This window comes from Terriglobia bacterium (genome assembly GCA_035712365.1).
Classification (GTDB): Bacteria; Acidobacteriota; Terriglobia; order UBA7540; family UBA7540; genus SCRD01.
Map to the genome: position 1 here is coordinate 173,015 of DASTAW010000048.1, position 115,343 is coordinate 288,357.

A 115,343-nucleotide genomic window follows, 5' to 3' on the forward strand; every position below is an offset into this window, starting at 1 on the left:
CCAGATGCTTGAAGTGGCTCTGTTCGAGCATCGGAGCTTCGTTCAGGTGGTAGTCGGTGGCGATGCCGTTCGAGCGCGCGATCTCCGTCAACTCCTTCACGTCGTCCTGGTTGATGTGGGTGATGTTGATGTTCATCATCACCGTGTATCCATAATGCCGCTGCCTCTTGATCAGGTAATCGAAGTAAGGCCGGATGCGGTTCAACGCCTTGGGCAGCCCCGGCTTTTCCTCCACGCAATCGATGGCCAGGTTGACGATTCCGATACCCGCATCGCCAATGCGATCAATCACCTCAGGACGCATCAGCCGGCCGTTGGTGGGCAAATACACGTAGAAATTCTTCTTGGCGGCGTAATAGACCACCTTGTGCACAAATCCCGGCCGCAGCAGCGGCTCGCCACCCATCAGTGCCAGAACACGGCAGCCGGTGTCGTGCAGCCAGTCAATCGACCGCCGGCCAACGTCTTCGGTCATGCCCTTCACATCGTTGTTGTACGACCAGCAATAGTGGCAATCCACGTTGCACTTGAACTCAGTGAAAAGGTAGGCGATGATCGGCCGCAACTCCGAGGGACGAAAACGCGACTTTACAAACGGCAGAGCCCAGCACTTGAACGCCCGCATGGTGTTGATCTTGTGATACTGCTTCTCGCTGTAGTCCACGCCTTCAGGAAGCGGGTTCTGCGGGTAAACGGGTTCCGGCAACGTCAGCGCCGGTGAGTCCGATGAAATTTTCGGCTGCAGAGGCGGGGGTGCTGCGCCGGTCCCCGGCTTCATCAGCAGGTCGTGCAACTGAACGTCCACCCGGACCGGCGACGAAGCTCCTGCGGTGCGCTCCAAATTCTGAACTTCTGCCATCGAATCTCCTTTCGTCACTCTCAGCTAGAACTCTTTACGGAAGGCGCGCTTTGGACCCGCACCTGCAACTAAAACGCCAAGGTGCTATTGTAAGCGAATTAATCAGGCTTGCAAACCGGGTATATAACAATTTCGCATGATTTCCCAATATACAACTAAAACGGGCCGCGTCGGCACCTTTTTTCGAAACTCGCTTTTCCGGCGAGGGGCGAGGGCGCGAGGTAGTCTACACTGTAGCCCCGGACGGCCAGCTCCGAGAGGATTTGCCGGCCGCGCTACTTGGACTGCGCTCTCAACCCATTGATTTTATGTGATTTCTCGGCGCGGTGGGAGCTGCGCTGTCGTGCGGCAGCGGCGCTTAGCCCTTCATCAGCGCCCTGGCGTTCGTAAACAACTTCACCGTTCAGGACGGTGGTTTCAATCTCGAGCTGGTCGCTGCCAACGCGGAAAAGCACCAGGTTGGCAGGACGTCCAGCCACGATTTCGCCGCATGTTCCATAGCGGCCAAGCAGCCGTGAAGGATTGAAGGTTGCAGCGCGGATGGCGTCCGCCAGCGGCACGCCGGCGTAGTCCATGAAAACTTTGACGGCACAGTTCATGCTCACCGCTGAACCCGCCATGCTATGCCGGTCTGCCGCAACCACCTGGCCCGTCGGGAGAAGCTCGATCTCCAGGTCCACTAGCCGGTAGCGTCCCGGAGCAAGCCCGGCCACGTGGACCGCGTCCGTGATCAGGATGCAGCGTTCAATCCCTTTCACTCGGTGGATGACCTGCACCAGCTCCGGCGGCAGATGGAAGCCGTCGCAGATCATGCTGGCCGCGAGACTGTCAATGGCAAGCTGGGCCCACAGCGGAGTCCGGTGGCGGTCAATCATCTGCGGGCAACCGTTCCCCAGGTGCGTGTTCAACTGCGCGCCCGCCTCCGCGCCCTGGTGGATTTGCTCCGGCGTCGCGTCCGTGTGTCCCATCGCAACCACCACTCCTGCTGCGCGCGCGTGCCGGATGAAATCAAGCGCGCCCGGCAGCTCTGGGGCCAGCGTGACGATTCCAATCCCCCCGCCCGCCGCCTCCTGCAGTTCCAGGAATTCTTCCCAGTCAGGCGGCCGCATCAATTTCGGATTGTGCGCACCGCGCGATCCGCCCGGAGAGATGTACGGCCCCTCGAGGTGATAGCAGGGAGCGCATTGGGCAAAGCGCGGATCGATGCGCCGGGCCTTCTCGAGCGCCCGGAAACATTGAAGCAATCCTCTCTGGCTGTTGGTAATGACGGTGGGACAAAATGTGGTGACACCCGACTTCCAAAGAGCGGGCAGAATGTTCGGAGCTTTCACCGGGTCGAGGTCAGCGTCGCAGAAGTCGATTCCGGCAAACCCGTTCAACTGAATGTCGATCAGACCTGGGCTTACGTAAGGCTTTTCGCCGTCCGGCGGACCCACGCTGTCGACTGATGCAATTCGCCCGTGCTCAATCTCGATCCGGCTCAGACCTTTTTCTGGAACATTGGCGATGAATTCCATTTTGCTGGGCGCCGTACTTCTTCTGATGTGGCGGGCTGTCGTCGCTATTCCGCCAGCGCCCGCCCCTGACTGCGCATGCCACTCTGTTTGATAGTCGGGGAACACCTTTCAGCGTTCAGCCATCCTGGTGGATGGCGCTGCAGGCTTTGCTTCGTCTCACCGGCCCCCAGGACGTCCACGCCCCAAATCATCACCCAATTGACGCACGGCACTCTGGGGGCAACTATGTGGACTTGTTGACCGTGTTGGCCGTCTTCTCGGCCTCATCGTTCACGCCGTTGATGGCCCCCTTGAACTCGCGGATGCCCTTCCCCAGCGACCGGCCGAGGTCGGGTAACTTTCCGGGGCCAAAAATGATCAGCACAATGAGCAGAATGAAGAAGAGATGAGTAGGTTGAAGCAATCCATCCATGGTGGTCCTCCCTGGCGCGTTTTCTCAAACGCTGCCACTTTCATTATATCGCGGCGCAGGGCATAACCGTATCAGATTCCATCGCTATTAAAAAGGGGCTTATCTGTGCATCCTCAGGAAGCCTTGTCCGGTCAGCAGCTTTGCTAATCGTCGGCCACCGGGTAGCCGGCCTCCATCCATCCGCGCCAGCCGCCCGCCATGGATGCCACGCCCGTATATCCCATTTTCTGCAGGCTGTCGGCTGCCAGGGCCGAGCGGTAGCCGCCTCCACAATAGAGCACCAGCGTGGTGTTGCGGTCGGGGATGGCCTGCTCGATGTCGCGCTCAATGACTCCCTTCCCGATGTGGATCGAGCGGGGCAGGTGGCCGGCGGCCCATTCGCGGTCTTCGCGAACATCAATCAGGCCGAACTTGTTGCCAGAATCGAGCCATTGCTTAACCTGATGGATATCCACTTCCTTGATTCGGCTCTTTGCGTCGTCCACTACTTTCAGGAATCCGGGTGTGTGTTTCACAATCCCTCCAATGCTTCATCATACAAAACTGCATTGTGGCACGGCTACTCCTGGCCGTGTTAGGACACGGGCCAGACGCATGTTGTAGCGCCGAGCTTGAACTCAGCGCCTGCCCACCTAAAGGCAGGCGCTACATCGCCTCAAATCCGCCCGAACTTCTTGATGGCTTCCTCAACGGACTTGTACTTGAAGATGAATGGGTACATCGAGTGCTCGGTGAAGTCGAGCCCTTGCGCCTTCCGCAGCACCTCTTCCGCCCTGGCGCGCGGCACCACCACAACACCGTCGCTATCCGCGGCGATGATGTCTCCGGCCGAAACCGGCACACCATCGCAGTCAATCTGAATGTTCGATCCGCCGAAAACGTAATGATTAACCGAAGTGGAAGGAACAATCCCCTTGGCATAAACCGGAAACTGGATCTTCTGCAGGTAGGCGGTGTCGCGCGTTCCGCCGTCGATGACCGCGCCCACAAAGCCGCGTGCCGCCATGGCCGTGCCCATGATGCCTCCCATTCCGGCAATGTCGAGCCCATCTTCCAACTTCATCACGTAAACATCATTTGGGCCGCCGTGATCAATGGCCGCCAGCATGCCGCCCAGCGCCGCTCCGCCCTGATGATTTTCCTGTTTTTTCAGCAGGACCGTCACAGCATAGCCCACAAATTTCGTCCGAAAGATCGGCCGCATCTGGTGGCTCATATACATCCTGCGGCCATAGATCTGTTCCTCGGCGTCGGAAATCGAGGCGACCTCCACCTGGCGGTATTCTTGCAGCATCTGCTGCTCCGCGCTCGTGCTTGCCGAAGTTGATTCAGCGCTCGACTGGGCCTGTTTTCCACTGCTCCGCGCGACCATCCAGAGGAGCGCCCCACCAATTAGCGCGAACATGGCTAATTTCTTCCCAAGCTGACCTTGATTTTCCATTTTCTTCTCCTGTTCAGTTGTCAGATTCATGAGCTCCTATCCGAATTCCGGGCCCAGGATGGCGCAGAGCAACTCCGGCCGGCCCGGATAGTCGTTAGGCCCGCGCACCATGCGCGTCAAGGGACGCGATACCTGGAATCCGCGGGCCAGCAGCATTTCAGCTACAAAGCGACGGTCTTTGAGGGCATCCACAAAGATCATTTCGCGGCGGGAGCGCGCGAGGAATTCATCCAGCAATTGCGTCGCTGTCTGTTCATCGCGCGCCATCCACGGCCCCAGGTGGTCTGCCAGCGTTCCCCGGCGCCCGAACGTATAACCGGCAGTCTCTCCCTCCCGCTCCGCTGCCAGGGCAACGTCCGGATTCTCAGCCGCAAGCGAGCGCAACAGGCTGCCGCGATCGGCGCCGAAAATCTCCCGGTCGAGCTGCAGCACGCAGTCCGAAACGGAATGCAGTCGAGAGGCTGGTGGAGCTTTGGGGACGGGCCGCTTCAGCAGCCAGCGATCAATCTCGTATTCGTCGTGGAATCCGAGCTTCTGATAAATCGGCCGGCCCGCTGGCGTGGCATCGAGCTTCATGGTGCAGATGCCGATCTCATCAAGATGTTCAATGGTCTTCCGCAGCAGGCGCGTTCCGATGCCCCGCCCGCGGAATTCCGGATCCACAAGCACCATCCCTATCCATGCAAACCGCTGCTCATAGACCATCGTGGCCGCGGTACCAACCGCTTTGCCATCGACTTCCGCTGCAAAGCAGCCCTCCGGACTCGATTCCAGAAAACTCCGCCAGTCGGCCGGCGTCTGGTTCCATCCCGCCAGGTTTTTCAGCCTCATCCCGGCAGAAATGTCGGCGGTCGTCATGGTGCGAAGGTTCATGGCCTGCCCCGCGGGTGCCTCCCTCCCGTCGTCATCATGAGGAGCCCCGTCGGAAGGGGACGGCAAAGGATTTGCTGCGTTTGTTTTTCTAAGGATACAGCAGATTCTTCGCTGCTGCTCAGAATGAAAATATGAAAACGCGACTCCTGCCGTCGGCGTAAGCTGACGGTGGAAGAAAAGATTCCTCGAAGAGGAAAGGAGCCGCGCCATGGAAGAATATATCGCATTTGACAGTCACAAGCACTACACCTGGGTGGAGCGGGAAGAGGCGAGCAGTGGCAGAGTGCGGCAGTATCGGGTGGAGCACGCGCCGGGGGCGATTCGTGGAGCGCTGGCCGGGTGTGCGCCGGGGACGGCGGTGGCGGTGGAAGCGACGGCGAACTGGTACTGGATTGTGGATGAGATTGAGCAGGCGGGTCTGGCGCCGAAGCTGGTGCACCCGCGCAAGGCGAAGCTGATGATGGGGATGATCAACAAAACCGACCAGATGGACACCCACGGGCTGAACCGGCTGCAGCGCAACGGCACGCTGCCGACGGTGTGGATACCGCCCGGGCCCTTGCGGGAGTTGCGCGAACTGACGCGCACGCGAGTGGCGCTGGTGGCGCAACGGACGCGCTGGAAGAACCGGGTGACCGCGACACTGGCCAAGTACGGCGCGGCGGCGAGCGAATACAGCGACCCGTTCGGGCCGAGGGCGCGAGAGGAGATGGCCGCCCGCAGTGAGCGCCTGCCGGGCGTGGGAGTGATCCTGTCGGCTACCCTGCAACTCGAGATCGGCGAGATCGCACGCTTCCCCAGCGCCGAACATCTGGCGGCCTATGCCGGCACCACCCCGCGCGTGCACTCCAGCGGCGATCGCACCCGCTACGGACGCACCCGGCCCGATGTCAACCGCCACCTGAAGTGGGCCTTGGCCGAAGCCGCCAATTCCGTGGCCGTCAATCATGCCCGATGTCCGGACCGGCATGTCAGCCGCCTCTACCGCCACCTGCGCGAACGTAAGGGCCACAGTAAGGCCATCGGAGCCGTGGCGCGCCATCTGGGCGAGGCCGCCTTTCACCTGCTCGACCCCGTTTGAACTACCGGAGTTCCTACTTGACACCTCGCGCTTTCAGAGATGACGGGCACCTACCTCCACGACCTGATCAGCCACCCGATTACGCCGTTTTTCTGCTCAGGTAATAGTACAAAACCGGCGTCACCATCAGCGACAAAACAATGGCGATCAGGATGCCGCCGATCACGGCGATGGCGAGCGGCTGGAGCATTTGCGAACCCGCGCCGATCGCCAGCGCCAGCGGAAGGAACCCCAGCGCAGCCGCCAGCGCCGTCATCACAATGGGCCGCAGCCGCCTCCGGCCAGCCTGCACAATCGCTTCCCGCCGGCTGTAGCCCGCCGCGCGGAATTTCCCGTCCGCGTCCAGAATCAGGATGCCGTTCTTGGCCACAATGCCGATCACCATAATCAGTCCCATAAAGGATGACAGATTGAAAGTTGTGCCGGTGAGGAGCAAGGCGAATAGCACTCCCGAAGTTGAAAGCGCGGCGGAGGCCAGAATGGCAACCGGCGCCGAAAAGCTCTTGAACTCAAACAGCAGCACGAGGAAAACCAGAATGACCGCCAGGAATAGCACCATCACCAGATCGCGGAATGATTGCTGCTGCGTCTGATAAAGTCCGCCATATTCGACCCGGATGTACGATGGCATGTGCAGGCCCGCCAGCGTCTGCCTGACAGCGGCGATTCCGTGACCCAGGTCGAGGCCCTCCAGTCGCGCCGTCACAGCCACGTACCGCTGCTGGTGGTCCTGCAGGATTTCCGTCTGGCCGGGCAGCTGCGTCATTTGCGCCAGACTGCCCAGGCTTGCAAGTTGTCCTGTTGGGCTAATCAGCAGGGCATTGTTCATGGCGCTCAGCGATGCGCGGGCCGCTTCCGGGAATCGAATCCTCACTGTGTAAGGCCGGTCATTCACCACGGCGGGCTGCGCCGCCGGCACGCCATCGAGCATGGCCTGGGCTTCGGTTGAAACATCCTGGGGCGTGAAGCCCGCGTGGGCCGCCTTCGCCACATCGACCTGATACACAATGGCCGGGCCGCTTGTAGTGGAATCGATCCCGTTGTCGATATCCACTACGGGATGCCCGCCTCCCGCCTGGATTTTGCCGATGGCGTCGGCAACCTTTGGGGCCCAGTTGTCCAGAAGCTCAGGATCCTGAGAGAAAAGCTCGATGAAGATCGGCTGCGGAGCATTGCTGAGGTCGCCGATCATGTCCTGGAGTTCCTGGACGAAATCAATCGTCACGGCGGGCACTTCGCGGGCGGCCTTGTCGCGGATTTCGTTCATGATCTGATAAACGTCACGCTTCCGGTCCGCCTTGAGCTTGACGGAGATGTCGCCCGTATTCGCTTCCGTCACGGTTGCCAGTCCAAGCTGGAGGCCGGTGCGCCGGGAGGTGCTGGCAACTTCAGGAAGCGACCTGACGATCTTCAGGATATCGCCCAGCAGGCGGTTGGTTTCCTCGAGTGAGCTGCCGGGAGGCGCCACGTAATCGATGATAAAACCGCCTTCATCCATCCTGGGCAGCAGGTCAGTGCCGATATGCCGGTAGCAAACAAACGACGCCACGATCAGGACCGCGGCCAGCACCGCCAGCCACCACGGGCGATCGAGCGCCCTGCGGAACCAGTGGTCGTAAAAATCAATCACCCGGCTGATGGTCTTTCCCATTGAGCGCTCTTCCAGCTCGGCCATCCGGCGCATTTCGATCTGTTCGGGCGCCAGGTCCTTCAGCTCGTCCGGAGTTGCAGGTTCCGCGTCCCCCGTCGAAGGTCCAGGCGAAGTTCCGCTGGCCGTGCCCGCCCCGGGCGGTTCCGCCTCAGGTCTCGGCTTGTTGCGCAACAGGTAAAGGCAAAGGTTGGGAGTCCAGGTCAGCGCCAGTGTCAGCGAAGCCAGCAGCGCCACGCCCACGGTGACGGCCAGGGCGCGGAAGAAAACCCCGGTGACGCCGGTGATGGCGATCAGCGGGATGAAGACCACGATGGGCGTCAGGGTCGAGCCGATCAGCGGCACGGTCAGCTCTTCCAGCGAGCGCGCCACGGCTTCAAACCGCCCCTGTCCCGCCTCGCGGCGCAGCACGGTGTTTTCCACCACCACGATGGCGTCGTCGATAATCAATCCTACGGCAGCCGCCAGCCCGCCAAGCGACATCAGGTTGAAGCTCTCACCCAGAAATTTCAGGGCCACAAACGTCATCAGGATGCTGATGGGAATCACCATGCCGGCGATGAAGCTCGAACCCCAGTCGCGCAGGAAGAGCACTAACACGGCGGAAGCCAGAATAATGCCGATCAGGATGGCGTCGCGCACGCTTTTGATGGATTCCCCCACGATCCACGACTGGTCATAAAAATTGCTGACCACCACTCCGGGCGGCAGCGTCTTCTCGATTTGCTGCATCTCCGCTTGCACTTCCGTGGCCACCCGCATGGTGTTACTCTGCATCTGCCGGTTGATATTCACCAGCACGGCAGGCTGGCCGTTGGCGGTCAGGATGGTGTAATTCGGCGCAACCCCTGAGGAGACGGTCGCAACGTCGCGAACGTAAAGAGGAAATCCGCCCGGATCGTTCTTAACATAAATGCCGGAGATTTCGGCCGGGTCATGGACCTGGCCGGTGATCAGGTCCAGGTAGAGCTGGTGATCGTGGGTCAGCAGCCCCGGCGACTGGACCAGGTTCGAGCGGTCAACCGCGCTCAGCAGATCGGAAACCGTCACGCGGGTTGCCAGCAGCTTGGCCGGGTCGGGCGTGATGTGGAATTCCGGCACCTCGGTCCCCTGGACCAGAATGCTGCCCACCCCCGCCAGGCTGTTCAGCCGCGGCTTGATGTTATAGGTCGCCAGTTCCCAGAGCTGGGTTTGCGGCACCGTCTTCGAGGTCAGGCTGTACCCCAGAATTGGAAAGCTCGAAAACTCCAGCCGGTTGGTATCAATCCGCGCCGTGGCCGGAAGGTCGGGCCGCACCTTGGCAATCGCCGCATTCACCCGCGCGAGCGTCTCAAACATGTCCACGTTCCAGTTGAAAAACAGGTCGATTTCCGCCGAGCCGCGGCTGGTGATTGACCTCACGTCCTGGATGCCTAGCACACCGCTCACTGCTTCCTCAATCGGCCGCGTGATGGTCACCATCATCTGGTCAATGGGCATCACGCCGTTGTCCACGCCAATGATGACGCGCGGGAAATTAGTAGTGGGGAAAACCGCAATGGGAATGGTGAACGCCAGGTAGGCGCCCACCAGCGCCAGGGCGATGATCAGGAAGATGATCGGTTTGGTTTCCCGCGCAAACCAGTAGGACGACGCATCCTTATCGCGCGCGCCGGAAAGGGGCTTCATGCCGGGATTCGGTTGGGTGCGGTTATCCATCCGTCACCTTGGTATCTTTGCGCCTTGGCGGCTTTGCGTGAGCTGCTTCTGCAGCTCTGGGTTGAGCTTTGGAGCTCCCATGATCATCAGAGCATGACAAATTGCTGAAAAAAGTTACTTGTTCGTGTCATCCTGAGCGTAGCGAAGCATCTGCTGTATCTTCCTGAAAGGCAATGAAGCAGTTCCTTCGCTCCGTCCCGTCCCAAAAGGGGCAGGCCTCCGCTCAGGATGACGCCCCGCGGGTGCTTGTTCGGCATGCAGCTTAATACTTCACCTTGGTGCCGTCCGGCAACGCATAGGCGCCCTGGCCCACAATCAGGTCCCCTGCTTTGAGCCCTTTGGTGATCTGCACCCGGTCGCCCTGCTCGATCCCGGTCTCGACTTTCGCCCGGCGCGCGACGCTCGCGGAATCAATCAACATCACGTAGGGGCCGGCATCAGGATCGTTCAGCAACGCCGCCCGCGGAACCACCAGCGCGTCCGGAACCCTCCTGGAGGTCATGGTCACTGTCACTGTTCCGCCAGGTGTCAATTTGTCGCCCGGGTTCCGTGCCTGCACCCATACCTGGACGGTTGTGCTGTTCGGATCAACCGCCGGGCTCACCACCGTCACTTTTCCCATCACTTGCTTCGATCCATCCGGCAGAGAAATCTCAGCCTTGTCCCCCACCCTCAGCGTTGCAGCCTCGGCTGCCGGAACCCGCGCCCGCGCCACTACCTCGGACAAATTCATCACCGTCACCAGCGGCGTCCCTGCTGAGGCCATGTCGCCCGGAAAGAGCGGACGGTCGGTGACAACGCCGTCAATCGGGCTGCGGATTTCCGAGTACGAAAGCTGTGCCGCCGCATTGTCATAAGCGCCCTTGGCGGCATCCAGTTGTCCCTGGGCCGCTTTCACTTGGGCCTGCATCCCCACGGATTGCAGCTTTTGCAACTGCTGCTCGGCGCTCTGCAATTGCGCCTGCGCCTGCACCAGCCCCGCGCGCGCCTGGTCCAACTGCTTCCCGGCCAGGGCGCCCTGCTTATAAAGGTTTTGACTGTTCTCGTAGAGCTTCTGAGCGGCTGCAAACGCCGCCTGGGCGGTCTTCAGGTTGCCTTTGGCCTGCGTAATCTGTTCGGGAAGGTTGGAGGCAGTGGCGGTTTCGTAATTCGCCTGGGCCTGCTCATAAGCGCCCCTGGCGCTAGCGGCGGCCCCGGCCAGGTCTCTGTTTTCGAGCTCCGCCAGCAGCTCGCCGGCATGCACGCGGTCACCGCGCTGCACATAAAACTTCCGGACGGGCGCGCTGATTTTGGGCACGATGGTGGCCTGGTTGAGGGGAAAGAGCACGGCAGCCGAAGTGATCTGATGCGCGATCTCCGCCCGCCGGATGCGCACCGCCTGCACCGCAACCAGCGGTTCAGGCTCCGGAGCTTCCTTTCCGCCGCAGCCGGCCGCCACAATCGAAACTCCCACCGCCAGCAGGGCGGGCGCCCAGCGCTGCGAGCGGCGCCATGACTTGTCGGGCATCAGTTAAAAGCTCCCCGTAAGCGTCTGCAAGTTGGCCAGCGCCACGCGATACCGGGCCAGGCCGGCCGCATAACCGTCGCGCGTCTGCGTCAGCGAATTCTGGGCGTTCAGCACATCCAGCACCGTTGCCTCTCCCCCCTTGTAGCGCAGCGTGTTCAGCCGCAGGCTTTCTGCCGCAAGGCTCGCCGAACTCCCGAGCGAAGCCAGCTCCGACTGCGCCGTGCGCGCCTCATTATAGTCGGAATAAAGGTTCTTCAACATTTGCCGCTGCGCCGCGCTCAATTCCACCTGCGCCAGCTGCTTCTGATATTCAGCCTGGCGCAGCCTGCTGATGTTTGCGCCCCAATGCCACACCGGAATGTTCACGCTGGCCGTCACAAAAAATCCCAGGTTGGGCAGCGAGCCGGCTTCCGGAAATCCGCTGGCTACACTGCGCAGCGCAAAGGCGTTGGCCTGGATTCCGTAATCGACGTCAAAGGATAGCGTCGGCAGAAATGCCGCTTTCGCCTGCGACACTCCGTAGCGCGACTGGCGCAGGGCGGCCATTGCGGTGCGAATGTCGGGATTACCGGCTTCTGCCATTTTAACCGCGTCTTCGAGGGTTGGCAGCGGCGGTGAGTTGTCAAGATCGTCCACCACGTTGAAGTTCTGATTGAAGTCCGGGAACAGCATCACTGCCAGCGCGAGGCGCGCATTTGCCATGGCGAGGGCAGCCTCCTGGAACGCCTGCTGTTGCTGATTGTCCTGGATCTGGAAAGTGATCACATCGCTGTGTGCCACTTCGCCGCCCTTCTCAAGGTCCTGGCTGGCTTTGAGCGACTGCCCTGCTTGCTGCATGCTCTGCTGCGCCGTGGCATAGCCGCGCTCGGCCACCACCAGCGCATAATACGCTTGCGTCACCGCCACCTTCAGCCCGCGCCGGGCAATCTCCTGCTGGGCTCGAGCTATCTCTTCCCCTGCCGTCGCAGTGCGGTAGCTGGCCAGCGTAAACGTGTCTGCGGAAAAGGTCTGCCGGAAGACTCCAAAGGCGTTGTAAACGTGAATGCCATCGTTGGTAACATAACGCCCGGTGGGCACCACGCCGTTCCCTTGCGTCAGGAGCTCCTGCACGGTAGCGTCCGCAGACGGCAGCAGCGCCGACCGTGCCTGCGTCACGCTGGCCCGCGCCACCTTCGTGGCCGTCACCGCCGCCTGAAACTGCGGGCTGTATTTCTCCGCGCGCTCCAGCGCATCCTGAAGCGTAAGCGTCAGCGGCGCGGCGGTATCGCTCGCGGCACCGGCCGAGGGTTGCTGCTGCGAATTCACTGTGGCGGTCGGCCCGGAGGCCAGCGTTGAGAGCAGCTGCGCCGCCGAAACACGCGAAATCCCGGCCGCGCTGTTGTTCTCCGCCGCCAAGGCCCGCGCACAGGCCAATCCCTGCACCAGAACCAGCGCACAGGCTGCCAGGACCGTTCCCGCCCCTCGCGCGCGCGGCCATTGCGCTCGCGTAACACCGCTCCTCGAGAGATTGGAAATGATGGCCGTTCGTTTCCGGCGTTCCTGCACACTCCGGCTGCTCTGCATGTTCACCTCCTGATCACTGGATCTACGCCGATTCTCCTCTTATTCCATCCAGTCGGATCGCCGCTCCCGAAGAAAAATACGCAAAACGTGATCCTGCATACCATACACGGCGGAGCAAAGAATTTCCTCAGCCGCATCTGGACAAACACCTGGAGAGCTTAGACGCCACTGCCTGTGATTCTCGGCGTTGCGAAACGCCCCCCGGAAATAATACATCAACGAAATATCCGGACGATTCGCCGCCTACGGCTCGTGAGGGTATTACCCCTCAACCTGCAACACGCTTTTCGACCATATCCGAGTCGGCCAGGCCAAGTCCTGAAGTCTGAATTAATTTCCGTTTATGCAGGATACCCATAGCGGCTTCGCAGGCCAACAGGTGATGCCTCCGTGCAGACCGTCAAGCAATGAAGTGGACTTGAAGTTCCCCCGGCCTAAGCCGCTGTCGCACTGCAGCGCGTAGACCCAGCGAAGGGCGACCGGGTTCCCGACTTCCTGAAATTGGCCGGTTTGCGGCCGCTGCCACTGAGCGTGGATGTAGAGTTGCAGGTCGCGCGGAGCTTTGCTGTCCGCCACTCCTGAGGCTCTCATGTCCGCCTCCACTCTTGTTCCACGCGGTCGTAATGATAGCGTACCAACGGTAGGCGTGGGTCTATGTTCGTCCACGTCGAACAAACCCAGGCATGATCGGGATCCGCGACGTTGGCAAGCGAACGGGCACTCCCCGCTAGACAATTCAGGTAGTAGACGTTATACCCGTGGCCGGCAACAACAGGATGGAAGCCGTCACGGACTAGCACGACATCGCCGTCAGTCACAGTTAGAGTTACGTCGTTCCGGCCTTCTCCGCGGTAAAGACGCTGATACGCATATCCCGCTTGGCGATCCATGCGGTAGTAATAGATCTCTTCCAAGTCGACTTCAAGGGGAGGATTGTGCACATCGTGCTTGTGCGGTGGGTAGCTCGACCAGTTTCCGCCCGGTGTATAGACTTCCACCAGCATCAATTTATCTGCGGGAAATTCTGGCGGCATCACATCTACAATTTGACGTGAAGCGTTGCCGCCACCTCGCAAACTCACTCTGACATCTTTCGGCGAAATCAGCCTTGGTTCAAGCCGGGCATTCGACGGCACGGAACACAAGGCGAACTCACAATCGGTCTCCGCCTCGACCCGCAAGCAGTTGCCGGGAGGCAGGTACAGCGCATAAGGAAGGCCGTCGAAGACATGGGTTCTTTCTCCAATGCACCGCCGTCCCTCACCCCAATCCGTCCAGCATTTTCCCCCCAGGAGGACAAGTGCCGTTTCCTGATCGTCGCTCAGGACCTTCCAACTTGTGTTCGCTGCAAGGCGGTGGACAAAGAAGCTCATATACTCCCATCCTGCTTCCCCCCGCGTAAGATGTATCAGTTCGCCTGATTGTCCAACCGTGATCTTCTTCGAATGAACGCAATGAGTGCCCAAGCTCATTTCTGTTTTCTCCTCCAAATCCTACTTAGACCTGCCTTCTTCTTTCGCTTGCAGCCTGCAAATCGAAAATGGCGATTGCTTATCCACGTCACGCTTTGGAGACTGGGACTCATGTTCTGCATGACAACGTAACTCCCGATTCGCTTTTATGGCGTCCCCTCCCTGGTTAACTGGACTTCGGAGGTATGTTCGGATATCTGCAATGGCTCACCCGATGCACTTTCCACCGGCCTTCTCATACGAAGCGTAAAGCCACATGATTCACGCACTATCATTCGAGGAATCAGCTTCCTGATGATCGGTGGACCGGACTTATGCTCTATCCGCTTCAACAAAACTTCCGCAGCCTCAGCTCCGACCTCGTATTTCGGCAAGTCTATGGTTGTCAAACGCGGATGGAAGCCATCCATTAAGGGATAATCATCGAAACTCACCAAAGCGAAGTGCTCAGGGCAGCGCATTCCCATTTCGTTCGCCGCTTTCAAAAAGCCAGCGGTCATAGGGTAATTCGCCACATATACGGCATCCGGCCGGCGGGGGAGCAAGGTGAGGCCAGCCCGATAGCCAGAATCGAAATGGTAGTCTCCTTCGACTACCAGATCTGGGAGCATGGGTAATCCGCTAGACTTTAATGCCTTCCTAAAGCCCTGCAAGCGTGCCCGGCCGTTACTTACATTGAGAGGACCACCCACAAGAGCGATTTTATGGTTTCCCATTCGTGCCAAATGACATACGGCCTCAAATGCCCCTTGAACGTCATCAGTAAGGACTACATCTGTTTTCAAACCGGGACATGTTCTCATCATCAGGACGAATGGAACTTCTGTATCTGACAGCATCTGGAGTTGCCGCGTAGTGAAGGGTCCTGGCGCCTTAGTAATCAAGATTCCGTCCACGCGTTTCGAGAGCAGCAACTCAAGGTACTGTTCTTCTTTGTCCTGGCGGTTATCGCTGTTACATAGAAGGGTACTGTAACCGCTTTTCTGAGCCGTATCCTCAGCGCCGCGAACGACAAGCGGGAAGAAAGGATTGGCGATGTCGGGTACGATGATCCCAATCGTATGGCTTTGCCGCTTTGCCAAGCTCCGTGCAACCAAATTAGGACGGTAGTTCAGTTCGCGGACCGCCGACTCTACACGCCGTCGCAAAGTCGAGCTCACTTGATCACTATTATTGATGACCGCTGAAACTGTGAAAACTGAAACGCGCGCTTTTCGAGCGACGTCGTAAATGTTCGCCGTCTTCTTGAAACTCCGTCTTCTTCTTTTCTTTGGATGCATATTCCTTCAAATCCTTCCGCTTATGTGAGCGTGCCCGAATTCGTCGCCTTGCCCGCGGCAAGGAGACTTGTAACCTCGTCTAGGCGCGGCATGGCATCTGAGCAACTCACTCGACTGACAACAACTGCGGCGGCGGCATTTCCGTATTGCAGGCACTCTTCCAGTGGGAAACCTCGGTCGAGAGCGTAAAGGAAACCCGCTGCAAACCCATCGCCGGCTCCGATCGTACTGACTACATTGACTGGAATAGGATGAGCCGACCACGATCCTTCCTGCGTGAGGGCTGTTACTCCATTCGCTCCGAGTTTGCAGACAACAATCCTCACACCCCTTGACATAGCAGCTTTGGCTTGTTGGGGCACTTCAGACTCGCCAGTGAGCAAAAGCAATTCATCCTCATTGCCAAGGACGACATCTATCCATGGAAGAGCTCTACGCGCCACCTCACCAGCGCTAGCCGACGAAGGCCACGAACTTGCGCGATAATCAACGTCAAAAACCGTACACAAACCCGCTTCCCGAGCGGCTGATAAGGCCCTGAAGGTTGATTCGCGGGAAGGGGAAGCGCACAAGCTTGTGCCATTAGTCACAAACATCCTCGCGTGCTGGACGTAAGCCAGTTCAGCTTCATCCAGAACGACCTGCGAATCGGCAGGTTCGCTCCGGTAGAAAACCTGAGGGAAATGACGGGGCGGTGATACCTCCGTAAGACAGAGAGATGTGTTGTAGTCTTCAACAAGTCGGACGTATTGTCTGTCAACCCCTTCCCGCGAAAGGACCTCCAGTAAATAGTCCGCCAAGAGATCTTTGCCGAGGCATCCAATGATTCCCACTCGTAAGCCGAGACGAGCAAGGCCAATTGCAATGTTGGCGCTGGATCCCCCCAGATGCCTCGAAAAATGTTCCACTTGAGCGAGAGGACGATTGTGCTCTACTGCGTACAAATCATAGCCAATCCTTCCCAAAACACACACATCCATCATGTTCCCTCAACAAACTTATTGGCGCACTCCGCGAACGTGCTTTCTCTGAAGGACGGGGGAATTTGAACCGGACTTCCTAAGATTCAAAATCGCTTCTTCTAACTTGACACCGCGGTGGACCATCGAGGTCAAGGCGCGACACATTGGCAATGGGTCCTCATGTTTTCCAGGAAAAAGCAAGTTGCGACCGATGATCGCGCCGCGGACGCGAGTACTCGAAGCAAAGCCGTCCGAAAAATCCCCAAGCGTGTCAGATGGCCTCTCGCGTGGAGGTCCGCCAAGTAACAGAATAGGCACCGTCGTCGCCCGACCCACCGAACCAAAGTTCTCACAATATGGGAGCTTCAGCCACAGATTGGACGAGGAATCACCAAGCGCCGTGGCAATGCCACACTGTCGAACGAGAGTCGCCGAATCCGTTTTCACGCAATAACCATTCCCGTCCCGAACAACTTCGAGTGGCTCCAGGAATGCGGTCAACTGACACCGTCGCAATTCATTCAATTCCCGTGAACAGGCCAGAATGGTCCGGGCCGATGCGGGGTCCAATGGATCCAAACGGTAAAGCATTTTGCCGCCGTCACAGCCCAATTCGGCAAGACGCTGTGCCGTAATGGATGTGAAGCTGTCTTCCATTTCAAAGGCGCATCCTGCCAGGCCGCCTCGATTCATGCTCCCAACGATGACTTTCGAATCGAGGAACGTCTGCCTCCTTCGCTGACGTTCGAGAGAACTTAGGAGCAGGAGCTCGTCTAGCACGTCACTCGCGGCCACTATTCCGTCGAGGTCTGGATCTGACAAAAGGCGACGTGCCCGCGCCAACAGTTGGTAACGGTCGCCCATTGCTAGATCATCATCACGTATCCGTGTAATGCCCCGTGCGGGATGGTCCAGTGCCACCAAAACCAGCTTTCCATCCCTACACAGTTGTGGGCGTTTCTTTCTTCTTCGAGCCTCCTGTTCGATCAACTCCGGATGATCGATCCTGAGGTCTGTAATCCTTTCGAATAAGTTCGCTGGCAAATATGCCTCTGCATTGAAACCACCAGCCTTGAAATCAGACCGTTCAGCCTCACTTAAGCCTTTTTTCATCCTTCAATACCCCAGTTGCGATAGAAAACGCCTTGCGGCACTGGCGTTCGCCGACGGCGTGTCGGCACCTCGTCCCCCAGCCAGCACATCCTGCTCAACGACAACCCAGCCTTGGAATTGCAGGTCCCGCAAGGCCTCAAGAACTCTTGTAACATCTATATTCCCTTCGCCGAGCCGCGCAAACACCCCGTGGCGCACCCCTGCATGGAAATCCAGTTCCTTCGAGCGGGCGGAATTCAGCAGGCTCGTAGAAATATCCTTGAGGTGTACACAGAGGACCCGTCTCCCGTACCGTTCTAACAAATCAATGGGATTACCTCCTCCATATACACAATGGCCAGTGTCCAAGCATAATCCTAATTCGTCGCCAGAAAACATGGTTAGAAGTCGATCAATCTCGTTGGGAGTTTCGACGTGTGTTCCCACATGGTGATGAAAGGCAACTCTCATTCCATGGCTCATGCATAGCTGAGTAACTCTCCGGATCGCCTGCGTAGCGATTTGCCATTCCGAATCACTCCAGGAATGACGGGTGGCCTCGGCGGTGCGTCCGGCGGTTGCGGACCGTTCAGCGCAGACTTCGTCAGAAAGAATCAGCAAGCGACAACTAGCTTGGCGGGTTAGGACGGCTGTTCGCTCGATGTGAGTCAATCCGTCGCGATGCGCTTCGATCTTCCCCAGAGGAAAGGCAACAAAGGCGGAACAAAGCTCCAGATTGCGCTGCTGCAGTTCCTGTCGCAGGGCTGACGGGTCCGTAGGTAAAAAGCCATACGGGCCCAGCTCGGTTGCGGCGTACCCTGCCTCAGCAATTTCGTCAAGCACGCGTGAATACGGATACTCGGGCGGAAAAGCAATCGACTCAGTAATTCCCCAGCTCACAGGAGCACTCGCGATTCGCAGGGTCATTCTACAATCTCCTGGCCCGAGACCTTAAGGGGAGTCACATACCAGCCACGCTTGCTGGCCCCGCCTCTGTAGAAACCTCCACCGGGCGCGATTCTCGAAACGATTGTTCCGCCGCCAGAGCGGCGATCAGAGCCTGCCGTCCGTCTTGGCCCGTGACGCGCACCGGCTTGCCGGCGATAACGTTCCGAACAAAGTCACGCATCTCTTCCAGATAAGCGTCGGCAAAGCGAACCAGCCAATGGTTTACGATGTCCTGCCTGATGCCATCCCTGGTCAAAACATGAAAGGCGGTCTGGCGCAGGTAGCCCACATGCACAGCGCCCTTTGTCCCCAAAACCTCGGTACGAATGTCATAGCCATAAGTCGCCTTGCGAAAAGCCTCTATGTTTCCGATCCCTCCGCGGGAAAAACGCAGATTAACCAATGTCGCATCAACATCGCCGAAGCGTGCGAGCTCAGGACAAGCCAGCAATCCAGCGTATGAGTGGATTCCAGCCACTTCGTCTTTCATCATCCATCGGGCCAAATCAAAGTCATGGATGGCCACATCGCTGAAGATGGTCCCGTTTACGCCTCCTTGAAAAAAAGCTGGGGGAGGAGGCTGCTGATCGCGCGCAACTGACTTGAAGATCACGGGATCCCCGATTTCCCCGGCCTCGATTTGCTGCTGGGCCGCGGCATAGGCCGGATCATACCGGCGCATGAAACCGATTTGGAGCTGGACTCCTGCTTTGGTTACAACAGCCAGAGTTTTGTCTGCGTCCTCCTTCGAGAGGGCCAGCGGCTTCTCGCAGAAGATATGCTTTCCATGGACTGCCGCCTCCTCAATAGCTTTTCCATGGAATTTCGAAGGCGCGGCGATGACAACGGCGCGAATTTCTTTGTGTTCGAGAATGCCTTCCAGCTTGTCGTAATATTGTGGGATCTCCAATTCCGCCGCCACCTGCGCGGCACGCCTGCCGTCCGCATCGGCCACCGCGATGAGCCTTGCCTCTGGGATCTTTCGCCGGAGGTTTTCCGCATGCCGTTTGCCCAGCGTCCCCACTCCGACAACGGCTGTACCTAGTTGCTCCACGACGCATCACCTCTTCAGCCTGAATCGCTTCGTTGCTAACCGCTTAGGACTTGGGAGCCTTACTAAAGATCGGCGGTCCCATCTGACAGTTATCCCTGTTGGGATAATCCTTTATGAAAACCCGGTACGTTTCCACAGGACCCACCCGCAAATCACCAGGAACAACAGCATGGCCAGGACTAGTCCGACCATCCAACCCATTTTCATCCCGATCGGTGGAATTGTGGCAAGAGATCCCAGCCAGACAAAGACCGCCACAGCGGCAACTACAATTAGTCCGTCCCACCATCGGCGAGCGGGAACCTCACGGGCAACAATGTCTTCCCCTCGCTGGGAAGCCTGCGCGTCTTCAAGACTCAAGCCGTAGCGGAGACACTCACGCGCGATGGCTTCTTGGGTGGAAGCCTGTTCAGCCGCAGGGGCCGCGGCCATGCTGATGGCTACCGCCCCAACGATCATGGTCATGGAGCCGGCAAGAACCAGCCAGCGTGTCGCGCTACCGCTGCCGCCAAATTCACCGAATACAAGAGCTCCCCAGGCAAGTCCCCAGAGTTGGTTCGTATTCGAAAGGGGAACACCCCGGCCTATGCCAATATATTTGGCGGCATAATTCTGGAAAAGGTCTCCCACTACCCAACAGAACCCTCCGAGAAATAGCCAGAAAAGCGCTGTCTTCGCCTCCCTGAGGTCACTCAGTACTCTACTTGCGCCGCCGAGAAACGTCAACGCAAGCGCCGACATCGTAATGAGCTCGCCGACCGTGAAAATGGTTACGAACGAAATCGGGTTTGTGCCGCTCAAGTAAGCTTTACGATACGGAATGTACATGGTTCCGAACATCAAACCCGCGGCGACCGCGAATGCGATTCCAAGCAGAGCCCTGTGCGGGGAGGACGAGTTTTCCTGGGAGGAGGCGTAACCAAGAAGGACAGCACCACCCAGAATCGCAATGGCCCCTCCCACGACTTTGACCCAATTCCCGATCCCCGCACCTCGAAGTTCTCTGAAGAAAAACCAGCCCCAGAATACCCCCACCAGACTGTTAATATTCCACAGAGGAAATGCAATGGAGAGCCCCACATCGCGGACCGCAAAAACGGTTAAAGTGTTTCCTACAGCCCAGAGCGATCCAGCCAAGACCGCCCAGATCATCAGATGCGCCCTTTGGCGCAGATCGACGAAGACATAAACTGTGCCTTTGAGAATCGTCGGTAGTGTCCATCGAGCGACGAACACGCCGGACACCATCGCCAGCGAAATCAGGAATGGAGAAAACCCAACCGCCACCAGCTTAGTAGGCGCCTCCGCGCCGGCTAGCCACGTGGCGGCGGCCAAGCCGCACAGGACGCCTAGCCCATGAAGCGTACCAGTTTTCGCTCCTAATGATCTACTGGTCTGCACCGGCATCAAGATTAACCTCCGGTTGACACCATTACCACAAAGCGGAGACAGGTGGGCAACTTCTGTCCAACATCACGCAGCTACGCCGACGACCTTGAGTTAATGAAGGAGGACTAGTAAGCTGACCCCGATCATCAAGACAGCCACCGCCCAAAACTGGCTGTCTGTGAAGACCGCTATTGCCAGCGACACTTCGAAGCGCATTTTTCCGCCTGGATTCCACAACCGAACTTGACTAACCCAAACTCTGCCCATTGGCACCACCACGCACTCCCGGGCGTGGTGCAACTCTATCATGGCCGACCTTGCTCTTCCCGGCCAGGGCGGCAGATCGCGTCGGCGACAATATATTCCATTGAAGCCGAAAACTGGCTTCGACAACTGAAATTACATAAACGGTTAGCCGGAATCTTTACGAAAACACGAGTATGATCATCCGGCACCGATGTAGATGTCAAGCCTTTTTTCATGACAACGTCTGGCGTTAATTAGCTAAGCGCATCGACAACCGCAGAAACTAATATCGGGCAACGCGGGCTTATGATATAACAAGCCCATCTCCGAAACCAAAGGAGGGGGTCGCCATGACCTATCGGTTGACAACCGCGCAGGCGCTGATTGCTTTTCTAAAACAACAAAACGTCGAGAGAGACGGAAAACCTCACCCGTTTTTCTCAGGCTGCTTTGGAATTTTCGGGCATGGCAATGTGACTGGCATTGGCCAAGCTCTTCAGCAGAACCCCGACTTCCCCTATTATCTGGGCCGAAACGAACAAGCCATGGTCCACACGGCTGCGGCCTTTGCCAAAATGAGCAACCGTTTGCGAACACTGGTCTGTACGACGTCGATAGGCCCCGGCGCCACAAACATGATGACGGGCGCTGCGGCGGCCACAATCAACCGCCTGCCGGTCCTTTTGCTGCCTGGAGACATTTTCGCGCGGCGCAATGTTGCTCCTGTACTCCAGCAACTGGAGTCACCGGGCTCGCAGGATTTTTCTGTCAACGACTGCTTTAAGCCTGTTTCACGGTACTGGGATCGCATTCAGCGCCCGGAGCAGATTGTGACCGCATTGCCCGAAGCGATGCGCGTCCTGACTTCGCCTGCCGAAACGGGCGCCGTCACATTGGCGATGCCTCAGGATGTGCAGCCACAGGCATTCGATTTCCCATCGGATCTTTTTGAGAAGCGCATATGGAGAGTGCCTCGTCCGCGAGGCGATCGTGAGGTCATCCGGATGGCCGTAGAACGAATCCGGTCCTCCCGCAGTCCACTGATCATTGCAGGGGGTGGTGTCATTTATTCTGACGCGACTGACGTCCTGTCACGGTTTGCCTCTCAGACGGGCATCGCAGTCGTGGAAACCCAGGCCGGAAAGGGATCTCTCTGTTTCGACCATGATCAGTCATTGGGAGCGGTGGGCGTCACGGGTACTCCCGGCGCCAATATTTTTGCCCGGGAGTCAGACCTGGTGATCGGCCTTGGTACCCGCTTTAGCGATTTTACCACCGCGTCGAAGACTGCCTTTCAGAATCCTGATGTGAATTTCATTAACATTAATGTCGCAGAGTTTGACGCGTACAAACATGCGGCGCTTCCGATTGTTGCCGACATTAAAGTGGTGTTGGAAGAGATGTGCCAACCCCTTGGCGATTTCCACGTCAGCACTGATTACTGCGCCCGCCTCGAACGCCTGAAAGCCGAATGGGACCAGGAGGTCGATCGAATTTACGGTCTGCACGATGGCCCGCCTATTAGCCAGGGAGAGGTCATCGGTATCATCAATAATTTCATCCGACCGCGGGACGTTATTGTCAATGCCGCCGGAAGCGCCCCCGGGGACCTCCACAAGCTTTGGCGTTCTCGCAATCCAAAGGGTTATCACATGGAGTACGGTTACTCGACCATGGGATACGAAATCGCCGGAGGTCTCGGCGTCAAGATGGCCGCTCCGGATCGTGAAGTCTACGTGCTGGTGGGAGACGGCTCTTATCTCATGATGGCTCAGGAAATCGTCACATCGCTTCAGGAAGGTTACAAACTGAATATCGTAGTGGTTGACAACCACGGCTTCTCAAGCATCGGCGGACTCAGCCGCGCCTGCGGCAGTGGCGGTTTTGGAACCGAGTACCGCTATCGGCGAAACGGCTGCCTGGACGGTGAGGTGATGTCACTCGATTTCGTTGGCAATGCCGCCAGTCTGGGAGCGGTTGCAGTGCGCGCCAGGACACGGGAAGATCTCGCGGCAGCTCTTGCGCAAGCGCGCACCGAATCCCGCACAACCGTCATTGTGGTGGAAGTTGACCTCAATCAGCGTGTCCCGGGCTATGAGTCCTGGTGGGACGTACCTATTGCGGAAGTATCCGAAATGGAATCCGTCCGCACAGCCCACAATGCATACACCGCCGCGAAAGGGAAAGAGCGGTACTTCCTTTAAGAATCGCAGAAGGTGGAGTGCGGAGTGGCATGGAGCAGAATGTCTCGAAAAACTAAGCGCGCGCGCATTTTTGAAGAACTCTGTCATCGGTAAGAGTCCGGCGAAGGTCAAAATAAACCGGCATCAAAATCGAAATTGTGTGGTAACCAGGGCTGAGAGTAGTGCTCCCGACGGTCGAGGCACCGGTATAACTACGGGCTTGGCAAGCACTTCTACGTTAAGGTCGAGCATGATCCTAACGAAGCGGGTTAAATACCAGTTGAGACCCGGGGTGAACGTATTCACCTGGTTCCTCTCAGATCCATCCGACATGTGCAGTGTCGAGTAGCGGAATTTCAATTCCCATGCCCCCAAGCCCTTCCGGGGGCTGCCGAAGACGGGGGAGTGCGGGACCGGCTGGGCGTCCTCCACCCTATTTTCTCCTGTTATCAGATACGTGGTGCTGAAGTAGTATCCCTTCGCAGTAATGCCAGGCAGGTTGTCTCCCCTGGAACCCAGTCCGTGCCGGTCTTGCTGGCTTTGAATATATTCGGCGTGAAAACCAGCCGGTCCAATCAGCCACGCCCATTCTCCATTCTCGCGGGTAACGGCCCCGTTCACGGCCTGCTGCGTGAAGAACACAAAGCTGCCGCTCGCCGTCGATCCCAAAAAGCTTTTGCCGTATGTCGTGCGGCCGTCCGCAAATGCAGAGCCGAAGGTCATTCCCCTTAAGTAACGGCTGGAGCTGCTTAGCCACGGAGTAATGCGAAGCCGGAACACACCATCCGGAGTGACTGAGTCTTTTTCAGCCAGGGGACCTTTGCCACCAAAGATTCCTAGTTGATATTGCACGTCGCGTCCAAAGAGGAAACCCTGCGCCATGATGCCCGCACCCTGTCCCGGCACCAAATTGTTGACCATTTCTCGTTCGGCAAACTCGAGATATCTGGAGCTTGTCAACTCTTCACGAGAAAAGGGTTCCTTGAAACGCCCGATCTTGAACTGAAGAGCCGGCTTGTAATTAATCTGCAGATCCGCATTGTAAAGCGAGATTTTGAGATTGCTAGCCTCCACCGAAAAGTCAAAATCGTAATGCTGTCCGAGCGTTCCCTGAATGCCCAGTTCGACACGGCGCATGATAAAGTCATTGCTTGGCGCAGCCGGTCCCGCGTGTCCGCGATAGGTAAATTGGAAATAGCCATTCGGGTCAACCTCGAACCGCCCTTCTCTGCGAATATAGAGATGGCTCCCATCCCATCCCGCTTCGAGGCCACGGCCCGATGGCGATTGGACACGGACACTACCCTTGTCGCCGGAAGCAGTCGATTTATGCTTGCCACTCCGGGCGATATCCGGCACGCACGGGTGAGGAGCAGCAGCCTGGACGGTCGCATTCTCTTGGGACTTTGATCTTTCTGCTAAAGAGAACGCCGCCTCTTTCCGCGGAATAGCAGGCGACGGCGCGAGGGCCTCACAGCGGTTGATTTCTCTCCGGAGACGCCAGGGACTCACCGCGAGCGAAGGACGACATAGCAGAAGAAGCGCCATGGCTCCGAAAACCGCATTTGTTCTCTTACGCTTCTTCAACTGTACCCAACAGTTACTCGGCAATGCCGACCAACGTCACTTTTCTGTTGGCGCGGGGCTGCCGCCGCTGCGGTTCTCTTCAAAGCACCAATGGGTGAGTTCAGGAGTAAATTTGTCCACCACGGCGCGCGGCACGTCCGATTCCTTCAACTGGTAAAACTTGAAGCTGACGGAGCCAGGGTCGCTGCCGGGCGGATTCACCGTCCCCACAATATACCCATACACGTTGGTCATCGCTTCGCCCGCCCCCGGCAGGATCCTTGACAGGCTGACGCGCGAGGCGCCTGCCGTACCAATAATCCATCCCGGCAGCACGCCGCCGTGGGTCTTCCAGTATTCGGTGTTGTAAGCGTCCGCAATGTAAGCGTGCAGATGTGCAGCGATCACGTATACGTGCTTGTGCGACTGCTGCTCGGCTTGCAGCAGGTCCTTGTACACCTGCGAGCCACTCTCGATTCCCTGGGCAGACTCGTCCATGCTGTGGGGAGAGACGCCATGCGGCAGAGGCTCGTGCATTCCCAGCACAATCGTATGCACGTTCGGGTCAGTCTCATCGCGCTTCAGCGCGGATTCAAACCATCGCACCTGTCCTGTGTCGAACTGCTCGTCTCCGGCGTTGTCCATAGTGAAGAAGTCCACGCCTCCGATTTTCCAGTGATAATACGTCCGAAGCCCGTAGTCAAACGAGTTGTCCTCCAGCCGTTGCTTCTGAATGATGGGCGTATTCAGCCAGTTGGCAAATTCCACCATATAATCCTGCCGGGTTTTGAAATGCGACTCATGATTGCCGATGGCCAGAAACACCGGCATCTGGCCAAACGGCAGGAGCTGATTCTGAATGAAGTCATTCCAGTGGCTGCTCAGGTACCGGCTCACACTGATGCGATGCCCCCGGTAGCCTTCCTCGTTGGTCATGTCCTGATCAACGTCGCTGCCCAGCCGAAAATCTCCCAGATGCCAGTAGAATGCCGCATCGTGAGCCTGCGCGCCTGCGGCAATCTCCGGCATCACCACATCCCCGCAATTCCGCGAGTCGCCCGACACCACAAAAGTCCAGGTCTCATCAGGAGCTTTAACAAGTGTTTGGCTTGCAGTCGATGTTTCACTGGACTTTCCTCCAACGCTTTTCGACCAGCCCGGCGATAGCGGCCACAAGAGGATTAAGCCTAACCCGAGCATTCCAAGGCTGATTAAAACCTTTTGGTTCTGCCCATGAGACATTGACACACTCCCTCCTATGATTGTTCAACTCATCGTTCGCTTAGCATTAATGAATCAGGGCAGCCCTGGGGTGGGACGGGGGAACGATAGTTTTGCTTCCGACTGGTCTGTGCCCATTCCGGCGGAGTCGCCTCTGAGCCTTTGCCCCTGAGGGACGTAGCAAAGGAAAATTTTCCTCCTCTAACCCCCGGATAATCTCGCCCTTGCGGCCATCGGCGATTATGAGCCGATGGCCGCGAGAGGTCCCTTCGTGCCCAAGCGGCTCAGAACTCCAGCCGTAGCATAAACTGAAGCCGCCGCGACGAGCCGATCCCGGTGGCGCCGTCATTCAACTGGCCGGTAATGGTCCCGAAGGCGCCGTCCGAGATATTGGCATCCGGATCCCCGTAGATCGGGTGATTGAACAGGTTAAAAGCTTCGGCCCGGAAGTCCAGGGCCAGCCGTTCAGTAATGGCCGTTTTCTTCTCGAGCGCCGTGTCGATTTCGTAGTACCCCGGGCCGCGTCCAGCGTTATACCCCAAGTTTCCCCGCGTGCCCGGTGCGGGTACCGCAAAGGCCGCTGGATTGAACCAGTTGTTGATTGTTCGGTTGGCCGGATAAATGGGTACGCCGGGGACCAGTTCCGGCCGCTGATTCCTTGTCACGCCGTCGGGCACATCTGTCGAACTCCGGTCTACCAGGATATCAATCGGGCGGCCGCTCGTTGCCGACGCAATTCCGCTCAGTTGCCAGCCCCCGAGCAACCTTCCGGCCATGCCGCCGGCGTTTAAGAAATGCTTGCCCGGGCCAACCGGAAGCTCGTAAACCGAATTGACGGAAAGGGAATGGCGCACGTCAATCTCCGAGCTGCCATAGGAACATCTGATGCAATCATAGTCTTCAACGTGCGGATACTCGCCCGCTCCAAACCCGCCCCAGGCCAAGCCGTGCGACCACATGTACTCCGTCCCCCACGTCAATCCACTGGTGATATGACGCTGCACGGATACCTGAAGAGAGTGGAAGTTGCTGTTGCCCTGGTTTCTTTTCTGATTGAACTCGCCAAAGCCGGGGATGGGACGAACGCAATTGCCAGTGAGCGCGGAACCATTTTCGCAGCGGTTGAACCGAACGGCGGAGAACAGCCTGTGCCCCTCGCTCCCTTGGTAGGCAACCTGGCCGATAAACCCATGCGGCAACATGCGCTGGACAGTGAGGTCCCAGTCTTCGAAGTATCCGTCCCTCCGGTTCGGGTCCCATGCCTTAGGCGAGAATAGAGGATTGGTGAGCAGGGCCGGAGAGACTGGGTACGAAAGGCTCGGCACGTCCGCAGCCTTAATAAGAAATCGCTGGGCCGTACTCTCGTGCCCGTCGCTGAAGTCGTCCATCTGGTTCGGCTCGAAGTACATCCCGAACCCGGCGCGGATGACGGTTTTTCCCGAGACTCCTCCGGGCTGCCACGCCAGGCCCAGCCGCGGGGCGAAGTCCTTATAGTACGGCGAGTACAGTGGCGTACCCTTCGGGCAGAACCCTCCACATGCAATTGTCACGACGGCCTGGCGGTCATGCACCTCTTTCAGGACCGTGTAATGCTCCCATCGTAATCCGTAGGTGAGCGTAAGGTTGGGGCGCACTTTGAAGGTATCCTGCGCGTAGGGCATGATGTAGGTGCGCCGGTGGCCACCGAGGGTCAACTCCCCAAGGAATTCGAAATTATCCACGGCGTTGTTGATAAAGTCCTGCGGGCTGTTGTATGTATATATCCCGTTAGCGAATTGAGCCTCGCTCGAATTGTTAAGCCGATGGCGCTCAATGCCGATCCCCATTTTGATGGTGTGCCGGCCCTTGACCATAGTCAAATCGTCGTAGGCGTCAATCGTGGTGCCAATCTCTTCGTCGAGTGTGGTTTCACTAGGATCATCGAAGCCCCCCACGCTTACTCCGGTGGAGGTCACTACTCCGTTGAAGAGCGCGGTCGGAGACGTTCCAAAGGTGAAGTGATTCAAGGCAGAGCGGTTGACTCCACCCCGGAGTTCGTTAACGATCGTCGGCGAAAAGACGTGCGTTAACTGCACAACATAATTGGAGATGCGTAACAGTGGATTATCTCGGCCGCCCACCGTATCCGCCGGTGAGTTGATGACGGCGTCGTCAATGTTGACGCGGCCGAAAATGGAGGTCCTACTGTTGAACGTATGATCCAGACGGCCCATCCCGCTATTCTCTTGCTGGGAGTTCAGGCCGACGAATTTCGCTTGGTCGGTGAAGGCGTCGACGGGTGTCTGCCCAACCGGCCAGGAATTGACAAACTGTGTCAGCGCCGGCGAGGTGGCCGCCACCTGGTTTCGAACTGCCGCATTCGGCACAAACCCGATAATAGTGGAGTTCAGGATCTGCCGGAGCCCTTCATAATCGGCATAGAAGAAAGTGCGGTCCTTCTGGATAGGCCCGCCCATTTCGCCGCCGAACTGGTTCAGGTGGAACGGAGGGACGTCCGTATCGAAGGGCGAGCGGGCGTCGAAGACGTTGTTGCGCAGGAAATCGAAGGCTGCGCCGTGATACTGGTTCGTCCCCGTCTTTGATACGATGCTGACCTGGGCCCCAGCCGAGCCGCCCTGGTCGGCGGTATAGACGGACGAGCTCACGCGGAACTCCGCGATCGATTCCAGCGAAATGGACAGGCGCGCGCCAGCCTTCTGGTTCTGCTCCTGGACTCCGGTAGCGTCGATTCCGTCGTAGGTGTAGTTATTGTCGTCTGTTCCTCGCCCGACGAACCGCAGGTCCCTCTGGCCTCCGCCGCCGAGGTTCACCGCTCCCTGGGTGAGCGTCATCAGTCCGGCCCAGTCGCGCCCGTTGAGCGGAATCTCTTGGACTTGCTGTGAGCGGACGACGGTCGAGAGCTGGGCATTGTTTGTTTCGAGCGACACGGCCGTTGCACTTACCTGGACCCTGGTTGTGGCGGCGCCCACCGCCAGTTGCGCGTTTAACGTTCGGTTCTCGCCGACGGTTAGCTGGATCGACGTTGACCGAAAGGTGTTAAATCCTTTGGCAGAAACCGTGAGATCGTAAGTCCCTATAGGCAGACTGTTGATGCTGTAAACCCCGGAGCTCCCAGTTGTTACCTGCCTGGTGAAACCGGTGTCGGGGGCGACGACCTCCACGGTTGCACCCGGAACGCTCGCCCCACTCGGGTCCGTCACGGTCCCATTAAGGTTGGCCCGGTTGATTTGCGCCTTGCCGCTGGCAGTCCATAGAAAAAACACACACGAACCCAAGAGAAAATAGTAGAGAAAATACAATCCTCGCCCTTTCATTACTCCCTCCTTAAAAACTTTGACCTTAAACCCGACGAGGCTAAAGCGGCTCAGAAATCCAGGCGCAGCATAAACTGAAGCCGCCGCGACGTGCCGGTGCCAGTAGCGCCGGAATTCAACTGGCTGGTAATGACCCCGAAACTCCCCTTCGAGATATTGGATCCTGGAGTGCCGTACTGCGGATGGTTGAACATGTTGAAGGCTTCGAACCGGAAATCCAGGGCCAGCCGCTCCGTAATGGTTGTTTTCTTCTCGAGACCCGTGTCGATTTCCAAATGCGAAGGCCCACGTCCAACGTAGCGTCCCAGGGTACCCCACGTTCCAACGGCCGGTACCGCAAAGGCGGCGGGGTTGAACCAGTCGTTGATCGTTTGGTCAGCCGGGTAGAGGGACATTCCGGAAACAAAGTCGGGCCGCTGGTTACTTGAGTTACCGTCAGGCATTACACTCGCCTTCCGGCTTACTGTGATGTCTATTGGCAGGCCGCTCGTGGCCCCCGCAATTCCACTCAGTTGCCATCCGCCCAGTAGCGTTCCAGCGACGCCGCCGGCATTTATGAAAGGCTTGCCCGGGCCAACCGGAAGCTCATAAACCGAATTGACCGAAAGGGACTGGCGAACGTCATGGCTCGAATTGCTGTAGTCACATTTGATGCATGCCATGTTCTGAATGTGGGGATACTCGCCCGCTCCGAACCCGTTGTCAGACAAGGCGTGCGACCACATATACTCAGTCCCCCACAGCCACCCGCTGGTGAGACGGCGCTGCAAGGATGCCTGGAGGGAATGGAAGTTGCTGTTGCCCTGATTAGCTTTCAGGTTGTACTGCCCAAACTGAGGCAATGCACGTTCGCCCGTTAATGGATTTATGAGATTGGTCTTGGTAGCGGAAAACAGCCTGTGGCCTTCGTTGCCGACGTAAGCAACTTCGCCCAGGAAGTGAAACGGAAGTGCGCGCTGGACAGTGAAATTCCACTGCTCCACATATCCGTCCTTGCGGTTCTGGTCCCATGCCTTCGGGGAGAATGATGGAGAGGGCAGCAGGGATAGGGAAACCGGCCACGACAAGCCTGGCACACTCGACGCCGAAACGCTAAATCTTTCGGCCGTACTCTCGTGTCCGTCGCTGAAGTCGTCCATCTGGTTTGGCGAAAAGAAGATCCCGTACCCGGCGCGAATCACCGTTTTTCCACTGGCTCCCCCGGGAAGCCACGCCACGCCCAGCCGCGGCATGAAGTTCTTGTAGCTCGGGAAATAGAGCGGTGTTCCCTTCGGACAGAAGCCTCCGCACGAAGGCTTTACCACGGCAATGCGGTCGAACACCTCATGCAAAACGGTGTAATGCTCCCATCGCAATCCGTAATAGAGAGTGAGGTTGGAGCGGACCTTAAATGTATCCTGCACGTAGGGCATGATATAGGTGCGCCGGTTGCCGCCGAGAGTCAACTGCCCGAAAAAGGCATAGTTGTCAAGAACGTTGTTAATGAAATCCTGGTCGGCCGCGTATGAGAGCGCTCCGTTAGCAATTCCCTCGCTTGAATTGTTGAGCCGATGGCGTTCCACGCCTATCCCCGTCTTGATGGTGTGCCGACCCCTGACTAGGGTGAAGTCATCATAGCCGTCAATCGTGGTTCCGACCTCCGTGTCAAGCGTGCTGTTACTAGGGCCATCGAAAGAAGGTGAACTCGCGCAGACGTCGCCGGGCTGGCCGTTGGCTGTCGACAGGGGACACGTTCCAAACTGGTAGTGATGCAGAGCGGAACGATTGATTCCCCCCCTGAGCTCGTTAATGGCCGTCGGCGAGAAAACGTGTGTTAATTGGACGACATAATTGGAAGGCCGAATTTGCGGATTGTCACGGCCGCCCAGATTGTCCAGCGGTGAGTTGAGGGTGGCGTCGTCGATGTTGACGCGGCCAAATATGGAAGTTTTATCGTTGAAAGTGTGGTCCAGGCGGAGCATCACGCTATCCTCGCGCTGGGTGTTCTTTCCTATCGACGTATATTGGTCGGTCACGGAATCGACAGGCGTCTGGCCGACGGGCCAGGAATTAAGGAATGGTTTGAGAGCGGGCGAGGTCGCCGCCACCTGGTTTCGAAACGCGGCGTTCGGCACGAATCCAATCAAGGTTGTGCTCAGGTCCTGCCGGAGCCCTTCGTAATCCGCGAAGAAGAAGGTGCGGTTATGCCTGATGGGACCGCCCACGCTCCCGCCGAACTGGTTCAAGCGGAACGGCGGGACGTCCACATCGAACGGGGAGCGCGCGTCAAATACGTTATTGCGCAGGAAGTCGAAAGCCGTGCCGTGATACTGGTTTGTCCCCGTCTTTGACACGACGCTTACCTGGGCGCCGGACGACCCTCCCTGGTCCGCGGTATAGACCGAGGAGCTCACGCGAAACTCCGCGATCGATTCCAGCGAGATGGCCAGACGCGCGCCCGCCTTCTGGCTCTGCTCCTGGACGCCGGTGGCATCGAGTCCATCAAAAGTGTAGTTGTTGTCGTCAATGCCCTGCCCGCCGAACCGCAGGTCCCTCTGGCCGCCGCCGCCGAGGTTGATGGCTCCTTGGGCGAGCGTCATCAGTCTGGCCCAGTCGCGCCCGTTAATGGGGATCTGCCCCACTTGACTCGGGTGGATGACGGTCGCGATCTCGGCGTTGCTGGTTGCGAGCGCCTGACTTGAGCTCTTCACTTCGACTGTCGTTGTGGTCGCGCCCACCACAAGCTGCGCGTTGACCGTGCGAGTCTGGCCAACGGAGAGATCGATCCCCTTCGTCTGGTATGTCTTGAATCCTGATGCAGAGATCGTGAGATCATACGTTCCTACAGGCAGACTGCTGATGCTGTAGACCCCGCTACTCGTGCTGGTGGCTTGCCTTGTGAAACCAGTGTCGGGCGCGACGACCACAACCTTCGCGTTGGGAACACTCGCCCCACTAGGGTCCGTAACGGTTCCATTAAGGTTTGCCCGGTTGATTTGCGCCATGGCGCTTATAGTTGATAGAGAACACAAGAGAGAAACCAAGAGAACATAGTTGAGAAAATGCAATCCTCGTCGTTCCATCGCTCCCTCCTCAAAAATTGTGAGCTTAAACCTGACGCGGTTCCGAAAAGTCTTTGAGGCAGAATCTGACACTATGGTGTTGGTGCGTGTCAACATGCTGTTTCTCCTTCACGAAAACCGATTGGACCCAAGCCCGGCGAAGGGCGCTATGTCCAATCTCCCGACGCGATCTCAGTCTTTTTCAAGTACCACTCAATGAGCAGCAGGTTTTATCCCGCTTCACTTCCCCACGACCAAAAGCGTAAATTTCCCTCCCACCTCCGTCGACAAGAACAGCCGATTAGTTTTCAAATCAAGCGCGCTGGTCTTGGCAAACGGGAGCGTCTTGATGGTCTCCACATGACTATAGTGGTCAGGATCATCCTGATGAAACACTGTCAGGGTCCCATCGCCGTTGGAGTTGAAGATCAAGCGTGTCGTAGGATCGAATGAAGTCGCATCAACGTGGTCGCCGATGGGCAACGTTGTGACCACATGGCCGTTATCAGCATTCACGACCGCCATAACATGGCTGCGGCAGCCGATGAAGATCCGCCGGTTTGGCCGGTCCATGGCCATACTCGAGGGCCGTTGGCACGGTGCGAGTGGCCAGTGCGCATCCGCCTTTAGCTTTCGGGCGTCGATTTTTACCAGCTCGCTCTTGTCTTCCAGATTGTTGAACACGTAGCCGCGCCCGTCTGCGGCGGCAAACTCCGGCCCTCCGCCCAAGTCAACTGTTCCCGCCACATTCCCGGTCGCGGCGTCGATGGCCGTGGCGCTGTCGCCATCGCCATTGAAAGCAAAAATGCGGCGCGTCGCAGGGTCATAGATAATCCCGTCAGGACCCTTGCCAGCCGGAATGTGGCGCAGCACCTTCAGAGTTTTCAGGTCGAACATCGTCACCGTGTTCGCCTCGCCGTTGGTGCTGAACCCGTGATTCCACTTATCCGCCACGGCAATGCCGTGCGCTCCCTGCGCTGGGATTCTTCCAATCTTGGCGTAGGAATCGGCATTGACCACGTCCACCTCGGTCTCGTGCGAAACGTAGAGGTGCCGCGCGCTCTCGTCCAGCGTGAGGTAGTCCCCGCGTCCGTGGCCTCCGAGCGGAATTTCCTTCAGGATGCGGTAGCCGCCGACCGGTAAGGGCGCCGCAGCCAATGATGCCAGGGCAAGGCTGAAAAGCATCGTCAAGAGTTTCATTGAATCCCCTTATCAGGTCCTTGTGACCGTCTGTGACTGATCAACGAAATTCTATGGGTGAAGCATTACGTCCGCGTAACGGTCCCATGAACCTTGCGTTAAAATTAAACTTCCTCGTTTTCTTCCCGCATCAAAATCTGAGTTCGGTGATGCTCCTTTTCAGCAGGCAATTCATGACCACTCCCTGCGGCGGTCCCAAATGCCCTCTGCGCAGCGGAGCGCGAGCGCACCGATTGTGGAAGTGGGATTGACAGCAGCGCCGGTGGTGAAGGAGCTGCCGTCAACAACGAAAAGGTTAGGGACGTCATGCGCCTGGTGCCATTGATTGACAACGGAACTCTTGGGATCGCTGCCCATGCGCGCAGTACCCATCAGATGGAAAGCCGGAGCGATGACGCCGCTGTCAAGCACTTCAACAACTCCAGCCGCTTCAAGCGCCCGCCGCGCCATCGCCCCCCCATGGTGCAGTATCTTGAGGCTATTGGCGCTGTAACTGTAGACGACCCGTGGGGCCGGAATGCCGCTTGAGTCCTTGATATTAGGATCGAGTTCAACACGGTTCATTTCCTGTGGCAAATCCTCTCCCATCACAGTGATTCGAATGATGTGAGGGAATCGACGGCGCATCACACGGTGATGTTCGGCTCCCCATGGAACAGGACGGCTCGTGAATCCGCCCCAGGCCTGGTGCAAAGGACCGAAGCTCCTCTCCAGGAAGAATGTATACCCGCGCAGGAAGCCCCGGCTTGTATCAGTCTCATAGAACTGCTGGCTGAAGGCGGGGATTCCGAAAGGGCCGTCGTAACTGTCGATGCGCTCTTCAAAGACCCCTTCCAGAAAGCGGAAGGGATGGAGCATGAAGTTCTTCCCCACCAATCCTGAGGAATTGGCGATACCCTGCGGGAAAAGGTTCGATTTTGAATTCAGCAGCAGCCGCGGCGTGCCAACTCCGTTGCAGGCGACCACCACCACCCGGGCCCGCTGTTCATGGAGCTTTCCAAGGCGATCATAATACAGCGCTGCCTGCACACGGCCGCGGGTGTCCACCGTAATCTCTCGCACTCTCGCTCGCGTCTTCAGCACGGCGCCTTTGCGAAGCGCTTTGGGCCAGTAGGTGACGTCGGTCGAGGCCTTTGAGCCAATCGAGCACCCGAACATACACTTGCCGTGCAGATCGCAGCCTGGGCGGCCGTCGTAGGCGCGGGAGATGATGGCGTTATCAGAAACCCACCAGTGCCACCCCAGCTTGTCGAACCCTTTGGTGATGACGTCCCCCAGAATTCCGATAGGCAGGGGCGGCGTCGGCCGGGGTGCGCGCGGAGGGTTCGCAGGGTCTCCCGCCAAACCTGCCACCCCCATCTCCCGGTCATTCATGTCGTAATAACGTTCGAGGTCCTGGTAGGTGATGGGCCAATCCTCTGCCACACCGTCAAGGGTCTTAACGCGGAAGTCGGAAGGATGAAAGCGCGGGAAGTGACCGGTATAATGGATGGTGCTACCCCCCACCGCATTAAACATCAGAATATCGGGAGGATTTCCGCCCGTCGCCACAATAGGGTAGTCCTCCGGCCGGCGGCGAACATTGGGGCTGAAATTGAACGCGCCGCGATGCAGTTGGATTTCGTAATCGGGACGTGTGGAGGGGTACTGATCGGGTTTCGTCCAGTCGCCCTGTTCGAGACAAACGACCTTTGCGCCCAAGTCCGCAAGGTGCTTGGTTACAGCCCCGCCCGCCGCACCCGAGCCGATCACCAGCACATCCGCGAGCTCATCCGCCATATCCGTCTCCTGACCCAGCCCGTCTTACCTTGATCAAGAAACCTCCCGATAAAGTTTGCCCATCTTGCGCACGCGGTCGAGCGAAGATGGGTCAAACGGCTTCATCCTGGGCCCGGCCGAGTTGGTTGGATGGAACGAGTAGCCGAGCTGCGTCCAGACTTTCGGCTGGGTATAGTAGGCTTCGTATATGTAGTCGCGCAGCTTCGCGAAATTCTGTCTCGGCCGCAGTGCTTCGAATTTCTTCAGCGCCTCGACGCGCTCCGGATGAATCAGCGAAGTAAATTCCTTGCCCAGGCCTTTGCGGCTTAGCTCCGAAAGCATGCCGAGGCTATGCAGCAGGTCTTTCTTGATCTTCGGGTTTTCGTGCGCGATGCGGGTGAGATACTCCACGCCTCCCACCTCGCTTGCCGCTGGCATGCCGTCGCCGGCGGGAATGATCTCGTCCATCGCGGCGCGCAGCAAGTTGCGCTGTTGCACATCAAAAGTGTCGGAGCTTTGTTGCCCCGCATAGCCAGCGCGACCCTCTGCCGGAATGATAATGCCTGCCGTTACGGCTCCGCTCGCCGCGATCGAGCCTTTAAGCGTGCTTTCAAGAAACTTACGGCGCGTCCAATTGCGTTTCATGATCTACTAATAACTGACTTTGGTTCGGGGGACGATTCTCGGAGTCGATCTAATCGCTTAGGATAACGCATCAATTACACTCCTCGGCCCGTTCACCGATTATCAGAATGGAAAGCTATTATGGGTTACGCTCTGTGTCGTGCCGCCCCGATCCGATTTAGCTTGTATCATTCTTCATCGTGAGTGTCAAGTACTTCTTGCATGAATCTGATAGGCAACTCTTGCTTTATTTTTGATCGACATCGACGCTATGACCTTTTTGCATACGATCTCGCGTTGGCCCTTGCCCAAACGTCATGTTTTATTTGGACGCAGGAAAATCAAACCGGTTATATGCCTCGTTATGATAACGACTACTGGGTGAAATTCACATTTGCGGCTCAAACGCAGTCGGAAAGTTTTGGCCGAACTCGGCCGCGCCCGCATCCGATGGGTTCGCGGCAGGGATTTTTATCCGTCTGATATGGATCTGACACAATATACCGAGCGCCAGCCGTCATTCTGAACGAAATCACCTCAGCAGCAGGGGCAGCTTAGGGGCGGTTCGCGGGACCGAAGGTCCCGACGGATGCGGGTGAGTTGCTGCCGCGAGGTGGAAACGGGCCTTACCTTTGAAGAGGGAGGTTTACGGTGAAGATTGAACCGCTGCAGGGCATGCTGTGGCAGTCTATCCAGCCTCCCATAGCGCTCGTAATTGCGAGTGCAATAGCCAGACCAAGCCCACCGCTCGGCGCCGCCTCAACCTTAAAGTCAGGCGAGCTGGAGGACGCAGCTCTATAGAAACGCTTGAAGATATGGGCTAGGTGTTCCGAAGCAATTCCAACGCCGTGGTCCCGGAATCGTGCCTGCAGTGTTCCGTTGCTCTGTTCCAACTCGACCTGTATGGTCGCTGACGGTGGCGAAAACTTGATGGCATTCTCGAGAAAAACCACAAAAAGTTGCCTTAAGAAGGTTTCATCGCCCGCGTAAGGGAAATCCTGACTCAAGTTGCGGTTGATGGTGATGTGTTTCAGCCCTGCCATTGGGCTTAGCAGCGCACATGCCCCTTCCAGTATCTCGTTGAGATAAACCGGTTCGTTCGCAAGCCGGAGTTGTCCGGCATCAGCCATAGCGAGCGTGAAGAGGCCTTCCACGATTTTGCTCAGGTGTTTCAGTTCGGCATCGATCGCGCGTAACGATTCCTGGTACTGCCGTTGTGTCCTCGGTTCAAAAAGCAAAAGCTCCGATTCACCTCGCAACACTGAGAGAGGTGTCCGGAGCTCATGCGCGGCATCAGAAACAAACTGCCTCGACTGCCCAACGGCGGACGCAACGCGTTCGAAGAGTTGATTAAACGTTTCCGCCAACCGGCTTAATTCGTCGCGAGGGGCCTTGACAGGTAATGGCTGCCACAGGTTTGGCTGATAAAGCCCAGACGCGCGCTCGGCCATAAGTTCGGCGTGCCGAGTAAATGTGGCGATCGGCGCCAGGCTCTTCCCAACATACCACGCCGAAACACTGGCAGTCAGCACCAGGCTCAAAGGCAAAATCAGGAAGATTATGCCGCGAAAACTCGCAAGGATATGATCGGCCTCGCGGGTTGAAACCGCAACCGTCAGCACAAAGTAGTTCTTGTTAAATTGAAAGGGAATTGCAGCAACACGTAGACTGCCGTCAGGGGTGTTGTCGATTCTCAGGAAACTCGGCTGATTGCCCCTGAATACCGTCGGGGTCAGAGGTATCGTTCCCATCTGAAGGTTGTGGGAGCGCTGCAAGACATGACCTGAAGAGTCTGAGAGCTCGAAATATTCGCCGGAAATATCTAATTGGTCTACATCCCTTTCGGTAAGAGAGTCCGTCAGGAGATCAGCGATAACGGGGCGGGCTGCTTCCTGCAGTTGCTGGTCTAACTGGCTATACACTTCACGTGACAAAAGCACATAGAGTCCCGAAGAGCACGCTACCAGCAGAATGCCGACAACCGCGCAAAACATTAGCATCATGCGGCCACGTAAAGACGAGGCGAACATCATTCCTCAACTCGCATGCAGTATCCAAGTCCATGAATGGTATGGATTAGCCTATTAGCGTGGCCTTGGTCGATTTTCTGCCGAAGCCGGTTAATATAGACCTCCACAAGATTTGTTTCGCTGTCAAAGTGACAATCCCACACGTGCTCAATAATTTCGCTACGAGTTACGGCATCTGGCGCGCGGAGCATCAAGAATTCCAGCAAGGCAAACTCCCGAGAAGTCAAAGGAATTGCCAGTTCGCCCCGTTTTGCCCGACGGCGATGCCGGTCCAGCTCAAGGCCAGCATACTGCAGCGTTGCCGCAGACTTACCGAATCCCCGCCGGATGAGCGCCTGGACCCGGGCTTCCAGTTCGGCCAGCGCAAAAGGTTTGGTCAGATAGTCGTCAGCGCCAGCGTTCAGGCCCTGAACTCGCTCTTCTACAAGAACTCGTGCTGTTAGCATAAGGATTGGAGTTTCAATGCCTTCCTCTCGCATTTTGCGGCATACCGAAATCCCATTCATCCCCGGCAATCTGACGTCCAGAAGAATGGCGTCATAAGGCGCCCCCGTAGCCATTTCCAAACCCTTCTCGCCCGATTCAGCAATATCCACCGCATAAGACTTTTCACGCAGCGCGCGGGCAACAAAACTTGCCACCTTCCGTTCGTCTTCAATCAGCAAAATGCGCATAGGGGGAACGGCGCCTATTATACGCCGAGGCCGCCTACGGTGAGAAGACAACGTATCGCCACGTGTTAAACGTAACCGATGAGAGGCCGTCGAGACATTTAAGAGAGTAACCAGCCGTGCCGTTTAAGGTATAACCCCATTCCCGCGAATCAGGAGGGAGTCGAGAACGCATTGGTGAACTATTCCCAGGAACAGGAGCGCCGGGACTACTTGAATCAGGCCGTGAAGCAAAGTCAATTGTCAGAGCATCTTGCTGACGAGTAGTCCCGCGCCGGGCCCATCGATTTCTGGTCGGTTTTGGAAGTGCAACGCGACTTCTGCACCAATGAAGATCAGATGGTGTAAAGCTAAACTGGCGTCACCACGTACCTCGTCGCGCTCTATCGAGCGTGAGGCGGAGGCTGGAGAGCAGGCAGACTTATCTCCAGCACCCAGACAGGGCAGGGCCCTGAAGCGAAAGACAAGATAACTTATTGATCATAAACCGTTATGGTGGAGGCGGGGGGAGTCGAGATTCTGAGCCCACTGATTAGGCGTAACTTATTGATTCCACGTAACGCACGGAGCGGTGAAAACAGCGAATTCGCCGAAGTGAGGTCCACCGCAGGTACACGGAGGGATCCGATTATGGAACCGTAACCCCACGACTTTATCCTCGGACTAACGCGACCGTCTCGTCGCAAGATTTCTCGGAATCCATAACGTTTGTGAATTTAATTCGGAAGCGACACGCGATCTTCCAAGAGAACAAGTTCGCGCGAATTCAGTAGTTCCTTGAGTGTATTTACGAGCAACCTCTGAATATGATTCCCAGTTCGCTCGAAACCGAAAATCCGTGCCACATACAAAAGCAACTTGTCACGTTCGATACTCAAGCTATCGCTTGTGAGTTTTTTTAACGCCACAGTGATTTCTTCGGTTGGAATTTTCTCGATTGAGCGTCGTGACCGGCCATCCTCTGGGTTTGGGTGTCTGACTGCTACCTGAAAGGTTTCCGCTGCGGGCCAGAGGAACTCGCCTTGAATTCGTAGTAGTTTCTCTCGGCTAAGAGATCTCCATGCGGATTTGACCGCATTCATCATTCGCTCGCCGACACGTTCTAATTCCCACGCTTGCGCCAAGCGTGTGGCTGCCAAGTCTTTGTGGATCGGGCCTTCTATGTCAACGATTTGAGACATCATACGCTTCAAGAGTGGCTGAGCATCAGGATCATGGAATTGCAAGCGCGTCTGTGGTGCCCGGACCATGCACACTCTGTACGTTTGTACCCAGGTTGGAAGCACGAACTTCTCTTCAGCTTCAGAGATCTCTCTTTCAATGACAATCGGCTCGTTACCCAGATTCGGCCCGTTCGAAACATGCATCAGCGAAAATCGTCGCGTTCCCTTTAGCTCTTCAAGGGCAGTTTCGATTGCTTGTCTGAGCCGGCCAACTTCGAGGTCATTGCGGGTTACCCAATCTGGAGACCAAATTCGATGGATTCTCCAGCCAAGTCTCTCAAGAATCTGCTGACGAATGCGGTCCCGATCTCTTGCGGTTGCGGATGAATGGTATGAAGCGCCATCGCATTCAACACCCAGTATGAATCTGCCTGGATTTGACGGGTCAACTACCCCAAGGTCAACTCGAAATGAACTACATCCCACCTGGGGAACAACGGTAAAGCCAAAGCTGCGAATCTTTGTTGCCACTGATTGTTCGAATGGGGACTCGAACTCGCCTTCCTCGATTCGCATGGCAAGGGCATCTGGACCTCGCTCTGCGAAATCCAAATAGCGGTGGAGTACTCGGACGCCTTCCCTGTTAACTTCACTAAGGTCAAAATCAGAGGCGCGAATCGAGCTAACAACAATCACCTTCTTTCGAGCGCGAGTAACTGCGACGTTCAATCGCCGCTCACCTCCATTGCCGTTCAAGGGGCCGAAGTTCATCGTGATGCGACCAAACCTGTCTTTACCATATCCGACGCTAAAGATGAGAACATCCCGCTCATCCCCCTGCACGCTCTCCAGGTTTTTCACAAAAAACTTCTCGAACCTGTCGGCGGCGAAGTATCGCTCAAGCTCCGGCTTTTGTCGTCGGAACTGCTCAAGGTGATTCTCGATTGTATCGGCCTGGGAAACGTTGAACGTCACTACACCGAGCGATTGGTCTGGATATCGCAAGAGATGCTCTTCCACCAAGCCGACAACTTTCTCTGCCTCCCGTACGTTATCTCTTTTCCCACCACGGTCATACACACCGTCAGGAACAAAAACGAATTTAACGCCGAAAGCCTCATCCTCTTGCAACCACGACGGGAAGGTTATCAGGCTAAAGTCATAAAAAATGGAGTTCGAAAACGCAATCAAAGATTCATGCTCGCTTCGGTAGTGCCATTTTAATTGGCGCTGTGGCATTACCGCCGCGCAAGCGTCGAGGACGCTGTCGAATACATCAAAAGCCTCCATTGCATTAGGATCGTCCGATTCGTCGGACAGATCATCCGACATCCCTTGTTCAAAGAATGTTGTTGGCGGCAGTTGCCTGTTGTCCCCGCACACCACCAACTGCTTCCCCCGATAAACGGAACAAATCGCATCCTCTGATCTCAGTTGGGAAGCTTCATCAAAAATCACGAGATCGAATTTCATTTTTTCGGGGTCAAGAAACTGGCTGACCGAAATTGGGCTCATCAGCAAGCAAGGCTTCAATTGCGTCAATAAATTCGGGATAAGGACGAACAGTTTTCGGAGCGGAAGGTGGCGTCTCTGTTTGTTTGCCTCCTTCAACAGTACACCAAGTTCTCCTCCTGGGATTACCACACTCGATGCTGGTCGCAGGCGATTGATTTCCCTTATGACGCTATGGACGCCTTGCTCCCAATGCTTTCTGTCTAGCTCGCGAAATTCCGCAATGAGTCTTTCGTGGTTCTCACCACGGAATGCCCCGAGGCAGGGATCATCGGCGAATTGGAAATTCAACCACGCCTGAAGCAATGACCTTCTCAGGACACTCGGAAGATCACTTGCGCGAAGAGACAGGTGTTTTGTCGTCAGGTTCTCAAAGAATTCTTCGAGCCCGAAAGCCTGGAAGCCATGCTCTAGTTCACAAAAGTCAACCCAATCCCTGAGTGTTTCAATCTGCTGAGACATCTCGCGCAGACGTGACAGCATGGCAACAAAGTCAGCCTCTAAAAGCGGAGTTCCCTCCGCCGCAGGATAGCCGCTTACAAAGCTTCGTCCCAATGTTTGGAGACCGATTCGAACTCGGTTTAGGTCACCATCCAATGCCTCATGCGTGGGAGCGTTTTCTTTTCCCGCGATCAATATGCCCAGAAGACTCTGGGGGATTTCTCTGTTCCCCATGTGAGCCCGGAATTCCGTAGCCCATTGAACTGCCGTGAGAACCTCGTCCCATGCCGTCTCTATTCCTACGAACCGATGGCCAAAATGCTCCTTCAGGCGTTGAGACTCCGCAGCGGTCTCTACTTCGATCGTTCGCAACTCACTCAGGTGCTCAAGGTCACTCATAATTCGTTGACACGTGATGCCGTCGGAAGACCGTGCACAAGGTAAGATTGTGTCCATCAGGTCGCAGAATTGTCTCAATGCGTCTCCAACTTCTTCGGACCACATTTTCAATTCCTCTAGTGGTCTTTCCGCTATCGGCATTTCGGGACCATCCGAGAAATTCGGGGAGAGATATGGTTTGGCTTGGGGGAGTTTCTTTTCCCAGTCAGCTATGCTTTCCTTCAGACGCGGCCCTGTAGTGCGCAATTCAATCGTAGCGAGGCCTCGGGCGGACGCTTGATGGATAAATTGACTGGGAAGTGGCTGCAAAGCTGCCAACCTGACCAATTCCTGTGAATTACCCAAGGCTCGCGACACACGATCAAAGTCCGTTTCGAAACCCCTGAAGTAACCGCCAAGCAACTCCTTGTACTGGGAGAATTCTTTAATGAGTCGCTCCTCTCGGTCCTTTAGGGCCTGTACCCTGCGGAGGTCGGTAAGGATTGACGATGGAAGCTTTCCGTCTTTATGGAGGCGTCTGATTTGTCGTTTGGACCTGAAGTAGGAGGGACGGAAAATTCGGAGAATGGAGGAATAAGGCCCTGAAAACTTTTCGATTAAACTCTTGACCGGCAGTTCGAGAATCTCCGGCTCATATTCGGCAAGCAGGGCTTTTCTCTCATTGTTCCTGCTGTCGAAGCCCTCTCGAATGGAGGGCAACGATTGTGCCACATCTCTCTGCCTAGTCAATTCCAGCCATTTGTCATCGGGCCTATCCTCGGACTCACATAACTCCGCGATGCTCACGAGTTGGCGAAGACGTGGGAGATTCAGGTCGCTGTTCAGCCCCAAGGACTGCTGAAGGATATTGCCGTCCCTGATCCAGCTCAATGCACGTATTGAAAGCTGCTGTGCCCATTCAAGCAGCAACCCTCGATTCATGACAAAGCTTGTATCGTCCAACAGAGACCGGCCCACAATCGTGGTCAATTTCTGCAGCGCGCGATTGAGGCGATCACAGAGATTAGCAGGGAGCGACATCAAGGCCGCAGTGTACATAGAATCCAGAGCATCTCGATGCTCATTGTGGATTTTCTTGAGCCCCAGATATCGCTCCGTTTCTTTCGTGATTTCAGGTAGGCTCGAACTGAGGACCCACTGCTGTTCGATACCTGGGCAATTGGAGAGCATCCGGGAAGTCTTCAACAGCCACTCGACGGCGGGGAGTGTTAGCGGTTCTTCTAAACCGAGCAAATTCGCGAGACGGGCTGAACTTTGCCGTAGCGCGGAGACAGACGCCATGCATCCGGCGATTTCCCCTTGTAGCTCAGTTTTGATTGCCAGGGAGAAGGCCATAACCGTACAGCCAAACCACAGGAAATTCCGACCGGCCACTGCTACTTGCCAAAGAGGCTCCAACCGCTTGGCCAGCTGTTCCGCACCATCGAAGCTCTCTGGGGTAAGGAGGGATGCGTCGAATACGCCAGTCGGAACATAGGCAACGTCGTTTAGTTGAGCGACCGATCCCAGGACATCGAAGGCACTACATCCGAACGGCCGGCGAACCAAGTGAAGCGAATGAACGTAGTCATTCAGTTTCTTGCGTCTCTCAACGAGCTGCTTTGCCTCAAAATCCGTTAGGCCTTTCTTCGGCTGAAGCTGCTCTGAGTGCGTCTTATAGAGCTCCTGAATTACTTCGCGCTTGTTGGCCTTGTGACTGTGGAGTTGGAGGCAATAATGGTCAAGTCCGGCCTTTTGAAGTCGGTCGGAGACAACTTCAAGCGCCGCCATCTTTTCACTTACAAACAGAACGCTTTTCCCTCTGGCAATGAATTCTGAAACCAAATTCGTAATCGTCTGACTTTTCCCGGTTCCCGGCGGGCCCTGGATGACCAGGTTGTTCCCTGCTTTGACTGCCTCGATGCAAACCAATTGACTACTATCTGCGTCCGCGACAAGAAAGCTCGTGTCCGGTGAAATCTTCTTATCTAGTTCGCGTGGGTCTGGCGGCTCACTCGCGGGAGACTCCTTTCCTTCTTCGCATAAGCATCGGACAATCGAATGCGCTTCGAGCGCACTACCGTGACTTTTCAGATCGTGATAAATGACCAGCTTGTGGAAGGAAAACAGTCCCAACCAACAATCGTCGCTGACTGTCCACTCGTATTTCGCTATTTGACTTCGGAAGACATTAAGGAATTTTTCAAGTGGAGCTACCTCCCAATCATCAGGAACGGGCGGCAGTTCGATCTTGAAATCATCACTGAGCTTTACAGCGAGTGCAGGATTGACAACGATTTCCTCATCAGCTGGCCACAGTTCGAAGGGGTCATTCACCGAGTCTCGCCTGAGCTCCACCGGTACCAAGAGTATCGGTGACTTTATAATTTCGCTTTGCTCGATTTCCTTCCACTCCAGCGTGCCGAATGTGATGAACAGAATTCGAACTCCGCGCTCCTCAAAATCCGTTCGAGACCGGCGATAAAGGTTCCGCAAGATGGCGCGGAGCCTTGCGCCATCCTTAACATCTGTCACAAGCTCATCGTTTCGGCGATCCAGAGAGGCCCCACCCCCCGGTGATCCAGGCTGGTCGCCGCCTGCCGGTTTGAGCAACAGAGGTTGTAAATCGTGTGAATTGGCAGCTACGGTAAGCGTCTCATTCTCGTCTGGCGGCATAAAGAATTGCCAGTGCTTCTCTTCATTCGCAAGGCGGTTAAAAATGTCAGCGATCGTGGGGTCGATGATCTTCAGGGTTGATGCACGCGTCCGCGCGAAATACAGGGATCGGTTCCGGCGAGAAAGATCAACTATCTTTCGCTTCCACTCCTCAACGCGCTGGGCAACCCGACTCATCTGAATTGAACCTGTGGCGCTAAAACCGAAATGTGCAATCCTTCCGCTGCTATCGCCAGCGACGGGGAAGCGCCAGATTTCCAAGAGAAAAGTCTCGGCAGCACTGTGCTGACCGTCGGGGGTAAAAGATATCGCTTTCTCCGGTGCATGTCTAGACGATGTAAACAACAAACAAGTAAGCGTTCAGAGTTCGGTCACTGAAAGGCCAGAAATTTTGCGGAAGTCGCGGAGGTTCAATGTGGCAACTGAATAGCCGATGTGCGGCGCATTTGGGGCGTGACTTTGGCGGGAGGGTATGACACGTATATGGCACGCGGAGCAAGCATCCATGTACAATAGCTTTGGAATCACCAAGTTACATAGATGGAGGCGGGGGGAGTCGAACCCCCGTCCGAAAAGCCTTGCGGTCGAAAGCCTACACGCTTATCGCGTTCGCTTGATGCATTCGCCAGCGGCCCTCAGGAACGGGCAAGAACGAACCGCCGGCTAGCCTGATCCGGTCACCCGGATCTTACCCGGAACCCTCAGGCGGCAAGTTCCAGGCCAGCCCGCTGGATGACGCCTCATTCCGCCCCGCGGGCACTGGCGGAGGAGACGCGCTAGCCTTGATTAGGCAGCGTAAGCAAACTGCGTGTTGGCAGTTATGTTGTTCCACGCCGATTACGGGTGGTGTGGACCCCCGGCGTGCCTTTCGAGCGCGAGAGCTTCCGTCGAATCCGGAACGCCCCCTCAATCTAAGTATGCCGTTGGCGGAGCGGCGCGTCAACACGCCGTACATCTGCAGGTGGGCCGAAAAAACTGTTGGAAGCAAAACTTTCGCTATTTTGCCGCCTCATCGGGAGATGGTTGTTGACACGCCCTGTTTTGGCGGTAGGATAAGAGAGACCGTGGCGTGAGGGAGGTCAAAGGTTTTTGCAGTTGGAGTTCACAAAGTCAAACCGCACACATGGTGCAATCCAGCAGGTCCACAGGCAGCTTAGCAACCTCCTAAGACGGCAGGCTGAAGAGATTCAGCGGCTCGTCCAAAGCCTAAGACCCCTCCAGAATGAACAGTGCCAACTGGAAGCTCCAGCTTCCCGGGTGCTCGAGCCTTTGGTGCGGCTATCGAAACCGCCCTGGGAAGCCGGTACCCTGAAAACCCCACTGAACAACCAGCGGGAGACGACACACAGGTGGCGTCTCGGCAAGCCATTCTGAGCCGCGAAGTGCCTATGCTGGGTATGTGTGAGTTGGTTTATGGAATCGAACTGCACAATAGGAACATGGTTATAGAGGAGCGCAGGATTGAGAATCTGTATCAGCGGCTCGAAACAGCGATTGATCGCAGCCGGAAAACCTACGAGAAGCGCCTTGCTCATGCGGCGGCACAGCTTCGACTTCCTTCGTGAAGAGCTGGTAATGACGCTGGCTGAAGATGATCCAGCGCTTCTTGGTACCGGCTGTCCGAGACCTTCAGCGTGAAAATTCTCCTGGTTTTGCTCGCAAGCGTTTTCTACTTGCCGTTGGCTTCTGCGGCGCGAACGCCGGCCGCAACCTGGGGGAAGCCTCCGTCCGCATTAGTCCGCCTGGCGTCAAGAGCTGATTCTTCGAGCACCTGGCCTGAACTGAGACGGCTTGCGGAGTCTCTCAAGGCGACGAAAGATCGCGCTTTGACTTATTTTGTGCTTGGATACCACGAGTATAAATCCAGTAAATTCGACGTTGCCGCGGCGGACCTGGCAAAGGCATCTTCAACGCCTTCCCCGCTGGCCGACCTTGCGGATTACTATTGCGCATCAGCCGCTTACAACGGCGGCCATCCTGAAGCCGTTCCCGGCATCCTGGACGATTTCAACAAACGCCATCCGTTTAGCATAGAACATTACGACGCCATCGAGTTGCTGGCCTGGGCGTATCTCCAGACCGGCAACCCTCAGAGGGCATTGCAGTTGTTGCAAGCGGAGCCTCAGGTCCGCCAGCGGCCTGCGTTGGCGCTGGTCCTGGGCCGGGCATACACCGATAGCGGGCAGGTTCGCCAGGCGGCGCAAACCTTCCAGGACATCTTTTACGCTTTTCCCACCACGCCGCAAGCCAGCGCGGCTGGCGATGCTCTTAACAAGCTGAAAAACCAGCTCGGCGTCAACTATCCGCAGGTTTCGGATGAGATCGCCACAGCGCGAGTGGAGAAACTGTTCTCAGCCTCACAATATTCCGAAGCTCTCCGGGAATACGAGCAGTTGCTGAAGGACCGGCGGAACAGCACCTGGGCCTGGGGATGGAACCTGGGCCGAGCCAAGTGCCTGATCCGCCTTGGGCGTGGCGCCGACGCCGCCGAAACGCTGGTGAACAGCGTTGCGCCGACGCCCGAGCTGGATGCTGAGCGGCTGGCAACCCTCGTTGATGCTTATGCCCGGGTTGAGGATGACACCGCGGTTGCCAACACCCTCAACAAGCTTCGAGCTGATCACTTCAGCTCGCGGTGGCACGCGGTGGCCCTTTTGAGGGCGGCCAATTATTTTATGTACAAAGGCGTGTTGGACATCGCTCCACTGTACTACCGCACACTTCTGGACGCGTTTCCTCATACTCCGCAGGCCTCCGAGGCAAGCTGGCGCTTCGCATGGATCACCTATCTTACCGGCCAACCGGACGAGGCCAGCAAAGCCCTGTTGCAGCACATTCGAAATTATCCTGACTCTTCTCACGTCGCTGCGGCGCTCTACTTTCTGGGGCGGCTGCAAGAAGACGGGCAGCCAGCGGAAGCCCGCGCCGTTTACGAATTCCTAATCAAGCGTTATCGGCACAATTACTACTCCCTGGAAGCATCGAATCGGCTTTCCTTGCTGAAGAAGAGCGCCGTTCACCAAACGACGTTTGGAAACAATCCGCTGTTTTCTCTTCCAGAGCTTGCCCGCAACATTCCGGCTGCTGACCCGCCCCGCTTTGGAGCTTGCCCGCCATCCACTGACGGCGCAAACCTGCTTCCCTTCAACATGCTCAGCGCGCTGCATCTTGATGATCTCGCCAGGCAGGACATCCAGGCACGGCTTAGTCTTCATCCCGATTCTCCTGCTCTGGTCATCGCGCTTAGCAGGTTTGAAGCAGAGCAGGGGCAGACCGACCGCGCTTTACACACAACGAAAAGGATCACCCCGGATTACTATTCACAGCAATTTTCAGGCTTGCCGCGCGAGGTCTGGCGCCTGCTGTTCCCAACGGCCCACATCGGTGTCATCAGGCGGTACGCCGCAATCAATCACCTGGACCCCTACCTGGTGATGGGGCTTATCAGGCAGGAGTCAGGATTCAACGTCCGCGCCACTTCCATTGCGGATGCCCGCGGATTGATGCAGATTGAAGCGTCCACGGTCACGAATTCAAGGCGGTATCTGAAGTCTGTGGGCCGAAGGCTTTACGAGCCAACCTATAACGTGCGCTTTGGGTGTGCATTTTTAAGGCGGCTCCTCCAGCGCTATGACGGCAACGAGGCAGCGGCCCTTGCGGCCTACAACGCCGGACCAACCGTTGTGGACCAATGGCTAAGCCAGCGCAAGTATCGCGATCAGCAGGAATTCGTGGAATCTATTCCTTATCCGGAAACGCGGATCTATCTTAAAGCTGTCTTTGCCGACAGCGGCGTCTATCGGCAACTGCTTAAACCCGCTACTGAGTTTGCCGAGTGCTCCAGCCATTCCAGGTTAGCGCAAAAGTGATTGACGGCCGCTTTGGCTGGAATATCCAATCAAAATACGCGCCGTTGCTGTCCGATGCCGGGCGTATCCGGATTGCCTTAAGGCAGGGACAGGTCAATGGGATAATCACAGACCGCGCCCAGTTGACGAAGTCGGGCGCCAGTCATCATTCATCTATATTTGGCTTTCCGCCCGCTCTTCGCACTACACAGACCCTTCAGTAAGTACGAGAAGTCCAGGGAAGCCAACGTTGGACCTCTGAGCTGATGCTTGGCGTGGAGAGATCTGGGGAAAAACCGATAAGATTGGGATTAAAGGTGGGGAATTTGTGTGGGCAGAGGTCGTGCGGCCTCTGCCCATTCTTGCCTGTGAAAGAATCCCGGCCGTAGCACGTCGCTGGAGACGTGCGCATCTTATCCCCAGCGGCATGTTTACGGCAGGCAATTGTTAGAAGTCCACTTCAGCCCCTATCTGGAAGATCCGTTCCCCAAAGGCTGATGTGATCTGTCCAAGACTACCGCCGCAGACGCCGGCGGTTGTGATGTCACAGCTCGTGCCTGGATTGCTCCAATGAGGCGTGTTCGTGAAGTTGAGCATCTCTCCCCGAACCTTCAACTTGAACCGCTCTGTAACCTTAAAGGTCCGGAACAGACTGGCATCCAATTGCATCAGTCCAGGTCCACGCAGCCAAGAAAGCCCACGACTGGCGGAACTTCCTATTCGGACTTGCTGGCCCGTCGCGAATTCCACCGGCGTGAAGGCTGACGTGTTGAACCACTGCTCGCCAGGCCCGGTTCCCTTGACCATGTTGAGCCCGCCAGCAAAGTCAGGAGCCTGGTCTGTGGCAGGAGTGTTCAGGTTGTTCGTGCCCTGGCTCACATAAAGGGGTGAGCCGGAGATACCGGTCACGATGCCATTCACCTGCCAACCGCCGAGGATTGCACTGGCAGCCCCGGTGCTGGCGAACTTCTGGCCGGCGCCAAAGGGCAGAGTGTAAATGAACGCCATCTTCAGCACATGCGTGTGGTCAAAGCTGAGCGTGTGCTGGTTGAGGGACTGGCATCCATTGGGCATCAGGGAGTTCGCCGTGCAGTTAAAAGCCAGGCCGTTCTCCCAACCTTCGTCATCGATAAACCCGATCACTTTCGAGTAGGTATAAGACCCCTGAAGGAACAGGCCATTGGTGACGTGGCGGTTTAACGAAACCTGCAATGAATTGTAGTGAGAATCGAGATAGCCGTCAAACAGGTAAGTCCCGCTCGATTGGGGACGCCCGAAGGCGGCAAATAGCGGGGAACCACCGTTTCCGGCGCCCAGCGGAGCAGCATCGGCATCGCGCCCATTGAATTCGTGGGCAAGATGGTTGCCAACATAGCCAACGTTCAAGAGGATGTCGCCCGGCAGCTTCCGTTCCACCGTGAAGTTCCAGAACTGCACGTATCCACGATTGAACTCGCCCGGCGCAAGCGTGCCGATGGTGACGTTTGTTGGAGGTGTCAGAATACCGGACTCGAATCCTGTCGGTGATTCAATGAGCGGAACACCGTTGAACAATCCGCCGGCCGTAGCTGGTGAACCAGCGATGTTGTTAGGCGTGTTGGTCGAAGCATTGAACGTCGCATACGGGAGGTACTGAGTAACAGTGCTGCTGACGTTGGGCAGGACGACCTGGTTATCCGCGCCAATGGTATAGGGCCAGAAGCCACGCAACGGTCGTTCAAGAGGCAGAGTGTCATACGTTATTCCGTAGGCAGCCCGAAATACCGTCTTGTCGTTGAACTGATAGGCAAGGCCCAGGCGTGGCGCAAACAGCTTCTTGCTGCTGGTCACCCCAACCGGCGTATTGCCCAGGTGCGTGTCGTTTTTGCCCAGCCCACCGAGGTAAAGCTGGTTGGTGGCGGTGTCATAGACTTCGAACTTGCTGACACCGTCGCGAGTAATCAGCGGGAAATATTCCCAGCGAACGCCGGCATCCACCGTAAGTTTGGGTGTTAAGCGGAAGGTATCTCCGATGTAGAGAGCTTCCTGCCAATCCTTGTTGGTGGCCTTAATGAATTGCTGGCCGTTCTGAACTTCACTCGAAAGGCCAAGGTTGAAGGCGGCAATGCTGTTCCACGGACCAGGGTTAAAATTGATCTGGTTTAACCCGGCGCCGTAGAGTGTCGCCGTGCTGCCATCGCCATTCAGGTCTAGAAAGGTATTGAAATCGGAGGTGATGACGTTGCCACGCGGGCAGCAGACGATTTCCGGCTGCCAGTGGTTCATGTGGTTATGGGCAGCGTCAAATCCAAAAACGATCGTGTGCTTGCCCTTGATCCACGTGGCGTTTTCGTCGAGCGTCAACTGCCAGTCGTTCCGCTGCACGGGTTCCCACGATTGGTTGGTGCCCAGGGTGGTCCAGTTGTCGTTAAATTGGACTCCCGGCATTCCGGTGTATCTCACGTCGTTCGAGGGCGTGTTGCTGTTGACCAGACCAAGAACAGATTGGCCCAACGGCTTGCCGAAGTCCTCTGTCTGGTTTTTCTCGCCCATGCGGGTAAATCCGAGATGGCCAGTTAACACCAGATTAGATTTAGCCGTCCAGTTGTGGCCAATCGTAACAGTCTGAGCGGTGTCGTCGGTAATACCCGTGCCGCCGCCCTGTCCGGCGACGCCGTAGTCGCTGCCGTCATTGAGAAGCGCCTTCTGGAGGGTGTACTTGCCCCAGAGGGTCTGACGGTCACTGATGTTATAGTCCACCTTGCCTGTATAGATGTTGCGGTTCCAATCCGAATTCCGCAGACGCGTGTCGTTGACCGACGTGGTCTCTGTAAAGGGCCCACCTATCGCTGTGTTGGGAGTAAAGGGCGCCATCAGTTGCCAGAAATTGGTGGCTCCCGCATACATGCGGCTGGCAGGAATAACGTTCAAGGCGCCGCCAGACGAAAATACCTGACGGCCCTGGCCAGTCGCCGGGTTTCCGGTTGTCGGGTCAAAAACCATTCCTTGCTGCAACTGAACTGTTGCGCCTTCTGTGGTCTGCACCATCACCGGGGCAGTTGAGGTACAGTTGCCGCTGGCATCCTTGGCTGTGCATGAAAAGAGGTCGCCGCCGAGGTACTTGGAGAAGTCTCCGTTCCTCATATCCACAGGAGGAATCAGGTTCTGGTCAGCCGGGTTCTGGCGCTGGAAAAAGCCGTCCCAGTTGCCGAAGAAGAACACTTTGTTCTTCACAATCGGCCCGCCAACAGCAACGCCGTCGTTGTTCTGGATGTTTTTCGGTTTTTTCCCGTTGTCAGTGTGGACGAGAGCGTTCTGCGCGTCCAGCGCCTGGTCTGTGTGATAGCCATAAAGCTGGCCATGAAACGCGTTGGTCCCGGATTTAGTGATCACGTCGGTGGCAGCGCCGGCAGTGAGACCTTTCTGAACGTTAAAGTTCGAGGTCTGCACGTTCACTTCCTCGACCGTAGATGCAGGAGGTATGATCACCATGTGGTCAGGGAGCCAGAGGAACACGTCTGTCGCTCCATCTACACGCGAGGTGTTGATGTGCTGCGGCAAACCATTCGTATTAATGGCAAGCGAACGGTCCGGCGTGTCAGCCAGCGAATTGGGATAGTTACCGCTGATGGCCGACAAAGAAACCACGCCCGGCGCCAGCAACTCAACACTCTGAAAGTTGTGATAGATGTTCAACGGCAGGTTCTGCACCGCGTAATTACTGATCGTTGTGTGAACGTTGGCCTGCTGGGTTTGTAGGGTTGCGGCAGCGCCGGAAACCGTCACCGTCTGGGTAACAGCTCCGACTGTAAGCTGCACATTTTGCTGGTTAACCGAACCCACCGTGATGTTGATCCCGGTCTGCTTAACAGGCTGAAAACCGCTACCGGTGATGGTAAGGGTGTAGGTCCCTGCGGGAAGGTCAGTAACGCGGTAATCGCCATTCGAGCCTGAAGTGGCATTACGGGACAGACCTGTGTTGTCATTGACGATCGTGACTGCCGCTCCTGGAACGACTGCTCCAGTCTGGTCGGTTACGGTTCCGGCGACGGAACCATATAGAACCTGTGCATTCAGTCGCTGAACAGAGACAAGCCCGAGGGCGACAATTGCGACAAGACACGCAACAGATGAACGGACACAGCGAGATAGCATACTCTGAAGAAACCTCCATCCAAATCTGGAAATTGGAACTTAGAACTCAAAACTAGACGCAACGGAGGGCCACGGGAGGAGTCGAGATGGGCTAACCGCAGATATAAGGATCGAACAGTAGCTTCAAGGGTAGATCAATTACCACTATTCGCCGAAACTGAAATATACCACTTCTTACGAGTCGCTGTCAACGCTTTGTTTGCACTCCTATAATGGATTACGTTTACTTGTATGTTTAGCAATCCAGCCTGAAAATCGCGGGGATGAATGCCCGCTTATTTGAAAAGGATGCCCTGTGGTAGAACACCCATTAGTTTCACGCAAGGCGCAACAGTTCACCGAGTCCGTCATTCGGGAAATGACTCGGCTCGCCCAGCGCCACGGCGCGGTGAATCTTGCGCAGGGTTTCCCCGATTTTCCGGCCCCGGCCGAAGTCAAAGAAGCCGCAGTTCGGGCCGTCCAAGGCGATATCAACCAATACGCCATTACCTGGGGAGCGCGCGAGTTTCGCCGGGCCATTGCCGAGCGCTTTGAGAAGGATTCCGGGCTTGCCGTGGACCCCGAGCAGGAAATCACGGTCTGTTGTGGTTCCACGGAAGCGATGATGGCTTCGCTGCTGGCGGTGGTGAACCCGGGTGAGGAGGTCGTTGTCTTCGAGCCTTTCTATGAAAACTACGGCCCGGACGCTATCATTAGCGGCGCGGTGCCCCGCTTTGTGCCGCTGCACCCTCCGGACTGGACGTTTGACCCGAAGACGCTCGCGTCAGCGTTTAATGAGCGCACACGCGCGCTTATCCTTAACACACCTAACAACCCCACCGGCAAGGTCTTTTCCCGAAATGAGCTTGAAAACATCGCAGAAATCGTAAGGGCCTCAAACGCCTGTGTCATGACCGACGAAATCTATCAGCATCTTGTCTATGATGGCTATCAACACATTTCGTTGGCAACACTTCCGGGTATGCGCGAGAGGACCATCACCATCAACTCCCTGTCAAAAACCTACAGTGTCACAGGGTGGCGCGTGGGCTATGCCATCGCACCACCTCACCTTACCCAGGCCATTCGCAAGATGCACGATTTTCTCACGGTTGGGGCCGCCGCGCCCTTGCAGCAGGCCGGAATCACGGCACTGCGCCTCGGCGATGACTACTACTGCAGACTGCGAGATGATTATCTCGGGCGTCGTGACCGTCTGCTCGAGGCTCTGGCGGATGCCGGATTTAAATGCTTCAAGCCATTCGGCGCATACTACATCATGACCGACATCAGCGGGTTCGGGTTCTCCAATGACCTCGAGTTCACACGATATTTGATTGAGAAGGTCGGCGTCGCCGCCGTTCCGGGCAGCAGCTTTTACAATGATCGCGTGATCGGCAGCCAGCAGCTACGTTTCACCTTCTGCAAAAAGGAAGCCACACTCGACGAAGCCGCGCGCCGGCTGAAGAAATTGAACAGCCGATAGTGGCAAGCGGCTGAGGGGCGCGGCTCTAAAGCAGGAACAGCGACCGCCATCAGTGGTCGCAGATCACTTGGCCGCAGCACCGGCCTTCAGGCTTGTCTTCGCGTCTTCCTGCCGAGTGATCTCAAATTTCGGGGAAAAGCCAGACGCGGCGTAACTCACAAGTTCGTCCATCAGAAACGTAGCGTAGGGGTCGGTACTGTAAGGCGTATTAAGGGAGAAAGTGCAGATCAGGAGCTTGCCTTTGTCGTAGCGCGCCTGAACCAAGGTTCCCACGTTCGAATGGATCCATCCATAGAATTCCCCCGCCAGCACGTCCTGGAATTCTCCGGGCGGAATTCCCGTGACAACAGCTTCCGGAGTGGCTGCTCCTGTCTCAAAACCGCTCAGGGTATCAAAATAGATCTTGCGGAACGGGGGCGCAGACTTGCGTACCCAGGCAAAATTGGAGATCCAGTTCCCGTCGAACGAGTCTTCCGAGCGCGGCACGACCTTCACTTTTGGCGTGATGGTTTCCGGAGCACTGGCAAGGAGAATGACTGTGCTGCCGGATTCAAGCGCCTTTTTCACATAATCGTCGAATACTGGCGTAATGATCACAGGGTGGGCTTGCAGGCTGTCCGTCTCAAAGTAGTCGCGCCGCTGCATTTCGCCAGCAAGGCGGCGCAGCTTGCCCTCGGGGTCGTGAAAATTTACCGGGGGCGGTAGCGTAGGCGTCGCAGGCGGATAGAAGTATAGGTCAACTGATTCTCTCGCAATTACTTCATCTCCTGCAGCAATCTGGACGTCCAGGACATTCTGAGAGGGTACAGGGGATGCTGGGACAGTAAAGGCGATGGTCCCCACTTTTCCCGATGAGCCAATCGCGACCGCCGGAGCCGGGAAGCTGCCGTGTAGCGCCGTTCCTTCCACGTTCCAGGCGACCTTCGCCGCCTCGAGATCGCTACTGCCGTAATGGGACAAGTGGACCTCGACTTCAGCTTTGTCCCCTGCAAAATAATTGTGCTTCATAGGGCGGACCAGCAGTGCATCATCCTGCTGAATGGCCCCGAGATCGGCTGCAAAGCTCTTGGGATTTCGCCAAATGTCCATCAGGCCGTTCGATTCCCACATCACATCGGTCAGTTCTGTTATCACATAACCCTGGATGGAGGGCTGGCTCCGAAGACTCGCGATCTCGTATTTCAGCGACTTGAACTCATGCTCTTGCGTTGCCGCCAGCAGGGCGTGAAGATCGGGGAATATCGTGTTGTACTGGTAATCCTCAAACCGCTTCTCCAGTCCTTCTGGAAGGGTTATCCTCCGTCCGTGATAATCCCGGGAAAACCACCAGGGCTTTTCCTGCGGAACAAATGGCAGGCCCCAGTTTCCGAATTCCGACAGCATCAGGGGTTCATTGCCCTTGGGTTCCGCGTCTCCGTACTGGCTGAAAAGCCATTTCGGGCGGGTCGCCAGATCACCGACGAATCTGTCGAAGTCGGCGGCGTGGTCGGGAATCGAGTCGTACTCGTGAAAGTCCGCCAGATCAGTCGAGACGTGGAAGTTTTGGCAGCAGGCGCTGTTGTCCTCCACCAGCCATCCCGGGACGATCTGCTTCGCCTTGTGATAAACCTCTTTAAGCCATGCGCGGTCCGCAGCCTGGTCAAGCTTCAGGCCCCAGCTCTCATTGGCGATACTGACGATGACGATCGACGGATGGTTCCAGTCGCGCTGGACCATGCCCTCCAGGGTCTCGATCGCGCGGGCCTCGGAATCAGCGGTCAGATCGTCCCAGTTCGGAATCTCGTACCAGATCAGCATGCCCGTCTCGTCGGCCGCCGCCAGATAGCGGGGATCCGGCACTTTGATGTGGCAGCGCAGTAGATTCAGTCCCATCGCTTTGGCTTTCCGCATCTCGTCCTTCAAGTAGTCCAGCGAGGGAGGCACGTAAATAGTGTCGGGATAAAAGGCCTGGTCCAGCGCGCCACGCAGGTAAATCACCTTGCCGTTCAGGTAAAACTTCCCGTCACGGGTTTCGAAGGTTCGAAACCCGAAACGATACGATTGCTGCTCGCCGGAACTGGCGTGAATGGCCAGCGTATAGAGGGCGGGATGGGACAGACTCCACAGGTCCGGGTTTGACAGTTTACCCGAAAACATGCAGACGCCCTGGTCCGTGACCACGTTCTCGGAGCCTGTCCAAACGACTTTTCCGTCCGGACCCAGAATTTCCGCGCTTATGGCCGGCATCTGGGATGGGTTGGCCGATGCATTCACGAGATGGACGCTGAATGTGAAGTTACCGCCTGCTCCAGCCGAAATATGCACAACTCCCACATGGACGCGCGGTCGGATGTCAAGTTCGACGCTCTGCCACAGCCCGCTCGTCTGGATGTACCAATTTTGTTTGCCGTGAGGAATTTCCGCATACTTGATCCCTTCCACCTCGTTGGGTTTCGCTCCCGGGTCCACAACGCGAACAGCAATCTGATTTTCGCCTGCATGGAGAAACGAAGTCACGTCAAACTCAAAAGGCAGGTAGCCGCCGTCATGGGAGCCCACCTGCTGATTATTGACATAGACCAGAGCGCGATAATCAACCGCGCCGAATTTCAGGATTGCAGCTTGCGCGGGCTCGAGTGTATCAACCTGGATGGAGCGCCAATACCAGCCCACGCCGGCATAATCGCGCAAGTCGTCAAACTCCGACTGCCACGATCCCGGGACCTGTATGGCTCTCGCGTCCTTGGCCGAAGCAAGGTCCTGGACCTTGAGAGACCCGGATGGGTCTGCGATAAAGCTCCATTTGCCGTCCAGAGAAATGGTGGGCGTTGGCCCGCTCGCGGCGTTTTCAGGTTCGGAGGCGGCAGTCAAAGCTGTCGAAATCAGCACCAGCAGGAACAACGCCGTCCAGGCTTTCACTCGAAGCAAATTCCCCCTCCCCTTAAGGCACCCACCTGGCCCCCGACCTGAATCTGCGCGGATGCCCGAGGTCCCCGTCCCTTCCTTCTACCCAAAGAGTTTATGCGTTCCCATAGAAGTAACGCAATGCGCAGATTGCAGATGGTGGTTTTTCACTTTGCATATTCGCCGGGTCCTCCAGAAAGAACCGGCGCTGGATTGACGCGCGTTACCTGTAAAATAGGCGGTCAAATGGCTCTGGATATCAAAACGCCGTTTCGCAGGATGTTTGGTCCCGAACAACCCGGCCGACCGGGGCATCTGTGGCCGCGCTGGCTGTTCCTTCGCACGCTCGGCCTGATCTTTTTTTCGGCCTTCTATTCTCTGGCTTTCCAGATCGACGGCCTGATAGGACCGAATGGCATCCTGCCCGCCGGGGACTATCTCACGATTCTCAAGAATCACGCGGGAGTCCTGCGGTATTGGTTTGCGCCCACGCTCCTCTGGCTGGGAAGTGGCTCATTCGCGCTGCACCTCCTGGTGTGGGCCGGGCTTTTGGCCTCCGTCGCTCTGTTTTTCAACCTATGGCCCCGCGGGACCGTCGCGGTTGCCTTGCTGGCGTATCTGTCCTTCATAGCCGCCGCTCGCAATTTTGCGGATTATCAGTCAGACGGCATGCTGCTGGCCGCCGGCTTCATATCTCTCTTCTTGGCGCCGGCGGGGTTTCGTCCCGGTTTGGGGCATTCCTGCCCGCCATCGCCCGCCAGTCTGTTTCTACTACAGTGGGAATGGTTTCGAATTTACTTCGAGTCAGGTGTGGCGAAGCTGGCCAGCCACGACCCCCAGTGGCAACACCTGACGGCCATGGACCATTACTACCAGAATAGTCCATTGCCCACGTGGATCGGCTGGTACGCCCAGCAAATCCCGCATCCTTTTCAGGTTGCTCTTTCGCTTTTTACGCTGATAGCCGAATTCGGCATCTGTTGGATGTTCATCTTTTCCCGGCGCAGCCGTCTGATCTGCTTTCTAATCCTGACGCCTTTTCAGATTGGAATTATCCTGACGTCAAACTATGCGTTTTTGAATTACCTTGTCCTCTCTCTCGGATTTCTGCTGCTTGATGACAGGAATTTCGAAGATTGGTTCAGCCGGCTGAAGGCTTCCAGGCTGGGCAGGATTGGCAGGCCCCGGTTTCTCACCTGGAAAACTCCGCCGGCAGATGCGCAGCCGCCGGCCGCATCCACAGCCGGGATGGTGATCTCAGGCGTTTTTCTCACCTGGATTTTTTACGCCACGACGGTGCTGCTGCTCCTGATGTTCCTTCCGTCGCTCCCGCTACCCCTGGAGCCCGCTGAGGTCCTTCAGCCTTTCCGCATCGCCAATCAGTACGGCCTGTTTGCCGTTATGACCAGGGCGCGGTATGAAATCGAGTTCCAGGGCTCGCGTGACGGCAAGAACTGGATTGCTTATCCCTTTCGCTACAAACCTCAGGACCCGAAAGAAGCGCCCGGAATTTACGCCCCTTACCAGCCACGCTTCGACTGGAACCTGTGGTTCGCCTCACTTGGCGACTTTGAGCATAATCCCTGGATCATGCAGACGGAGGAGTTGCTGCTTACCAACGATCCAAGCGTACTTTCCCTTTTCCGCTCCAATCCCTTTCCCGGCCAGCCGCCTCTGGAGGTTCGGGCCGTTGCCTGGCAATACTGGTTTACCGACCTCAGCACGAAACGCGCAACAGGGCTCTGGTGGCGCCGCACCTTACTGGGCCTTTACGCGCCAGTCGTGGGACGTTCACCGGGTGGGGGAGTTTTCGTAATCGAGTGGCCGGGACCGCTGCCGCCACAAAAATGACGTCAGTCCTGTGCAGCTTATAGCATCGCCCTGAGGAATAGGCCAGATAATCTGCAACCGCTCTGTGGGCCGGACGGGGTCCGTATCCCCGTTTTAGTTGAAGCTCAGCATCTTCGAGCAGCAGGGTTTCCGCACAGGTTTGAATTCCATGAACTCTATGCGCGTGAGATCTGGGTCGTAGAGGTTGAGCTGCCATTTTCCATCGCGGCCGATTTCCGGTTCTTCGGCCTTATAACCGCGAGCTTTAATGGTTTCAAAAGCCTGCTGTATGTCCTTGACGCCCAAAGAGAGATGATTCATAACGCCCAGCAGCCGAGGTGACGGATTTTGGACATTCAGCATGAACTCCAGCCAATCGCTGCCGTTAGGCACAACCATGTCCACCCAGTCCGTGCGGGCGTCCGTCATGCCCCCTGTCCACATCACGCGATAACCCAGGATGCCACGGTAAAAATGGTCGGCAGCGGTTCGATTGTCCACCGTCTCGCCCGCGTGAATTATCTGGCGGGAGGTGCGCCTGGAAGAAAGGAACTTTCCGAAGTTGCGGCTCTCAATCGATCCCGGGAGGTATTGAATATACTCAACCACATGACCGGCGGGATCTTTCAAGGAGAAGCTCAAGTCACCCTCCGGGTCTTTCCGTAGCTCTCCCGGAACCGCCACGCCTCGGCTGGCCAGATAACCGCGCAAACCTCTGGCATCCGTCGTGCGATAGGCGATGTGAATCAGGCGGTCCTCGGTTGGAGATGAAAGGGTGGAAGAGACCAGGACGTACTGGTCGTCGCTCACCTTGAAATAGGTGTAGGCCATCTTGCCTGCGGCCGTTTCGTTGCCGGGCAATTGGTCAAAACCCAAAATCTGTCCGAAGAAATTGCGGGCCTCGGCGGCGTCCTTCACTCTGAGTGCGACATGGGCGATGCCAAGGATTTGAGGACGGTCCGGCGCCGCGTCCAATTTTGATCTTCCCTTCAAAACCCCCGGCGTCACAGAGAGTAGGACCACAGCAATGATTCCGGAAAAAGCAACCAGAAGTTTCATGTTGGAGGATTATGTCGTCATCGCCAGGCACGGTCAAGTCCTTCTGAAAAACTTCTGGACGAACCCCTCCGGCCGCTGCCATGCTGATTTTTGGATCCAAAGTTCAGACTCAGGAGTTGCCATGCGATTCTTTGCCCTTTTGATTACTTTCGGGCTGCTTACCTCCTGCACACTGGCGGCCCAAACGCCCGGCCAGGAGCCGGCAAAGCCCGCGGCCAAAGCTGCGTCGCCTGAGCAGATTGAAACGGAAAGGATCAAAGTCCCTGAAAGCTTGCAGGCGCCACCGCGCTCCATGGCGAGTCAACCGGGATACATGGAACCGGCGCAGACGCACCAGTTGCTCTCAAAATTGTGGCAGGCAGAGGCACGCGTCAAAGACCTGACGACCCAGATTCGCCCCGATCAACTGAAGATGCCAGCCGTCGAGATTGCGAATTTCAACAACACCCTGAACGCGCTGCGCGGCAGTCTTGCTTCCCTGGACCAGAGCCGCCAGATGTTTGACAGCCGGCCGGACAGTGAATATTTGGGATTTGAAACGTATGCCGGCATCAGCGAAGTCCTGCCGCAGCTTGAAAGGCTTTCCAGGACTGCCTCACGCTACAACAATCCGAGCCTGGAGGGTGAATTTAATCAGTCATGGAACGATCTGTTGACCATGCGCCAGTCGCTCAAACCTTATCTTTCATTTCTGCTGCGCAACCACGACCAGATATTTCTAACCATGGAAACCAATCTGGCCGGATGTCAGAACGAATTGGGCTACAAGAATTACAAAACCGACAGCTCTCCCACAAACCTGAGAAATGTCCTGCCCGATTTCAAAGGAAGGCGCGTCCGCAAAAAGCCCGGAAACAGCGAACCCGCTTCACAGGGCAAACCCTGAAGTTCCTGGAGGCTGGATTGTTGACGTCCGAAAGTCCTGCCGCAAAGGGCTACGCTCTCTGGTTGGTGCCCGGCCAGCCGGCATTCAGCATCCTGGCCAGCGCGATTTCACGCCTCAGCCGCGAACACTCGACGCCACGGTTTGGGCCTCATATTACCCTGCTTGGCCGAATTGTACTCCCAGAAGCGAAGGCCCTGGCAAAATCGGCTTCACTGGCAAGTATCCTCGAACCATTCCGCTTTGAACTGGGCGAAATCGGCTTCCTCGATGAAAACTTTCGCTGCCTGTTTGTAACCGTAGTCGCAGGCCACGCAATCTCCAGGACCTACCGCGCAGCCTGCCGGACCTTCACCCGCCAAAACGCGCCTTATATGCCGCACATGAGTCTCGTGTATGGAAAGCTTCCGCCAGAAACTAAGCAGAAGATGGCAACAGATCTTAGTTGGCTGTCGGGCCGGGCCTTTCGGGTCCACCAGCTCATGCTCTGGCGGGTGGATGGGCCCGTGCGCCAGTGGAAGCCCGTAAAAACCTTTGATTTAAGATGATACTCTGGGGAGAGAACCTCTCGCGCGGAACAGTGCGATCTTTCCTTGGCGCTTCGCCAGAAAACCGGTAACGGTGTATAAATAATTTCTGGACGCGTCTCTCCCCGGAATTCCTATGGATTCACCGTAATGTTCAGCGGGCTGCTCAGGGTGAAATCCAACTTCGTTTCAGGCGGGATCTTGACCGTCTGACCTTTCGTCGCCATCTGCACTCCCGTTCCTGCTCCCGCGCCGACGCCGGCGCCGATGGCAGCGCCTTTCCCACCGCCGGCAATGGCGCCAATAATTCCCCCCACAGCAGCGCCAATGCCAACTCTTTTGGCGGTTTGCTTGCCGCGAGAGGACGCCTCCTGCTGATAGACCCCGGCACTCACTGGATAGCTCTTGCCATTTACTGTGAGGCTGACCAGTTGTAGCTGAACTTCCGACTGCCCTTTGATGTGGCCGGCACTGCGGGCGGCAGCAAGTTGCAAACGCGCCTTGGCATAGCGGGGGATAACGACCTGCCCGTTCTCTTCAATTTGCGAGTCGACGGTTGCTGCAAACTCGTCTCCCGTTTTGTTGGTTGAGGAATCGACCGGATCCACGGTCCGCACGGTGATAACGGTCCCCGCCGGAATGGTAACTTCCACCGGTTGCGGCGGTGGCGGAGCGGCATCCGCAGCCTGCGCAGCAGCCGGAGGTTCCTGCTCAACGGGCGCCGGGGTCTGATCCTGCGGTTCGCGTGAAGGCGCACGCTCTGATGTTGCCCGAGTGCGGCGCCGTGTGGCCCTGGGTTCCGGTTGAGCAGGTGGTTCCGCAGCGGCTTGCGCAGGAGCACTGACCGCTAATTCGTCGATCACCTGTTTGACACCGTCGGCACTGTGAGCGAGCTGTTCGACCGCTGATTTTTCCTGATCGCTGCCCACGGTACCCGACAAAACCACGACTCCCTGCTGTGAAACCACGTGGACGTCGCGCGTCTTCAGAACAGGGTCCTGATAAAGCTTGGCCTGAACGGAGGCTGCGATGGCCTCGTCGTTCGGAGCACTCGAATTCTTGAACAGGCTGCAGCCACCGAAAGTCACCACAAGGGCTACCATCAAGGCTGCCATGCGGTTTTTAGGATGGATCATACGCACCTCTCCTCCGCGAAAACGACTCGCGGCTGATTTCCAGTCTCAGCGCAAAGCTGAAACGGGTGATTTCGTTTAACCACACCCGCCTCGCAGTTTAACCCTTCTGGAAAACCAAAGTCCAATGGTATTGCGGGTTTGCGCCGTGGTAGCTTCTTCGGAAGGTCCCCCGGCGTGCTAGAATTTCTCGTGTAAGGCAGGCAAATGGAACTCAAGAGGATTCAGCCTGTTGGCTTTCTCTGCTCAACCTGGTGTATTCCGTCCGCCTGACGAAGCTTGAGATGCAGAGTCTTTCAATTGTTATCCCGGTTTACAACGAGGAGGGCAACATCGGTCCACTCGTGGCCCGCATTTCGGAGGCCATGTCTGGCTGGGAAGGCGCCGTTGAAATCCTGTTCGTCGACGACGGCAGCAGCGACCATACTCTGGAACTGCTGAAGGAATCCCAGGCTAAAGACTCCCGGATTCGCATTGCCCATTTCCACAAGAATATGGGCCAGACCGCCGCGATGGCTGCCGGTTTCCGGCTGGCGCGCGGCGAGGTCATCGCAACCATCGATGCCGACCTGCAAAACGATCCCATGGAAATCCAGCGCCTGGCAGGGATGCTGAACAACTGGGACCTGGTGTGTGGCGTCCGCGCACAGCGTAAAGACACGCTTTGGAAGCGCATTTCGTCGCGCATCGGGAACGGCTTCCGTAATTGGGCAACGGGCGACAACATCGCTGACACCGGCTGCACTCTCAAGGCCTACCGGCGCGAATGCCTGGACGGCCTGGAGCTTTATAAGGGGATGCACCGCTTCCTCCCCACACTGATCCGGATGCGTGGATACCGCGTGACGCAGGTGCCAGTGTCGCATCATCCGCGGCTGGCGGGAAAAACCAAGTACGGGACCTGGGGGCGGCTGGTGAAAGGGCTTGAAGACGTTTGGGCGGTGCGCTGGATGAAAAAAAACCACATCGGTTTCGAATCCAACCTCCAACTGATCGAACGGCAACCCGTTGAATGCGGTAAAGTCCACATGGATGGCGCAGTGGAAAAGTGACGCGTGAGACGCTCTTGCGGAGTCGGGCTTTAGGCTGACGGAGAGGTGCGAAACCTGTGAGTGGTCAAAGCAGTTCAAATCTAGTTGAAGCTTCGCCTGCGAATACAACCCGCGGTGGACTTCCCGCCATTCACGTACTCGTGCTTCTGGTGGTGGCTGGCTGCATGTTTTTTGCCGGCATTGGGCGTCTTGCCCTGATTGAGCCCGATGAAGGAAGGAACGCGGAAGTCGCCCGTGAAATGCTTGCGGGAGGGGACTGGATTACTCCCCACTTTAACAACTTTTCCTATCTGGACAAACCTCCTGTCTTTTTCTGGGCCGTGGCCTCATCGTTTAAGCTAGCGGGATTGTCCGAAGCGAGCGCGCGCTTTCCCTCGGCACTGGCAGCTCTCCTGACGGTATTTCTTGGGTGGTTGCTGGCCCGCCGGATGTTTGAAAAATCCACGGCTCTTTACGCCGGAATTGTCCTATCGACTTCGCCACTGGTGGTTGTGTTTGCCCGCGACGTCATCTTCGACATGACTCTGACCCTATTCGTCACATCAGCGATGGTCTGCTATTGGTTCCGGGAAAGCGGCCCTGAACACCAAAAGTTGCTCGATGTTCTGTTTTTCTCGGCCATGGGCCTGGCAACCCTCACGAAAGGTCCCGTAGGATTTCTGCTGCCGTTGCTATCCATCGCAGCCTACCAGGCCCTCCGCGGGAAACTCGCCCGCCTGAAGGACTTGAACTGGCTGCTGGGCGTGGCGGTGTTCTTCGCGATAACGCTCCCCTGGTTTATCGCAGTTTCGATCCGGCACCCGGACTTTCCGCGATACGCCTTTTGGCAGGAGAGCCTGCAAAGGTTTGCCACGGGACATTCTCACCGCGCCGGTCCCATCTATTATTACCTGATCATCTATCTTGCTGGCTTCCTGCCCTGGAGCTTTTTCCTGCTCTACGCCGCCATCCATCGAGTCAGGCGATGGAGGGAGCTCCGGCAGGAACACGCCGCTCCAATGCTGTTCCTACTGAGTTGGGCAGGTGTAATCTTCGTCTTCTTCACGATCTCGCGGTCCAAGCTTCCTGGTTACTTTCTACCTGCTATGGTCCCGCTCAGCGTGCTGATGGCAAAAGTGTGGACGGCTTGCGGACCTGAGCGGGAGGACCGGACAGCCGATTGGCTGACTGGCGGTTTTGCCACACTGATCGGCTTGGGGATCATCGTTGCGGCGGTCCCTCACTTTCAACACCAGCTTTTCCCTCGCGGGCGACTCGAGGGAAAAATGCCGCATGATGTCCTCATTTTGCTGGGGCCCGCAATGCTTTATACAGGAATCATCCTCGCTGCCTTGGGGGTCATCGGACGAAATCTCTGTGCGCGAGCCAGGCAGAAGACCCCCACCGCAATCATGTTCGCCTTGCTGGCGTGCTGTTTCCCGCTGATGCTGGTGCGGTGGTTTCGCCCGCTTGAGATTTTTGCTTCCGCAAAGTCGAGTCGCGCCCTTGCAGACACCATTCTCGACAGCCCCCAGAGAAGCTTTCCCATCTACGGCTATTATTACTTCCGGACGGGGCTCCCCTTTTATCTTCGAAGGCCGGTGGGCCTGATTTCCTCCACAGCGGATGAATTGACCAGCAATTACATCGTGACGCAGTGGCCGCGAATTAAGCAGGAAGCCCAAAACGGACAATTGCCCCCGCTTCTTGCTCCTCCGGAGATGGACGGTATGCCCCTGGTGATGGATCTGAACCAATGGCTGGCGAAACGGCCTTCAACACCTGAACTCGTGCTGGTAAGAAACAACCAGGTGAAGGGCCTCGCCAACGCCGTTCAGGCGATGGATCCCATGTGGACTGGGTGGCAATATTCCGTCTGGGAAATACCAGCCAGCTCACGCTCCACCAGTGGTCAGCAAAAGGGAAACTGAACGCCAAAACGAATTCCACTCCGAAGGGGCGGACCGACAAGCTAAGACTTTATGTGTGGCATTTGCGGTATTCACAATATGTTTCTGCGGCCGCTCGACAACCCCGAACTGGTTGATCGAATGTCGGCCCGGCTCAGGCATCGGGGACCGGACAGCCAGGGCAAATTCCAACTCCCTCACCTCGCGTTAGCCATTCGGCGATTAAGCATTATCGACCTCAAGACTGGCGACCAGCCGCTATCCAACGAGACCGGCGACATCAACCTGGTTTTCAACGGAGAGATCTACAATTACCGCGAGCTTCGCAAGGACCTTCTTGAACGCGGTCACATTTTCAAGACTCAGTCCGACGGCGAGGTGATCGCCCATCTTTACGAGGAAGCGGGACCAAAATTCGTACGTGAACTGAACGGCATGTTCGCCATCGCACTCTGGGACGATCGCGAAAAGCGGCTGGTTCTGGCGCGCGACCGGGCGGGGGAGAAACCGCTTTACTATTGGGAATCTGACGACACGTTGTTGTTTGGGTCGGAGATAAAAGCGCTTTTAGAACATCCACACGTTAGCAGGGAAATTGATCGCGAAGCTCTTTCGCAGTATTTTTTTTATGGTTACTTCCCATCTCCCCGATCGGTTTATTCCGACATCAAAAAACTTCCTGCCGCGCACCTGATGGTGGTTGAAAACCAGCAAATGCACATTGAGTGCTACTGGAAACTTCAGGCCTATCTGCGGAAGCCGGAGGCGGCAAGTCTTAGCCGCACTCAGGAAGAAGAAGCCTGTGAAGAGCTACGCGAAAAGTTGAGCGAGGCCGCTGTCTCGCGCCTGGTCAGCGATGTTCCCATTGGAGTATTTCTCAGTGGCGGCATCGATTCCTCCATCGTGGTTGCCGCAATGAGTGAACTTTCGCCCGGGAATGTCAACAGCTTCTCTGTGTCGTTTCCAGAACGCTCGTTTGACGAGGGAGAATACGCCGAGTTCGTGGCCAGGCATTTCAACACCAGGCATCACGTCCTCACGGCCGACGACAAAGCCATGCGCGGCGCACTGTTGACCCTGGTGGACCATCTCGACGAGCCGATGGCCGATCCCGCCATCCTTCCAACCTATCTGCTCTCATGTTTCGCGCGCCAACACATCAAGGTTGCATTAAGCGGAGAAGGCAGTGACGAACTGTTTGGCGGATACCCCACTTACCTCGGGGCTCGGGCGGCGAAATATTACCTGATGCTTCCCGATTTCCTTCGCCGGCAGGTTTTTGATCGGGTTCGGGAACTCTTGCCGGTCTCTTCAGACGCCGTGCCCAAAGGTCTGTTCCTCCGCCGCTTTTTGACACATGTCGAAAAAGATCCGGCGGTGCGCCATCATTCGTGGTTCGGCATGTTTTCCGCGGACGAACTGGAGCAGCTTTACAGCCCGGCGTGGGCGGGCCCACACTCCCCGATCGGCGTTATTTTCAGTCCGCTGTCGCGGGTCCTGGAAGGCGCCCGCTTTGATGAAGTGCTGGGGGAAATGCTCTATCTGGATTTCCGGATGTATCTTGAAGACAACCTGTTGGTCAAGGTGGACCGCGCCAGCATGGCCTGTTCGCTGGAAATGAGGACCCCTTTCCTCGACCATCGCCTCATCGAGTTTGCGGCGGGCCTGCCGACCGACCTGAAGGTGCGCGGCTTCCAGACCAAATATATTCTGAAGAAAGCCGTAGAAAAGTGGTTGCCGCCCAGGATCGTTTACAGGCAGAAGCGCGGCTTCACCGTACCCGTGGCAGGCTGGCTTCGCAATGAACTACAGCCGCTTGTGGCTGAAACGCTGGAAGAAGGAAAGCTGAAGCGCCAGGGGCTGTTCAACAGCGCGTATGTCCAACAGTTGATTCGCGAGCATTCAACCGCCCAGGTTGACCACCGGAAAGCCCTATGGACGCTGCTTTGTTTCCAGCTCTGGTACGATCGGTGGAACATGGGAGACTAGAACGCTTGCGCCCCCGCAAATTCAACCCGAACTCGCCTTACGACCTGCCTCCGCGCGAGGCTTTCACTCCCCATGAGTGGGAGATCATCCAAACCTGCCGGACACCACGCCAGGTGCAGAAATTTATCCGTACGTTCACCTATAATCGTGAAAGGAACGGTGAGACGCTGCGGAGTTTTCGTGTCACGCTCAGGCATGCAACATCTCATTGCCTCGAGGCGGCTTTCGTAGCAGCAGCTATCCTGGAACAGCACGGCTATCCGCCGCTGCTCCTGGACCTGGAATCCAAAGACAAGCTGGACCATGTGGTATTTGCTTTCCGCCATCGCGGCAGATGGGGATCTGTCGGACAGTCCCGCGACTACAGCCTTCAGGGGCGCAAACCTCTCTACCGCACCCTCCGCCACCTGGTGATGAGTTATGTTGACCCCTTTGTCACCGAACAGGCAAGAATCATCGGTTATGCCCTCGCTGATCTCCGAGAGCTGGTCGCCACGGACTGGCGATTTTCCCTGAAAAATGTGTGGAGCGTCGAAGAGGCGTTAATTGCCCTTCCTCACACCAGGCTGAAAACCTCCAATCGTCGGTACGTGAAAGTCCTGCGGCGTTATCGAGCTTTCAAGGAAAGATTTCCCCAACGCCAGATTACGTTCTATTCAGACCGCCATAAGTGGATGTAACGGCACAATTCAATATTGACGAAGCCTTGCTGCCGGGCATGGTGGTCACTCCACAAAACGTCATGCGTCGTTGACGGAGTACATTTACAAGAGGTAATCGAGGGTCGGAGGGCCGGACCTGCTCACCAGGTTCAATCCGGCGGGTTAATATTGCTTCCTACGGTTATCGGGGGCGCTCAAGCGAGGTCACTATAAGATCAGCCTTGTTAGCCTGAATGGATGCCCGCTGCAGGTCTGTCTCCTGAAGCGCCTTCTGGGAATTCTGGAGGAACCCGCGCGCATCGTCGAGCATTTTCCGCTGGGACGGTGACAACGATTCGCGGCTGAGAGCAGCGATCCTCTTCTCAATTCCCTGCTGCGACTGGACTATCTGATTCTGCAAAGCTATCGCCTGGCCAGAATTGACGGCAGAGTGCAGCGCGGGAATCTCGACACCCGGGGGCTCTTCCGGTGGCGATTTCGTCTCAGCACGTCTGGGAGGTGAAGGCTTGCTGGGTGCAGTTTCTGGAGGAGGCTGCAGAGGGGCCGGCTGCTTGGCTTCAAGAGGCGCCGGCGGGGCGGGAGCCTGCACAATAATGCTCTGGTCTGACTGCGAGGGCGTCGCCGCCGGCGGAGGCGAGGGGACGTAGACAACCTGAGGCCCCGTCTGCCTCTTGAGGCAGCCGCCAAAAATCAAGGCTATACCGACTACTGCAACTTTCCAGCTCAAGGTACCCTAATTCTATCACTTCAGCAGGACCGTGGGCTCTTCTGCCTGCCTCAATCCGCGCTGAACTGCGCAAGCACCAGGGACACAATGGATACACTTCTCTACGTGAGTTAATAGCTCCCTATAGCTCGTGCCGTAAGTTGATCAGACGCAGACGTCCTTATTTTCAGGCAGTGATGTGGCTCGCAATGCTTTTCTCGGTCGTCTTGGCCTGCTGCGCGTAAAGATGCTCCCACTCCTTTCGCATCTTCAGCACAAAGGTTTTAGCATCCTCGAACGATTTGAAAAGGCGTTTCCCCTTGATCACATTGCAGGGCTGGCAGCACGTCACGAGGTTCTCCATTTTTCGTGCCCCGCCATGGGAGTGCGGGTGAACGTGATCAACGGTGAGGACCATCCAGTTCGTGAACTGGTGCAAGCCGTCCAGTCCGCAATACTGGCACTGAAATTGATCGCGAGTAAACACCTTCATGGCGTCTTCTCGCGACAGGTGTGGCACGGGGCCGGCAAAAAACTTCTGGAGCTTCTTCAAGGCCATGGCTCCTCCTCTCGAACCCGGTTTTCGTAAGCGCACGACATCTTGTTTCGTGCGCTCCAAGGCAAATAGAGGTTAACTTCTCCCGCTAGCCTCCAACCATTCTGAGCCTATTTTACTCCCGATATTCTTTTGGAGGTAGCAACACCCTGCTGATTAATTCAACCGGGTGGGTGACGACAGATGAAGGCACTGGACAGGGACTAAGCAGGCAAGACAATTCGAAACGTTGTCCCTTGTTCCGGTTCGCTTGAAAAGTCGATGGAACCGTTATGCAATTGAATAATCCGGTAGGCCATCGCCAGACCCACACCTGAGCCGCCCGGTTTGGTTGTAAAAAATAGCGAGAAGATCTTGGGCTGCACATCGGGGGGAATGCCCACGCCCTGGTCTTCGATTTCAAGTTCCACCCGGCGGTCCGCTTTCCTTGACCTGATTTTCAGCGTTCCTCCGGATGGCATTGCCTGGCAGCCGTTCAGCACCAGGTTCAGAAGGGCCTGCTTAAACAGATCGCGATCGACCTTCAACCTGGGGACGGGACCATCCTTCTCGATCTTCAGCCGCACATGGTTCTGCCGCGCCTGGGGCTCAGCGAGAGTGAAGACTTCCTGGAGCATCTGCTCCAGATCGGTATCGGTCAGCCGCAACTCCACAGGCCGCGTAAAATCGAGGAACGTCTTCACCACACGGTCGAGCCGCCAGATCTCTGAGGAAAGCGTGTCAAGCTGGGGCTTAACGGCAGTACTGTTTTCGGCAAGTTTCGCCTTCAGAATTTCCAACTGCAGGACCATTGCGTTCAGCGGGTTCTTCACCTCATGCGCAACTCCGGAGGTAATGCGGCCGAGCGCCGCAAGCCTCGATGCCACGGCGATCTGGTCCTCCAGTTGGGCGCGTGTGCCGGCGTCCCGCACCGTTACCAGTGCGCCGACAGATTCCCCTCCCGTCTCAGCAAACTGCACGCTGGCCAAGATGCGGGGGCCTTCATTGTCATCGCCATCACCTTCATTCGGTGACTCCCAGGTAACAGGCACCCGCGCCACAAACGCCTCGCGGAGCACGCGATCCATGGGATGATCGCTCCAGAAAATTTCCGCCGCCGTTCGGTGCAGCAACAGTTTGGGGTCTTCGCCCAGGAACCGCTCCACGGCAGGCGTGGCAAGCACCAACTGGTCCTGCCTGTCAAAAAGCATCAGGCCGTCCGCGAGGTTGGAAAAAAGCTGGTCAAGATTTTCCTTAAGCTGAGTAAATGCTGTTTTCTCCCCTCGAATCTGCTCGCCCAGCAGATTCAGCTTGGAGGAAAGGATGCCCCATTCATCCTTACGGTCCACCATCAGCGGTTCGGGATTTTCTCCTCGCGCCATCCGCTCAACGCTGCGGGAGATGGTTTTGAGGGGACGCAGTACCCCATAAGAGAGCAGGCTGGCGGACAGAGTCGCCAGGATGAGCGCCACAATGGCAAGCAGCAACGCCCGGTGCAATTCAGGCGTCAGTTCGCTGGCGACAAACAGCGTTGAGACGCCTACGCGAACATCCAGCGGACGGTCGCCCAGCATGCTGGAGTGGACAACCTCATAGATTTGCTGTGGTCCGTAGATGACATGGAGCTGCTGCAGTATGCCCGAGTTCAGGAGTTGGTCAAACGATGGCGCCGGAGTGAACTGCTTTCCCACTTGAGCAGGGTCGTTATGGGCAAGAATAATCCCCTTTTGATCTGTTATCGCTACGTAATAGATGGTCGGTGAGTTGCCCACCGCGGATTCAATGGTGGAACTGAGGTTGGGGTCTTCTGCCAGCCGGGTCCCGACGAACTGGAGCACCGCCGGAGTATCTGAGGGATCGACCCCGGCCGGGAGATAACTCTGGGACAGCACGGTCTGGGTCTGATGGTAAACTTCATCGGCCACAAACGACCCTCTTCTCCCCACAGCGACGAGGGCCTCATGAGTGATGATAAAAAGGTAAAGGGCCGAGATGGCCAGCACCACGACCAGCACCAGCAGCCCGATCAGTGCCGTCAGCTTAGCTTTGAGGCTCAGCCTCATATTCCTTCAACTTGTTGTGAAGAGTCTTCAAACTGATGCCCAACATTTCAGCAGCACGGGTTTTGTTGTTACTGGTAAAGGTCAGCGTTTCGAAGATCAGCCGGCGCTCCGCCTCCCCAACTGTCATCCCTGGGCGAAGATGAAGATCGTCCCCCATTGCAGCCGTTGAAGCCTTTCCAAAATCAGCAGGGAGATCAGTGGTGAGCAGGATGTCTCCCTGGCTTAGAACGACCATGCGTTCCAGCGTGTTACGGAGTTCACGAATGTTGCCGGGCCACGAATGGTGGCGGAATGCTTCCAGTAAGTTGCCATCCACGGCTTTCACCGAAGTATGGTGCTTGCGATTCAGGTCTTCGATGAGCGCCTGGGTCAGAGGTTCCAGATCGCCCAGATGCTCGCGAAGCGGAGGCATGGTAATCTGGACCACGTTGAGGCGAAAGTAAAGGTCGTTTCTAAGTTCTCCCTTCGAAACGGCCTCTTCGGGGACCTTGTTGGTTGCGGCAAGCACCCGAACATCAACAGAGGTCTCGCTTTTGCTGCCCAGACGCCGGAGCTTGGAGTCTTCGAGGACACGCAAAAGCTTGGCCTGTGTCTGCGCCGGCATCTCGCCAATTTCGTCCAGCAGAAGCGTGCCGCCGTCGGCAAGTTCAAAACAACCCATCCGCCTCTCCACAGCTCCCGTAAAAGCACCCTTCTCGTGGCCGAAGATTTCGCTCTCCATGAGGCTTTCGGGAATCGCGGCACAGTTAACGGCCACAAACGGCTTGCCTTTCCGCGGGCTCAGCTCATGGAGGGTGCGAGCTGCCAATTCCTTCCCGGTCCCGCTTTCACCCGTTATCAAAACACTGGCCCGCGAGGGCGCCACGGCGGCGATAATCGACATGACCTCCTGCATCTTCTTCGACCGCCCCACCAACTGCCCCAAAATGCCCGCTTCACGCAGCCGCCGATGCGCGATTTCGAGCTGCAACTCGCTTTCGCGGCGCGCCAGGCAATTGCGGAGTTCAACCTGCAGGCGCTTCGGATCAACGGGTTTTTCAAGGAAGTTAAAGGCCCCTAGCTTGGTGGCCTCCACGGCTTCCTCGATAGTGCCCTGGGCCGTCAACATAATGAAAGATACTTCAGGACGCGATTCGCGCATCTGGCGCAGGAGATCCATGCCGCTCATTCCGGGCATGCGAAGGTCCGAAATAATAACGCTGGGATTAAACGCTCCCGCCTGGTCAAGGGCTTGCTGACCATCGGCAGCGATTTCAGCCTCGTAGCCCCACACCCTTAACAGCTCCGCCAGACCTTCTCTCTCGCTGGCGTCATCGTCAACCACGAGGATCTTGTCATGTCGCGGCACGTGGATCTCCTTGTGCTCAATATAGTATAGATTAGGAAACCGAACAAATTGCTACCAAACCGGCCAAACGGCACTTCCATCCTGCGACCAAGAGCGCCGTTTTCGAACGTAAACTCTCTTCGTGCGGAATTCCTGTTTGGGGAATGTTGATGCGGTCAAGTTCCAATTCGGGATTTCTTTTGACTTTCCTCAAATCTCCTTCATATACTGTGCGTGCTTTCCAGCTCAAAGGCTCACGGACAGCTAACACCCGCTATGGAAATCCATCTCCTGATCGCTTCACAGGACAAGTCGCTTATAGACACGTGCTTCAGCGTCTCGAAACTGATGGGGCTTGAAGCCACCGTGGCTGGAGCGCCTTTTGAAGCTCTCAACACCGTCAAGGCCGGTGGAATTGACATCATTCTGGCCGACGCTCGGATGCCGGGCCTCGTTGTAGCTGAACTGATCAAAGTCGCCCGTGGGGCATCGCCCGGACCAGAGGTTATCGTCCTTGCAACGGACGGCGATGCCGCCCTTGCCCGCCACGCCGTAGATCAAGGCGCTCAGGAATGCCTGATCGGTCCGTTCGCAGGAAACGATCTCGAACGCCTGCTGAGCCGGTTGATCCAGCAAAGAGAGATGGCCGCTGAAAACCGCTTGCTTCGCGAGCAGCTCCAGACACGACAAGGGCTGGGAGCTTTGATTGGCGCGTCCGCCAGGATGCAGAGGGTCTATGAGATGATCCTCAAAGTGGCTGCCAAACGGCACCCCGTGCTGGTGCTTGGAGAAAGCGGGACTGGCAAGGAACTTGTGGCGCGGGCGATCCATTTTTATGGCCCCTGGCGTGAGCTTCCATTCGTTCCCGTGGATTGCGGCGCACTATCTTCAACACTGGTCGAAAGCGAACTGTTCGGACACGTACGTGGCGCATTCACAGGGGCCAGCCAGAACCGTGCGGGGCTGCTGGTGGCGGGCGGAAGAGGTACCATCTTTCTGGATGAAATTGCGGAACTTCCGGTGGAACTGCAATCGAAACTGCTGAGGGCCATACAGGAACGCGAGGTGAGGCCTGTTGGCAGCAACCAGCGCGTGCCGATCGAGGCCCGCATCATCGCGGGAACCAATCAGCACCTGGAAGGCGCTATCACCCGCGGCACTTTCCGCAAGGACCTGTTCTTCCGGCTCAATATTGTTTCCATTAAGTTGCCGCCGCTGAGGGACCGCAAGGGGGATATTCCGCTGCTGGTGCACCATTTTATCGACCGTTACGCTGGAAGTTCGGGCGACATCCGCGACATCTCTTGCGACGCGATGAGCAGGCTGATGAATTATGACTGGCCTGGCAATATCCGTGAACTGGAGAATTGCATTCAGCGCGCGGCGGCACTCGGATCATCCCCTGAAATTCAGGTGAGAGACCTGCCTTCGACTCTTCTGTGCGCGATGCGTAACGAAAGCGGTAAGCAGCGGTTTTCCACACTGCGGGAGCTGGAAAAGGATGCGATTCGGAGGGCCCTGGAAATCACGGGCGGTGACCGCCTTCGCGCCGCCAAACTGCTCGGAATCGGCAAGACCACGGTGTACCGGAAAATCAAGGAGTACAACCTGGAAGGTACAGTGGGTCCCCAATAGGGTTGAGGGCCCTCTTGCCACCAGCCGCGGGAAGAATCATTCGACAATTCAGGCCGCAAAATCGAAAATCCATCTGATGGCAACAATTGCTCTTGATGCGACTTATACAGTGGGCGAGCAGCCTTCCGGCGTGGCTGTCTACTGCAGAAGGTTGATTGAATCGCTTGCCGAAATTGAATGCGAGCATCATTACCTGCTCTGCTACCGGCTTTCGAGGTTTAAGTCGCGACGAGAATTCCTCCACCCGGGTTCCTGCCCAGGCTCGCAGGGGCCGCGTTTTTCGGTTCGCTACTATCAAAACCCCTGGACATTCTGGTTGCCCTGGCGGACGGATCTGTTCCACAGCCTGGTGCAGCGGCCGCCCGCGTTCCGGTTCAAGAATGAGATTGTTACCGTCATTGACCTGTTTCCTCTTACCGGCAAGGACTACTCGACTTCGGATTTCCAACAGAAATTCTCAGCCTTGCTGCTGGAAGCAGTGGAGCGGGCCGTCCGCATCATTACGCCCTCACAATACACAATGGACCAATTGCTGAGGCACGCGGGGGTGCCACGAGAGAAGCTCCGGTTGATTCCTTTTGGAGTTGATGCGCCCGCCGAATCCCTCAGCCAGGAGCGCCGTCTAGCGGAACGCGAGCAGCTTGTGGGAAAAGGCAATGAGATGGTTCTTACCGTAGGCGTGATCCAAACAAGAAAGAACACTTTGAATGCTCTTAAGGCGCTCCGCTACCTGCCAGAGCGATACCGCCTTGTGATCGCGGGCGGGAACGGCCATGGCAGTGAAGCAATCCATGCTTTTATACGGACCGAAGGCCTCAGCTCACGTGTGGTGTTGATGGGTTACGTCCCAGCGGAGCAACTCGCCGTGCTGTACGACGTCGCAAGTGCGTTCCTCTTCCCGTCGTTCGAAGAAGGCTTCGGCCTTCCGGTACTTGAAGCCATGGCCCACGGACTTCCGGTGGTGGCTTCAAAAACATCATCATTGCCGGAAGTCGGAGGTGACGCGGCCCTTTACATCGACCCGCACGACCCCAATGACATCGCCGAGAAAGTCGCCAGCGCCGTCGAGGATGAGGGCCAACGGAGGCTGATGATTGAGCGTGGCAGAGCTCGCGCGCGTGTATTCACCTGGCGCCGTACCGCGGAAGCCAATCTACAAGCCTATAATGAGGTTTTGGCGCTGTAACCCTGGCCATTTGTCAGCCGTACTGCGGTGGATCAGAATATTTTCGGCTGGCAACAGAATGGCGGCAAAGCGGAGCACATTGCAAGGATTTCTGAAAAATGAAGAAGGCACTGATCACGGGAATATCGGGGCAGGACGGTAGTTACCTTGCCGAATACCTGCTTGGCCTGGATTATGAAGTCTGGGGCCTCATTCGCCGTGAGCCGGCAACTTTGCGATGGCTTCAGCCCGTGGTTCACCGCATCGAGTTTGTCTACGGAGACATGCGTGATGCGGAATCCCTTGCCGTCGCCTTCCAAAAGGCCTGGCCCGATGAACTCTACAACCTGGCCGGCCAGGTGTTTGTCCCTACAAGTTGGGAATGTCCAGCCGAAACAATGGACATCAATGCAGGAGGCTTGGCGCGCCTGCTCCAGGTGGTCGAACGCCAGAAGCCCGACACGCGCGTGTATCAGGCTTCAACCTCGGAGATGTTTGGAAACGCTGACGGTTCGCGCAGCGAGCAGACGCCATTACAACCGTTGTCTCCCTACGGAATTTCCAAGATGGCGGCCCACCGTATGGCAGAAGTATACCGGAACCGCGGCCTTTACGTTGCTTCGGGCATTCTATTCAACCACGAGTCTCCGCGTCGCGGCCCGGAAATGGTAACTCGAAAGATCACCCGCGCGGCCGCGCGTTGGGCGATGGGTGATAGGACGAAACTTAGGTTGGGGAATCTGCATTCCAGGCGCGACTGGGGCTTTGCGGGCGACTATGTGAAGGCCATGCACGCCATGTTGCAGAACGGGTCCGCTAAAGACTATGTGGTTGGAACAGGAATTTCGCACAGCGTGGAGGAATTCCTCCGGCAGGTACTCGTGGAACTCCACCGGATGACCGGCGGCTCCGTCCTTCCTTCTATCGAGGACTGGGTAGAAATTGACTCACATCTGTTGCGAACGGGAGAAATCCATGACCTGCGGGCCGACGCCACTCTAGCCTGTAAGGAGCTCGGCTGGAAGCCTACTGTCGACTTTCCCCGACTGGTCAGAATGATGCTGGAAGCCGACCTCTCTTCCGCCAGCGAAGCCATCGGGTCACCCAGCGAGGCATAACCGAATCAGACAACCAATGTCCAGTAAGTTGTTTAGCTGCTGTCGCTTACAGACATAAACCAGGTGCCATGGCTATATAGTTGGTGACTTCATCGCCCTTTCCCAGGGACAAGCAGTGTCCCAAATTTGCACACATTAACGAGATCCGGTCAGCGAAACGAACTGGAGGGGCTTGCCTTCCGCCCATGGTTTGTAGTTCAAGGCAAACTGGATCCGCCGATCGAGCGGCGGGTGACTGTAAAGCCAGAACACGATGAACGGATTAGGGTCAGGGTCGGAAAGATCCTGCTCACCCAGGATTTGGAAAGCTCGAGCTTCAGCGGAATTGGGGTTCGGCACTACGCCATACGTCACTTCCAGCGCAAACTGGTCGGCCTGGTGTTCGTAGTGCCGCGAAATGGCGTTCACCAGGGGTGAGGAGAAGAACGTCAGGAGCGTGAGCACCAGCAGCATTACGGGCAGAGATGCCAGATCGTCTTCGCCTTCGATGCCGGTTCGGCCACCGTAGTGTTTGATCAACTTTTTGACGGTAAAAAACCCCAGCGCGAGAAAGAGTAGCACGACCAGCTCAATCAGAACAAATTCCTTCATGATGTGGTGCAAGACATAGTGTCCGGTTTCATGCCCGAGCACCAGCAGGGTCTCATCATCGGCCATTTTTTTTAACGTGGTATCCCACACCACCACTCTCTTGCTCGCTCCCAGGCCTGAAACGTACGCGTTGAGCGTATTGGTTTTCGTGCTGGCATTCATCTCCAGAATGCGTCGTCGAGGAATCTTGAGGTGGGCGCGGTGGAGCATCATCTCGATGTGTGTGACCAGTGCGGGCCGGGTCGCATCAAGCGGCGTAAACCTGTAAAAAAGGGGTTCGACGACGAAGGGCCCGATGAAGATTACGAATAGCGTAATGGGGACCGTTACTGCCCAGAAGTAAAACCACCAGCGCCGCGGGCTCTGCCTCACAATCCAGTAAAAAATGGCGACCATCAGGGTGCCAGCAACCAGGAACAGAATCAGGCCCTTGCCCCAGTCTGCCATCCACGACCCGAACCCTTGCGTCATAAGTCCGAATCTGTGCTCGATAACAAAATCCGCATAATAGTCAAATGGAAGCAGCAGCAGCCTGACCGTGAGAAAAAACAAGGGAGCGAAGACGAGGCACTGCACAAAATATCGGGAGGAGGTTCGGCGCGCCAGGTTGCGAAATAGCACCCCTAACCTTGCGCGCCACAAAAGGAAATAGATGAGGAGCAAAAGGACGACGCCCGAAAAGTAGAGCTCATACTGGATGTGCGAATATGCAAGTGCCTCAGCTTTCTTCTGGGGTGAAAGTTTGTAACCTTTCGGGGCGGTCGGTGCCTCGACTTTGGGCATGGCTGCGGAGGGCCGTTCCCGCTGTGCAGGGGATCGCTCTGCCTGAAGCACGCCGGCGCCCTTGGCCGGCGCTTGAAAACAAGCTGCCGACAGGAGCAGCAATACGGCGAGCCTTCGCATTCGCATCAAATTCGGGGCAGTACGATACCCTGCTGCGACTGATATTTGCCCTTCTTGTCCTTGTAGGAAGTTTCGCAAACCTCGTCGGACTCGAAAAACACAATCTGGCATAATCCTTCGTTCGAATACACACGTGCGGGCAAGGGTGTGGTGTTCGAGATTTCGAGCGTCACAAATCCTTCCCATTCTGGTTCCAGTGGCGTCACATTCACGATAATGCCACAACGGGCGTAAGTCGATTTACCCACGCAGATTGTCAAGACGCTGCGAGGAATCCTGAAGTATTCCACCGACCGCGCCAACGCAAAGGAATTGGGGGGAACAATGCAGACGGGCCCCTTGAACTCGACGAAGGAGCGCTCGTCAAAACTCTTCGGATCCACGATCGAGTTGTTGACGTTGGTGAAAATCTTATATTCATCAGCCACTCGCAGGTCATAACCGTAGGAAGAGAGTCCGTACGAGATGACGCCATCGCGTTTCTGGTTTTCAGCGAACGGCTCAATCATCCTGTTTTCCCGCACCATTCGGCGGATCCAGCGGTCATTTTTGACAGACATCGACACTCCCATAGCTAGAATTGGCTGCGCGCAACTTAGCGATTTATCCTCGGGCGGGCGGCCTTTCCATGAAACTGGTAAAGCTCCGCATCATAATACAGGAGAAAACAACTTGACAACGCCGAACCGGCTTTTTACGATAAAATCCTGTGTTTTCAGGAGGTTCCTTTTGATTAAGCTCGACCTCGTCAACGATGTTGTCAACCGTACTGGAATTACCAAGACCAAAGCTGAGATCGCCGTCGAGACTGTTTTTGGTTCGATGAAGAAGGCCCTGGCCAAGGGAGATCGAATAGAACTGCGCGGATTTGGCGTCTTCAATGTGAAGCCTCGCAAGACCGGAATTGGCAGAAACCCGCGCACCGGAGCCGAGGTCAATATCCAGCCTGGCAAGGCCGTCCGCTTCAAACCCGGGAAAGAGCTGCAGTCGATTCCCTGAACCACCTGACTCCGTGTTGGGGCGCGAGTGACAGCCAGGATGGTTAAAGCGGGCCCTCTTGCGGTTGAGACAAGCACGGATTCGCAGACCAGGAAAGAGGTTCGCCTGTCTCCTGGGAGCGCACGGCGTTTTCACCCACTACTGCCAGCGGAACGGCCGCACCGGCTGGGAGTCTCCGCGAGGCCGTATCGGCTACATTAGACTCGCCGGGTCCATGTCGATCGTCAGCGCATGTGACGGCACGCCCCACTGGCCGCACTCTTCCGCCAGCCGCCGAAGGATCGCGTTCAGTCTCGCGCGCGATGACGCCTTCAGCAGAAACTGGATGCGATAGAACCCTTCAATTCTGGCCAGCGGCGCGGGGCTGGGTCCCAGGATGCGAACTCCGCGAACCATGTCACCCAAACCCTCGAAGAACCTTCCAACCTCCGCCGCTAACTGCGCTGCGTGTTCGAGCCTCTTGTCCTGCACCACGACATCAGCGAGCGCGGCGGCCGGAGGATAGTGCATCATGCGGCGAAAGTGTAATTCCTTGTTGAAGAACTTGCTGTAATTTTGTTCGGCGGCAAATCGGATTGCGTAATGCTCCGGGTAGAAAGTCTGGACGAGCACCCTGCCGGGCGATTCGCCGCGCCCCGCGCGTCCCGCTGCCTGCGTCAAAAGCTGAAACGTCCGCTCAGCAGCGCGAAAATCCGGCAGCGAAAGGGAAGTATCAGCGGAAACAATGCCCACCAGCGTCACGCCTGGGAAATCGTGCCCTTTGGCGATCATCTGGGTCCCGACCAGGATATCAATTTTCCCTCCCCGAAAATCCGACAGGATTTTAAGGTACTGGCCCGGCCGCCGGGCTGCGTCGCGGTCGAGCCTTGCCACCCGTGCTGTGGGAAACATTTCGGCGAGCTTTTGTTCCAGCTTCTCTGTTCCTTCCCCGACATAATGCAGGTGTTCACTGCCGCACGACCGGCAGCGCGCCGGCACAGACGCCTGATAGCCGCAGTAGTGGCAGATCAGGCGGTTTTCACGCCGGTGATAGGTCAGTGAGATCGAGCAGTTTACGCATCGTTCCGTTTGTCCGCAGCTTCGGCAAAGCAGGAACCAGGAATAGCCGCGACGGTTAAGGAGAAACATGGTCTGTTGTCCGGCTCGCAGCTTGGCTTCCACCTCCTCCCTCAAGCGGCGCGAGATAGGCGCCTGCGTCTGCGTCTGCCGGAACTCTTCCCGCATGTCGATGATCTCCACGCGGGCAAGCGGGCGCCGGCCCACACGCTCGCTCAGCGTCACCTTGTGGTATTTCCCTTTTTCCGCGTTGGCGTAGCTTTCAAGCGACGGCGTGGCAGACCCGAGAACGACAAGCGCTTTCGACAACCGCGCGCGCACAACGGCCGTGTCCCGCCCATGATAACGCGGCGTCTGTTCCTGTTTGTAGCCGGATTCATGCTCTTCGTCCACGATGATGACGCCCAGGTTTTCCAGTGGAGCAAACACGGCGGAGCGCGTTCCCAGCACGACGCGGGCCTCGCCACGCCGCACGCGCCACCAGGCGTCGTGGCGCTGGCCCTCGGCAAGGCCGCTGTGCAACACGGCCATGGCGCTTCCGAAGCGCAGCCGAAACTGCTCGTGAAGGGCCGGAGTCAAAGCGATTTCTGGCACAAGAATCAAGGCGGTCTTACCGGATTCAAGGCAGCTCTCAACCAGCCGCATGTAGATTTCCGTCTTGCCGCTTGCCGTGATGCCATGCAGCAACACGACGCTGAACTCGCCGCGATGCAGGCGATCCGTCAGATCTTCGAGAGCCAGTCTTTGGCATTCTGTCAGCGTGTGGCGAAATTCGGAAACCCCAGCGGGCTTGACATCTCCATCCACAGGATCGGTAAACTCGATCAATCCCTGCTCGTGCAGTTTCTCCAGGTGGGCCATGGAGCCGCGCGTGGATTTCAAAAGCTCCCGATGGTCGTTTATCTCTCCAGCGCGGCCGAGTTCCTCGATAATGCGGCGGGCCACCGGTGAGAGCTTCGTCGGCCCGCCGCCCAGAGGACCCGCAATACGGACGGCCATCACCTTTCTTTCGCGGCGTTCGCGCTCGACGCTCGCAATTTCCAGGAGGCGTTTCTCAATCGCCTGGCGGACAAGGCCGGGTGAAGTGGCTTCAAACCTCAGGCGTAGCGATTCAAGAGTTACTGCCGGGTGGTCTGACACATGCTTTAACAGCTTCAGCTCGGCGCTCTGCCGGGCTTCTTCCAGCAGGCTGTGTGACATCTCGCCCAGACGTTTTCGCCCCGTCTCCGTCAACCGAACTACCCGGACCCTGCGGGAGTGCGACCGCAAAGGCAGCATGGCGCGGAACACTTCACCAAGCGGCGAGACGTAGTATTCTGCAATCCACAATCCCAGCGTCAGGAGTTCCGGCGAAAGCACCGGCTCGGGATCAAGCGCCTGAATTACCGGCCGCGCGTCAATGCCGGGGGGCAACGGTGGAGCAGCGGCAACCGCGATGCCTGTGGCGCGTCGCGCGCCCACGGGAACCAGCACTCTCTGGCCGATCCGAATGTTCAGCGTTTCCGGCACAGAATAGGTGAGCGGCCGCTGCAATGCTGCCAGCACGGCCACGTTCACCAGTGTGGGTCTGGATTTACTGCGGCGGCTGGTTTTCGGCCTGGATTGGGATTCACCCATGGCAGGATTCTATGCTACACAAACCAGACTGGCTAGTGTGGGACCACGATGCTGATTCCTTCAAGAGATACCGGACTCCCAAGCCATCAGCATCACAAGTCGATAATGAGGTCGCGTAGCGGCTGCGAGCAGCACGTCAACAGATTGCCGTCCGCAGGCGGCTCGAGCGGCGTTGGGTCATAACTGACGTCGCCCTCAATCAAGCCGCATTCGCAGCTATGGCACACTCCAGTGCGGCACGACCACTTCACCGGGACGTCGCAGGCCTCAGCGAGCTCGAGCAGGCTATGGAATGCAGGGCTCCAGCGAACTGCCAGGTTGCTGCGGGCGAAAGACACGCGAGGTCCAGTGCCGGGCGAGCTCACCGGCTGGTGCGGCAGCTTGTGAGGTCCATATATCACTCCCGGCGTACTCGACTTGCCCGAGCCGAAGATTTCGGTGTTGATGTGTCCGTTGCTCACACCCCAGGATGCAAGGCCTGACCCCAGGTCCTCCAGAAATGCAGGAGGTCCGCACAAATAGAAGTCGGCCTCGCGTGGCGTCCCAAGCTTCTTAAGGACTGCTAAGTCGAGCCGCCCAGGGGCGTCGTAGTCCAAGCCCAGCCGATCATCAGGACCAGGGCGGCTGTATTGGACGTGGCTCCGGCTGTGCGGCAAGGCCTTCAGAAGGTCTCGTGACTCCTGGGCGAAGGGGTGGTTCTTCCGATTGCGCGCCCCAAACAACCACCAGACCTCTCGTTGCGAGTTCTCGCCAACCAGCGCGTGCAGCATCGCCATGACGGGCGTTGCTCCGATGCCCGCGCTGAGCAGCACCACCGGCCCACTGCCTGGCCGCAGCGTGAAACCGCCCCTTGGAGCGCTTACATCCAACACGTCACTGACCTTCGTTTGAGTATTGAAGTAAGCGCTTGCAGCACCGTTCGGCTCCAGCTTGATGCTTATGCGATAGCGGTCAATTCTGGGGGGGCCCGAGAGTGAGTAGCAGCGCAGCAGCGGCGCAGCGCTGGGTCCTGGTTGCAGGCGCAGGACCACGAACTGGCCAGGCAAGGGGAGGACGAGGGGGTGATCGTCCGCTGATTCTAATTCGAGGGAGACCACAGAACTGCTTTCGCTTTCCTTCTGCGCAATTTGGAGTGGACGAAATCCCGTCCACGCAGGCGGTGGACTGCCGGGCGGAGCGAGCCCAGGATTCCCGGTGACCGGCTTCCCACTCTGTTCTTCCTCCAGCAGGGTTAGAAAAGAAGCGCGCCACCCAGGACTAAGGGCGGAAACGCGTAACGCCCGCTCCAGTTCTACGGCCGGATGGCCGGGCAGGTACAAGAGGGCGTTGGTGGCAGCGACGGTCATGCGCTCAGGGCCGTCGGCCACCTTGACGATTTCGTCGCCTGCGCCAACCGCCCCCTCCTCCAGCACACGAAAATAGAATCCGGGTTTGCCACTCGCCGTAAGCAAGGCCGCCATCCGCGGCTCATCCATCCGAATGCCGACCCGATAGCAGGTGACGCGCGGCTGGGTCACCTCGAACAAGGCGCTCCCAATTCGATAACGATCACCAATGCACACGTCATCGTCAGGAAGGCCCTCGATGGTGAAATTTTCTCCGAATTGTCCATAGGTGAAATTTCTTCGCCGCAGTCGATCTTCCCAGTAGTGGTAAGAGTCCATCTGGTAAACGAAGACTGCTCGTTGCTCGCCTCCGTGGCCGGCTAAGTCTCCCTGCCCATCACCATCAATGTTGAGCCGACGCACCATCCGCCGGTCCTGAACGGAATGTTTCCAAACCGCGGTGTGGACCGTTCTGCCGCGCCATGCGATATCGCGCGGAAGACCAACGTTAACGGAAAGTAGTTGCGCCATTCCTGCTGTCTCCGGCTGTCAGTTGTCGCGTGTTTTTCTGACTTGTCGCAGCAATGTTCACCAGCGGATGGAGGGCAAAGCGCCGCAGCACTCACTCAGGCAACCAGCGCGGCAAACCACGCCTTCATGATGGTGAGGGCTTCCAGCAACAGAGCGTTCGGGCGCCAAAGGTACAGGTGAGAATTTGAAAGCACCAGGCGGCCAACGGGCAACGCCGTGGGACTGGAATGCATTCCTTCCCGCTTCTGTTACAATATAGCCTGAATTTGAGCGGGCGGAACACATGTCCAACCTGATACACGACCTTGATCCAGGTCCACACTCGCCGGAAATTGTGCGGATGATTGTGGAAATCCCAAAGAACTCGTCGAACAAATACGAATACGATAAAACGCTCGGCGTGTTTCGTCTGGACCGTACTCTTTATTCCCCCATGCACTACCCGGGCGACTACGGATTTATCCCCGGTACACTGGCGGAGGACAACGATCCGCTGGATGTCCTGGTCTCTGCCGACGAGGCGACGTTTACGGGCTGCATGCTGGAAGTACGCCCGCTGGGATTGCTGGCCATGGTGGATGACCAGGGGCCGGACACCAAGATTATTTCGGTGCCCGACCGCAATCCGCGCTACGACCAGATTCACACCATCGACCAGATCTTCCCCCACGTTCTGACCGAAATCGAACACTTCTTCACCATCTACAAGGAGCTTGAGGGCAAGAAGACCCGCATGGAAGGCTGGAAAGGTCCACGGGAAGCCCGCAAGGCCATCCAGGAAAGCCGCGAGCGTTATCTCAACGATAGGGAAAAAACGCGCCGGGAACAAGCTGCCGCCGCTTCGTCCTGAGCCAATAACGCCTCATCCAAACAATTCATCTGTCCGGCTGATTAGCGAAGGTTGCATAATCTAGTGACACCTTGTTTTTGTAGCGCCGCTGTCTCGGCGGCATTTACCAAGGCCGGTCCCGCTTGGCGGGACCGGCGCTACGCGAAAACTTCGCTATATTTTGCAATCCTCAATAGAGGGCTGCCTTCTGGCGTGTTTCATACCAAGCTGGCGCGTCGGCGGGCCGCCACAAGATGGGCATAGAAAGTCCCGAGCTTGTCCAGCATTCGCACAGCAAAACCCATGTTTCGGCGGTTGATGTGCTCGATATTGATTCCAAGGGGCGGGGGATCAGGGGGGAGATTGTCAAAAACGTCCATCAGGATTCTCTGCGCGAGATTCAGGCAACGCTCGAAGGCTTCCTCAGCGTCGCGGGAAGAAGTTTCTCCACTGGTTTTATTATGGAGAAGAAAGCGATCGAGGTCGGCCGGAACATCGGCTCCCAGCCAGCGCAGGAATTCAATGTCACGGTGATGCGTGACGGGAGCAAAGCTCAGGAAGACACGGGCTTCAAGTCCGTTAAGGCGTTGAATCAGCCAGACGATGTCATTCGAGTCGAACAAAACCTGGGTGGTGAAAAAGCAGAGTCCCTCCGCCACCTTGCGCCGGATGCGGTCCACCTCATTGGCGCGGCTGGGAATGCTGATTCCTCCCAAGGCCGCCTGCAGACCCGCGGCGCGTATTTCTCGCGCCGTCTCGATGACACTGGGGCCGGCATACTGGATGTCGCTCGATTCCCCGCCGACGAGGATTAAATTGCTGATGTCGAATTTCTCCTGCGTTTCTCGGACCCACCGGGCCTGATCGGGCTGGTACACCACGCAGCGATTGATCACAACATCCAAACCGAGCTCTTTGCGGATTTTCGCGCCGAGACGCCGCGGCTCAATTCTCTCAACGAATTTGAAGGTCCTTTCGCCGCCCCGGGACTCATCATGAATTTCGGGAAGATTGATAGCGTCGGCCAGACCTTTAATTCTGGCGACCTCTGACATCGCAGACTTGAGCGCCTCCGGCTTCTCGGCGGGAGGAGATACCATCTCAAAAAATGTGACGGGGATAAGCGGATTCTGGATTTTGGCCTTGAGGTCCATCAGAAAATCCAATTCGGACTGCCTGCCATTGGTCCCGTTTGCCTGCCGGCCCAGGAAACAACGCGATACGACCATTCTAGCATCGTCTGCCGCAGGGCAGCCCGGAGAGCTGTGGGCGAACGGAAGTAATGGCACAAAGTGACGGATGTTTTGGCACAAGTGACGGAAGTGCTGACACAAAGGCTCGCAGATACAAGTAAGCGGCGGCGTGGAGGGCCTGTTTTAGAGGCTGTCGGCCCGGAACGCCAGCCGCGATCTCAATGACCTTTTACTGCGGCCTGGCCACCAACATCAGGCCAGGCAAAACCACAAGACCTCAGTGGAAGGACCGGCAAGCAACCATCCGATCGCGCTGGCTACCCGAAATCCCGAATCAGCAGCTCGATCACGTTGCCGCGAACCCACAGGCCAAGGGCCTACCACAGTCACGCCTGCCGGATCGGCGCGGTGTGGCGCCAGAAGTTCCAGGGCCGGCGGTGCGGGCAGACCAGCCAGAAGTTGGGCGCGCCGCCAATGCCCCACACATCGTTCCCGAGACGCAAACCGTGACAGCGCCTCAGGGCCATCCTCTCTCCACATTTACAGAACAACTGTCCCATCTCACCGCCCTCGACGGTTACGGATACGCCACGAGCGCACCGCTGGGCACAGTAGCCGTGGCCGTGGCCGCCGTGCCCTGAAAGACGACCGCGCCATCGGCGGCCGTGAACGTGCTGGTGGCCGAGATGACGATCTGGCCCGAGGGCAGCGATCCATCCGGAGCGTGAATGGTGTCGGAGATGGTGGTTTTTGCCTGGCAAAAGGCAGGAGCCGTGAGCCAGAGGCCGGAAGCCAGCAGGCAAACCACAATGATTACCCTTTTAACACTTGCTGAACAGCCTACCATCGGTTATCCTTTCGACGCCCTTTTGTCAGGCGCCTCCGCATCTGATGATGGAGCAGCACAATATGAAGCCAAGAAATCAGGCTCTCGACATCCTGCGCGGCGTCGCCATATTGCTCGTGGTGCTTTACCACTTCAGCCGCATTCGGGTTTTCTTTAATTTCGGCTGGACCGGTGTTGATCTCTTCTTCGTACTCTCCGGCTACCTGATTTCCGGCTTGTTGTTCGATGAATACAAGCGCGCAGGAACCCTTCAGGTAAAGCGATTCTGGATCCGTCGCGGCTTCAAAATCTATCCGTCGTTTTACGTGATGATGGCCCTGACCGGCGCCGCGCTTTTTGCCGCTCACAACACGCACCCAGGATTGCTCAATGAATGCCTTTTCATTCAGAATTATGGCGCGCACATCTGGGATCACACTTGGTCGCTCGCTGTCGAGGAACACTTTTACCTGCTCCTGCCGATTCTCCTTCTGGTCCTCCTGAAATTCTCTTCGAGCCGCTCCGATCCCTTTGCCGCGGTGCCCTGGATATTTGCCTTTCTTTTCTTTGCCTGCCTTGGCCTCCGTATCGCGGCACACGCCTACGGAATGAACTGGGTTGCAATTCACGCGGAGACTCAATTCCGGATTGACTCCCTTTTCGCGGGCGTTTTCCTCGGTTATCTCAAGCACTTTCGCGCACGGGCCTTTGCGTGGCTCACGCAAAAACCTCTGTGGGCAGTCGCAGTTCCGTTCCTGGTTCCAGCCCTGATGGTCCCTGCTTACAACGCGTTCATCAACGTCTATGGACCTACGCTGCTCTACATCGGCTATTCCTGCATCTTTCTGTCCGTCGTAGAAAGACCGGCTTCCAACGGCCCGTTGGCGCGCGCGATGTCCTATATCGGAAAGCATTCCTACTCGATCTACCTTTGGCATGGGGTGACGTGGCCCCTGCTGTTCAAAGGGCGGTTCGACTTCCGCTTTCTGCTGATGGGCCTGGCCGTTTCCATTCCCTCTGGCATATTGCTTTCCAAAGCCATCGAGATTCCGGCGCTGGCGCTGCGAGATCGTATTTTTCCTGCTTTGACTCACAATCGTCTGCATAAATTACCGCAAGGTGAAGGCCAGTTTCGTGGCGATGCTATTGATAAGAGCAAGGCAAGCAGGCAGCACAGCTTCAGCGGGGTGAGTTCAGGAACTCGACGATCTTCTGAAAATCGTCGCGAAGGACCTTTTCTTCCCGCGGATTGCGGAGAACATAAGCAGGGTGAAATGTCGGCAGGGCTTTGGCCCCTTGAAAGTCGTAAAACTGCCCGCGAATCTTCGTAATGCCTTCTTTGACCCCGAGGAGCGTCTTGACGGCCGGGGCCCCCAGGCAGCAGATCAGGCGAGGCTTGATCGTCCTGATCTGGCGCAGCAAAAACGGCGAGCAGGTTTCGATCTCGTCCGGAAGCGGCGTGCGATTGTCGGGCGGACGGCACTTCACGACGTTGCAGATATAAACGTCCTCGCGCTTCATGCCGGCCAGCTCGATCATGCGGTTCAGCAGACGACCGGCCCGGCCCACAAAGGGAAGTCCCTGGATGTCTTCGTCAGCTCCCGGACCTTCACCCACAAAAACCAGCTCGGCATGAGGGTTGCCCTGGCCGAAGACAATCGTGTGGCGGCCGGCGGCCAGGCGGCAGCGGCTGCAGTCACCCAGGTCTGCCCGGATTTCTTCCAGAGTTTCATGTTCCCGCGGAACCGTTGTCGGCGATACAGATTCAAACAGGCTCATGGACCGGGCCGCGGGGCCGGGCGCTGCGGCAGCCTGGGGCGTAGCGCCGGGTTTGTGCTGGGGGACCCCCGGTATCACAGGCGCATCCATAGGTTGCGGTCTGGATTCAGGTTTCATCTTCGCAGAGACGGTTTGTGTTGCCGCACTGGCGGGCACGGCCCGTTGGCGGCTGGGAGCTGCCTTCGCAACCTCAGTCCGCCGGATGTAGAACTCCTCGATGCCCAATTCCTCGTAGAACTCCAGCCTGGCCTTCACTTTTGCTCTCTGCCGTTCGTCCATCGCCTGATGTCCCGAAAAAGACTGCCTTAGCGCTTGCCTGCCGCCGCGCGTTTTGAGCGCAACCCGATCGCTTCATCAAGAATGGCGTTCGCCACATCCAATTTGCTCATCTTTTCGAGCGGTTTCACCTGGCCGTCAGGAAAAACCAGCGTGACGATGTTGGTGTCAGACTCGAAACCCGCGCCGGCCTCGGTCACGTCATTCGCCACGATCATGTCCAGACTTTTCTCGCGCACCTTCGCGGCCGCATTTTCGAGCAGGTGGTTCGTTTCCGCCGCAAAGCCGACGATGAGTTGATGGTCTGTCCGCCGGCGCGAAATCTCCGCAAGAATGTCCTGCGTTAGCTTAAATTCCAGGTTCATACCGCCGCGCCGCTTCTTGATCTTTTCGGTTTCGACGACGGCCGGCACAAAGTCCACCACCGCGGCAGCCATCAAAACCATCGTCGCCCGGTCAAGGCAGCGCAGCATAGCTTCGCTCATTTCGGCGGTAGTGCGGACATTTTCGACGACGACGCCGGCAGGCGGCGGAAGCCGCGTCGGGCCGCTGACCAGGATTACCGTGGCGCCTCGCCATCGGCATGCCTCGGCCAACGCATACCCCATCTTGCCGGAAGAACGGTTGGTGATATATCGGACCGGGTCCAGAGGTTCTTCGGTTGGACCTGCGCTGATCAGGACCGTTTCTTCCCTCAAGTCATCGCGCAGGTGCAGGGTTTCAAAAACAGCCTGAACAATTGATTCGATCGAGGCGAGGCGGCCTGACCCGATCATTCCACAGGCCAGATAACCTTCGTCGGGTTCGAGGACCCGGATGCCGCGTGAGCGCAACGTTTGCAGGTTCCGCTGCGTCGCCTCGTTTTCCCACATATTGACGTTCATGGCGGGAGCGACAATGATCGGAGCTTTCGTTGCCAGACACAGCGTGGTGAGGAAATCGTCAGCGATCCCGCCGGCCATTTTGGCAATGACATTCGCCGTTGCGGGCGCGATGACGAGAGCATCGATCCCTTGCGCCACGGCAATGTGCTCAATGGCGCTCTCGACGTTGGGCTCTTCGCCGCTTTCACCGAACAGTTCCGTGATGACCTTGTGGCCGGAGAGCGCCGCGAAAGTTAACGGTGTTACAAAGTTGCGCGCCCCGGCGGACATCACCACCTGAACGTCAAGGCCGCGGTCCTGAAGCATGCGAAGCAGTTCCGCCGCCTTATAAACGGCTATTCCGCCCGTAACTCCCAGCGCCACACGCATCACTTGGTCCTCAGCCGCGAAGTCCGGCGGGAAGTTCCTGGGCAGGGTTTGGTTTGGCAACCGGATGTCATCTGACGTTCAGTCCCCGAATCCTTGCACTCACGAAGCGTATGTCCCAGGCCAGGCTCCCGGCGGGCCAGCATTAACCCTTGTCGCCCTCGGTTTTCGGTTCAATCACTTCGAATGGGATCAGGCCGGCAGATACTTCCTGCTGCGCAACCTTGGTGGCCTTTTTCGTGTGCGTCTGGACGAGCGGCCTGACGCCCGACTGAAGCTGCCGGGCCCGCTTGGCGGCAATGAGAATGTAGCGGAATTTGCTGTCAATGTTGTTGGGTAACTCCATCTATCCTCCAATAAACTTTCCAATAATCTCCCTGACGCGCCGGTCCTGACACCTGCGGCGCAAGCGCGAAGCAAGCACAATATTGCGGAGGGCCTGGGCAGCAGTGGAAAGCCGATCGTTCACAATCACGTAATCATACTCCTTCCAATGTGCCACTTCCCGGCGCGACATTGCAAGGCGTTCGGCAATAACCTCGGGAGGGTCCTCATGGCGGCGGCGAAGCCGTTCTTCAAGGTCAGCGAAGGACGGCGGCACCACAAAGACGCTCACGGTGTCCGGAATCCGCCGGCGCAGCTTTCTATGTCCCTGGACGTCGATATCCAGCAGAATGTCCTGGCCAACTTCCTGAGCCTCCCGCAGCGTGCGCCAGGAAGTTCCGTAATATTGGCTGTGGACCCGCGCCCATTCCACGAATTCGCCTTGCGCCGCCCGCCGCCTGAATTCCTGCTGCGAAACAAAAAAGTACTCGCGACCGTGTTTTTCTCCCGCGCGCGGAGGGCGCGTGGTGTAAGAGACGGAGAACACCAGACCGCGCACCGAGACCCTGAGCTTCTGGATCAGGGTGGTCTTGCCCGCGCCCGAAGGCGCGGAGATCACGAAGACGCTGCCAAGCCTGCTGGGCAGCACGTTGGGTCCGGGTGGGCTCACTCGATGTTTTGCACCTGCTCGCGTATCTTCTCAATTTCCGATTTCATTTCGATCGCCTGGCGTCCAACCTCCCCGCCGATCTGAGGTACGTCCGACGTTTTTGACAGCAGCGTATTGGCTTCCCTGTTCAATTCCTGCAGCAGGAAATCGAGTTTCTTCCCTACCTCAGGGTTTTCGGCTATCAGTTGGCGCGCCTGGACCAGGTGGCTTTGAAAACGGGTCAGTTCCTCGGCGATGTCCGACCGCGAGACCAGATAAGCGACTTCCTGGGCAAGCCGCGCGGCGTCAACGTGTACGGCGCCCAGCAGCTCGTGCAGGCGGTTCTCCAGCCGCTGTTGTGCGTATTGGGGTATGCGGCGGGCCAGTTTGCCGATGGATTTCCGCAGGGACTCCAGGCGGTCGAGGCGGTCGAGTATATCTTTCTCCAGCGCCGAGCCCTCGCGGTCCCGCATCGAATTCAGCGTTTCGAGCGCTTCCGTCAGGGCAGCTTCGAGAATCTTCCGGACTGCCGCCAGTTCCTTGTCTGAGAGCTCGTTTTCGTTCGACAAAACTCCGGGAACTCTCAGGAGCTGCACGATGTCCGGTCCGGCCGCGGAGCCCAGTTCATCCTGCACTTCGCGGCAAATCTTGATGTAGGCTTTCAACACCTCGCGGTTCACTTTCAATTCTTCCGCGCCCGCGGCATCCAGATTGACGCTGACTTCCACATGCCCTCGGACGATGTGGCGTTTCACGATCCCGCGCAAGGCCGGTTCCATCGGCGAAAGCGCCATGGGCATTCGGAACTGCAGATCGAGAAAGCGATGGTTCACCGCCTTGACGGCGACGTTCAGGGACAACCCGCCATCTTCAAGCCGTACTTTACTATACCCTGTCATGCTCCGGACCATTTTCGCTCACGCCACCCTTGCCACCGCCGCTTCCGCGTCTGGCAGGCCTACGCTTCGCTGTCCACGAATTGAAGTTCGTGCAGGCGCTGATATATTCCGCCACGCGTCACCAGGTCCTCGTGCGTGCCCACTTCCGAGATGGTCCCGCGGTCCAGCACCACGATGCGGTCCGCGCGCCGGACCGTGCTGAGCCGGTGGGCAATCACAAGGACCGTTCGGCCCGACATCAGGTTTCCCAGCGCCTTTTGCACCAGGGCTTCGGATTCCGTATCCAGCTCCGACGTGGCTTCGTCCAGGATCAGAATCGGAGAATTCTTCAGCAGCGCGCGAGCAATCGCCAGGCGCTGCCGCTGCCCGCCGGAAAGACGCTGGCCGCGCTCGCCGATCATGCCCTGGTATCCGCCGGGCCTCTCGGTAATGAAGTCGTGTGCCAGCGCGGCACGGGCCGCCTCTTCCACATCAGCCCGGGTCCGCGACCCGTTACCATAGCAGATGTTGTTGAAAATGGTGTCGTTAAAAAGGATGGTTCCCTGCGTGACCATTCCGATCTGGGAGCGCAGCGAACCCAGTTTGAGATCACGCACGTTGTGGCCGTCAACCAGCAGCCGCCCGCGAGTAACATCATAGAACCTGGGGAGCAGGCTGGCCAGGGTTGTTTTTCCGGCCCCGCTCGATCCCACCAGCGCCACAACTTCACCCTTCCTGATTCTCAGATTGACGTCTTGCAGCAGCGGCACACCCGGTTCATATTCAAAGTCCACATCGTCAAAAACGATCTCATCCTTAAAAACGGGCAATTCTAGCGCGCTGTGTTTTTCTTTTACCTCGGGACTGATCTGCAGAAACTGGAAAACCTGTTCGGAAGCTCCAACGGCCTGCTGCACGGCGTTGTTGACGCCCGTCAACCGCTTGATCGGCTCGTACATCTTGATCAGCGCATAAAGGAAAACGAGAAATCCGCCCATCGTCTGCGCATGGTGGAGAATTTCATTGCGCTCATATAGCAGAAGCCCGGCGACGGTGATCGCGCCCAGAAGTTCCATCAGCGGGGCCGTCACAGCCTGCGCCCTCACCCAGCGCATGTTGGTGTGGAGCAGCTTGTGTGTCGCCGCCTTGAACCGCGCGACTTCAAAGTGCTCCATCACAAAAGCCTTTACGATACCGATTCCCGTGAAAGTCTCCTGAACGAGGTTGTTGATGTCGGCCATTCTGTCCTGGCTGGAACGGCTGGAACGGCGGATCGATCTTCCGATGTTGGCTGATGGCAAAACCACCAGGGGGACCAGCAAAAGCGATGCCATGGCCAGTTTCCAATCGACGGAGAAGATGACTGCAAGTAACCCAATCAGGGTAAAGGAATATCTCAGGAAATCCGCAGACACCTGGGAAACCGCATACTGAATTTTGTCAGTGTCGTTGCTGATTGCCGACATCAGACGGCCAGTAGGGTTCCGCTTGAAAAAGGCCATCGACTGCTCAACGATTTTGGCGTAAAGCTGATTGCGAAGGTTCCGGACAGCGGATTGGCCAATAAAATTGATGCTGACCGTGGCGCTATACTGCGAGATGCCCTTCACAATGGAAACGGCGATGATCGCAAGCGCCACGACGGTCCAGACATTGTGGATGTGACCGGGGAAAAAGTCTTGCAGATAGACGGTGTGATGGTTCCAGGGAAGATCGAAAAGCCGGATGCCGGACGAACTGGCCCCAGGTTTGAGGACATTGTCGCCCACAGGCTTGATGAGCAGGGCGGTAATCGCCTCGCAAGCGCCCACCACAGCCATCAGGACCACAGCCATGGCGAAACGCAGTCTGTAAGGTCGGAGAAATCCTAGCAGGCTTTGAACTTGGCTCATCCGGCGTCCTACCCACAGGCTGGAGAGCCCGCCGGGCGCGGAAAATAAAATCTTAATCTTCGCGAGAAGCGAAGTCAAGCTGCGAGGCCGCGCACGGCACGGCACCGGCTATCCGCCGCCGGCATTTTTACAGTTCGCAACTGTCGCCCCCACGGCATGGAAGCCATGCCGTTTGCGGGAACAGCTTTTCAAGCCATCGCAGCGAACTTTCACTCCTAACTTTCATTCATTAATCAGTCTTGGTCTGCCGATTATGCTAATCGGAGGGTTGGGTATGGGACACGCCGTGAGCGCGAGTCAATTTCTGTTAGAATACTGCACTGGCGGACATCCAATGAACGGCAATGGCAACGGCAACGGTTCGTACCGGCCGCTCAGCAGTGTGTGGGAGGGAACGGATGGTGAGCTCCTTGAGGCCATCTTCCGCTTTTACCCGACCATTCCGGTTGAGCCGATATTGGACTCTACGCATAACGCCGGCCGGTTCTGGAAAGGGTCCAAGCGGCGCGTCGTTTCGATGGATATAGACCCGCAATACAGGCCGAAGATCGTCGCGGATAATCGGATTATGAAAGGGGTCAGGTCTTCCCAATTTGGCGCCATCGTCTACGATCCGCCGCATGTAGGGCCTCAACGACGGGATAAGAGCCGCAAGCGTTTCGATGTGGATTTCGGAGCTTTCGTGGAATGCGGCAAGGAGCAAGACTGGAATCTGAGCTACCTCTATCCACCCTTTCTGAAACAAGCCAGGCGCGTCCTGAAGCCGAACGGGCTCCTGCTCGCCAAGATCACGGACAAGGTGAACAACCACAAGTCCAAGTGGCCGCACTGTGACTTTGGCTTGAGGCTGCTCCATGCGAGACCCCCCTCTGCCTTTTCAGCGGTGTGAGAACAAAGGTTCAGCGCGACGGCTGTCCATCCGCACTCGGAGGTTCTCCATGAGGTATTTAGCGCTCGGTGTAGACAGAGATGACTGCGGATTCGACCCGCCGAGCCTTGGAATCTTTTACATCGAAGCGCCTAATTGGCGAAAGGCCCGAGACGCAGCGGAGAAGCGTGACAAGAATTTTCTTTGCGTCGGATGCCTGGACGCTGCTCGCTTGCGGGAGCTCGCGGACGAAGTTGAGGGGCTGAGGCCGCACATAATAGTCAGGGACTCGCCTCGGGGCGAAAGGCGGCGTCCGAAGGTGGGTCCACCTCCCCGGGAGCCAAACCCCGGTCGTCAGCGCAGAAGGGGACGCCGGTAACGTCGGCTCCTTAGTAGAGGGCGGAACCGAAAGCGAGAGGGGCGTAATGCCAGAAGCAACCCACTGATCCCGGGGGAATTCATTCCCAAATACGGTTTCGAGCGGGTCCCTTCCGGGCTTGGGAGAACGCGAGAGCAAGCAACAATGCGAGCCCCACCCTTCGGACCGGGTCATGAGCGAGGGTCTGCCGGATCCGGAAGCGCTTGCCGTTAATGGTTACTCCAACAAGCCAGTTCCCAATCCACTTAAGGTCGGTTATCTCGGCGTGCTCGAATTGGGCATGACAGTTGGGACACACCACCAGCAGGTTGGTCGGATGGTGCCCCAGATTCGGGTCAAGGTGGTGGACTTCAAAGTAGGGTTCGCCGTCCCTCATCTGAAATGTAAATGAGCAGATCTGACACTTTCCACTGTACAGCTCCCGAAGCAATACCCGGATACCTGGCGGCGTGCTTGCGCGCCGGCCCGCTGCCGCTACAGCCGTTTCGGGGCGCGGACGCCGTTCGGAGGATTGTGCGATTCGTAAAAGTTCGCCCTGAGCCACCTCGCTCAGTCTCCGTCGAGTGAGCTTAGCCAGCGCGCCCAATTGACGGTACGCCTCAGGGTCAGATGGCGCGCTGTGCAGGCTCCGCCGGGCCTTCTGCTCTTCTTGTTCCTGCAGATAACGGTCCAGCGATACGCGATAGAGAAGTGCGCTTCGGTCCTCGACCGATATCGAGATCAGGTCACCCTCACGCACGCCCCTAGAGGAGAACCACCTTCCCAAGCCGAATATTCGGCTTTCCTTTGCCGAGGTGTCATATGGACGAAAGGTGAGGCCCCTTGCGCGCTCTTCGTCGTCGAAAGCGACCTGTATCTCTCGTGTGTCAGGCGGGAACCAACTGTCGAACTTGCGCGGTATCGCCAGCAGCCCCTTCGCGAGGCGACTAGATGTCGCGGTGATCGTGAAACTTTTCTGTCGAACCCGCCGGCCGCCCGCCTTGCTGTTCGAGTCCATTGGTGTCCATTAAAAGATATACGCCGATTTCAGTCAGATGAGTCGGGCCGCTGAACTGCGGGACATTCGCCCCTTCCTTCAGAGAATGCCTCTCCTATGTTGGCAAGCTCCGCTGCGAACACCCACCACTCGCTTTTAAAGATCAGATATCGGCACTTCATATCGGCGAGGGATATGTTTCTCCTGTCCTGGATTTTTCCGACGTGCTCGACAAAGCGTGTGCGGAGAGTGTGCTTGCTTTTGGTGGTTCCCTTAGACGCCTTGCCCACATAAACCAGTTTTCCCTTATAGTAGAGCGCGTATATGCCGCTCTCCTGCGGGCCGACATCTTTGGTAAGCGGCAATAATGGGCTGGACTCCAACTTTTCAACGACTTGCTCGCGGATTCCACGATCAAGATCAAAATCAAAAAAATGCGGGTTCTCGGTCGGATCAGGCATAGCGGCCCGCATATTATCACAGATAACGAGGGTGGAACTGACCGCCGGGGCTGCGGTTTCTCAGACACTAAACGGTGACATATCAGCAATTCATTGAAAACAGGTGTCTTATCACGTCCTGCCGCCGCTTTCTGGCGGCAATCACTTCAGGCAAGTTCCAGGGCCAGGGCCGCGGCGCCGTAAAGAGGCGAATAATTGCCCAGTCCAGCCTGGACGACTGTGGTCGAGTGCTCGAGCATTGAGGCTGAGCATTCACCCAGGTACTCGTGGACAGGACCCAGCAGGACAGCGCCTGAGAGGGCCACACCGCCTCCCAGAATGATGACATCGGGATTCAGGATGCGGATAGCGGTCAGCAGGCCCCTGGCCAGCGCCCGCGCCGCTTCTCGCACGATGATCTGCGGGCCATTTTCGCCTTCTCCGGCAGCGCGGAAGACCAATTCAGCCGTAATCCGATCCGGGTTACCGCCGGCAAGCTCGATGGTCCTGGCCATCACCTCCGGCTTTCTCCGCGCAAACCCGCGCGCCCGCAGTTCGATGGCAGTTCCCGAAGCGACGGTTTCCAGGCATCCTCGCGCACCGCAGGAGCACAAGGCGCCCGGGTCTGACACCTGGATGTGGCCCAATTCTCCGGCCAGCGAGTCCTTGCCTCGATGCACTCTGCCGCCGCAAATCACTCCTCCGCCGATGCCCGTGCTGATGGTGAGGTAAACCATCGATTCCGTGCCGCGCCCGGCGCCATAACGAAACTCGCCCAAAGCCCCGGCATTGGCGTCGTTGTCCACCTGACACCTGAGGCTGAAATTATCTTCCACCCATTGGGCCAGCCGGAAACCCTGCCACCCGGAGACATGCATTGAACTGACCTGTTGCCGCCCATAGTCAACCGGCCCGCCAAAACTGATGCCGCAGGACTGGACAGGCTGGTCCGACTTTGCGATCAGGTCATCGGCGCGCTTTCGCAGCTCACTCAGCATCCATTCGCGCCCGCCAGAGGGTTCGGTCCGGCCTTCTGAGAGAACAAGGCGATGGCCCCCGGAGTCAAAGAGGCCCAGGCGGAAATGGGTCCCGCCGATGTCTACGGCCAGCACATTGCTCATCGGGTGGAAAGCCTTCTAAGATTCTGCCCGGTTCGGGTGTGACGCATTAACCGGCATCCGTTTTCACTCAGCGTGGTTCCGTTCGAGGTCGCGATGGACGACTTTGGTTTTGAAGCCCTCTTCCTCCAGAAATTCGCCGATATGCTCGGCCAGCGCCACGGACCGGTGGCGTCCGCCGGTGCAGCCGATGGCAATGGTAAGATAACTTTTGCCCTCGCGGACATAGTTCGGCAGCAGAAAGAGGAGCAAGTCCGAAACGCGGCTGATAAATTCGCGAGTGAGGGCCTGCGACTCCACATATTCCCGTACGTCGGGGTCGATTCCGGACTTTTCCCGCAGCCCTGTCACAAAATTCGGGTTGGGCAAAAAACGGACGTCGAACACCAGATCAGCATCATGCGGGACCCCGTGCTTGAACCCGAACGACAGGACGGACACCAGCATGGTCTTGCGGCGGCGGCCTCCAAACCGGTCCTGAATCAACTCGCGAAGCTCGTGAACGTTCATCCGGCTGGTGTCGATCACAGTGTCGGCAAGATGCCGCATGGGCTTAAGCAGAGAGCGCTCAAGGCGGATGCCTTCCCGGACTGGCAGATTTCGGCCCAGGGGGTGGGGCCGGCGGGTCTCCTCGAATCGGTGGATCAGCGCCTCATCGGAAGCTTCAAGAAAAAGCAGCGCCACATTGAGACCATCGCGTCCCAGGCGCTGATAGGTGACGGGAAGCTGGCTGAGGGATTCTCCTTCGCGAATATCAACAACCACGGCAGAACGCCGGATGCGGCTTCCGTGCGCCGCGCACATGTCAGCGAACCTGGGAATCAACCCCACCGGAAGGTTGTCAACGCAATAGTAGCCCAGATCTTCGAAGGCCTTCAGCGCCGATCCCTTTCCCGAACCGCTGAGGCCTGTGATCACAACAAGCCGGCGGGTTACCTTGCCGGGATGGCGCCTCTTAGTCTTCATGCGCGCTGAATGCGATGGCGATGACGTTGCACGAATGGCGGCGTCCCATCGCCACGATAACCAGTTGAGGCTGGATTTCAGGATTCTGGCTCGACGAGACCCAGTTTTCCGTCGGGCCGCCGATAGATAACGTTCACCCGCTCACTTTCGGAGTTGCGAAAGACAACGAGTCCGCTGGCGACCGCCTCCAGCGATTCGATGGCCTCCTCAAGGCTCATCGGCTTCACCGGAAGGCGCTCGGACTCAATCGCTACGCGTTCCTCGTGGTCAACCCGGCTGCTCTGGAAAACGTTCAGTGTGATGTTCGCCGTCGGTTTGGGGCGGCGCTTCTTCGTCCGCCTTCGCGCCAGACGCTTGACCGCCTGCCGCTCGAGCTTGTCGAGCGCTCCCTTGATGGCGCTTCGATTGTCAACCGCCTCCATCACGCTGACGAGCGTCTGGTCAGGAAAAGTCGCGGTGATTTCTGCCGTGCGCCCGTGCTTTTCCGCGATGAGTATAACATGCAGTTTGGGATGGCCTGGAAGCAATCTGCCAAGTTTCCTGAGGCGCTGGTGAGTGTACTGGCGCAGCCCGGCAGTCACATTCACCTGACGTCCTGTGAAATCAACGTCCATAACAGCGCCTCCTCTGACCGTCTTTCGAATTGGCGATGCGTCAGGATTGTTCATCCCTTGACCCGGCGCTGGTGTGTGCTGGGGATCTTCATGTCTTCACGGTATTTCGCCACTGTCCGGCGGGTGACATCGAAACCCTGTTCACGCAGATGCTGCATGATGCTTTCGTCGGTAAGGGGATGGGCAGGTTCTTCGTCTTCAATCATCTGTTTCACAATCCGCTTCAGGCGGATCAGCGAGGTGTTGCCTCCCCGCGGCCCTTGCACGGATTCAGAAAAGAAATAGCGGAGCTCGTAAACGCCCTGCGGCGTGTGAGCATATTTATTGGCAACCGCGCGGCTGACGGTCGAGGGATGCACCCCGACTTCTTCGGCCACCTCTTTGATCATCATGGGCCGCAAAAAATCGATTCCCTTCTCGAGGAATTCCACCTGGCGTTGAATGATGGACTCACACACCCGCGCAATCGTATGCTTGCGCTGCTCGATGTTCTTGATGAGCTGCAATGCGGAATTGCAGCGCTCCTTCACATAGCTGCGCACCTCGCGCGTTGCCGCCAGGTCCGAGAGCAGGCGCCGGTATTGCCGGCTGAGCCTCAACTGGGGCAGTCCGTCCTCGTTCAGGCGGACTTCGTACCCGTTGCTGGTCTTGACGATAAAAACGTCCGGCTCGATCAATTGCGGCTGCGTCTTGTTGTAACGCTGGCCTGGACGCGGATCGAGCTTACGGATCACCTCAACAGCCCTCTCGACGGCCGGGACCGGCCGGTCAAGGGCGCGAGCAATCTCCCGGTAATGCTTGTTCTGAACCAGTTTCAGATGGTCGGAAACGATCTGGGCGGCCAGGCTGCTTTCAGGGGCCATCGTGCGGAGCTGAATCAGAAGGCACTCGCGGACATCCCTTGCCGCCACGCCGAGCGGATCAAATTCCTGGACCAGCGCCAGGGCAGCTTCCACGTCGCCCTGCTCATGGCCTCCGGTCCGGGCGATCTCTTCCACCGAAGTCGTCAGATAACCGTCTTCATTCAGGTTTCCAACGATTGAGTCCGCCGCGCTCCGCACCGCTTCTGAGCACTTGGAAACGCTTAATTGCCATTCCAGATGGTCAGCCAACGAGGATGGCTGGGAGAGAAAGTTTTCGAAAGAAGTCTTTTCGTAAATCTCGCCGGCAGGCGCCTTGAATCCCGGATCCAGGTAATCGCGGAAGAAAGACCCGAAATCAATCTCCTCAAACGAATCCCGATTTCCGTTTTCGGCAGAATTCTCACCAGGAACAAGGTCCGGAGTTCCGTTGGCCTCAACTTTTTGCGCCACCTCCTCCATCGAGGGAGCGTCCTCAGGAACTTCTTCGAGGACGGGATTGGCGATCATTTCCTCATTGATCATCTCTCGCAATTCGAGCCGGTTGAGGGCCAGGACGCTGACCATCTGCACAAGGCCAGGCGTCAGGATCTGCTTCTGCGCCACCTTGAGGTTGAGGCCGATTCTGGGTTGAGGTCCGCCCATCACACTACCAGCTTGAAGTTGTCGCCGAGATAAATTCGCTTCACTTCAGCGTCGTTCCCCAGCTCTTCGGGAGAGCCGGCCCGAAAGATTCTTCCGTTATTAATGATATAAGCGCGGTCGGTCACCCGCAGGGTCTCCCGTACGTTATGGTCCGTTACCAATACCCCGATGCCGCTATCCTTTAACCGGATGATAATTTCCTGGATATCGAGGACGGTTAAGGGATCAATGCCGGAAAACGGCTCATCTAGAAGTATAAACGATGGTGAGATCACGAGGGAACGTGCAATTTCCACCCGCCGCCTTTCACCTCCCGAGAGCAGATACCCGTGGCTGCGCCTAACGTGTTGTAAACCGAGGTCTTCAAGCAATTCTTCGAGGCGCTCGCGCCGCTGATGATTGGTGAGCGGAAGTGTTTCCAGAACGGCGAGAACGTTATCCTCCACCGTCAGCTTACGAAAGATCGAAGGCTCCTGCGGCAGGTAGCTGATCCCGCTCCTGGCCCTCAGGTACATGGGGTAGGTCGTAATGTCCGTGTCGTCAAGGACGACCTGCCCGGAATCCGGGCTGACCAGACCGACGATGATGTAAAAGGTGGTTGTTTTGCCCGCGCCGTTCGGGCCCAGCAGGCCGACAACTTCGCCCTGAGCGATGGTCAGGCTGATGTTATCAACCACCTTGCGGCCTTTGTAGGCCTTGGCCAGGTCAACCGTAGAGAGAGTATGCATCGTCGCTCACTGCGCGACACGGTGTTTGGATATAGCCGGGGAATTGGCGCTTCCATCCACGAGCAACCGGTCATTGTGAATATAGAAGGTCAAACGTTGCCCCGTGATCGTTCCTTTTTCCGTGTCGTAAACGGTCGGCGGTCCACCCGTCATCACAACTTTTCCTGTCTGCGCGTCATAGACGGCGTTCTCACCCTTAGCATACCGCATGGGCTGCACGATCTTCACATGTCCTTCGGCTTCGGCGTTATCGACTTCTGAATCCGCCGGCGTCTTGCCGGCTGAAAAATGAACGTCCAGCCGGTCTGATTGAATCCGCGTATCTTCCGTGTCGAACTCGACGTTACCGGCATAGCGGGCCTTGCGGCCCTCATCAAAGTAGTCAAGCCGGTCGGCCCCAATCGTCACCGGCCTCAGGCCTGACGCGGCACCCTTCTGCGCATCGGCTTTGCCAGACGCGGCCTGAAGGTGGGAGGTTAGCACCCGCGAATTCGTGCTCACACGCCGCGCATTCCGATAAACATCCAGCGACTGCGATTCAATCACGTCCGTCCCGCGCCAGGCACGAACGTGCCCTTCGTAATGGACCACCTGGCTGCGGCGGTCAGCCGTCATGCGCTCGGCAATCACGCTGGTGGGAAGCGCCGAGGGATCCTTCGGATCAGTGTGGATGGCATGCACGCTGCCGATTCCCTCCGCCGTGTTCGAAGCAAGGGCCAGCACAATCTGGTCAGCGCGCGTCCGAGTGCTCGAATCCCAGACTTCCGGCCTCCCCGTCAGGACCACTTTCTGCTCGCGCGCAAGGTCGCGGGCCCGGTCGGCCTTCGCCTCCAGCGTCCCGTTGTTGAAATGGAAATCCCCGGCCTGTTCGACCGATAGTACAACTTCAGTCGCCGGATCAAACGTCGCCAGCATCTCGCGTGCAGTCGAAACCGCCGGACGCTGGTTCCGTGAATTCGCAGGCGGAGCGGAGACGATCTGCGTCCCGCCGGTTCCGCGAAGCGATTCGAGGTGACTCGCCGAGTCGAAGGCCATCAGGAATTTCGCCGCGGTTATCGTCCTGCTGCCGGCCTTGGGGTTATCAGGATAAAGGACCAGCGTTCCGGATCCTGCGGTCTCGGCCGCCTTCAGATTTTTTCCCCTTGGTCGAAAAGCGAAATCGATCTTTTCAGTTGCGAGGTCTTCCCTCGAGACCTTTCCGCCCGGCATCTGCGGCGCTGAAGGATCACCTTGCCGGCGCGTTGCCTGGGTAATGGTCAGGCGGACGCCACCCATCGCCACGCCATTGGCGGGAACGTGAGTGGTGGGATCGAAGTTCAAGACCACCTCATGCGCTTTGATCTGGCTCAGCGCGCCGCCCTGAGTTGATTGGCCCCGCGCGTGCCCCGACGCGACGAGCGTGGCGAGGCGGCTGGTGACGGGATCAAGCTGTCCGCGCATCAGGTCCGACTCCAGCTTCAGTTCGCCGGTTCGCGTTCTATCGAGCGCATGAGCATTGCCTTGCAGCAGGACCTCTGTAATCCGGTTCTGCTCGTTCATTGAAATCAATCCCTTGCTTGCCGTAACCACCCGATCAGCCTGGCGGATTTTCACCGGCCCCCACAGTTGCACACCTTCCGCAGGCCCGGCATAGTGAAGGCGGCTGGCGGACACCTCTATCGGAGCGCCCGCGTGCGCTTCTTTGGCGGGATGGAACACCGCCTGCACATCCTCCTTCAGGGTGATCTCGCTGGTGTCGCTGCCGTAAATGAGTCCCCGCGCAGACCCTGAAACGTCCCCCAGACGGAACCGCACCGGAGTGTCGCTCTCAAGCTGCGTCCCGTGCTCAGTGGAAGTCACCTTTGATGTTCTGAGATACACCGGCTGGCGTGCGGCATCCGCGACGGCGGGCTTCTGATCGATGGGCTGGTCAGGTTTTGCTGCCAGGTCTTTCAGTTGGCGGGGCGAGGCGTTCAGCACCAGCTCAACATCGCCGGGCGTCGAAAGGTTCCCGGTCGTCTGATTGTATTCGCCTTCCGGTGTTCGAAGGATGTCGTGGCGTTTTTCCGAGCGCCCGAAGAACTCCACGTAAACGTCCTGCAGCAAAGTCGCGCCACCTTGCTTGTAGGCCAGCGTGCGCGCCGCGTGGATTACAAAGAGCTGCCGTCCGTTATCTGAGCGGGAAAAGGTGACTCCGGAAAGCTGCTGGTTGACGTCCTTTGGAAGCCCGGGAGGTTTGGGCAGCGCCGCTTGTCGTTGGGACCTGCCCACCCAGTAGGCGCCCAACACAATTCCCGCCGTGATCACCAGCCCCGCTCCGGTCAGCAGCTTGATCCACCGCCTACCCCGGACGTGTCGTTGAATTCTGTCGTTCACTTTCCCGCGTGCAGCCTCCCGCTACTATTCTAAACCCGCCGGGAAGTAATCTCCTCGATTCCAGTGGTCCGCACGGTGCTAGCCCAAAGGCCGCAGCCAGGTAGAATTTTCCCACTGTTCGCAAATTGAACAACAATTTGAAAAATGGCGCAGGCGAGTGACGTTAAATATTAATAACGTATGTATTATCAATCTCTTAGATTTTTACAAAAAATCGTCTCATAAATCCCATACGTCCCAATGCAGGCCCAATCCGAATTAAGTAGGCTACTAATGTTTGACTCCGTGATTTCCGATCTCCCATCAGGCACTCCAAGAACCCCACAGGTGCGATCGCTGGCCGCTACCGTGTGCTACACTCTGCGGAGCATCACGGCAGGCGGCATGGGATTTCACAGTCTATCTAGAAGGTTCTTAATTTTTTTCGTAGTGTGTGCAGGGCTGGTAGAGGGCCCTTCGCTCAGTTCCCGAACCCGTGCGGACAGGAATGAGACCGAACTCAACCGCTTTTACCTAGTGGCCCACCACGTTTCGGATGCGAGTCCCTTCTGGTTTGATTACATTTTTGACGTAAAGCCGGACGGCAAGAACGTTATTGTCCGGAGCATTCGCATAGCGCCAGAGAATGCGTATTGCACCGGATTCGTTGAAGTGAAGGCAGTGGAAACACGGCTGCTGGGCACCTCGGTACGGGAAGCGGCCGACCGCATCGACCTATGTTCCATTCGAGAAGACGATGTGGACCGTGCCATTGCGGACGCCAAGGCGAGAACAATCAACAGCATTTTCGATAGCGAGCGATTCGGAATAGTCGCCCGGTGTCGTGACTCAGAAAGGCTGTTCACGCTGCCTTATCCTGAGACGTTGGACATGGCAGCGCTGAAACGGAATGCACCGAGGGTCGCTGTACTCTATGGTTTGGAATCAGAGATATACAAGCGTGCTTTTGGGGACAAAGATATTTTTCATGATATAACGCCGGGTGAGGATCTTGAACTGCAACGCTTCGGGGCGTCGCTGGTCACGGAATTACGGGATGGAATGTACGATCTTGGCTTCGCAGACGAAAACGAAAGGGGATTGTGTCAAGCCAACGCTCCATGCGATTTGGGTTTGACCCGGGACCTGCTCAAGGGCTACGAAGGGCCTGCCCACAAGCCGCACGAACCCACAGCAACATTACTCGATCCAGAAAAATACCATTTGGTCAGATATGTCCCACCCCGATACCCGCCGCTCGCGTTGATGGCGAAAATCGAGGGGAAGGTTGAAGTTAAGATCAGCGTGGACAACGCAAGCGGAACCGTGAAACAGGTGCGCGCCATATCGGGCCATCCGAAGTTGCAAAAGTCCGCGGAGGATGCCGTAAAGAACTGGGGGTTTCGCCCTACTCGAATTCCCATTACAGGGCCCGTCTCCGCCGTGCTGAACTTTTCGCTTGGTTGCGTGGGCTCCCCACACGAATAGCAGGTAGCAAGGACCTCCGTTTTTGAGGTCCGCGATTTTTCTTAGCCCCGAGCTCCGAGCCCCCATCGGGGGCGCAAGATTTTAGCTCATGACACAAGCCATGGGACAGCGCGCCATCGAAACGCCACCCAGCTCCGAGCGCCGCGCGACGCCGTCACTTGCTGGTGGTTTGGCCTTTTTCCCAGCCGTAGGCGGCCATCATGATGTGAAACAGGTCGGTGTTCCGGATGAAGCCGTGGACGCGCTCTGCTCCGGGCCCCTGGGCCGCCGCCAGGACCTGCTCGCCCGAGTGGCTGTCGCTGACTGCGATGTCGGGCTCAGGCGGCTTGGCGCCTGCGGGTGCGGGTGTCGGCAGCAGCAACGGCTCGCCTCGTTTTCCGTTCAGCAAGCGGATATCGAACGAGTGGTCCGCCGTAAAGATCACGAGCGTATCCTTGCCCACCGATTGAGCGGTTTGCCGGACGACGTTGTCCATTTCGATGGCGTGCCGCAGCCCGCTCTCCACGTTGTCGGTGTGCATGTCCCATTCCACCATCAAAAAATAACCCCGCTTGTTCTGCGAGAGGATGTGGATGGCGCGGCTGGTGGCGTCCTCGACGTTGAAATCGCCGGTCGGAGCCAGGACGATCACGCGCTTGTCTGACGGCGAAATCTCCTGAATGGATGAGTAGAAGGCATATCCCTTCTGGCGCGCCACCGATTCCACGTTGAGGCCCGCCTTTGCGGCTGCGGCCAGAACGTCATCCCGCCCGGAACCGATTGCCACCTCCACTCCATTGCCAAAGCGCGGCTTGAGCATCTGGCCCATGATGTCTGCCGATTTGCCGCGGTCGTCTACGTGGGCATAGCAGGCCGCGGGAGTTGCGTCGGTGAGATTCATGTTGGTCAGCACGCCCGTGGAAAGCCCGTGTTGCTCGGCATACTCCAAAACGGTCTTCAGGGCTTCACCGTCTTTTTTTCCAAGAATGGCGGCAGAAGATTCAGAGAGAACACCGTTGTTGGTTTTCTGGCCGGTCACAATGGCCGTCATGCCGGCGGCCGAGTCGGTGACCCATTCATCCGCCGCGGAGGTATCGGAAAGGGCGATGTTCGGCATGTGCTGGATGAACAGTTTCTGGGGATCATCGTACTGGCGAATGCTCGCGATGTTCAGAGTGGGAATCCCGCCAGCGTCACCCAGAAAGAGAATTACGTTCCTGGCCCGCGCATAACACACCTGCGCCGTCAGAACCAGGAACACGAAAAGGCAAATCCGCTGTCGCATGTCGCTTTCTCCTGGAAGTTCGGTCTTTTGATGCAATCATTTTAAGAATCCTTATTCGTCCAGGCATTTCCCCTGCCCGGACGATTCCATAGGCGCGCCGCGCGTGTCATTCTGAGGCCGGTTTCTGGGCGAAGAATCTGTTTTGTTCTTCTTGCCGAGAACAGCAGATTCCTCGCTTCGCTCGGAATGACGGGGCGCACCTTCCTTCGGCCCACAGAACTCCGCGGCACTACCGTTAAATCTTATGCTGCTGGCCCGTTCGTAATGGACTCCGGGCGATCGCCAGGCTTCGGTCGCGAAGCCTTTCCAGAATCCTGACCTTTTCGGAGAATGAGAGTGCCTGAAGCTGCCGCCGAGCAGCGCGTTTGCTTTCCAGTAGCTTGCGCATCCAGTCGTTCACGCGTTACCTCGGAGGAATTTACGCTCGAACTGCTCCCATTTCTCAATGAGCCCGTGCCGCTTGAGAACGGCATCAAGCTTCGCCGCATCCAAAGCACCGCTTTCGACAAACTGAAGGATCCGCGCCAAATCTTTGGCGCGACCTGTCCTGAGAGCCACGGCCACCAGATGCTCAGCCGTCATCACCCGGGTGCGCGCTCCCTCCACGTCCGTTTCCACGGCCTGCTCAATCCCCTCGTGCTCGAGCGCACTGGAAGCCGGAAGGAACTGCACCGGCCAGCCTTCAATAAGCACGTGCTCCCTCTCAGCCCTATAGCCGCGCGAGCGCAGATGGTCATAAACCTGCCCAAGAGTGACGAGCGGACTGCCTTGAGGATTCTCCAACGCCACGAAGATATCGATATCCAGCGTGGCGGAGGGTTCGAGATAAAATGTCGCTCCCACAGCGCCTCCGATAGCATATTGGCCGATCACTCGCTCCACCTGCATCTGATTGATCACCTCCAGGGTTTCTTTCATTATGCTCTCTCGACGACGAATAATCGCGGCTGGCGCAAACGAATCCCATCCCGCAAGGCGGGATGGGCTAAAGTCTTTCGGCCCTCCGGGCCTGGGAACGCGGGCCATCAGACGGCGCTTCCCAGTCACTTCCGGAGTACAAAGGTCCGCAGGCCGCGAGGGCCTTGCTATCGGGCGCTCAACTGCAAATCCTTAATCACCATTTGCAGTGACGACATTCCCTGCCATGTGTTTTCATCCAGAGTGAAGGCCAGGTCGAAGGCGGCGCAGGCCTCGAGCAATTTGGCCTGCCCGGCTTGTCGCCACCCGATGGCGTCCCAGTTGCGCGAGCCGTTGGCAACCCGGAGCTTCAAATGTTTTTCGTTCAGCACCCGAGGCGGCTGCGTCAGCCGCAGCCCGCGCGCCACAAACACCGGAGTGGGATTTCCCATGCCAAACGGTTCCATGCGCTTCAACTGCTCATACACTGGCCAATCCATCTGGTCGAGCTCGACCTCGGCATCGACGCGCAGCAGCGCCACCAAGTCCTCGGGTGCCAAGGACTTTCTGGCGTAGGCTTCGAAGCGCTCCGTCAATTCCGCGATGCGGCTGGACGGCAAAGCAAATCCCGCCGCGGCCGCGTGACCACCGAAGCGCTCAAAAATATTCTCGCAATCTGTCAGCGCATTCAGCAGGTGGAAGTTTGCAATCGAGCGGCCGGAGCCCTGTCCGCTGCCGTTCTCGATGCCAATCACCAGCGTGGGACGGTAATGCCGCTCCACCAGGCGCTGCGCCACGATTCCAATCACGCCGCGGTGCCAGCCGGCGCCCGCGAACACCAGGCTGTAACGCCCGCCGAATTCCGGCTGCGCCTTCACCATAGCGTCAATCTCGTTCAGGATGGATTCTTCCGCGCGCTGCCGTTCGCTGTTCAACTGGTCGAGATGTCCGGCAATCTGCCGCGCCTTGATGACGTCCGTGGTGCGCAGCAGTTCGATCACCGCGCGGGCGTCTTCCATGCGTCCGGCGGCGTTCATGCGCGGCGCAATGCGGAAGGCGATGTCGCCCGCCGTGGGCGCGCGGCCATCCAGGCGCGCCACCTCCATCAGCGCCGTCAGCCCCGCCGCGACGGGCCGCCGCAATCCTTCCAGGCCAAACTTCGCAATCACGCGGTTCTCGCCCACCAGCGGAACCACGTCGGCAATGGCGCCGATGGCCACAATCTTCAAAAACGAATGCAGCAGCGCGTCGGTCATCCCGTCGCCCAGCAGGCCCTGCACCAGCTTGAAGGCCACGCCCACGCCCGAAAGATTTTTGTCGGGGTACCGGCAGTCGGGCCGCTGCGGGTTGAGCAGGGCGTGCGCCGGCGGCAGCGAATCCTTCGGCAGGTGATGGTCGGTGATGATGCAGTCGATTCCCAGTTGCTGCGCGCGGGCCACCACCTCGTGCTCGCGGACCCCGGTGTCCACGCTGAGCAGCACGGTGACGCCCTCGGCCGCCGCGCGCTCCACCACCGGCAGGCGCATGCCGTAGCCGTCTTTCAGCCGGTAGGGAATGTGGACGTCCACGCGCGCGCCAAGCCGCTCGAGCGCAGCCAGCAGCACCACCACGGCCGTCGTCCCATCCACGTCATAGTCGCCGTAAATCAGGATTTTTTCCTGGCTGGCCACGGCCCGCTTCAGCCGCTCGACTGCCTCGCGCATGCCGGCCATCAGAAAGGGATTGTGAAGCTGATCGAGACAGGGATTCAGAAAATTGTGCGCCGCTTCAGGGTCCGTAATGCCGCGCATCACCAGCAGCCGCCCCAGCAGCGGAGATATTTCCAGCTCCAGCGCCAGCAGCGCCGCCTGCTCGTTGTCAGTTGTGCTCAGTTCCCACCGCATCGCGTTCGAAATATGTTGACAGGATGCGCCGGCGGTTGCAATGAGAAATGGAGGAATGTGGTAGATGGCAGGTGGCAGCGAGGAAATCCGTTCTTAAGGTCAGTGGTTATTTGATCAACGAGGATAGAATCCGCAGACCGCAAGTGCGGCAGTTTGCGCTGTCCCGTTGCATGTGAAGCGTGAGGGTGAATATAGCCACCAGGTTTATTTCATGGTCATTCGGGGAAGTTTAGCGGCGGGTGTGCTGATGTTTTTTCAGTTGCTCTTCACGTCCGAGTTCCTTAACTCGCTCGGTAAGCCGATGCACACCCGTTGAAGGGTTCCCGCCCTGATTGCCACGTGTCGCCTGCCAGTGTTCTAAATCCCATGCCCTTTGAACGGCGAGCTGATAGAACGGAAATATCTGGTTGAACGGAACTTCCTTTTCATACCTTGGCATGTGACCGCGGCAACATGATTGCGCTTGCTGGCGCTCTATATGAGCAGTCCTGTTCTCGAAGTGCAATAACAGCCAGAGTTCAAAGCACGGATTCGAAATTGCCAGATGAATTCCGTTGGCGTTTGCTTTCTGCTTCGCATCCGGTATGTGGGCGTGTGAGTCTACGTCAAACACGCACCAAACCTCGTCATACTCGAGGTTCGCGTCACCGCTCTTGCGAGCCTCACGCTCAGATCTCCTCTTCTCATCGACCGCATAGTCAACAAGTTTCTTGGGGTCTTGGCCTACCGGAACAACCTGAATACGCACGAGGCGAATCCTCAACTCATTCTTAAGTCCGTTCAGGTAGGTTGGCTCCGTAACTTCGCCCTCGCAACAAATGAGTACGCTTGGGCGAGGCTCCGTAAACGCCCTGCGCCGCCGCAGGTCATCGCGTCTACGTGGCATTATTCCGTAGCCCCTTCCTGCTTCGTGTCAGAAAATAAGTCGGTCGAACCAACAAACGGTATCGCTCCGTACCGACCCTGAAGGTAGCCGCGCTCAAGGTTCTCGTTCTTTCTAGTGGTGAAATCCGTAAGCGGGTAGAGATGGGTACCGCCCTGGTCATCCTTCTCAGTGAACCAGACCTGGTCCCGCCTCAAAGAGGATCGGTCCAGGACATTTGTATCATGGGTAGTGAAAATAATTTGTGCCGCGCTTGGGTTGAGTTTTGGATCGTTGAAGAGACGGACGACCTCCAGTACCAACAAGGGGTGAAGGCTAGAATCGAGCTCATCCACGCAAATGGTCCCCCCAGATGACAATGCTCTGAGCACGGGGCCCAAGAGCCCGAAGAAGGCTAATGTCCCGTCGGACTCGTTCTCCTCTCCTAGTAACACGCCAGCTTCAGACGAGCTCCGGTGAATGAGGGATAGCGCCTGCCTCTTTTCCCATGATTTCAAAGTGCGCTCATCTTCCTCACTCAATCGACCAACAAATTTTCGAAGGGACGCGAAAAACTCTTCTGCGACAGCCTTTTGGTCAGCATCCAATCCGGGTGGTAGTGCAAACAAGTCTACCTCGTCTACGCTTAGCCCAATAATTCCCAAATCTGCTGCTTTTAGCATTCTCAGCACGAGAGGCTTATGTCGGGAGTCTTGACACATCTCTGCAGTTTGTTGACGAAGAGAGTGGCGTTCTCTGGACAGGCACGTAAGTCGTTCTGCAAACCACCTGTAAATGGGTAGCAATGCCTCGTGGTTGTTTTGGGCCGCAGCCGAAAGAAATAGGCTGTTTGGTCTCGTGAGGCGCTCGATCGCTTGGTTATCACCGGTTAGCTTCTTTCCGAAAGTGAAAGCTCTGCGCTCGCGCCGGAACCACATCTGCTTCCTATTAGGCCGTTTTGAGGTTGGGTATGCATTGAGCCACTCCCTAACGATCTCATGATCGTTCAGCACGAAGCCATACGAGTAGCGTGTCCCATCAGTCAGCACGTCAGCTTCAAAAAAAGATCCCGCGCTCTTAGATTGCGCGTCAAGAAGGAAGGGATTACGAGGGATAGGCCCCTCGGGCGGCCATTGCCTTTGCGAGTTTAAAACTGCGCCACGCATATACGCAAGTGCCTTGAGAACATTTGTTTTTCCCGAGGCATTCGCACCATAGATCGCAGCAGCTCGGAGGAGTCCTAGGTTGAGGCCTTCAACTTGCGTTACGGCCTCGGACGAATCCGTTAGTGAGCCAGCCACCATCGAGAGCTCTTGTTCCTCCTTAAGAGAGCGGAAATTTTGGACACGGAACCTCATTAGCAAGGTGGGCCTCACTCGTTCTGTACGGTACTTCAAAGATACCGTACAAAGCTAAATTTGCACGAAATTGTCGAAAAAGCAATCTTAAAACAGAGAGTAAATATTTTAGAAGTGCGTGCCGCAGGGCACACGATCAGCAATTCTTCGAGCTATTTGTTCCTGCTCCGCATGCCCCTCCGGCACCCTCTCGGCAAGGTAAAGGAAAAAGGCTTTTGGGGGGCGCAGTGGGGCAGCCTCCCTGGATTTGAGATTCAAGATCATTGGAAATATGATGATTGACAATTCATAATTACTGGCTTGGTGCCCTTTGCAAGCTGTCTAAAGTTGTCAACGTGTTTCGTGATCGTCGAAGTGCTACCCGCGAAAAAAAGTGCAACCCGAAGCCCGAACAGAGCATCTTGCGGAAGGTGACCTCTATTAAGCCAAAGCCAAGCCTGACGCCTGCCGGGATGCTGTTTGCCTGGGGCAGAGTGTTGACCGGCAGGGTCCCGATGCTCTCCATTGAGATCACGCGGGAGTGCCCGCTGAGCTGTCCCGGATGCTACGCGTATGGAGAAGGCCACCTGGGCGGCGGAACCACTCTGAGTGAACTGAACGACCTGCGCGGGGATGAGCTGGTGGAGGGCGTTCTGCGGCTGGTGCGCCGGCACAAACCTCTGCAGGTTTCGCTGGTTGGCGGAGAGCCGATGGTGCGGCATCGCGAGCTCAGCAGAATCCTTCCAGCGCTCGGCGAGATGGGTGTGTTTACGATGGTGGTGACCAGCGGCGTTGTTCCCGTTCCGAGGGAGTGGATGGACATCCCGCGGCTGCGCATTGCCATTTCAGTGGACGGCCTGCCGGAACATCACGACATCCGAAGGAAGCCGGCGACCTACCAGCGCATCCTGAAGAACGTGGAAGGCCGCGAGTTCAACGTGCATTGGGTGATTACCCGCCCGATGCTCGAACGCGAAGGCTACCTGGAAGAGTACGTAAATTTCTGGAGCGCGCGCCCGGAAGTGAACCGCATCTGGGTAAGCGTTTACACTCCGCAAATCGGCGAGCAGAGCCCTGAAGTGCTGGCACCGGCGGACCGCGCCACCCTGGCCGCGCAATTGCCTGCGCTGGCCAGACGATACCGGAAGCTCCTTTTCACTGAAGGCCTTGGCCAGGCCCTTCTCCGCCCGCCCGAAAATCCCGGCGACTGCGTCTTCGCCAAGATGTCAGCCAATTATTCAGCCGACCTTGAAACCCGCGTGGAGCCCTGCGTCTTTGGCGGGACGCCCGACTGCGCCCAATGCGGGTGCGCCATCAGCAGCGGCTTGCACTGGATCAGGAACATTAAACTGGCGGGCCCGGTGAAGATTGATCACTTCATTGCCGCCTCGGTGGGCGTCGGGCTCCTGATGAGCCGGCTGCGATCACGCGCGGCACGCCCGACTCGATGGAAACCTTCCGCCATTCGTCCACATTCCGAAACCGAGTTGATAAAAATTCGGCCCCCAAGGGCGTAGCAACAGGCAGCGATACCTCTGCGAATTTTCGCTGATTTCAAAATCAAGAACCGCTGAGTCTCGCAGGCGCAGGTCCTGCGCTGCGCGGTCTTTACTGTGCCATCGGCGAGTTTATGCCGCTGCTCTTTTCGCCTTGCGGCGCGCCGGCCGGCGAATTTCTTCAAACTGGTTGATGCGCACAACGCCGGCGGGCAGTACGGCGCGGATTTCGAGTTCGCCGCCCATCGCCTGGATCATCTTTCGAAGTGTGCTGATCAGCATATCGGTTCGCTTCTCCACTTTTGAGACGGCGGCCTGGTTGATGTGCAGGTTTTCAGCCAGAGATTCCTGGGTGAGCTTCAAAGCCTCGCGAAGCTCGTCCAGGGCCATTTCCGCGATCATTCGGTCAGCCTTGGCCCGGGAGCGGGCGCGGGCTGCGGGCGGCATCTTCGCCTGAAGTTCCTTGAAATTCCTAGCCATCGGTTGGTCCCTCCTTTCGCAATGCGGCCAGGTGCTCATCGTAGAGCTTGTCCGCAAGTGGAACGAATTTTTCATACCATCTGTCATCGCCAGTCTTGTCACCGCCGATCAGCAGGATGGCGCATCGCCGCGGGTCAAACGCATAAAGCAGCCGGCAGGGGCGGCCTGCGTGCTGAACGATCAACTCCTTCATGTTGGGATGTCTTGAGGAAGCAATCGGGCCGGAGTGCGGGCGCCTGAGCGCCGGGCCAAATCGCTGGAGCAAAATCACTTTGGCATCGACACCTTCCTGTTCGCCTTCAGAGAGGCCGGCCCACCACTCCGCAAATTCATTGGTGAACTCAACATCTCATTCCATGTAGGGAATATAACCTTTATGGAATATGATTGTCAAAGTGAGCGCGAGAGGGCCCGGCCGCGGGGGCATGCTGCGGGATTTGAGATTGGACATTTCAGATGGTAGAAAACGGAAGATTGGAACATCGTGGAATGGCGGTGGCGCAATTGCCCGCCTCGACTTTTCTAATTCTTCCGCCCCCTTTCGGGGCCGTTTACCCGCCACCGCCCTTTTTCATCCTTCACACTTCATCCTTCAGTCTGATTTTTCGCGTTTGTACTCGAAGATGCCCTGGCCGGAACCTTTGCCGGCGGCGAACGTCTTGGGATAGATGCGGCCGGTGAGGTCAAAACAGATGCGCAGCCGGTCGCCGGAGAGTTCATAGATGCCGGTCAGCGTTCCACCCCAGAATCCCTGGCTGGCGAGCGGACTTTCATCATGGTGGAAAACCCAGATGGTGTTGGGGCCGGCGGTCCCAAGCTTGAAGACGGATGGCGTCAGGTTCCCCTCGTAAATCATGATGTACTGATCGCCGTGGATGGTCAGGCTGGCGTCGCCGGACAGTCGCTCGCCGCTGAAAATCGCCCGGGTGAGCTTCCAGGTGCCTTGCAGCTTTTTTGCATCGTCCGGGGGCGTATGAGTGGGCGAAACGCCGGTTTTCGAGCAGGCGTTCATCGCCAGCAGACTGCCGGCGAGAATGACGGTTAGCATGCGCATGGCCCGCTAACTCCGGGATGGAAGATTTGATTCGTCGCTGAGGCCCGATGCCCGTGGCTGGTGGGCAGGCTTGCGAAAGGGCCTCAGCCCTGGTCCGTCGTTGCGGATTGTAGCATAACGAGCGCCGTTTTGAGCCCCAGGTTTTGGACAGAGGGCCAGCTCGCAATGAAAACGCGGTCCAGTTGCTTTCTGCGCTGCTCCTGCTGCCAGGCCTCGCCGCCTGCGCCTTCCCCTGAAGGTCAGGGTGAAAACCTGCCCACCTGGTAGGGAAGTATTTTCGCCAGTGAATTCGCCTCTCTGATTTCCATGCCGCTGCCTGGGCCTTCGACCGACAAAGACTTGAGGGGCAGACGCAGGTCCAGAAACCGATCGTGCATGGCAATCAAAGGATCGAATGTGTCGCGCGTACTGCCGGAAAAGAGGGTTGCGCCTGCGGCATTCTTCACCGTGAACGAGTACTGCACAAAGAAACGATTGCTGGTTGCGCGGCCTGCCTCATCGAAGGTGGCGCGGGTCATGGGATTGGAGCTTAAGATGATGGAGAAATTCTTTCCATTGGGAGTCCTGATCACCATGACGTTCGGCGAGGGCGGAATTTCTTTGAGCGTCGCTTTCGCCGGAAGCTCGGCGCCTGGCGTGGGTAAAGGCGCCCTCGCCTCGAACCGGACGTAAACGAATGATTCATCTGTTGTCGCCTGCAACTCCCATTCAACTTCGCTCGGTTTGAACCATTTTGCGTTGATCGCTGCATATGGGACCTTGCTCCAGGGCGATCCCGAGCGCGAAAAAGCTCCGCCCTCAGGCGGTATGGCCGCTTCCAGGGCCGAAGCGCCGATGGGTTCCTGGTCAAGCAGATCCTCCGCAATCTTCCAAGAGCCTTTTTCAAGCACCAATTTCCCCAGATAGTACTGTGGAGCGGGGCTGGTGGAACGAGTGATTTTTCCCAACACCGCGGCGTGGCCATTCCTGATCCGGACGCCCATCAACGTGTAGCGGACCGCGGGATCGGGAGG

83 protein-coding genes, 1 other RNA gene and 2 pseudogenes (2 of these 86 running past the window's edge) are annotated in these 115,343 nt (G+C 57.2%); 20 read left to right on the forward strand and 66 right to left on the reverse strand.

The window, feature by feature from the left end:
* From VFQ24_14850 to VFQ24_14875, 6 genes are all read right to left on the reverse strand, one after another.
* A protein-coding gene (locus tag VFQ24_14850; protein HET9179633.1) for a radical SAM protein crosses the window boundary here: on the reverse strand, positions 1 to 859 show its 5' portion. 437 nt of this gene lie to the left of the window's left edge; only the first 859 of its 1,296 coding nucleotides appear in the window; it begins with the start codon at positions 857 to 859; its stop codon lies beyond the left edge, outside the window.
* Between the two features lie 275 nt (positions 860 to 1,134).
* Positions 1,135 to 2,376: an amidohydrolase family protein gene (locus VFQ24_14855; protein ID HET9179634.1), complete on the reverse strand. Its 1,242-nt coding sequence runs from the start codon at positions 2,374 to 2,376 to the stop codon at positions 1,135 to 1,137.
* A gap of 223 nt (positions 2,377 to 2,599) precedes the next feature.
* Complete coding sequence (locus VFQ24_14860; protein ID HET9179635.1) at positions 2,600 to 2,788, reverse strand: twin-arginine translocase TatA/TatE family subunit; 189 nt, start codon at positions 2,786 to 2,788, stop codon at positions 2,600 to 2,602.
* A gap of 143 nt (positions 2,789 to 2,931) precedes the next feature.
* Positions 2,932 to 3,303 (reverse strand): rhodanese-like domain-containing protein, encoded by a 372-nt coding sequence (locus VFQ24_14865; GenBank protein ID HET9179636.1) that lies wholly within the window; start codon positions 3,301 to 3,303, stop codon positions 2,932 to 2,934.
* Between the two features lie 140 nt (positions 3,304 to 3,443).
* On the reverse strand, positions 3,444 to 4,229 hold the full coding sequence (locus VFQ24_14870) for an RraA family protein (GenBank protein ID HET9179637.1): 786 nt from the start codon (positions 4,227 to 4,229) through the stop codon (positions 3,444 to 3,446).
* 36 nt (positions 4,230 to 4,265) lie between these two features.
* Entirely contained in the window at positions 4,266 to 5,102 is an 837-nt protein-coding gene (locus VFQ24_14875; GenBank protein ID HET9179638.1) for a GNAT family N-acetyltransferase, read from the reverse strand.
* 208 nt (positions 5,103 to 5,310) lie between these two features.
* On the opposite strand from VFQ24_14875, the gene VFQ24_14880 reads away from it, so the two are divergent.
* Positions 5,311 to 6,183, forward strand: coding sequence for a transposase (locus VFQ24_14880; protein ID HET9179639.1), 873 nt, complete (start codon positions 5,311 to 5,313; stop codon positions 6,181 to 6,183).
* A gap of 79 nt (positions 6,184 to 6,262) precedes the next feature.
* On the opposite strand, the gene VFQ24_14885 is transcribed toward VFQ24_14880, so the two are convergent.
* From VFQ24_14885 to VFQ24_14930, 10 genes are all read right to left on the reverse strand, one after another.
* Positions 6,263 to 9,529: an efflux RND transporter permease subunit gene (locus VFQ24_14885; GenBank protein HET9179640.1), complete on the reverse strand. Its 3,267-nt coding sequence runs from the start codon at positions 9,527 to 9,529 to the stop codon at positions 6,263 to 6,265.
* A 262-nt stretch (positions 9,530 to 9,791) separates the two neighbouring features.
* Entirely contained in the window at positions 9,792 to 11,036 is a 1,245-nt protein-coding gene (locus VFQ24_14890; protein ID HET9179641.1) for an efflux RND transporter periplasmic adaptor subunit, read from the reverse strand.
* A 3-nt stretch (positions 11,037 to 11,039) separates the two neighbouring features.
* The gene (locus VFQ24_14895) at positions 11,040 to 12,599 is read right to left on the reverse strand and encodes a TolC family protein (GenBank protein ID HET9179642.1); all 1,560 of its coding nucleotides are present in this window, start codon (positions 12,597 to 12,599) and stop codon (positions 11,040 to 11,042) included.
* A gap of 330 nt (positions 12,600 to 12,929) precedes the next feature.
* Positions 12,930 to 13,190 carry a hypothetical protein gene (locus VFQ24_14900; protein ID HET9179643.1) on the reverse strand — a complete coding sequence of 87 codons (261 nt, stop codon included), beginning with the start codon at positions 13,188 to 13,190 and terminating at the stop codon, positions 12,930 to 12,932.
* The gene (gene iolB / locus VFQ24_14905) at positions 13,187 to 14,071 is read right to left on the reverse strand and encodes a 5-deoxy-glucuronate isomerase (protein HET9179644.1); all 885 of its coding nucleotides are present in this window, start codon (positions 14,069 to 14,071) and stop codon (positions 13,187 to 13,189) included. The genes VFQ24_14900 and iolB overlap by 4 nt, the downstream gene beginning before the upstream one ends.
* A 146-nt stretch (positions 14,072 to 14,217) precedes the next feature.
* Positions 14,218 to 15,351: a LacI family DNA-binding transcriptional regulator gene (locus tag VFQ24_14910; GenBank protein HET9179645.1), complete on the reverse strand. Its 1,134-nt coding sequence runs from the start codon at positions 15,349 to 15,351 to the stop codon at positions 14,218 to 14,220.
* A 998-nt stretch (positions 15,352 to 16,349) separates the two neighbouring features.
* Complete coding sequence (locus tag VFQ24_14915; protein ID HET9179646.1) at positions 16,350 to 17,426, reverse strand: hypothetical protein; 1,077 nt, start codon at positions 17,424 to 17,426, stop codon at positions 16,350 to 16,352.
* A 3-nt stretch (positions 17,427 to 17,429) separates the two neighbouring features.
* Positions 17,430 to 18,332 carry a TIM barrel protein gene (locus VFQ24_14920; GenBank protein HET9179647.1) on the reverse strand — a complete coding sequence of 301 codons (903 nt, stop codon included), beginning with the start codon at positions 18,330 to 18,332 and terminating at the stop codon, positions 17,430 to 17,432.
* 34 nt (positions 18,333 to 18,366) lie between these two features.
* A complete protein-coding gene (locus tag VFQ24_14925) occupies positions 18,367 to 19,407 on the reverse strand; it encodes a Gfo/Idh/MocA family oxidoreductase (GenBank protein HET9179648.1) in 1,041 nt (346 codons plus the stop codon).
* 111 nt (positions 19,408 to 19,518) lie between these two features.
* On the reverse strand, positions 19,519 to 20,694 hold the full coding sequence (locus VFQ24_14930) for a GRP family sugar transporter (protein HET9179649.1): 1,176 nt from the start codon (positions 20,692 to 20,694) through the stop codon (positions 19,519 to 19,521).
* 698 nt (positions 20,695 to 21,392) lie between these two features.
* Between VFQ24_14930 and iolD the strand changes: the two genes are divergently transcribed.
* Positions 21,393 to 23,246, forward strand: a complete 1,854-nt coding sequence (iolD, locus tag VFQ24_14935; protein HET9179650.1) for a 3D-(3,5/4)-trihydroxycyclohexane-1,2-dione acylhydrolase (decyclizing) — start codon at positions 21,393 to 21,395, stop codon at positions 23,244 to 23,246.
* 123 nt (positions 23,247 to 23,369) lie between these two features.
* Here the strand turns inward: iolD and VFQ24_14940 are convergent, their stop codons facing one another.
* The 11 genes from VFQ24_14940 to ssrA form a co-directional block, all read right to left on the reverse strand.
* A complete protein-coding gene (locus VFQ24_14940) occupies positions 23,370 to 24,584 on the reverse strand; it encodes a porin (GenBank protein ID HET9179651.1) in 1,215 nt (404 codons plus the stop codon).
* A gap of 264 nt (positions 24,585 to 24,848) precedes the next feature.
* Complete coding sequence (locus VFQ24_14945) at positions 24,849 to 25,820, reverse strand: metallophosphoesterase (protein HET9179652.1); 972 nt, start codon at positions 25,818 to 25,820, stop codon at positions 24,849 to 24,851.
* Between the two features lie 476 nt (positions 25,821 to 26,296).
* The gene (locus VFQ24_14950; protein HET9179653.1) at positions 26,297 to 29,326 is read right to left on the reverse strand and encodes a TonB-dependent receptor; all 3,030 of its coding nucleotides are present in this window, start codon (positions 29,324 to 29,326) and stop codon (positions 26,297 to 26,299) included.
* Between the two features lie 50 nt (positions 29,327 to 29,376).
* The gene (locus tag VFQ24_14955; protein HET9179654.1) at positions 29,377 to 32,388 is read right to left on the reverse strand and encodes a carboxypeptidase regulatory-like domain-containing protein; all 3,012 of its coding nucleotides are present in this window, start codon (positions 32,386 to 32,388) and stop codon (positions 29,377 to 29,379) included.
* Positions 32,389 to 32,607: 219 nt separating this feature from the next.
* Positions 32,608 to 33,567 carry a YncE family protein gene (locus tag VFQ24_14960; protein ID HET9179655.1) on the reverse strand — a complete coding sequence of 320 codons (960 nt, stop codon included), beginning with the start codon at positions 33,565 to 33,567 and terminating at the stop codon, positions 32,608 to 32,610.
* Positions 33,568 to 33,738: 171 nt separating this feature from the next.
* Entirely contained in the window at positions 33,739 to 35,346 is a 1,608-nt protein-coding gene (locus VFQ24_14965; protein ID HET9179656.1) for a GMC family oxidoreductase, read from the reverse strand.
* A gap of 33 nt (positions 35,347 to 35,379) precedes the next feature.
* Entirely contained in the window at positions 35,380 to 35,970 is a 591-nt protein-coding gene (locus VFQ24_14970; protein ID HET9179657.1) for a gluconate 2-dehydrogenase subunit 3 family protein, read from the reverse strand.
* Positions 35,971 to 36,575: 605 nt separating this feature from the next.
* Positions 36,576 to 37,982: an ATP-binding protein gene (locus tag VFQ24_14975; protein ID HET9179658.1), complete on the reverse strand. Its 1,407-nt coding sequence runs from the start codon at positions 37,980 to 37,982 to the stop codon at positions 36,576 to 36,578.
* Positions 37,979 to 38,653: a response regulator transcription factor gene (locus VFQ24_14980; GenBank protein ID HET9179659.1), complete on the reverse strand. Its 675-nt coding sequence runs from the start codon at positions 38,651 to 38,653 to the stop codon at positions 37,979 to 37,981. Before VFQ24_14980 ends, VFQ24_14975 begins: the two co-directional genes overlap by 4 nt.
* A 713-nt stretch (positions 38,654 to 39,366) precedes the next feature.
* Entirely contained in the window at positions 39,367 to 45,168 is a 5,802-nt protein-coding gene (locus VFQ24_14985; GenBank protein HET9179660.1) for a DUF3320 domain-containing protein, read from the reverse strand.
* A gap of 190 nt (positions 45,169 to 45,358) precedes the next feature.
* Positions 45,359 to 45,726: a transfer-messenger RNA gene (gene ssrA, locus VFQ24_14990) on the reverse strand.
* Between the two features lie 443 nt (positions 45,727 to 46,169).
* Here ssrA and VFQ24_14995 point away from each other — a divergent pair.
* Both VFQ24_14995 and VFQ24_15000 read left to right on the forward strand, forming a co-directional pair.
* Positions 46,170 to 46,385 (forward strand): hypothetical protein, encoded by a 216-nt coding sequence (locus VFQ24_14995; protein ID HET9179661.1) that lies wholly within the window; start codon positions 46,170 to 46,172, stop codon positions 46,383 to 46,385.
* A 69-nt stretch (positions 46,386 to 46,454) separates the two neighbouring features.
* Complete coding sequence (locus tag VFQ24_15000) at positions 46,455 to 48,689, forward strand: transglycosylase SLT domain-containing protein (protein HET9179662.1); 2,235 nt, start codon at positions 46,455 to 46,457, stop codon at positions 48,687 to 48,689.
* Positions 48,690 to 49,115: 426 nt separating this feature from the next.
* Here VFQ24_15000 and VFQ24_15005 read toward each other — a convergent pair whose 3' ends face one another.
* Positions 49,116 to 52,802 (reverse strand): TonB-dependent receptor, encoded by a 3,687-nt coding sequence (locus VFQ24_15005; GenBank protein HET9179663.1) that lies wholly within the window; start codon positions 52,800 to 52,802, stop codon positions 49,116 to 49,118.
* A 295-nt stretch (positions 52,803 to 53,097) separates the two neighbouring features.
* On the opposite strand from VFQ24_15005, the gene VFQ24_15010 reads away from it, so the two are divergent.
* Entirely contained in the window at positions 53,098 to 54,267 is a 1,170-nt protein-coding gene (locus tag VFQ24_15010) for an aminotransferase class I/II-fold pyridoxal phosphate-dependent enzyme (GenBank protein HET9179664.1), read from the forward strand.
* A 63-nt stretch (positions 54,268 to 54,330) separates the two neighbouring features.
* Here VFQ24_15010 and VFQ24_15015 read toward each other — a convergent pair whose 3' ends face one another.
* A complete protein-coding gene (locus VFQ24_15015; GenBank protein HET9179665.1) occupies positions 54,331 to 57,165 on the reverse strand; it encodes a glycoside hydrolase family 2 TIM barrel-domain containing protein in 2,835 nt (944 codons plus the stop codon).
* Positions 57,166 to 57,396: 231 nt separating this feature from the next.
* On the opposite strand from VFQ24_15015, the gene VFQ24_15020 reads away from it, so the two are divergent.
* Positions 57,397 to 59,001 (forward strand): lipase maturation factor family protein, encoded by a 1,605-nt coding sequence (locus VFQ24_15020; GenBank protein ID HET9179666.1) that lies wholly within the window; start codon positions 57,397 to 57,399, stop codon positions 58,999 to 59,001.
* 93 nt (positions 59,002 to 59,094) lie between these two features.
* Here the strand turns inward: VFQ24_15020 and VFQ24_15025 are convergent, their stop codons facing one another.
* On the reverse strand, positions 59,095 to 60,039 hold the full coding sequence (locus VFQ24_15025) for a VOC family protein (GenBank protein ID HET9179667.1): 945 nt from the start codon (positions 60,037 to 60,039) through the stop codon (positions 59,095 to 59,097).
* 121 nt (positions 60,040 to 60,160) lie between these two features.
* On the opposite strand from VFQ24_15025, the gene VFQ24_15030 reads away from it, so the two are divergent.
* Complete coding sequence (locus VFQ24_15030; GenBank protein ID HET9179668.1) at positions 60,161 to 60,925, forward strand: hypothetical protein; 765 nt, start codon at positions 60,161 to 60,163, stop codon at positions 60,923 to 60,925.
* 17 nt (positions 60,926 to 60,942) lie between these two features.
* Complete coding sequence (locus tag VFQ24_15035; GenBank protein HET9179669.1) at positions 60,943 to 61,470, forward strand: 2'-5' RNA ligase family protein; 528 nt, start codon at positions 60,943 to 60,945, stop codon at positions 61,468 to 61,470.
* Between the two features lie 113 nt (positions 61,471 to 61,583).
* Here VFQ24_15035 and VFQ24_15040 read toward each other — a convergent pair whose 3' ends face one another.
* Positions 61,584 to 62,585, reverse strand: coding sequence for a BON domain-containing protein (locus tag VFQ24_15040; GenBank protein ID HET9179670.1), 1,002 nt, complete (start codon positions 62,583 to 62,585; stop codon positions 61,584 to 61,586).
* Positions 62,586 to 62,866: 281 nt separating this feature from the next.
* Here VFQ24_15040 and VFQ24_15045 point away from each other — a divergent pair, with 281 nt between their 5' ends.
* The 4 genes from VFQ24_15045 to VFQ24_15060 are packed head-to-tail and all read left to right on the forward strand — an operon-like array spanning position 62,867 to position 68,192.
* On the forward strand, positions 62,867 to 63,634 hold the full coding sequence (locus tag VFQ24_15045) for a glycosyltransferase family 2 protein (GenBank protein HET9179671.1): 768 nt from the start codon (positions 62,867 to 62,869) through the stop codon (positions 63,632 to 63,634).
* 56 nt (positions 63,635 to 63,690) lie between these two features.
* The gene (locus VFQ24_15050) at positions 63,691 to 65,544 is read left to right on the forward strand and encodes a glycosyltransferase family 39 protein (protein HET9179672.1); all 1,854 of its coding nucleotides are present in this window, start codon (positions 63,691 to 63,693) and stop codon (positions 65,542 to 65,544) included.
* 51 nt (positions 65,545 to 65,595) lie between these two features.
* Positions 65,596 to 67,512, forward strand: a complete 1,917-nt coding sequence (gene asnB / locus VFQ24_15055) for an asparagine synthase (glutamine-hydrolyzing) (protein ID HET9179673.1) — start codon at positions 65,596 to 65,598, stop codon at positions 67,510 to 67,512.
* Positions 67,513 to 67,517: 5 nt separating this feature from the next.
* A complete protein-coding gene (locus VFQ24_15060) occupies positions 67,518 to 68,192 on the forward strand; it encodes a hypothetical protein (GenBank protein HET9179674.1) in 675 nt (224 codons plus the stop codon).
* Between the two features lie 163 nt (positions 68,193 to 68,355).
* On the opposite strand, the gene VFQ24_15065 is transcribed toward VFQ24_15060, so the two are convergent.
* The 4 genes from VFQ24_15065 to VFQ24_15080 all read right to left on the reverse strand — a co-directional run bounded on the left by VFQ24_15065 (position 68,356) and on the right by VFQ24_15080 (position 72,826).
* Positions 68,356 to 68,901 carry a hypothetical protein gene (locus tag VFQ24_15065; protein ID HET9179675.1) on the reverse strand — a complete coding sequence of 182 codons (546 nt, stop codon included), beginning with the start codon at positions 68,899 to 68,901 and terminating at the stop codon, positions 68,356 to 68,358.
* A gap of 166 nt (positions 68,902 to 69,067) precedes the next feature.
* Positions 69,068 to 69,439 (reverse strand): HNH endonuclease, encoded by a 372-nt coding sequence (locus VFQ24_15070; GenBank protein ID HET9179676.1) that lies wholly within the window; start codon positions 69,437 to 69,439, stop codon positions 69,068 to 69,070.
* 200 nt (positions 69,440 to 69,639) lie between these two features.
* On the reverse strand, positions 69,640 to 71,478 hold the full coding sequence (locus VFQ24_15075) for an ATP-binding protein (GenBank protein HET9179677.1): 1,839 nt from the start codon (positions 71,476 to 71,478) through the stop codon (positions 69,640 to 69,642).
* Positions 71,456 to 72,826, reverse strand: coding sequence for a sigma-54 dependent transcriptional regulator (locus VFQ24_15080; protein HET9179678.1), 1,371 nt, complete (start codon positions 72,824 to 72,826; stop codon positions 71,456 to 71,458). Before VFQ24_15080 ends, VFQ24_15075 begins: the two co-directional genes overlap by 23 nt.
* Positions 72,827 to 73,081: 255 nt before the next feature.
* Here VFQ24_15080 and VFQ24_15085 point away from each other — a divergent pair, with 255 nt between their 5' ends.
* From VFQ24_15085 to VFQ24_15095, 3 genes are all read left to right on the forward strand, one after another.
* The gene (locus VFQ24_15085; GenBank protein HET9179679.1) at positions 73,082 to 74,440 is read left to right on the forward strand and encodes a sigma-54 dependent transcriptional regulator; all 1,359 of its coding nucleotides are present in this window, start codon (positions 73,082 to 73,084) and stop codon (positions 74,438 to 74,440) included.
* 76 nt (positions 74,441 to 74,516) lie between these two features.
* A complete protein-coding gene (locus VFQ24_15090; protein HET9179680.1) occupies positions 74,517 to 75,626 on the forward strand; it encodes a glycosyltransferase family 1 protein in 1,110 nt (369 codons plus the stop codon).
* Positions 75,627 to 75,724: 98 nt separating this feature from the next.
* Positions 75,725 to 76,723 (forward strand): GDP-mannose 4,6-dehydratase, encoded by a 999-nt coding sequence (locus VFQ24_15095; GenBank protein HET9179681.1) that lies wholly within the window; start codon positions 75,725 to 75,727, stop codon positions 76,721 to 76,723.
* Between the two features lie 135 nt (positions 76,724 to 76,858).
* Here the strand turns inward: VFQ24_15095 and VFQ24_15100 are convergent, their stop codons facing one another.
* Positions 76,859 to 78,097 carry a M48 family metallopeptidase gene (locus VFQ24_15100; GenBank protein HET9179682.1) on the reverse strand — a complete coding sequence of 413 codons (1,239 nt, stop codon included), beginning with the start codon at positions 78,095 to 78,097 and terminating at the stop codon, positions 76,859 to 76,861.
* Positions 78,098 to 78,222: 125 nt separating this feature from the next.
* Positions 78,223 to 78,777, reverse strand: coding sequence for a dCTP deaminase (gene dcd, locus VFQ24_15105; protein HET9179683.1), 555 nt, complete (start codon positions 78,775 to 78,777; stop codon positions 78,223 to 78,225).
* Positions 78,778 to 78,946: 169 nt separating this feature from the next.
* Here dcd and VFQ24_15110 point away from each other — a divergent pair, with 169 nt between their 5' ends.
* On the forward strand, positions 78,947 to 79,216 hold the full coding sequence (locus VFQ24_15110; protein HET9179684.1) for an HU family DNA-binding protein: 270 nt from the start codon (positions 78,947 to 78,949) through the stop codon (positions 79,214 to 79,216).
* A 192-nt stretch (positions 79,217 to 79,408) separates the two neighbouring features.
* On the opposite strand, the gene priA is transcribed toward VFQ24_15110, so the two are convergent.
* The 3 genes and pseudogenes from priA to VFQ24_15125 form a co-directional block, all read right to left on the reverse strand.
* Positions 79,409 to 81,889: a primosomal protein N' gene (priA, locus tag VFQ24_15115; GenBank protein ID HET9179685.1), complete on the reverse strand. Its 2,481-nt coding sequence runs from the start codon at positions 81,887 to 81,889 to the stop codon at positions 79,409 to 79,411.
* A 92-nt stretch (positions 81,890 to 81,981) separates the two neighbouring features.
* Entirely contained in the window at positions 81,982 to 83,745 is a 1,764-nt protein-coding gene (locus VFQ24_15120) for an MOSC and FAD-binding oxidoreductase domain-containing protein (GenBank protein HET9179686.1), read from the reverse strand.
* 116 nt (positions 83,746 to 83,861) lie between these two features.
* Positions 83,862 to 83,957: pseudogene (locus VFQ24_15125) on the reverse strand (S-adenosylmethionine-binding protein).
* A 71-nt stretch (positions 83,958 to 84,028) separates the two neighbouring features.
* Here VFQ24_15125 and VFQ24_15130 point away from each other — a divergent pair.
* Entirely contained in the window at positions 84,029 to 84,595 is a 567-nt protein-coding gene (locus tag VFQ24_15130) for an inorganic diphosphatase (GenBank protein HET9179687.1), read from the forward strand.
* A 197-nt stretch (positions 84,596 to 84,792) separates the two neighbouring features.
* On the opposite strand, the gene VFQ24_15135 is transcribed toward VFQ24_15130, so the two are convergent.
* The 9 genes from VFQ24_15135 to VFQ24_15175 all read right to left on the reverse strand — a co-directional run bounded on the left by VFQ24_15135 (position 84,793) and on the right by VFQ24_15175 (position 93,641).
* Entirely contained in the window at positions 84,793 to 85,803 is a 1,011-nt protein-coding gene (locus VFQ24_15135; protein ID HET9179688.1) for a hypothetical protein, read from the reverse strand.
* A 541-nt stretch (positions 85,804 to 86,344) separates the two neighbouring features.
* Complete coding sequence (locus VFQ24_15140) at positions 86,345 to 86,614, reverse strand: hypothetical protein (protein ID HET9179689.1); 270 nt, start codon at positions 86,612 to 86,614, stop codon at positions 86,345 to 86,347.
* Positions 86,608 to 87,285, reverse strand: a complete 678-nt coding sequence (locus tag VFQ24_15145) for a hypothetical protein (GenBank protein ID HET9179690.1) — start codon at positions 87,283 to 87,285, stop codon at positions 86,608 to 86,610. The genes VFQ24_15140 and VFQ24_15145 overlap by 7 nt, the downstream gene beginning before the upstream one ends.
* A 487-nt stretch (positions 87,286 to 87,772) precedes the next feature.
* On the reverse strand, positions 87,773 to 88,651 hold the full coding sequence (locus tag VFQ24_15150; protein HET9179691.1) for a uracil-DNA glycosylase: 879 nt from the start codon (positions 88,649 to 88,651) through the stop codon (positions 87,773 to 87,775).
* Positions 88,652 to 88,677: 26 nt separating this feature from the next.
* The gene (gene coaBC, locus VFQ24_15155) at positions 88,678 to 89,961 is read right to left on the reverse strand and encodes a bifunctional phosphopantothenoylcysteine decarboxylase/phosphopantothenate--cysteine ligase CoaBC (GenBank protein ID HET9179692.1); all 1,284 of its coding nucleotides are present in this window, start codon (positions 89,959 to 89,961) and stop codon (positions 88,678 to 88,680) included.
* Between the two features lie 82 nt (positions 89,962 to 90,043).
* Positions 90,044 to 90,244, reverse strand: coding sequence for a DNA-directed RNA polymerase subunit omega (gene rpoZ, locus VFQ24_15160; protein ID HET9179693.1), 201 nt, complete (start codon positions 90,242 to 90,244; stop codon positions 90,044 to 90,046).
* Complete coding sequence (gene gmk / locus VFQ24_15165; GenBank protein ID HET9179694.1) at positions 90,245 to 90,892, reverse strand: guanylate kinase; 648 nt, start codon at positions 90,890 to 90,892, stop codon at positions 90,245 to 90,247.
* Positions 90,889 to 91,782 carry a YicC/YloC family endoribonuclease gene (locus tag VFQ24_15170; protein ID HET9179695.1) on the reverse strand — a complete coding sequence of 298 codons (894 nt, stop codon included), beginning with the start codon at positions 91,780 to 91,782 and terminating at the stop codon, positions 90,889 to 90,891. The genes gmk and VFQ24_15170 overlap by 4 nt, the downstream gene beginning before the upstream one ends.
* Positions 91,783 to 91,829: 47 nt before the next feature.
* Complete coding sequence (locus VFQ24_15175; GenBank protein ID HET9179696.1) at positions 91,830 to 93,641, reverse strand: ABC transporter ATP-binding protein; 1,812 nt, start codon at positions 93,639 to 93,641, stop codon at positions 91,830 to 91,832.
* A gap of 274 nt (positions 93,642 to 93,915) precedes the next feature.
* On the opposite strand from VFQ24_15175, the gene VFQ24_15180 reads away from it, so the two are divergent.
* Positions 93,916 to 94,530 (forward strand): hypothetical protein, encoded by a 615-nt coding sequence (locus VFQ24_15180; protein ID HET9179697.1) that lies wholly within the window; start codon positions 93,916 to 93,918, stop codon positions 94,528 to 94,530.
* 437 nt (positions 94,531 to 94,967) lie between these two features.
* Here VFQ24_15180 and VFQ24_15185 read toward each other — a convergent pair whose 3' ends face one another.
* From VFQ24_15185 to VFQ24_15220, 8 genes are all read right to left on the reverse strand, one after another.
* Positions 94,968 to 95,885, reverse strand: a complete 918-nt coding sequence (locus VFQ24_15185; protein HET9179698.1) for an HNH endonuclease signature motif containing protein — start codon at positions 95,883 to 95,885, stop codon at positions 94,968 to 94,970.
* 29 nt (positions 95,886 to 95,914) lie between these two features.
* Entirely contained in the window at positions 95,915 to 96,325 is a 411-nt protein-coding gene (locus VFQ24_15190; GenBank protein ID HET9179699.1) for a hypothetical protein, read from the reverse strand.
* A gap of 146 nt (positions 96,326 to 96,471) precedes the next feature.
* Positions 96,472 to 97,425: an ROK family protein gene (locus VFQ24_15195; protein HET9179700.1), complete on the reverse strand. Its 954-nt coding sequence runs from the start codon at positions 97,423 to 97,425 to the stop codon at positions 96,472 to 96,474.
* Positions 97,426 to 97,488: 63 nt separating this feature from the next.
* Positions 97,489 to 98,388, reverse strand: a complete 900-nt coding sequence (rapZ, locus tag VFQ24_15200; GenBank protein ID HET9179701.1) for an RNase adapter RapZ — start codon at positions 98,386 to 98,388, stop codon at positions 97,489 to 97,491.
* 77 nt (positions 98,389 to 98,465) lie between these two features.
* A complete protein-coding gene (raiA, locus tag VFQ24_15205; protein HET9179702.1) occupies positions 98,466 to 99,002 on the reverse strand; it encodes a ribosome-associated translation inhibitor RaiA in 537 nt (178 codons plus the stop codon).
* Positions 99,003 to 99,052: 50 nt separating this feature from the next.
* Positions 99,053 to 100,507, reverse strand: coding sequence for an RNA polymerase factor sigma-54 (gene rpoN / locus VFQ24_15210; GenBank protein ID HET9179703.1), 1,455 nt, complete (start codon positions 100,505 to 100,507; stop codon positions 99,053 to 99,055).
* The gene (lptB, locus tag VFQ24_15215) at positions 100,507 to 101,235 is read right to left on the reverse strand and encodes an LPS export ABC transporter ATP-binding protein (GenBank protein ID HET9179704.1); all 729 of its coding nucleotides are present in this window, start codon (positions 101,233 to 101,235) and stop codon (positions 100,507 to 100,509) included. Before lptB ends, rpoN begins: the two co-directional genes overlap by 1 nt.
* Positions 101,236 to 101,241: 6 nt before the next feature.
* Positions 101,242 to 103,590: an LptA/OstA family protein gene (locus VFQ24_15220; GenBank protein HET9179705.1), complete on the reverse strand. Its 2,349-nt coding sequence runs from the start codon at positions 103,588 to 103,590 to the stop codon at positions 101,242 to 101,244.
* A 660-nt stretch (positions 103,591 to 104,250) separates the two neighbouring features.
* Here VFQ24_15220 and VFQ24_15225 point away from each other — a divergent pair.
* Complete coding sequence (locus VFQ24_15225; GenBank protein HET9179706.1) at positions 104,251 to 105,057, forward strand: energy transducer TonB; 807 nt, start codon at positions 104,251 to 104,253, stop codon at positions 105,055 to 105,057.
* Positions 105,058 to 105,211: 154 nt separating this feature from the next.
* Here VFQ24_15225 and VFQ24_15230 read toward each other — a convergent pair whose 3' ends face one another.
* The 5 genes from VFQ24_15230 to VFQ24_15250 all read right to left on the reverse strand — a co-directional run bounded on the left by VFQ24_15230 (position 105,212) and on the right by VFQ24_15250 (position 111,321).
* Complete coding sequence (locus VFQ24_15230) at positions 105,212 to 106,321, reverse strand: alkaline phosphatase (GenBank protein ID HET9179707.1); 1,110 nt, start codon at positions 106,319 to 106,321, stop codon at positions 105,212 to 105,214.
* Positions 106,322 to 106,717: 396 nt separating this feature from the next.
* A complete protein-coding gene (locus VFQ24_15235) occupies positions 106,718 to 107,239 on the reverse strand; it encodes a hypothetical protein (protein ID HET9179708.1) in 522 nt (173 codons plus the stop codon).
* A 167-nt stretch (positions 107,240 to 107,406) separates the two neighbouring features.
* Positions 107,407 to 109,101, reverse strand: a complete 1,695-nt coding sequence (recJ, locus tag VFQ24_15240) for a single-stranded-DNA-specific exonuclease RecJ (GenBank protein HET9179709.1) — start codon at positions 109,099 to 109,101, stop codon at positions 107,407 to 107,409.
* Between the two features lie 229 nt (positions 109,102 to 109,330).
* Complete coding sequence (locus VFQ24_15245) at positions 109,331 to 109,987, reverse strand: RloB family protein (protein ID HET9179710.1); 657 nt, start codon at positions 109,985 to 109,987, stop codon at positions 109,331 to 109,333.
* Positions 109,987 to 111,321 carry an ATP-binding protein gene (locus VFQ24_15250; GenBank protein ID HET9179711.1) on the reverse strand — a complete coding sequence of 445 codons (1,335 nt, stop codon included), beginning with the start codon at positions 111,319 to 111,321 and terminating at the stop codon, positions 109,987 to 109,989. The genes VFQ24_15245 and VFQ24_15250 overlap by 1 nt, the downstream gene beginning before the upstream one ends.
* A gap of 278 nt (positions 111,322 to 111,599) precedes the next feature.
* On the opposite strand from VFQ24_15250, the gene VFQ24_15255 reads away from it, so the two are divergent.
* Positions 111,600 to 112,817 carry a radical SAM protein gene (locus VFQ24_15255; protein ID HET9179712.1) on the forward strand — a complete coding sequence of 406 codons (1,218 nt, stop codon included), beginning with the start codon at positions 111,600 to 111,602 and terminating at the stop codon, positions 112,815 to 112,817.
* Between the two features lie 111 nt (positions 112,818 to 112,928).
* Here VFQ24_15255 and VFQ24_15260 read toward each other — a convergent pair whose 3' ends face one another.
* The 4 genes and pseudogenes from VFQ24_15260 to VFQ24_15275 form a co-directional block, all read right to left on the reverse strand.
* Entirely contained in the window at positions 112,929 to 113,276 is a 348-nt protein-coding gene (locus VFQ24_15260) for a helix-turn-helix transcriptional regulator (protein HET9179713.1), read from the reverse strand.
* Positions 113,269 to 113,586 (reverse strand): annotated as a pseudogene (locus VFQ24_15265) (type II toxin-antitoxin system RelE/ParE family toxin). Before VFQ24_15265 ends, VFQ24_15260 begins: the two are co-directional and overlap by 8 nt.
* 282 nt (positions 113,587 to 113,868) lie before the next feature.
* A complete protein-coding gene (locus VFQ24_15270) occupies positions 113,869 to 114,330 on the reverse strand; it encodes a TIGR03067 domain-containing protein (GenBank protein ID HET9179714.1) in 462 nt (153 codons plus the stop codon).
* Positions 114,331 to 114,569: 239 nt separating this feature from the next.
* Positions 114,570 to 115,343 carry the 3' portion of a hypothetical protein gene (locus tag VFQ24_15275; GenBank protein HET9179715.1) on the reverse strand. Its footprint extends 321 nt past the window's final position, so only the last 774 of its 1,095 coding nucleotides appear in the window; its start codon lies beyond the right edge, outside the window; the stop codon is at positions 114,570 to 114,572.

Coding starts and splice junctions, on each gene's coding strand:
- VFQ24_14860 (HET9179635.1), bottom strand. CDS start 2,788: ATGGATGGATTGCTTCAACCTACTCATCTCTTCTTCATTCTGCTCATT.
- VFQ24_15020 (HET9179666.1), top strand. CDS start 57,397: ATGGCTCTGGATATCAAAACGCCGTTTCGCAGGATGTTTGGTCCCGAA.
- iolD (HET9179650.1), top strand. CDS start 21,393: ATGACCTATCGGTTGACAACCGCGCAGGCGCTGATTGCTTTTCTAAAA.
- VFQ24_14890 (HET9179641.1), bottom strand. CDS start 11,036: ATGCCCGACAAGTCATGGCGCCGCTCGCAGCGCTGGGCGCCCGCCCTG.
- asnB (HET9179673.1), top strand. CDS start 65,596: ATGTGTGGCATTTGCGGTATTCACAATATGTTTCTGCGGCCGCTCGAC.
- VFQ24_15130 (HET9179687.1), top strand. CDS start 84,029: ATGTCCAACCTGATACACGACCTTGATCCAGGTCCACACTCGCCGGAA.
- VFQ24_15075 (HET9179677.1), bottom strand. CDS start 71,478: ATGAGGCTGAGCCTCAAAGCTAAGCTGACGGCACTGATCGGGCTGCTG.
- VFQ24_15040 (HET9179670.1), bottom strand. CDS start 62,585: ATGATCCATCCTAAAAACCGCATGGCAGCCTTGATGGTAGCCCTTGTG.
- VFQ24_15230 (HET9179707.1), bottom strand. CDS start 106,321: ATGCGACAGCGGATTTGCCTTTTCGTGTTCCTGGTTCTGACGGCGCAG.
- VFQ24_15025 (HET9179667.1), bottom strand. CDS start 60,039: ATGAAACTTCTGGTTGCTTTTTCCGGAATCATTGCTGTGGTCCTACTC.
- rpoZ (HET9179693.1), bottom strand. CDS start 90,244: ATGGAGTTACCCAACAACATTGACAGCAAATTCCGCTACATTCTCATT.
- VFQ24_15045 (HET9179671.1), top strand. CDS start 62,867: ATGCAGAGTCTTTCAATTGTTATCCCGGTTTACAACGAGGAGGGCAAC.
- iolB (HET9179644.1), bottom strand. CDS start 14,071: ATGAGCTTGGGCACTCATTGCGTTCATTCGAAGAAGATCACGGTTGGA.
- VFQ24_15260 (HET9179713.1), bottom strand. CDS start 113,276: ATGGCTAGGAATTTCAAGGAACTTCAGGCGAAGATGCCGCCCGCAGCC.
- VFQ24_15135 (HET9179688.1), bottom strand. CDS start 85,803: ATGGTCGTATCGCGTTGTTTCCTGGGCCGGCAGGCAAACGGGACCAAT.
- VFQ24_15140 (HET9179689.1), bottom strand. CDS start 86,614: ATGGTAGGCTGTTCAGCAAGTGTTAAAAGGGTAATCATTGTGGTTTGC.
- VFQ24_14945 (HET9179652.1), bottom strand. CDS start 25,820: ATGCCGGAGATTGCCGCAGGCGCGCAGGCTCACGATGCGGCATTCTAC.
- VFQ24_14975 (HET9179658.1), bottom strand. CDS start 37,982: ATGATGTTCGCCTCGTCTTTACGTGGCCGCATGATGCTAATGTTTTGC.
- VFQ24_14880 (HET9179639.1), top strand. CDS start 5,311: ATGGAAGAATATATCGCATTTGACAGTCACAAGCACTACACCTGGGTG.
- VFQ24_15190 (HET9179699.1), bottom strand. CDS start 96,325: ATGCCTGATCCGACCGAGAACCCGCATTTTTTTGATTTTGATCTTGAT.
- VFQ24_14920 (HET9179647.1), bottom strand. CDS start 18,332: ATGACCCTGCGAATCGCGAGTGCTCCTGTGAGCTGGGGAATTACTGAG.
- VFQ24_14965 (HET9179656.1), bottom strand. CDS start 35,346: ATGGCGGATGAGCTCGCGGATGTGCTGGTGATCGGCTCGGGTGCGGCG.
- VFQ24_15250 (HET9179711.1), bottom strand. CDS start 111,321: ATGAGGTTCCGTGTCCAAAATTTCCGCTCTCTTAAGGAGGAACAAGAG.
- VFQ24_14910 (HET9179645.1), bottom strand. CDS start 15,351: ATGCATCCAAAGAAAAGAAGAAGACGGAGTTTCAAGAAGACGGCGAAC.
- VFQ24_14900 (HET9179643.1), bottom strand. CDS start 13,190: ATGAGAGCCTCAGGAGTGGCGGACAGCAAAGCTCCGCGCGACCTGCAA.
- VFQ24_15090 (HET9179680.1), top strand. CDS start 74,517: ATGGCAACAATTGCTCTTGATGCGACTTATACAGTGGGCGAGCAGCCT.
- VFQ24_15185 (HET9179698.1), bottom strand. CDS start 95,885: ATGGACTCGAACAGCAAGGCGGGCGGCCGGCGGGTTCGACAGAAAAGT.
- dcd (HET9179683.1), bottom strand. CDS start 78,777: ATGTCTGTCAAAAATGACCGCTGGATCCGCCGAATGGTGCGGGAAAAC.
- priA (HET9179685.1), bottom strand. CDS start 81,889: ATGGGTGAATCCCAATCCAGGCCGAAAACCAGCCGCCGCAGTAAATCC.
- VFQ24_14895 (HET9179642.1), bottom strand. CDS start 12,599: ATGCAGAGCAGCCGGAGTGTGCAGGAACGCCGGAAACGAACGGCCATC.
- VFQ24_14960 (HET9179655.1), bottom strand. CDS start 33,567: ATGAAACTCTTGACGATGCTTTTCAGCCTTGCCCTGGCATCATTGGCT.
- VFQ24_14870 (HET9179637.1), bottom strand. CDS start 4,229: ATGGAAAATCAAGGTCAGCTTGGGAAGAAATTAGCCATGTTCGCGCTA.
- VFQ24_14915 (HET9179646.1), bottom strand. CDS start 17,426: ATGAAAAAAGGCTTAAGTGAGGCTGAACGGTCTGATTTCAAGGCTGGT.
- VFQ24_15030 (HET9179668.1), top strand. CDS start 60,161: ATGCGATTCTTTGCCCTTTTGATTACTTTCGGGCTGCTTACCTCCTGC.
- VFQ24_14970 (HET9179657.1), bottom strand. CDS start 35,970: ATGAAACGCAATTGGACGCGCCGTAAGTTTCTTGAAAGCACGCTTAAA.
- rpoN (HET9179703.1), bottom strand. CDS start 100,507: ATGGGCGGACCTCAACCCAGAATCGGCCTCAACCTCAAGGTGGCGCAG.
- VFQ24_15150 (HET9179691.1), bottom strand. CDS start 88,651: ATGGACGAACGGCAGAGAGCAAAAGTGAAGGCCAGGCTGGAGTTCTAC.
- VFQ24_15245 (HET9179710.1), bottom strand. CDS start 109,987: ATGCCACGTAGACGCGATGACCTGCGGCGGCGCAGGGCGTTTACGGAG.
- VFQ24_15120 (HET9179686.1), bottom strand. CDS start 83,745: ATGGCGCAACTACTTTCCGTTAACGTTGGTCTTCCGCGCGATATCGCA.
- VFQ24_15085 (HET9179679.1), top strand. CDS start 73,082: ATGGAAATCCATCTCCTGATCGCTTCACAGGACAAGTCGCTTATAGAC.
- VFQ24_15270 (HET9179714.1), bottom strand. CDS start 114,330: ATGCGCATGCTAACCGTCATTCTCGCCGGCAGTCTGCTGGCGATGAAC.
- VFQ24_14955 (HET9179654.1), bottom strand. CDS start 32,388: ATGGAACGACGAGGATTGCATTTTCTCAACTATGTTCTCTTGGTTTCT.
- VFQ24_15070 (HET9179676.1), bottom strand. CDS start 69,439: ATGGCCTTGAAGAAGCTCCAGAAGTTTTTTGCCGGCCCCGTGCCACAC.
- VFQ24_14855 (HET9179634.1), bottom strand. CDS start 2,376: ATGGAATTCATCGCCAATGTTCCAGAAAAAGGTCTGAGCCGGATCGAG.
- rapZ (HET9179701.1), bottom strand. CDS start 98,388: ATGAAGACTAAGAGGCGCCATCCCGGCAAGGTAACCCGCCGGCTTGTT.
- VFQ24_14980 (HET9179659.1), bottom strand. CDS start 38,653: ATGCGCATTTTGCTGATTGAAGACGAACGGAAGGTGGCAAGTTTTGTT.
- VFQ24_14950 (HET9179653.1), bottom strand. CDS start 29,326: ATGAAAGGGCGAGGATTGTATTTTCTCTACTATTTTCTCTTGGGTTCG.
- VFQ24_15005 (HET9179663.1), bottom strand. CDS start 52,802: ATGCTATCTCGCTGTGTCCGTTCATCTGTTGCGTGTCTTGTCGCAATT.
- VFQ24_14885 (HET9179640.1), bottom strand. CDS start 9,529: ATGGATAACCGCACCCAACCGAATCCCGGCATGAAGCCCCTTTCCGGC.
- VFQ24_15195 (HET9179700.1), bottom strand. CDS start 97,425: ATGAGCAATGTGCTGGCCGTAGACATCGGCGGGACCCATTTCCGCCTG.
- VFQ24_15180 (HET9179697.1), top strand. CDS start 93,916: ATGGGACACGCCGTGAGCGCGAGTCAATTTCTGTTAGAATACTGCACT.
- VFQ24_15095 (HET9179681.1), top strand. CDS start 75,725: ATGAAGAAGGCACTGATCACGGGAATATCGGGGCAGGACGGTAGTTAC.
- VFQ24_15100 (HET9179682.1), bottom strand. CDS start 78,097: ATGCCCAAAGTCGAGGCACCGACCGCCCCGAAAGGTTACAAACTTTCA.
- raiA (HET9179702.1), bottom strand. CDS start 99,002: ATGGACGTTGATTTCACAGGACGTCAGGTGAATGTGACTGCCGGGCTG.
- lptB (HET9179704.1), bottom strand. CDS start 101,235: ATGCATACTCTCTCTACGGTTGACCTGGCCAAGGCCTACAAAGGCCGC.
- VFQ24_14875 (HET9179638.1), bottom strand. CDS start 5,102: ATGAACCTTCGCACCATGACGACCGCCGACATTTCTGCCGGGATGAGG.
- recJ (HET9179709.1), bottom strand. CDS start 109,101: ATGCGGTGGGAACTGAGCACAACTGACAACGAGCAGGCGGCGCTGCTG.
- VFQ24_15235 (HET9179708.1), bottom strand. CDS start 107,239: ATGAAAGAAACCCTGGAGGTGATCAATCAGATGCAGGTGGAGCGAGTG.
- VFQ24_15175 (HET9179696.1), bottom strand. CDS start 93,641: ATGAGCCAAGTTCAAAGCCTGCTAGGATTTCTCCGACCTTACAGACTG.
- VFQ24_15170 (HET9179695.1), bottom strand. CDS start 91,782: ATGGTCCGGAGCATGACAGGGTATAGTAAAGTACGGCTTGAAGATGGC.